The organism is Paenibacillus sp. RC67 (genome assembly GCF_030020805.1).
GTDB lineage: Bacteria > Bacillota > Bacilli > Paenibacillales > NBRC-103111 > Paenibacillus_S.
This window is the reverse complement of record NZ_CP125098.1, coordinates 4,321,615-4,436,957: the sequence shown is the minus strand read 5'-3', so window position 1 is coordinate 4,436,957 and position 115,343 is coordinate 4,321,615. Positions and strand designations below refer to the sequence as shown.

Sequence of the window (115,343 nt, the reverse complement as noted above, 5' to 3'; positions counted from 1 at the left end):
TGATGCTGGTTGCAGCTACTTTGATGGAGCTGGTCCCGCCATTTTTAACTAAAGTGATAGTGGATGATGTGTTACAGCCTAAGAGCTTTGGACTTGCTCTGTTATGGTTCGTTCTAGGGCTTGCCGGAACCAGAGTCATGCTTTCCATTATGCAAACCCTTCGAGGCTATATGGGAGTATGGGTTGGGGGAAAACTGATGGGGGATATCCGTAAAGATATTTATTCCTCGCTCATGAGGTTGTCTCTTGGATTCTTCGATCGCAGGCAAACCTCACAGTTTATCGGTCGAGTCAATAGTGATGCTGAAGCAATGAGGCAGTTCTTAACGGACGGTGTCATGTGGATAACCGGACAGGTGCTAATGCTTGCAGCTATCATTACAATGATGGCTAGTCTTGATTGGAAGCTTGCTATTTATGCCATTATACCTACACCATTGATCGTAATAACATCGCTATTCATTTGGCCAACTATACGTGCGCGATGGTATCGGCATTGGAGAGCTATTAATAAGCTGAATATGCTAGTGGGTGACGCTCTTCAAGGAATACGTGTCGTGAAAGCATTCGGCCAGGAGCCGACGGAGATGTCACGCTATAGCGATGCTAATAAAGATTTGGTCGTGCAAAATATTCGAGCAGACGGTATGTGGCAGGGTGTATTCCCATTGTTCGCCCTTATCTCGACCTCTGGTGCGATTCTTGTATGGTACTTCGGCGGTTGGATGGTGCTTCGCGATCAAATATCCCTTGGTACTCTAATGGCTTTTACTGCTTATTTAGGAATGTTGTTCGGACCGCTGCAATGGTTCAGCCAAGCACTGAACTGGACCAGTAGAGCTATGGCGGCGGCGGATCGTGTCTTCGAAATCATGGATACTCCGTCGGATGTACCGGACGATATCGAGCCAGTTCCCATGGATTGGGTAGAAGGTAGAGTGGTGCTTCATCAAGTCTCCTACGGATATGAGACGCATCATCCTGTATTGAAAAATATCGACCTGAACGTAGCACCTGGAGAAATGATCGGTCTGGTCGGGCATTCCGGCGCAGGAAAGTCGACACTTATTAATATGATTTGCCGGTTCTACGATCCCAACCAAGGACATATTACGATAGATGGAATTCCACTGAAGAAGATCAAGCAGGAAGATCTGCGCAAAAAAATTGGTGTCGTCCTGCAGGAAACCTTTCTTTTCGACGGAACCATTACGGAGAACATTGCCTATTCCAAACCGGATGCAACGCCAGAAGAGATCATGAGAGCAGCCAAAATCGCCAATGCGCATGATTTTATCGTTCGTCTGCCCGATGGATATGATACGAAGGTAGGGGAGCGGGGGCATCGCCTTTCCGGCGGTGAAAAGCAGCGTATTGCAATAGCGAGAGCTATTGTACATGACCCTCGCATTCTTATTCTCGACGAAGCTACAGCATCCGTAGATACGGAGACGGAACGGCAAATACAAGAAGCCATTTCACGTCTTGTAAAAGGCCGTACTACGTTTGCAATTGCGCATCGTTTATCTACATTAAGGAATGCGGATCGGCTGGTCGTATTGGATAAGGGTCAAATTGCCGAGATAGGTACTCATGAACAATTGCTTGACAAAAAAGGAGCCTATCACAAGCTGGTGGAGGCACAAAGAGAGCTATCGAAAATTAAGGGGGTGCAGAGCTGATGCGCGATCCGTATGAAATTGTTCTGCTCGATTCCCGTAACGTATGGTTGGCTCGTAGTGCGGGAGGTCTACTGCAGGCGGTTATTGATGGGGTAGAATATCCGGAGGTGCTATTGTATCGTGCATATCCGTTCTCACGACCAACGGAATACATCTCGGTACGCACTCCCAAAGAGGAAGAAATAGGAATCATCCTCAAGCTTAGTGAGCTCGAAGACGGAAGCCGCGAAGAAGCGGAGAGAGAGTTGAATCTAAGATATTTGATACCGCGTATAACCCATATTGAGAAAATAGCTCAGAAACCAGCTCTATGGATATGGAATGTAGAGACTACGCTTGGCACAATGACGCTAGCTCTTCGTAATTTGCACGAGCATCTTCAATCACCAGCCCCCGGTCGTTATTTGATATCGGACATTGAAGGGCGACGCTGTGAGATTGAAGATATTAACGCTCTAGATGCGCATAGTCGGAAGCAGTGGGGTAAAATTTTATAGAATATAACAATTGACATAACAAGAAGCTGTTGCACTCCAATTGGGGAGCGACAGCTTCTTTGCTGACTCAGGAAAGTGGCTATTTCATTTTTCTCCAATATACACCAGTAATATCGATTGGAACAATTGGTTCTATAATACCATGTTGTGCCCTAAAATCATGTACTGCTGCTGAGCAGTAGCCTATTGAGTAGTCGTCAATAATGATATAACCGCCAATAGACAATTTTGGATATAAGCTTGTTAGGCTTTGCATTGTAGAAGAGTACATATCTCCATCTAATCTGGCAATAGCTAGCTTCTCAATCGGTGCTGTAGGTAATGTATCTTTAAACCATCCTTTAAGAAACCGTACTTGTTCGTCAAGCAAATCGTATTTGTAAAAGTTTCGGGCGACTTCCTGCAAAGATACCTTCAGGAAATCTACAGTATGAAAAATGGCTCCTTCATCCACAGGATAATTGGCCACATCAGGGGCAGGCAGTCCTTCAAAAGAATCGGCAACCCATACACGACGGTCAGTAATGCCATAGGCTTTAAGGAAACCCCTCATGAAAATACAAGCTCCGCCTCTCCAAACCCCGGTTTCGATAAAATCGCCTTCAATATTGTCTGCAATGACAGATTTCATGCAATCGTGCAAATTGTTCATTCGTAACCGACCAATCATACTATGTGCAATAGCAGGCCAATCAAGCCCTTGTCTGCGATTTTCTGGGATGGCTCCAGTTTCATGTTCAATCCATATCTCATATAAAATTGTTTTTTTCAGTAATTCTAAATAGAGCTCTTGAGCTGAGTCTACTGCCATGCAGGTACACACCCTCTCCACATGTTCACTACGATAAAACCAATATATTCGTAAATGTCAAATGTGTATGAGCTATTGTCATATAGCTGAAAGATCTCTTCATAAGTGTTCCGATAATGATCAATATTTTTAGCTATGATGGCGGGATATGGGAAACCGCTGTTAGCTGCAGATGCCTATGCCTTATGCGAATTCTTTAACAATAATCAACTGGATAATAATGACTGGAAGGATAGAATGTGTTAAAGTTTTATATGTTGGGATGTCATCCACGCGAGACATACCTAACGTAAGAAGAATGCTTTTCTTTTCCATTCCATGCTTTGATTCCAACGTGAACAGAGACTAAGGAGGATGTACCATGCCAAAAACAATGAACGATCTGCACCAAAAGAAACAAAATGCTCTTAAGATTACGATGCTAACGTGTTACGACTATCCTACCGCTGTATTGCAAGACCGAGCGGGACTGGATGTGATTTTTGTAGGGGATTCCCTAGGTACTAACGAATTAGGTTATGAACGTGAGACTTCAGTTACTTTAGATGAAATGATTCACCATTTAAAAGCAGTACGTAGGGGAGTTAAGGAATCATATTTGCTTGCGGATATGCCATACCAAACGTACGTTAATCCCGGTATGGCGTTGGTCACAGCTAGAGAACTAATCTCACATGGAGCAGATGGCGTAAAGCTAGAAGGAATGCAAGAAGATGTAATATCGCATTTATCCAATAACGGAGTAGAGGTCTGGGCTCATCTTGGATATAACCCACAGTATCATAACAAAATTGCTGTTCAAGGAAAGACCTATGATTCAGCTAAAATATTGGTGTCAGATGCTATAGCTTTACAAGACGCTGGCGCAAGCATGATGGTTTTGGAGCTTATACCTGAAGAGCTTGGTAAAGTTATTTCGGAAAAGCTTGCTATTCCGACCATTGGGATAGGGGCAGGACGATATACAGATGGACAGGTTCTTATAGTACAAGATATGCTGGGCATTACCGCACGTGAGTTAAGGCATGCTAAAAATTACGCCAATATAGGCGATATCATGCATGAGGCATTTCAAACGTATGTGCATGAAGTAGAGTTTAATGAGTTTCCGCAACCTGCGAACGTTCGAAATATGAAAGAACAGGAACGGGAACAATTGATGCATTGGTTGTCAATGAATAGATAATTGAGCAGCACGAAGAGATTACTTCTTTACAACTGCATAACTTCTCGAAGCTGCGGGAATCCCTATTGGGAAAAAAATTAAATCAGGTATCAGTAAAAACCAGATGATTAAACCAAATTCGGTTTACTATCATCTGGTTTTTTTATTTCAAGGAGGTGAGGAACAATGTCAGCTTAGAAGTCGAAAGGTGTTTTCGTCTGAGACAAATAAAGAAGCTTTCTCCGGAGCACTTCATGTGATAAATCCGGATAAGCTTCTCTTTAGTAAGGAGCTTTAGTATGATAATCAGCCATCATTATGCAGATTTACTATACGATTTTTGAAGATGGAAGGCCTGAAGTTCAAGAAGAAGCAGATCCAGCTCATGTCTTAAGGAGTGCAGCTCTGTATAATAGTTTTTTTTGGAGGGCTGCAAGTTCATATTTCGAGAGCTTACTGAAATTCATATAATCCTCAAAGCAACTGTTGGAACTATCCACTACGATTGGTTTCATGCCTAACCACTCCTCTATATAGTTAATTAGTCCTATTAAAAAAATAGTAAATGTGTAAGCATTTTCAAGTCAATCTAATATTTTTAAATTTTCAGAAAATTCACAAGCAAAAAAACTTTCTTCATTGAGATTAAATTTCCCAAAGAAGAAAGCTTTATTGGTGATTGAGATTATAAGCTTAGCTTTTCAAACCTTGATTTAATATCTTCTACAAGCAGCTTTGCTGCAATGATGCCTCCGGATGTGTTCCAAATAGGTTCATTTACGTTGAAGGTACGCTGTTTTTTGACAACGTTCAGATTTTTACCAATAGGGCTATTCAGCCATTCTTCAGCTGTCTTGGTAGCACCGGTTTCACCTTCACGGTCTGAAGTGAAATAGAAGAACACGTCGCCATCCAGTACGGCCATTTGCTCTGTTGTTATATCGGCGGAGAAGTCGTTCTTGTCTTGAGCTTCCGGACGGGCAAAGCCCAACTGTTCAAGAATGACACCGGCAAAATTATTTTTGTAATATACGCGAACTTTTCCAGGTTGAAAACGGGCTAAGGAAATACGCATTTTCGTTTTATCACCAAGAGCTGTTTTAGTTTGTTGAATGGATTGGTTAAAGCTGTCCAGACTAGCTTTTCCTTCAGCTTCTTTATTCAATGCTTGAGCATATAGCTTGAAATTCTCCACCATGCTATCCCCGAGATTTTCCGTAAACACGGTTGGAGCTATACTGGAAAGCTGAGGATAAACCTTCTCTTGACGCACTTTAGTACCTAGAATTAAATCTGGCTTCAAGCTGGCGATAAGCTCCAGATTAGGCTGCGTCTCATCCCCGACAACTTGAACTCCGCTCATTTTGTCTTTAATATGATCGAACCAAGGATCACCGATCCACGATTTAACTGCTCCGACTGGCTTAATGCCCAGCTCTAGTAAGGACTCTGTTCCTTGATTGGTCAACACGACAATACGTTGAGGCGTTCCAGTAATGGTTGTTTCTCCCATAGCATGCTTGACGGTACGTTTAGCATTTGTTGAAGCTTCATTTTTCTTTTCTTCGGGCGCTTTGGTTGCTGTTGGATTCGCTGGAGCACCGCATGCCGAAACCAGCAATGACAATACAAGAAATAAACTTAAAGCAACCCATTTTTTTGAACGTAACAATTGAAAATCCCCTTTCGATATTCATGGTGTATAATGATAATCATTATCAATTAAAAGTGCGTAGACGGATCCCTCTTTTTATTAAGAAACATCAGTTTACGAAAACACAAGTTACAAGTGTAACATGTGGTATAGTTGTTACATTAATATAATTCTTGAGTTCATGCAATGCTTGTTGCAGCATTTTTCACGAAAATGGACAGATGAGAGGAAGTGTAACACTTTGACTGAACAGCCAGGCAAACTAGCTTTGCGTTCGCAAGAATGGATTCAAACCGCATTATTTCAACTTATGGAGAAGAAAGCATATTCCTCCATCTCGATAACCGAAATCACAGACAGGGCGGGGCTTGCAAGGCAAACCTTTTATCGTAATTTTGAAGACAAGGATGATATATTACTTAACTACTTGGAACGCTTACTGAAAGGCATGCAGGATAATATTGGTAAACCGTCTGCTTTTAACGAGGAGATGCTCGTTGTACTATTCCGTCATTGGAAGTCTAACGTGCCCTCTTCATTAATCCATAATATTGAGCTTAAAGATCGTAAGATCAGACAACTTATATATAAAAGCATTTGCGATTTCTTCGACGAGCTGTCAGACAGTGAGATACATGATGGTGCCGGAATTACGGAGGATACGTACCGATTCTATGCTCATAAATCGCTGTCCTCCATCGTTCATTTAATGCTGATTGAGTGGACGTTAAATCATTATCATTTGACGCCGGAGGAAATCGGAAGGATGGTTAGTGATCTGACCGTATCGATTCGTGCTCATTTATAAGTAATTCATTATTGTACCTAGGGTTAAGTAGATAACAGTAGTAGCAGACTTCCCTATCTATATGGACTTGTTATTCCCTGTATCACCGTTTACAGCCAGAATAAACTACGGTAAGCTAGTGGTACGGGGAGGCGGAGATCGAATTGAATTTATTACCTGCTTTGCTGCGTTATTTTGCAAGATATAAACTTCTGTGCGGTATATTTTTGTTCAGTATTTTCTTTGAAGTGGCTTATGCGGTGGCAGCTCCCTTAAGTCTCAAATATTTGGTGGACGAGGCGTTCACCCCCAAAAATTTTCAAGTATTTCTTATTATATTGAGCATATTGATAGGCGGAGGCTTAATTAACATTGCTGCTAGCTTTTGTGGGGATTATTCGCTTGGCAAGCTGAGCGGAGAAGTTATCCGACGACTGAGACTTGATCTGTTCAGCCATATGCAGAAGCAATCTCTTCCATTTTATCAGCGGTATAGAGTGGGAGATCTAGTCACGCGCTTTGCTTCAGATATGGGAGCTGTTGAAAGAGTCATTCGGGCATCCATGCCGTTATTGATAAGGGAGACCCTAAGTATTGTTCTCGGGCTCGTTATGCTTTTCTCAATTGAATGGAAGCTGACGCTTGCTGTTCTGGCAGGCTCCATATTATTGTTCGTAGGCCCCCGATTGTTGCAAAGCCGGTCAGAAACTGCGAATGTAGAGTATAAGGAAGCGCAGGAGCGGTTTTCAAATTCTATTGATGAAATGGTCAAAGGACATAAAACCATTAAGGGCTTGCATCTGCAGAAGCGCTTCATGGAGATAGCACGAAAGCAGATCCAGGGTCTTTTTACGTTAGGATTAAAACTGCATGTCACCAATTCGATCATGGAGCGTATGCCTCTAACGACTTTACTTATTTTGAACGGAGTCATGATCGGGTTCGGGGGTTACTTAATATTCCACGATGAGATGACAGTCGGCGGCTTCATGGCTTTCTTTACTTTGTTTATGAGCGTCGGACAAGCAGGCTCCAATATGGCATTCCTTATACCGAATCTTATCGATTCGAGTATTAGTCTCCAACGGGTCGGTGAAATTTTCATCCAGCAGCCGGACATGTCTGAAGCAGACAAACCGGTTGAGCTTCCTTCGAAGCTGCCTTCGGTTCGGATGGAGCACGTTACCTTTGGTTATAACAATAAAGCTACTCAGCTACGCGATATTAATCTGCATATTGAAGCAGGGACTTACGTTGCTTTCGTTGGGGCTAGCGGCTCAGGGAAAAGCACAGCCCTGCAATTGCTGTCACGTTTCTATGATCCTAAACAGGGGACTGTTGCTATTAGCGACCAAAATTTACAAACGGTGAGCGAGGCTTCTTTAAGAAAGCTCTCGGCGCTGGTTTCTCAGGATACTTTTTTATTTCATACATCGATTCGCGATAATTTATTGCTCGATAGCACTAATACTTCAGATAATGAAATGATAGAAGCAGCGAAGCTGGCTAAAATACATGACGTAATTTCCGGTTGGCCGGAAGGTTATGATACTTGGGTTCATCATGAAGGGGGATCTTTGTCCGGTGGTGAGCGGCAGCGAATCGCTATCGCAAGGGCACTGCTTCGCAAACCGAAGCTGCTGCTGCTAGATGAAGTGACATCAGCTCTGGATCCTGCTACGGAGGCAGATATTAATCAGCTGATCCAACAGCTTCGTGGGGAGAAGACGATTATTTCAGTAACCCATCGGTTAGCTTCTGTCGTAAGTGCCGACAACATCTATGTATTCAAAGAAGGATGTATCGTAGAGTCTGGTACGCATCAGGAGCTGCTGCAATTAAACGGAGTTTACGCTGATCTGTGGGACAAACAGCATGGTTTCCACCTGTCCCAGGATGGTCTTCATGCGACGGTGGATGTTGACCGTTTGGCTAGACTTCCATTTTTTGAAGGAATTGAACCGAGTCTTTTGCAAAATATTGCTTCATTGTTCTTAACAGAGACCTGTTCAGAGGGAGAAACGATTATTAGTCAAGGTGAGGAGGGCAATAAATGCTATATTATTGTCCGAGGCTCAGTAGAGATTTTAAAGCATTTTGAAGACGAAGGCGAGAAGCGGGTCGCTGTACTGCAGGATGGTGACCATTTTGGAGAAATAGCTTTACTTACCAATAGTCCTCGTAACGCTACGGTCAGATCCATAGGACCAACGGTGCTGTTATCCGTAAGACGGGAAGAATTCAATCAATTAACCGCTGCTTACCCGCAAATTATTACAGCTCTGGAGCGTACGCTGGCGAAGAGAATATGATGGGGGTGCAGAGTAAATAATTAGAAAGCGTGGCTAATTTCCGAGATGGGAAGTAGCCATGCTTTTTTTCTGGGGTTCATTATACATGCTTATTGCGGTCGTAAGCTTCTCTCGTTTTTTCGACAAGCAGTTTTTTAGAGACTTTGTGAGCTATCTTTTCCATTTTCCAGCATTTACAAAGAAACAAGAAAATGATTATGAAAGAGATAATTTGAGTATAACATTGTCCAAAGAATGTCTAGATACCAAGTAACCAATGCAAGAAACCTATTTATCTGTGCACGAAATGTCGGATAGACGCTTAGAGCTTCTGCTATTCTAAATATGCGGGAGGGAGATAGGTCATGAATTTGCTGGAGAACATGAATAAAGCATTAAGCTATATTGAAGACAATCTTGATCAAGAGATTGATTTTAAAGAGGTAGCCAGGCTGGCTTATTGCTCGGAGTATCATTTTAAAAGAATGTTTTCATTCCTTGCAGGTGTATCGTTGTCAGAATATATTCGTTACAGGCGACTTACACTTGCAGCGTTTGAGCTTGCAAACAGTCAGTTAAGGATTATTGATGTTGCGATGAAGTATGGATACGAATCGCCTGATTCTTTTGCAAAAGCCTTTCAAGGGTTGCATGGAATTACACCGTCCGAAGCCAGGAATCAGGGCCGAACATTAAAAGCCTTCCCGCAGATGACTTTTCAACTAACCATCAAAGGAGGGAATGCAATGAACTACCGTATCGAAGAAAAAGAGGCTTTTCACATCATTGGTATTAAGAAAAGAGTTCCGATTATTTTCCATGGAGTGAATCCGGAAATCGCTTCTATGTGGCAAAGCTTAAATGAAGAGGCGATTGTTAATCTTAAGAAGTTTTCTAATGTCACTCCAATGGGGCTGCTTAGCGCATCTACGAACTTTTCGGAAGGTCGGATGGAGGAGAAGGGAGAGCTCGATCATTATATCGGCGTTGCCACAACAAAGGAATGTCCGGCTCATTGGGCTCAATTGGAAGTAGCTGCATCGACATGGGCTGTATTCGAAGCGGTCGGTCCGTTTCCTGAAACATTACAAAACTTATGGGGGCGTATCTACTCCGAGTGGTTCCCTTCCTCCAACTATGAGCTAAAAGAGGGTCCGGAGATTTTATGGAACGAGAACAAGGAGATTACATCCCCAACTTTTAAAAGTGAAATCTGGATTCCAGTTGTCCGAAAATGAAAGCAAGACCTAAAAGAAAAAAGTTGATAGAGTTCTGTTGATATGGAGACGCCGTAATGGCGTCTCTTTTTTATCGTGTACTACAATAACCAGTCTGGATAAATCAAAAGGATATGGAATGCTCCTTAGAAGAACTCCATATCCTTATTTATTTTAGTAGTTACATGCCCATGCTGCCATTGTCATAATTGAATTGCCAGTCGATTCCGAATTTATCTTTGAGACTGCCGTAGCATTTACTCCAAAAGGTTTCTTGAAGTTCCATACCTACTGTGCCACCTTCTTTCAGCTTATGAAAAAAGGATTTAATTTTCTCGATGTCCTTATTGACAATAGAGAGACTGATATTGGTTCCGGCAACAAAGGGCATTCCAGGAAAAACATCAGAAAACATTACATTGCTTCCATCGATGTCAAGCCGTGCATGCATGATTAAATGTTTTGCATCTTCCTGAAGCGGGAATTCTGGGTTGGGCGGCGCTTGACCGAAGGTCATCATTCGCGGTTTCTCCGTACCAAAGACCTCTGCGTAAAACTCGACGGCTTCTCGACAGTTTCCATTAAAATTCAGATAAACATCAACGGACATTGGCTTCACTCCTAAATGGTTAATGATTGAGACATGCCTAATTCAATATATCGTATTATGTACCTGTAAGTAAACAAATACACTTTGATTTTGATTCATTTTAACAATATTTCAATATAATGGTGGTGAGCATCAGATCTCGAATCGGGAATGAATTTATAATATCTGATATAATGTCAGTAATTCTTAATTATTAACAAGGAGTGGGGAACTGATTCGATGGCTGAAATGATCCGAAGCTTCCGGTCAAAAATGATCCTATTATTTGGTCTAAGTATGTTTTTTGCCGGGACAATTACTTATATTTTTTATAAAATTCTCCAATTTTATTACCATACGACAAAATATGAAGACCCATTGACTAAAGTCCGTTACTTCATGAGAGAAGTGGGGGATATTAACTGCTTTTTGCTTATTTTTATTCCCCTATCGATTTTGTTCTTCTTTCTCCTTACCAAACGGTATGCCGTCTATTTTCATGAAATATCCAAGGGAATTAATCAGCTTGCCAATGGCGACTTTAACAGCCGTATCCATATTCCAACCAAAGACGAGTTCGGGGATATTGCAAGAGATATCAACCTGGCGAGTGCAAAATTACAGCAGGCTGTGGAAAGAGGAGATTTTGCTGAAACAAGCAAGGAACAATTAATCTTGAATTTGGCTCATGATTTACGGACGCCACTGACTTCTGTATTAGGTTATTTGGATTTCATTCTCCAGGACAATCAGTTGACCACGGAACAGGTGAAACACTACACGAGCATAGCATATACCAAGTCCCAACGGTTGGAAAAACTGATCGACGAGCTTTTCGAAATCACTAGAATGAACTACGGCCAGCTAACTATCGAACGTAATTCATTGGATCTTAGTGAGCTTCTCAGCCAATTGAATGAGGAGTTATACCCGGTTTTTGAGAAAAACAATTTAACTACTCGAGTGGAAGTAGCTCCTAGTTTGAATATTTTGGGTGACGGGGATCTGTTGGCACGTGTGTTTGAGAATCTTCTGACGAATGCCATTCGGTATGGCAAAGATGGCATGTTTATAGATATTAATGGCTATCTGGATGGGAAAGACGTGGTAGTTCAAGTTATTAATTTTGGGGACCCCATTCCACAGGAAGAGCTGCCGCATATCTTTGATATGTTTTTCACCGGTGACAAGGCAAGAACCCACCAAGAGGGAAGCACGGGACTAGGCTTGTTCATAGCGAAAAATATTGTGGTTAAGCATCAAGGTACCATTTCGGCCCAAAGTAGCTTGATACGCACGCTATTTGAAGTCCGTTTGCCTAATGAAAGCCATAGCCCAACCACAGGCCTCGGTTAACGATTATGTAAATTTAAGGGAAATTTTAGATTTACCCCACTTCTTTTTTTATCAGTCTGTCCTATTCTACAAGCATGTAGAGCAGGAGGAAGCTGAGAATGAAGAAGTGGGGTCTTTGGCATGGGCGTGGGTCTATAAAGGAGAACAAATTAAAAAAATGGTTGCGCAAGGACGCAGCAGCGGCATGGATTTTTCTTGCACCGAGCGGGATCGGATTTGCGATGTTCTACTTGATTCCTTTTGCCATGGGGGTGATTTTCTCTTTAGTGGAGGACAGCCACAGGGTTACCTTGGATCATTACCATGAGGTGCTTGCGAGCAGTTCCTTCCGGAAGGCGGCGTCCAATACATTTTATTTTAGCGTGGTTAGTGTTCCGCTTATGCTTGTGCTGTCGCTCGGTTTGGCCATGCTGTTGAACAAACAAATATATATTCGAAAATGGCTGCGAACGGCCTATGTGATGCCGCTTGTCGTACCCGTAGCCTCGATTATTCTAATCTGGCAGATACTGTTCGATTGGAACGGCTCCTTGAACTTATGGCTGAGTTATTTTGGCTACAGTCGTGTGGATTGGATGAAAACCGATGCAGCGAGAAACGTGGTCATTGTCATTTATATATGGAAGAACGTAGGCTATAATGTCATTTTATTTTTGGCGGGGCTGCAGCAAATTCCGAAGGACTATTACGAAACAGCACAAATCGAAGGAGCTGGACCCATAAGGCAGTTTGCCAGTATTACCCTTGTTTATCTAACGTCCACCATGTTCTTTGTAATCATCATGTCGATCATTAACTCGTTTAAAGTATTTAGGGAAACGTATTTGATCGCAGGCGATTATCCTCAAGACAGTATCTACATGCTACAGCATTATATGAACAACATGTTCATGTCGTTAGACATTCAGAAGCTGACAGCGGCGGCAACCTTGATGGTCGGCTGCATTCTTATTATTGTCATGGGCTTGTTTGTGCTCGAACGACGATTTCGTCGGTTCATGGAATAAGGGGGAAAGAGAGATTGTCCTTTGTGAAAATATTACATAAAAGCACGCTAACGATCATCATGAGCAGTATTGCTGTATTGCTGCTATTTCCGATTGTGATTACATTCACAAATTCTCTCATGACAGAACAAGAAATTGGACTCAATTATGGGCCGATAGGGCAGCTCTACGAAGCGACTTCAGGGAAAATGACTCCTTATGTGAATTTGAAGTTGCTTCCCGATCAAGTGACCTTGGAGCAGTATGGCAAGTTGTTGGTGAATAGCCCCAAGTATCTCATGATGTTCTGGAATTCGGTGTTTATGGTTGTACCGATCGTCGCAGGACAAACTTTTGTTGCTTCATTGGCTGCGTATGCGCTATCCAAGCTGAATTTTCGTGGCCGTGACACGCTGTTCCTTATCTATCTCTTGACGATGCTCATGCCGTTCCAAGTGACACTCGTGCCGAATTACATTATGGCAGATAAGCTTGGGCTGCTTCACAGCACGCAAGCGATCATACTGCCGGGTATTTTTGCAGCATTCGGTGTTTTTATGCTTCGACAATTCATGCTTAATATTCCATACGCTTATATAGAAGCGGGGAAGATGGATGGTGCTGGTCATTTGCGGATTTTCTACACGATCATTATTCCTATGGTCAAACCAGGACTTTCCGCGCTCATAATCCTCTTGTTTGTAGATTATTGGAACATGGTGGAGCAGCCGCTTATTTTTCTGGACGATCCGTTCAAGCAGCCGTTGTCGGTATATTTATCTAGAGTTAATGGTGGGGAACTGGGGATTGCTTTTGCTGCATCCATGCTCTACATGGCTCCGATGGTACTGTTGTTTCTCTATGCGGAAGCGTATTTTATTGAAGGTATTCAGCTGACCGGCATTAAGGGATAGTTGTTGTAGATAGGAGGAGAGTATGGAGGTAGAACAAGCGTCGGTGGATCGCAGGCGCAAACGAAACATTCAAATCGTGTTCATGGCTTTTATAGGTTTGCTGGTGTTCTTTACATTGTTCAGCAACACGCTGCAATCGGCAACCTTACCGAAAGTAAGAACGGAAAAGTCGGCAAAGGGAAGCTTGGTACAGAAGCTCGAAGGAAGCGGAACTCTGCGACCGTTAGCTGAAGTAAAACTATCGAACCCAGCGGGCTGGAGAGTACAAAAGCTTCTCGTGAAGGAAGGAGATCGCGTAAAGAAGGGGCAACAGCTCATTATCTACGACAGCAAATCAGCCGAACGAGAATTGCAGGACCAAATCACCCAGCTGGAAAAGCTGCAAATCGAGCTGCAAAACAGCCAGGATCAGTTCATTCAAACAACCACAGAAGGAGATGCGTTCAAGAACCGGAGTGTGATACGTGATATCGAAACTCGTAAACTCGATCTGGGAATGCAAGAACGTAAAATCGATGAAATGAAGGAACGACTGGTAAGCAAAAAGGAAGCAATCGCTCCTTTCGATGGAATTATCACGAAAACGAATGCCGTGGAAGGGCTAGTCTCTTCGGGAGAACCGGATATTGGTATCTCGAACAGCAATCAGGGATATCGATTTGAGTTTACTGCCGATACCAAGCTGTTGTTGAGTCTTGGGCTAGCGCTAGGGCAGAAGCTCGAAGTCGAGGTTCATACGGTTCAGGACCAAGGGGTACGTACTATCGAAGGATTAATTGAGGAAATGGCGACGACAGAGCCGCGAACCGAGAGTTCGTCTAGCGGAGATTCATTGAGAGTAACAACGATCCCTCAACAGCTTCTTCGCATCAAGGTGACGGACGCCGAGCTAAAGGGAGGTGAGCAGGCATTGATAAAATTAGAGAAACGTTCAAGTCAGGAGGGATTGAACATTTCCAATACAGCCATTCATCAGGATCGCGAAGGCAAGTTTGTATTTAAAATCGAAGAGCAGATGGGAGCACTGGGCAATACCTTTGTTGCGCGTAAAGTTCGAATTTATGCCAGTGAAACAAATGACCATGAAACGCTGGTAAATTCAGGTAATCTTTATGAGGGCGACCTAATTATTGTAGAAAGCAGTGAGCCTCTACAGGATGGCAATCGTGTGCGTCTTCAGTAGAACAACTCGCATTCTTTAATAATGAAATTGGAGGAATCAAATAGAGATGATAAAACGGATAGGGATTATTGGGATAGGCATTGTGATGACGGTAACGACCGCATGCAGTTCTGGTGGAAGCGTAGAAACGGCAAATAAGGAGAAACCGAAAACTAAAGAGGGGAAAACGATTATTACTTTATCGATGAAAGAACCTAGCCCGTTCTATCAGGTGGTAGAGAAGAAATTCGAGGAGAAGTATCCAGACATCGACCTGCAAATTCAAACGTATAAAAAAATGGGAGAAAAATGGGGAGGGGGAGATTTTGAGAATTACAAAAAAACGACAAATACCGCCCTACTCTCAGGAAAAGGAGCAGATATTCTTGAAGTCAGCGACCTGCCCGTCGGCGAATATGTGAGCAAACAGCTGCTCGTCAATATGAATGATTTCATGGACAAAGATCAAACGTTGAACAAGAATGATTTACATATGAACATATTGAAAGCTATTCAGTTAAATGGCGGTTGGTATACGATGCCATCAGCGTTCTCCTTGAGAGCTTTCGTAGGCGATGGAGACATTCTGAAAAAAGCTGGTGTGAATGTCGACGATAAGAATTGGACCTGGCCGGAGTTTGCTGAGATTTCCAAGAAACTCATGAAAGAGACAGAGAAGAACAGTAAGGAGCGCCGATACGCCTTAGCTAATGATCCGCCGGAATTACTCCTTCAAGAGATGGTTGTGGATAGTTACGCGGAGCTCGTTGACCGGGCAGCTCTAAAGGCCAAGTTCGACTCTCCCTTATTTGGGGAGATGATGCAGCAAATAAAAAAAATGTACGACGATAAAGTTATGACATCGGAATCAGCGGATTTCGGGAAACAATTGTTCTATTCTACCGTTATAACCTCCCCAGCTGATTTTATTGAGGGACCCTACTCCTTATTCGCCAATCCGAAGCTAATGCAAAAGCCACATGCCAAGGGACAAAACGGAGGAATGAGGATCATTCCTTCATCTCAGTTTGCGATACAAGCCAAGTCGCCTGTTAAAGAAGAAGCATGGAAGTTTATTGCCTTCATGTTATCCGCTGACGTTCAATCCCTCCAGGATAGAGGAGGCTTCTCGCTGCTACGATCTGTAAATGAGAAGGTGCTGAGCGAAATTCAAGCCCAAGTAAAGAGCGGAACATTCAAGCTGGATAGCGGGAAAGGAGCCAAGGTGCCTGACGAACAATTTACACAGTTCAAACAGCTCATACAGACAGCAGATCGATTTGCCGGGCTGGATAGTAAAGTGATTTCCATTGTGGGCGATGAGTCGAGAGCCTTCTTCAGCGGTCAAAAGTCTGCAGAAGAAGTAGCGAAGTTGATCCAGAACCGGGCGACGACTTATTTGAATGAGTAGGGGAATGATGGCTTAAAAAAAATAATAAAAATCAAGCATGGCTTTTTCATAATAAGTGTGTTATAGTATGATTAATCAAATAATTGAGACCTTGATTCACATGTTGTAAGAGGTGTACATTTGTTAGATGGAACCTTTTTCAATTTCGTGAATTTTTGTTTTTTTTATGAGTATAATATTTTATTGGAGGCTTTTTAAATGGAAACAGGAACAGTAAAATGGTTTAACGCAGAAAAAGGTTTTGGCTTCATCGAAGTAGAAGGTGGCAACGATGTATTCGTACACTTTAGCGCAATCGTTGGCGATGGCTTCAAATCGTTGGACGAAGGTCAACGGGTTGAATTTAACATAGTAAAAGGCAACCGCGGTCCACAAGCCGAGAATGTTGTAAAACTGTAAGACCAGCAAAACTTTAAGAAAAGTAAAAAGCAGCTGCCCTTAATTCGCTTGAGTTGAGGGCAGTTGTTTTTTTATAAAGGAGGGGCTATCCATGTATTACCGCAAAAAAACGATGGAAGATTTCCCGCAGGAGCAAACAAAGATATGGTCATGCTCCAAAGAAGACTGCAAGGGCTGGATGCGGGATAATTTCGCATTTGCTTATACACCCACTTGCCGGATTTGCCACTCAACAATGGTAAGCAGTGTTAAGCTGTTGCCCATAGTAGAAAATTCAAACGGTGATTTGAAATTACTTAAAGACGGTGTGCAGATTTAGCGTTCGCTAAGGATCAGCTGGCTTATTAGGATTTTATTATAAAATAAGTTGTCATAAAAAAATGAACGATAAGAGGTGATGCTTTTGTTAATACAAAATCAATTGCTCTTGGAGCAAGTGGATTTTGATAACGCTATGTATTGGAAAGTTCCGGTTTCGGTTTGGCGCGGAAATCAGGTTATCGATTTTGGTGGCTTTATAAAACAGCATGATGATGACGCTGTTTGTATTGCAAGTGATTATTTTTCCAAGAAAGAATTTCGATTCAAGGTAAGATAAGTCTTTGCAGCAAATATAACGCGGCTAGGTGGTGCAGTAGATGGTCGTCTATAAATTCAGTGATATTCCAAAGGAACTGCTTGTTGACCAGTCATACACATTACGACAAATTAGGCTATTTTTACTTGCGAACAAAGATTGCACCTTTCTTCATAAGGATATTAATTATCTGGATGGAGAATCCCGACAAAGAGTAACTGTCATTTCAAAAGATGAATATTACATTCATCAACACTCAGATCGGTCCTATCTGTATCCAAATGAAAAGAAAGTAATCTACTTCTTAAGTGACTCAGAGAATTCTGACTAGGACGAGAAGACGCCATGAAGTCTCGAAGCCACTTACGCAAGTGGCTTTCTTATTTGATAACTAGGAGCATTGGGCTTCCTTTTTCGGGGAGACGCTTCAGAAACTTGATTGTTTGATCTAACTGTGGTAAGATACATATATAAATATTGAAAATGAATTCACATGTTGAAAAGAGTCTCATTTTTCGATGGAACTTTTTTCAATGTGTGAATTTTTATTTGTGTGAAAATGATCATGTTAAATATCAATTGGAGGTAATACATTTGCAAACAGGTACAGTAAAATGGTTCAACAGTGAAAAAGGATTTGGCTTTATTGAAGTAGAAGGCGGAAGCGATGTATTTGTACATTTCAGCGCAATTGAAGGCGAAGGTTACAAATCGTTGGATGAAGGTCAACGCGTTCAGTTCAATGTGACACAGGGCAACCGTGGACCACAAGCTGAGAACGTGACTAAAATTTACTAATCCAAATCAAAGTTGCTCCTAAATGTAAAGGAGCAGCTTTTTTTCTGAAAATATAATCTAGATGTGTGAACGGATTCAAACAATCACAGATTTTCAAAGAAATGGGGAAAATATAAAGTGAGAGTGGATTTGAAATTTACAACAAGAGGGCAAATCGCAATTGATAATTTTGATAATAGTGAATTGATCGAAATTTTCACAAGATATATCAACACTTTAACCAAGCATTATGCGGTTGATGTTTCAGTACCGGTTGATATGAATCAAAACATTAGAACAGAGGGTATTGTAAAAGTATTTTTGGAAAATGTGAATTGTGATGTGAACACCTTTTTTAAAGAATTAGGACGAGATATTAAAGTTCCTTTAAAGAAAAGACTTAATGAAGCTGGGAAATTAGACAATGTGTTTAAAATAGACGTTATTAAATAATAACCGAATAAATAGCTAAATATTTATCGGACCACTTGTAGAGAGTGGTTTTTTCGTCTATCTCAAGTCGTAAACCTGAGTACGGTATTGGCTTGAAATGAAAACCAGGGATCTTAGTATGAGAAAAAGCCCATAGGTATTAATGGGCTATTCTGGTCCTATACGTAGTCGTGTCCACCATTAGAAATGTTGCATCTCCGCAACCGTTTAATTCCCTGGAATACTCCTCTTAAAGCTCCATATTTTTCGATAGCCTGAATCATATACATTGAGCAGCTAGGCTCAAAGCGACATTTATTTCGAAGCTCGATTGGAGCAAAATGTTGATAAACCTTAATTCCCCATATGAGAATAGCTTTGGCCCGTATTAGAGTGTACAAAAAAATTTCTGTTAACGATACTGTACAAGCAATCCATAATGCATACTCTGAAATGATAGGAACCAATATATAAAAGACGATGATGGAGATCAAGATACCAAACAATAGAGGATATAGAACATGGTACAAAGCCTGTCGCCAATTGATTTCAGGTATAACGTGAGTTCGCTTGTAAAATATACTTCGTGGATCGTCTTCACCATAACCTGCATGTAAGATTTTTAAGAAATCTTCCTCTGATGGAAAATTCTCGAAAACAGTTTCCTTAGTCTTTGAATCTTTCATCTTTTGCACTTGTAGCTAAATGTCCTTGTAAAAAATCAGCATATAATAGTAAATTGTAACGGGCTGCTGAAAACAACCGGGCTTTTCGGTAATGGCTATGGACTCCATAGAATGATAGATCCACCCGGATTGGGCTTGTTGATTAATAATACTAGAAAATAAATTCACTGCTGCCTGAGTATCCCCTTTATTAACATGAATGTTCTTGGGACCCGGAATGGCTGTATATTGCCTCATATGTATCATCCTTTTCATTTTATATTGAGTCTTTTGTACCATTATTTTACTATATGAGTAAGAAATAGTCGACTATAATCGACTGATTTTGATAAAATGAATCGGTTGAAGGAGCTCCACTGCCGATGAACGAGGATAAATAAAACGACCCCAAACTTTTAAAAAAAGTTCAGAGTCGTTGTTTGTTAGATTACTTTGAATCATATGTGCTCTCTATTTGATAGAGGCTTCATATATATCCTGAATGGATTTAGACAGCAAAGTGTTGAATTCTTCGTCTGTTTGCTCAGCAGTTAGTCCTTGCGATAAGGCACGAGAGAAACTGGCGATCAATCCATGATTATGTGCGAGCTTTTCGTTTGCTTCCGCTTGAGTGTAGCCGCCTGACAGAGCCACAATCCGTACCACGTGCGGATCCTCCATTAAATCTCTGTAAAAATTATTTTCCGTCGGTATGGAGAGTTTAAGCATAACCTTCACGTCTTTGCCAAGGGTGGATAAATGCGCAAAAATTTCATCCTTTAATAGCTTTTCTGCTGTTTCTTTATCCCCACTGTAGATATCCACTTCCGGTTCGATAATCGGAACCAATCCCATCTCGACAATTTGTTTACCGATAGCGAACTGTTGTTCAACGACTTTTTTGATTCCAGCAGGATTGGCTTCCTTAATCAGCGAGCGCATTTTTGTCCCGAAGATGTTTCTTTGGTTCGCACGCTTCAGAAGGTCGATTAAGCCGGGGATGGGCTTCATGACCTGAACTCCATCTTCAAGATCGGCAAGCCCTTTGTCCACTTTCAGAAAAGGTACAATGCCTTTCTTCTCCCAAAGATAATCGGCAGTAAACTGCCCGTCAATCAAACGATCCATCGTGTTCTCAAATAAAATCGCACCTAAAATGTGCTGGGAATCAAACGCGAAACTCTTTATAATACGTGTTCTCATCTCGTGAACCAAAGCATACATCTCTTCTTCATTGGAATAGCTGCTTTCTTTAATGCCATATTGCAGCAGAGCTTTAGGAGTACTTCCCCCGCTTTGATCTAAGGCGGCTATAAAGCCCTTTCCAGTACGGATTCGATCCAATTGCTGTGTATTCATAAATGTTTCTCCTTCCCTTTGGTGAACTTATTGGAATCTTGAATCCTTTTATTATAGCACTTTTTATTGCAAGCATACATTACCCATTAATACGAGTTGCTACTTTATGAGACAAGCTCCATCCACCCTGTAAAAATTGCGCCCCCCGTCTGAACGCTATTCCGAACTGTGAGATCACCATGGTGTGCTTTTAGAATACGTTGCGCAATCGTAAGTCCAAGCCCGGTACCGCCGTATTCCGGATTCCTCGAGTCATCGCCCCGGTAGAACGCTTCAAAAATATGAGGCAAATCATGCTCGGAAATTCCTGGACCCGAATCTTCAATTGAGAAGAGGACTCGTGTTGACTCCACATGCATGTGGATGGTAATGACGCTGTTCCTCTTTGTATAACGAAGGGCATTATCGATCAAATTGCCGATCGCTCGCCTTAGCATATGAGCATCACCATAAAGATTACATTCCTCTGTAGAGGCATCGTACACCAAATCTATTTCTCTTTCCTTGGCTGTTGGCAAATATTCGGTAACCATATCTGTGAAAAGAGCTCCTATATTCAGCGACTCTAGTCGCAAACTTTGATTCAATGAAGTCAGTTGGCTGTAAGAAAAAAGATCCGATACTAGACGCTCTAACTGTTCGGCCTTTTTGCTGCAAATTGCTGCATATCTTGAAGCCTTCTCCGGATGGCTTACCAGTCCACGTTCCAATCTCGTTAAGAACCCTCGCAAAGTAAATAATGGTGTCCTTAAGTCATGTGCAATCGAGCTAATGAAGAAGCGTCTTTCTTCTTCTAGTTCAGACTGACGAATTAGAGATTCCCGAAGCCCATTGCCCATTGCATGGAAAGCTGAACGTACATCCGCTACTTCCAACACGGTAGATTTAGGAAGGTGAAAATCCAGATCACCACTTGCGATTCGTCTAGCCGCGGCGCTCATTGCTTCCAAAGGCTTCACGACAACCCTTCCCATCTGCCATCCGATAAATAGAATAGCGCATAATCCAGCTACAATCGCCAATGCTGTCGCCAATTCGCTTGTATGTTTAGGAACATAGAATAGGGCTTTCCCACTCAAATGGCCATTTTCCATGAAGATTAATTCTCGATACATGGTTGCTTCTGATCCAGAAGGGAAGGATTGATAGATTTCATTGCTTGAAGAATCGAGTAAAATGATTCCAAAATTCGAGGTGGTGCTCCTTTTTTCCAGTGCTTCCTGCCAGCTCGGATTACGCCAATGAGTAATGTCTGCTTCGCTAACCTCCTGTACCAATGTGTCCAAGGCCGTCTGCTGCTGTTGAAGCTTGGTGTTCTCCAATACATAACGATCGAAGAGACCTGGAATTTCATAAAACAACCGCGGAAGGATAAGGATAATGAGCATGCCGATCAACATCCATTGACGTATCCGGAGCGCTTTCATTTACGCACCCCTTCGAATCGATAACCCACGCCCCAAACATTAGTAATAAACATTGGTTTTCTAGGGTCTTCTTCAATTTTCTCACGAATTCTACCAATATGAACGGTCACGGAATGCTTATCACCGATCCCCTCCCAGAAGCGCTGCAGTAACTGTTCATACGTGAATACTTGACGCGGGTACTCTGCGAATAAGCAAAGGATCTCGAACTCTTTGGGGGTCATTGGAATCGGAAGCCCGTCAATTCTTGCTTCATGTGCTTTTATATCTAGGACAAGTCGGCCGAAGTCAAGCTCAAGCATGAGCCCTTTTTCATGTTTATCGTAGCGGCGGAGCACGGCTTTAATACGAGCCACAACTTCCTCGGGCGTTGCTGATTTCACGATATAATCGTCACCGCCAATGCTGAGCCCTCGTATTTTGTCCACATCTTCACCTCTTGCGCTAAGGAAAAGGATAGGTGTGTCTTGCGTTTTCCTAATTTGCCTGCAAAGCTCCAATCCGCTCTGGCCAGGCATCATAACATCCATTAGGATGCAATCGATGGAAATACGGTCCATTACAGCTATCGCTTGGGCGGCGTTATACGCTTCGATGACTTCAAACTTTTCATCCTCGAGAAAATCCTTCATTAACTCCACGATTTCTTTATCATCATCAACGATCAATACCGTGCGTTTGATATTCATGTCGTTTCCTCCAACTACCAAAAGTAAAAAATGAGTTGGCATTATTGTAGCATATCATTCATCGATCAAGGTCCGATTGACTAGATTGTAACTGTTCGTTGATTGTTTTGTGACTTTTTCAGTGCGTGTTTTGTGATACTCGAAGGTTATTGTAGGAAATGTTGAATACACGAAATCACTATGAGGGGAGGAATTAAACATTGCAAGTAGGCGGCCTCATTTTTAAAATATTGGCTTGGATATTTTTGGCTTGTATTGTGATGCAAGTCTTCATTGCTGGGATGGCAACCTTTTCGGAAGCTGCAAATTGGTCAGTGCACAAATCGTTTGTGAAGATGTTCGCTTTAGTTCCACTAATTATGTTCCTGCTAACTTTTGTTAGTGATGTTAAGGGGCTCAAACGCTGGATCAGTCTTGGATTATTTGCGCTAATCGTGTTTCAATTTCTGACGATTCAAGTTTTCTCATCAACGGGTGTGATCGCTGCGCTTCACCCAGTAATCGCATTGCTGCTGTTTTGGGGCTCAGTCAGAATGGTAAAAAAAGCATCTTAGTGCATTCCAGAAACTAATTTACAGGGAGGGATAACGATGAACTTGCATTTAGACGGACAATTGGTACTCGTAACGGGAGGAAGTGGAGGCATCGGAAGCGCGATCGCTCAACGGCTTGCATCCAGCGGAGCGATCGTCGCCATCCATTACTTCAGGAATAGGGGAGGAGCAGACGAGACAGTTCGTGTTATTCGTGAGTCAGGGGGAAACGCTGCAGCCTTTCATGCTGATCTTACAGAGCTTGATCAGATTAACTCCTTAGTGATTCAGGTTCAAACCGCATTCGGCGCTTCTATAGACATTCTGGTTAATAATGCAGGCCAGATGAGCCATCGGGTTCCATTAATTGAACTGACGGAGGATTACTACAACGAGATGTTAGATGTCAACTTCAAATCTTGCGTGTTCTTATCCAAAGCCGTACTTCCTGCAATGATGGAAAAGGGAGGAGGCAATATCGTGAATATTGCTTCGCTCGCAGCGCATAACGGCGGAGGTCCTGGCGTCGCGATGTATGCAGCAGCTAAAGGAGCGATGCTCACTTTTACGAAAAACATTGCAAAGGAATACGCCAGCAAAGGGATTCGAGTAAACGCCATTTCTCCCGGTGTGATTGCCAACACTTCGAACGATCGGTTCAAAACGGAGGAAATCCGCAAGAACATTATTGCCGGCATCCCATTAAGGAGGGAGGGACTTCCAGAAGATGTGGCCAATGGGGTACTGTTTCTGGCTTCTAGTCTTTCCTCTTTCGTGACAGGAGAAACGATCGAAATCAACGGTGGCATGTTCATGCGATAAACCGTTCGTTCAGTATGAATGAAGAGAATCGTGTAAAAAAGGAGAATCGTAACGGATGAAACCTCCATTAAACCCACAATGGGCCAAACTTATTCAAATGCAGCATCCCGAAAAGCTGCTGAGCTTTGCGCGTCATCTCGACGACAAATTATTAGCAGCCATTTACGGTATGGATTTGGAAATGTATCTGAACGTCAAAGGGCAGATAGTTCGTCAAGTGAAAGAAGCAGCAGAGCAGCTGCTGGAGTACCCTGATTTTGCAGATCAGATTGACCGGCTGCCGTTCAAAGCGGGCGAAACGGTTATTGCAGTAGGCGAAAGCACGACAGATGATCTGCACTCGTGGTTTGAAATTCTCAGGCACTTGCTTGAACTGCAGAGACCACAGGACAAGATACGCCTAATCAATGAAGGGATATCTGGCAACACCTCATCCCAAATACTAGGTCGGTTGAGCGGTATTGTGGCCAAACAACCGAATTGGATCCTTTGCATGATCGGGAGTAACGATGCGCTGCGTATTGGTCCCGAGTCAACCAAAACGCTACTCAGCTTAGAAGAAATCGATAAAAACTTAAACGAGATTCGGCGGGTAGCCGCCGCGCGCACCAAAGCTCAATGGGTGTGGATTACACCTCCAACTTTCGATGAAGAGCGAATTGCCGCAAATCCATACTTTCAGATGGGGCAATTAAGTTGGCGCAACGAAGACATCATCTCTATTGGCGAAATGATTCGCAATATGCCTGACCCCGTCGTAGATACGCAAGCCGGATTTGGGCAACCAGCGTTGGCGAAATTCATAGGGGTGGATGGACTCCATCCAACAATTGACGGACATAAAGCCATAGTACGATGGCTTGTTGAAAGTCTTACTGGGGGTACCGAGAGATGAAAATTCTTGTATTCGGAGCTACGGGCGGCACCGGTCGTGAAGTAATTAAACAAGCAATCCAGTTGGGTATGAAGTTACCGTAATCGCTCGTAAGCCCGAGGCAGTTGATATTCGGAATGAACGATTGGAGATCGTCAGAGGGAATGTCCTTGACCTGTCATCGTTCAGCCAATGGTTAGCAGGCAAAGATGCGGTCTTATCTGCTCTCGGTGTCAGTGCGAGGCATTTCGCGTGCTGACTTGGCCGACTACATGATAAAGTCGGTCTCGGATTCATCGTCATGTGTTGAAATATCCGATAAATTGGGAAAGATGATGTACCACATATGAATTAGAACGATTAGAAGGGGGAGCAAAATGTTGAACAGGATCGGATGGGCAATTGCATCGCAGGTTGCAGGGGAAAGATGATGGCTGACAACAAAATCCGGGTCGTGTGGAAAATTATTGTTGTGCTTACGCTAGGTGCCGCCGGATTTGCGATAGCCCCATATGTCTTATTTGATCCCGGGCAAAGTCGAGTATCGCTTAACGCTTCGTTTAGTCTTCATTATCCGCTGCTGCTTGTCCATATTTTTGCATCGTTTTTAGCTCTAATTATGGGGTGGTTGCAATTTCTTCCTGGTCTGCGGACCAATCGACCGCAAGTCCACCGTAGAATCGGTCGATTCTATCTGGGATTCGTAGCCATGGGCAGTGTAACAGGATTGGTTGTAGGGATGTATACGTCAAGCTATATCCGGCAAATGGCATTTTTGACCTTGGTAGCGTTATGGCTATTTACAGGATGGAAGGGATATCGAGCAGCCAGGAAAAAAAGCTTTGAGGCTCACGGCGTGTGGATGATCCGCAACTATGCCATTACCCTTGTCGCCGCAAGTGCGCGGATTGTGACTCCGTTATGTCTACTGATCTATCTCTTATTACACCGGGGCATACCGTTCCAAGGTGTCGAGCCTATTCTGAACCAGGTCCTCGAAGTCAATATATGGATTGGTTTGGTCGCTAATATTATAATTGCCGAATGGATGATAGTAAATTGTTTCAATAAACGGTAGAAAATTTAAATATTTGTAAGAGCTGTGACCCGAATGGACACTTAATAAAAGTGATCATTTTACGGGTCATTTGTGTTCTGATCATAGAAAATAAAAGGAAGGGTTAACGCATACCTAGGATATACATTGTTCAAAGATAAGAATATTAACCATCTCGAAGTAAACCCTAATGAAGGATAAACCGTGATGGGACCATTAAATTCTCCATTTTCTAAACCTAATAGAAGATATTGGACATTTAACCGGATTGACAGATGAAGAAATGATGGGTATGATAATTTCATATTTAGTAAATTAGTAATTTAGTAAATCACTAAATAAGTAAGTCAGTAATTCAAAACATAAATATCAAATGGAGAGAGTGGAAAAAAATGAAAATACCAACGACTTTAAAACATAAGCCTGTTGTCGTATCTGAAAATTATGAGCAGGTTGATGGCCGATACGCAGGGAACACAGATGCAAAAGGACTATCCCTGGGTCTGGCACAGTGGAATGATAGAGGGAAAGTAGATATCTCGGCCAAAGTGTGGAGATACACAGGGGAGAAATGGTCAAGACAGTCCGAAGAGCTGCCTATGCATCGTGTTCTTGATCTTGCTATTTTGATTTGCAGAAGCAATTTATATTTTCAGGATGCCTATCGCTTCCCGAAAATGTATGACCCAGATAACACGATGATTGACCGTATTGGGCTGCAAGGGGATGCTATGAGTGTGTCCGTCTGCGCAGAAAATCCCATGATTGATAACGATATTAAGCTGTTCGCTCAAGCACTTAATGATGATGGCGAAATGATTGGCGAACGTCTTCGTGTATTATCCAGGCTATTAAAAGAAATGGGGTACTAAGAGAGTTCGTCGGAGAGGAGAACTAGGATGAACGACCAAGAAGAATTTGTTTTGTCACCAACAAGACAATGGACAGATATAGAAAAAGAACTTATTTGGAAAAAGCCGCTATCTCATAAGGTCAGTGTAGAAGAAATGCGTATATGCCAAGAAATAAAGCGCAACTGGAATCGCGGGGAAATGAAAATTGCCAATATTCTCTTAGAGGGTGACGCAGGTTCTGGTAAAACACAGCTTGCCAAAGCATTGTCTTCTGATTTTGGTCTGCCCTATACGAAAGTGACCTGTTTTGCCGATATGGATAAATCCGATATTATTGGGGCTATTTTACCGGTTATTTCATCGGAACGAATAGAAAAGATGGAACATTCGGATCAAGTTATTTTAAAGACATTATATGAAAGCGATGGTTTTCAAAGCGCAGCCGAAGTATTGATGAACGTGCTCGGAGTTACGCAGGAACAGGCAGTCTTAAAGATGAAACAATTACTGAAAAGGATTGAACAGAACACCGAGGAAGAAGTGGTTGAGTATCGATTCTACCCTTCTGAAATCGTCAGAGCCTATCAAAAAGGCTATCTTCTGGAAATCCAAGAACCAACCGTGATTCGGGATGCCGCGGTGCTAATGGCACTTAACTCAGCTTTAGAGCTGGATGGCAGCATTAACCTACCTACAGAAATCATACGCAGACACCCAGACTTCATAGCTGTAATCACAACGAACCGCAGTTATGCAGGAACCAGACCGTTAAACGAAGCACTGCGTGACAGAGTTCAGCATACGGAAAAGATGGATCTGCCAACCAAAGAAATCATGGTTGAGCGGGCAATGTCCAAAACCGGTTATAGGGATGCAGCGGTATTGGATGTTTTAGCAGATATTATTATTGTTCTAGACAAGACAGCGAGGGTCAATGCAATAAAAGGTGTGGCGGGTATGCGTTCATTTTTCTATTGGGCGGATGCGGTTGCTGCAGGTGCTTCAGCGAAAGAATCCCTTTATCATAAAGTCATCTACAAGATAACAACCGATTCCGATGAAATCAAACTATTGGAGGAAGCACTGAAAAGCCATGGTTTGTTAGTTGGTCTAGAAAAAGTTGATATTGAATGTAAAAAAAAGAATTTTTGACGAGATAGAGATAAGAACATGGGGAAATATTGACGATTCTGATTTTGAGCATGGCAAGGAAGAGGAACAAGGCATCGCTTTAAGAAAATCTGCGGAAAGTGATGAAAGTACATCCGATGCTTCTGATGCTTCTACTGATATGGAAAGTTCAGATAGGGGGGAGAATGGTACTCCCAAATATCATCAGGCCAATCCTGAATCCATGTCAGAAGAAGCGCAACAAAAAGAGCGGGATTTCCGTAAAAAGCTGAATCGCGACGCAAGGGAGGTTGTGTCCGATTCCATTCATAAAGGGGTTAAGCTCATCGTTCACCGTCCGGAGTACGATAGGGAAGCTCGGGAGGAATATGACAGTCTAAGTAAGGAGCTAATGCCTGTCGTACGGGAGATTGCTAGGAAGACACTTCCGTTATTGGAGCATGAAACATCAGCCGAATTTGCGAGAAATCAATACTATGGCAGCAAATTTCAAGCGGATAGTGTGGCTTATAAGGATTTTAGGTATTTTGCCAAAAAACTTCCTCCAACAGAATCTCCTTCTCTTGTGGTCGGTGTGAGAGTAGATGAGTCAGCTTCCATGGCGGCTTTTGGGAGATTGGAAGCTGCCAAACGTGCGGTGATAGCCGTGTATGAGTTTTGTCAGCTATGTCAAATCCCGATAATGATTTACGGGGATACAGCGGATGCTTCCAAGCTGGAGCAGATGTCGATTTATGCGTATACCGATTGGGAGAAAACCGATTCCAATGATCGATATAGACTTATGGGGATTCGAGCCCGAAGTAATAATCGCGATGGGATGGCACTTAGAATTATGGCAGATCGATTAGCGGCCGCACCCCAACAGACCAAATTATTGATCAGTATAAGTGATGGGCAGCCCAAAGCCATGGATGACTATACCGGAAATTATGCAATCAAAGACATGCAGCAGACCATAACCGAGTATGAACGGAAAGGAATTACTTTTCTTGCAGCCGCCATAGGCCAGGACAAGGAAGTGATTAATCAAATCTATGGGAATGAGAGATATTTGGATATTACCAATCTAATTGAGCTGCCTGCAAAGCTAGTTCGGATTATCTCTCGGTATTTGTGATTGTAGTCATCTAATGGACGCGGAAGGAGAGGAAATCATGGACAAGAACAAGCGTAGGGAGCTTCAAGAGGAATACAAGCAGATTAAGACCTACATGGGTGCAATCCAAATAGTGAATAAGGCAAACGGTAAAATTTATATAGATAGCTATCCCAATCTTAAAAACAAATGGTTGACCCTACAGGCTCAACTGGATATGGGCAGGTTTGCAAATTCCCAGCTTCAAAAGGACTGGAAGGAATATGGGGCTGAGAATTTCACCTATGAGGTTCTAGAGGAGAAGGAAGCTGACGGAGTCACCGACGTTCGCTGGGAGGTCAAGCAATTGGAAAAGCGGTGGCTGGAGAAATTGCAGCCTTATGGAGATAAGGGATATAATAAGCCGACAATGAGATAATTGTTAGACCATGTTAAGTCTGTATTTGCACCAACTCGTATATACCCCGTTGACTGGTTTCTGTGTGGTCAAGAGGCATTCAATAGATTGGAATTAGGAAACCTTTGGCTTTCAAAGCAAAGGTTTTTTCTTTTTATCAGGCTATGCTAAACTCAAAATATTGAAAAGAAAATTATTCCAGGAATCAAGAAGGGGGGCTATGTCTTCGAACAATGAGCTTACTTCAGCATCAAGTCAACAGGTTTCACAGAACGATGTAATGTTGAAGTTTTGAGGTGACCGAAGGGAAGAATGAATAAAATGATTGATAGTGTAACAGAGCTATAGTTTTTCCTGCACATTTGGGAAAAATATATTTTTAAGTGTTATACTAATAAATCCATCGAAAAGAGGTGAAGACCATGACAACTCACAATAAACCCAATAGACTAGCTAAGGAAAAATCACCTTACTTGTTGCAGCATGCTCTCAACCCAGTTGACTGGTTCCCTTGGTCTGAAGAAGCTTTTGACAAAGCAAAACAGGAAAACAAACCTGTCTTCTTATCTATCGGCTATTCCACTTGCCATTGGTGCCACGTCATGGCACACGAATCGTTCGAGGACGACGAAGTAGCCACAATATTAAATGAACATTACATATCGATCAAGGTAGATCGTGAAGAAAGACCCGATGTGGATCATCTGTACATGACCGTATGTCAAGCAATGACAGGGCAGGGCGGATGGCCGCTTACGATTATTATGACTCCGGATAAGAAGCCGTTTTTCGCAGGGACCTATTATCCCAAAAACCGTCGTTACGGACGTCACGGGCTGATGAACATTTTGCCGCAGCTGGCGGGCAAGTGGAAGGAAGATAGGGAGCGGATGGTTGAGACCAGCGATCAAATCGTGACGGATGTGGAACAGCGGATGCTCTCTAACTTGAAGGGTGAGGTTTCGGAGCAGACACTCGACCAAGCCTTTGCTCAGTTCGAGGAAGTCTTCGACCCGTCGTTCGGCGGATTTGGTGATGCTCCTAAGTTTCCAACTTCACATAATTTCTCGTTTTTGCTGCGATATTACCATCGAACCGGCAAGGAGTCTGCTCTGCAAATGGTAGAGAAGACGCTTGATGCGATGCAGCGCGGCGGGATGTACGACCACATCGGCTTTGGGTTTGCCAGATATTCTGTTGATGAGCGCTGGATGGTACCGCATTTTGAGAAAATGTTGTATGATAATGCGCTTCTCGCCTGGACTTATTTGGAAGCATACCAGTTAACTGGGCAAACGAAGTATTCCCACACGGCAGAGGAGATCTTCACTTATGTGCTTCGTGATATGACAGACCCTGAAGGGGGCTTCTATTCAGCGGAGGATGCGGATTCGGAAGGACATGAAGGGAAGTTTTACGTCTGGAAGCCGGAAGAAATATTGCAAGTGTTAGGTGATGAGGAAGGCGAGCTTTATTGCGATTTGTACGATATTACAGAGGAAGGCAATTTTGAAGGTCACAGCATCCCTAACTTAATCCAGCATGATGTGGAGATGTACGCGCGGCTCAAGGGGCTGAAACTTGATGAATTGACTCGAACCATCGAAAGATGCCGCCAAACGTTGTTCAGCTATCGCGAACAGCGTGTCCATCCGGGTAAGGATGACAAAGTGTTAACCTCCTGGAACGGGCTTATGATTATGGCGCTGGCTAAAGGCTATAAGGTACTGGAACGTCCACAATATCTGGAGGCGGCAGCTCGTTCGGCTCGCTTTATCATCTCCAAGATAAGGCGTCCGGATGGAAGGCTACTAGCAAGGTACCGGGATGGAGAAGCGGCGTTCGCTGCCTATTTGGATGACTATGCTTTCATGGTATGGGGACTTATTGAGCTGTATGAGGCGTCTTTTGAGCTGGAGTTTTTGAAGCTGGCTGTTGAGCTGAACGAACAGATGATTGAGTTGTTCTGGGATGAGGAGAATGGAGGATTATTCTTCTATGGAAGCGACAGTGAGCAATTATTCACGCGGAACAAAGAGATTTATGACGGTGCACTTCCTTCCGGGAATGCTGTAGCGGCGATGAACTTCTTGAAGCTGTCCAAGCTGACCTATGACGCAAGGTTGTCGCAGATTGCCGAGAGGCAATTACAAGCCTTTGCAGGCTCTATTGAGCGCTATCCGACAGGTCATTCGATGTTCCTGATAGCTCTGGATTATGCCTATAGCCCTTCAAGCGAAATTGTCATTGCAGGCGATCTTCAATCCAATACTACAACGGAGATGATTGCCGCGGCACGTCAAGGCTTCAGACCCCATACCTTAGTATTCCTGGTTCCAACAGGGGAAGAGGGAGAGAAGGTTCGCGAATTGATTCCTTTAGTTCAAGACAAGCAGGCTATAGGCGGAAGGCCAACGGTGTATGTTTGCGAGAACTTTGCTTGTTATTCACCGACAACGGATATTGAAGAATTCAAGGAAGCGCTGCTTCCTCAATAAGATAGGCCTTCTTGATGGAAATTCATTTTTCGATCAAGGAGGTTTTTTTGTATATAAGGAAGGAGATTTGATTTCTTTAACGAAAGAATAATAGTTGTACTAATAGTATTGAATCGTGAATATCAATTAGGTGCCTTTGTGAAGACAAAGGGTAACAGGGAATCGGGTGCAAATCCCGAGCGGTCCCGCCACTGTATACGGGGAGTTTCTTTCAAAATGCCACTCGGTTTAACGACCGGGGAAGGCGAAAGACGCGTCGATCCGTGAGCCAGGAGACCTACCTAATTTGTATGCACCCAAATCCCTTCGCGGAAAGGAGAGGTGTACGAAGAGTGAATCGACAAAGGTATGAGCTGTTGTCGTTTTTAACTGCGTACCCAACACCTATCCTGCAGGATAGGTTTTTTTTGTTTTACCAAAAATGATATTGGAGGATGTATCGGATGAGTAAGAGAAAATGGGGCAGTTCGTTGCTTCTAGTGTTAGGTTTTACACTGTACTTGCTAGTTAATGATCCGCAATCGGCATATGCCATGCACATTATGGAGGGCTTTCTGCCACTAGGCTGGGCTGTCTTCTGGTGGGTAGTGTTTATTCCGTTTTTTATTCTCGGTTTGCGCGCGTTAATCAAAATTACAAAGGAAACACCCGAACTCAAAATTATGTTGGGCTTGGCAGGAGCTTTCACATTTGTGCTATCCGCTCTTAAAATCCCTTCGGTAACAGGCAGCAGCTCCCATCCGACAGGAACAGGGCTAGGAGCCGTTATGTTCGGCCCATTGCCGATGAGCGTATTAGGTTCTATTGTATTGTTGTTTCAAGCATTGCTGCTCGCACATGGCGGATTAACTACATTGGGTGCTAATGCGTTCTCCATGGCTCTAGCAGGACCCGTCGTAGGTTATTTTGTGTACAGATGGATGATGCAAGCAACAGGTAAGCAAAAGTGGTCTATATTCACCGCAGCAGCGATGGCGGATTTATCTACCTATGTAGTCACTTCGATACAATTGGCACTGGCTTTTCCAGCCGAACAGGGCGGGTTTGCGGCATCTTTTCTCAAATTCGGAGGCATTTTCGCAATCACGCAAATCCCGTTGGCCATCAGTGAAGGTCTTCTCACCGTATTGATTTGGAACTGGCTTCAAGCCTATAGCTCTAATGAATTGTCCCTTATTCAACGCAAAATGAAAGGAGCTCGCGAATCATGAAAACCAGCTCGAAAAATATGTTAATTCTGGCTGCCGTAGTCTTAATGGCTGCGCTGCCTCTTTTATTTGTAAAAGGTGATTTCGGTGGTGCCGACGATGCGGCTGAGGAAATGATCAAAACACTGCATCCATCCTATGAACCATGGTTCTCCTCATTGATTGAACCGCCTCCGGAAACGGAGAGCATGCTGTTTGCTTTGCAGGCTGCCTTGGGTGCCGGGTTTATCGGATATACCATCGGCTTATTTAAAGGAAGAGCAACCAAACGATCCAATGATTAGACAGATCGACGTTATATCTTATAGCAATGAGCTGCGAGCCGTTTCTCCCATGTGGAAGAGCGGTTTCGCTGCTCTATTGATCCTATTGTCCTATATAGCACACCCGGTCGTTCAGCTTGTGTTGTTTGTCTGGATATCGCTTTGGATCGCTGCCTATGCGAAGGTTCCTCTTTCGTTATATTTCATTTTGCTATGCAGTTCTTTGCTGTTATTCGTGACAAGCTTGCCTGCCATTTTGATAGAAATTCATTCACTTGATACAGAGCAGGGCGGCGGCCATGGATGGGTGCTATTTACCTTTTCCCACTGGACGTTGTACTTGAATCCAACAGGATTGCAGCTGGCAGTTAAGCTCGTATGCCGAATCATCGCGTGCTTATCCGCATCGTTATTATTAATTCTGACAACCCCTATGTCGGAGCTGTTTCAGGTTATGAAGAAACTACGTATGCCGTCATTGGTATTAGAAATCATGCTGATTACATACCGATTCCTGTTCCTTCTCTTGGATACAGCACATGACATGTATAGGGCCCAGCGGGCTAGAGGAGGACAGCAAGGGTTTAAAGGCAGGCTGAAAGATACGGCCATATTAATCGTTCGGATGTTTGCCAAAACGATGCAGCGCTATCAAGGCTTGGCGAACGGGATGATATCGAGGGGCTTTACTGAAGATATTCGAATGGCGCCATACCGGGGAGGTCATGTGCCAACACGCTACAAGTGGGAGAGCTGCATCGGAGTTGTATTGCTCCTAATAATAGAATGTTTGCTTAGATGGAGGGAAATGGGATGAAATCGATAATGGAAGCGCAGGCATTGAGCTACAGCTACCCAGGGACGAATTCGCAAGCGCTTCGGAATTTGAACATGAAGATCCCTGAGGGTACCAAAACAGCGATTTGTGGTCATAACGGCTCCGGCAAATCGACCTTTTTTCTTCAAGCCATAGGCATTCATCGTCCAACGGAAGGTCATCTTGCTTGGAAGGGCTCACCTCTCCAGTATGATCGTAATACCTTGAAGCAGCTTAGGCAGCAGGTAGGGCTTGTGTTTCAGGACCCTGAACAGCAGATTATTTTGAACACACCCTTAGAGGATATATCATACGGTATGCGTAATGCCGGTTTCCCTGAGCAAGAGATCAACAGACGAACAGAGCAGATGCTCGCATCCATGGGGATTGAGCATTTGGCTGAGAAGCCGATACATCACTTGAGTTTGGGGCAAAAGAAACGGGTCGCTCTGGCAGGGGTTTTAGTGCTGGAACCGGAACTGCTGCTTCTGGACGAGCCGACCGCTTATTTGGACAGGCGATCCGAGCAGCAGCTGATAGAGGAGCTTGATCGTATTCATCAACAAGGCATTACGGTCGTCATGGCTACTCATGATATGAATTTAGCTTATGCTTGGGCAGATTGGGTACTGGTCATGGATAAGGGACAGTGTGTAAGGGAAGGTACCCCTTATGAAGTATTCAGCCATGAAGAGGAGCTGGAGTTGCTCGGCTTGGAGCAGCCCATTTTGCTGGACATATGGAATGCAATGCCTGAATCCGTGAGGCAGGGGAAGAACGCTCCCCGTGATGTGAGGTCTTTTAAACAGTTTATGGAAGAAAATACTGCCTCTTTATTTAGCCACTCTGCAGGAGCAAAAGTAGAATAAAACGAGAAAAGCCCCAAACGAATGGCGAAGATAAACTATCGCATCGATTGGAGCTTTTTTCGGTATATAACGGTTATTTTTCTTGAATCATCGTTTTCCACAAGTCGGAGGTATCATAGCCTAAGCGCCAAGCGGCAACACCGGCAAGATTGTATTTCTTCGCCAATTCGAGACGAGCTTTGACCGTATCTTCATTTTCCAGCCAGAACACGTAAGTATACCCATCTTGAGTGTACTCAACCCGATACTGCTTGAATGTATCATCCCATGTTTTAGTTGCATTCTTGCTTGCCATAAGAGCAGGCAAATCTTTCATCAACAGCGCCCGATTATTCACGAGGTTGCCTGCGCTATCGATTTGCCACTCACGGACATAGAATGGGATACCGATAATGAGTTTATCACGTGAGATGCCGTAGGAGAGAAACTCTTGAATCCCTTCCTCAACCCACTGGAGACCAGCTACTGAACCGGCTTCTGTACTTCCTTTCCAATACTGGTCATAGGTCATCGTAATGATATAGTCGACAATATTAGCAAGCTTCTCATGGTCAAAAGCAGTTTGCGCATTCCATTTTACGCTGCCGCGTGGAAGGTCGATGGAGATTAGAAGACCTTTTTGGTGAGCGGCATCCGTTAATTTTTGAATAAATGCAGTGTAGGCTGCGCGATCTTTGCCTGACAAGCTCTCAAAATCGATGTTCAGGCCGTTCACGCCAAGCGAAGCTGCTTTAGTAACGAGCGCATTAATGAATTTGGTCTGAGCGCTTGCGTTTGATAAAAATTGCGTAGTGAGCGAAGCATCAAACTGATTGCTTACGAGCGGTTGTACCGCATACCCTTGGCTCTTGAGCCAAGCGACAGTATCCTTGTTCGAAGTATCCGTTAACCCGCCAGAAGCATCCGCCAACGTGAAATAAGTCGGAGAGACGACATCCAGTCCAGATGTAGTATTGACTTGACTTCGTATCGTATCGTTGCTAGAGCTTCCGTTCCAACCCCAAAATTGCAGCTTGCTGAAGTTGTCCCATATTTTGGTTCCGTCATCCAGCAAGCGAATAGATGCATTGCTGTAGCCCATTGCATAATTAAGTGCATTAGTAAGACTCGATGAATCGGAAATCCAGCTATCGCTTTGATAAACCTGATAATAAGGATAATTAGACCAAATGACAGGCTTGGAACCAGAATTGGATGGATCATCGTTAACGATATTCGTATGGGAGAACTGCTGAGCGTAACGAATCGCGTCGTCTACGTTCAGGAATGAGTCCAGATACTGGCTGTATTGATACACCTTATAAGTTTTCACATTGGAAAATACGATTTGATTGCCCTTAGTACTGTTTATAACAGTCGAATTGGACCATTTAAGGGATTCGTTAATAGCATCTTCCAAGTAAGCAAACGACCAGTCGTCATTTGTACTCGTTCCTTGATAGACTTTATAGATTCGGTCACTTGAAGCACGCAGTTCGGTTTTGGACGATGCCGATAGGTTATCCCATACCCACTGATGAGTGGTTAAATCAATGATATGTGCATTTCCCCATTTGCTTGCTTCTGCTTTGGCATCGTTTAGGGTTGCAAATTCCCATGACGACATGGTCGCATCGCCTTGATAAACCTGGTATTTGGGATAGTTATTCCATACCCAGCCATCCGATTGCAAGTCCCGTATACTTGCATGTGTCCAATTGGCCGCTTCACGTTTGGCCTGATCTAACGTAGCGAACTCCCAGGAGGAGCTGCTTTTGCCATTTTGGTATACTTTATAGCGCGGATAGTTGTTCCACAGCCATTTACGGGAAGAAATATCTTCTACGTGGCTGCTGGTAAATTGTTTAGCATAGTTCTCCGCAGACTTATAGTCTGATGTTTCCAATAAAATTCGGTCATCCTGATAGACACGGTACTTGGACGTTTTGTCCGCAGCAGCCATAGCCGATCCGGCGGAAGATAGAAATAATGCCATGACGGATACGATCAGTACGGTCTTGCGTTTCAACATGCATCAGCCTCTTTCTACTAAATCTATCCTATTAAACGCACAACCTACCTAAGAAGTTGCGTTGGTAATTAGTAGAAACATAGATTCGCAGGAAAAAAAGGCTTTTTTACGGCAAAACAGCATACAAAAAACCCCCTTGCGAGCGGCTAAGATACCGTCTGCAAGGGGGGAGTTGTTAGGCGATATCCGCTACGATCTCATCTTCCAATTTGAGATGAATTTGATCGCGGAATACCCGGATGTTCATTTGGGTTAACAAGTATCTTTCGATTGCTTCAAGCATATTAGCAGCGATAATAATTTGACTTCTGCCTTCTGCGAATACTTCCGCCGAAAAGCCGTAATCATCGTCAAACATTAATTCAACTTCAACCTGGTTAGGCTGGATTTGCTTACGCTCACTAAAATGAATGCAAATCGCATTAATAATATCTTGTTCGGATAATCTCATTGTACGGACCTCGACATTTCTTTCAGATTAATATTGTTTAGGCTGATTGTTCAATTTGCGTTTGTCTCGGAAATATTGAACCAGCTTGACCACAATCGCAATCAATGCAAAGATCGCCATGATGTTGATCAGAAGTCCAAGAATATTTCCAAGCATCCCCATGTTGCCGAACAAACCGCCAAACAGCATACCGGCTAGTCCGCCGATGAGCATTCCCTTCATGAAGCCGCCACCGCTGAAAAATCCAGGTTTCTTAGCCGTAGTTGGGTTAGTTGCTCCGTTGGTTGTCTGCTTCGATGGAGCAGGCTCACTCTTGTTCACACCGCTATTCGGTGTTTGAGTCGAATTGCTCGGGCTGAAGCTCTTCTTCGGCGACTTGTACTTAGCAGCGTCCGCAACGCCTACCGCACTGAACGAGAAGGCGACGGCACAAGCCATCATGATGATCGTTAATCGTTTCCACATAGTCTTGACCCTCCAAGTCATATTGTAAAAATATCGTTTCTATAAGTTACTACGAATAATCTGGACAAAGGTTTCAGTTTTTATCCCTTCTTGGTACAATGGAACTATAAAATATTAGGAAAACTATTATTCAACTACAAGAGGCGGTTGTTTATGTCATCATATCCTCAAGCTTATATTGATTATTTAATTTATTTTCATGCGGAACGCGATTATTTTGAATGTCATGAGGTTATGGAAGAATATTGGAAGGAGCATCCTGGAGATCCGCTTGCCTTATGCTACGTCGGGCTAATCCAAATAGCCGTTGCATTGTACCACCAGCGGAGAAACAACTTAAAGGGAGCGCAGAAAATGATGGCCAGCGCCATCAACAATCTGACCAACGACGGGATGTTGGCGCTTGGTCTTGATCCAGTAGTACTCAAAAAATTGCTGCAGGAGCGCCTGAGCCAGATGTCTAATTCCAATACAAACTATGAGGATTTGAATTTGCCATTGACGGATACTGAACTCGTGTCAGAATGCGTTAAGCGTTGTACGGAGAGCAGCTTACATTGGCAATGTCAGAGCGACTTTTCCAATACGTTCGTCATTCATAAGCATAAATTGCGGGACCGGAGCTCTGTCATTGCCGAGCGGGAGCAAAGCCGAATGACTAAAGCGCAGCAGCGAGGTAGAACGTCATGACCAATCTTACAAAGCTTGGCAAAGTGGTCGTTGTGGACGATGAGCCGAATATTGTTGAAGTGATCCGGCTTTATCTGGAGCATGCCGGATATGAGCCTTTTATAGTGTATAGAGGCAATGAAGTGATGCAGATGATTCGGGAGCAGGCTCCAGATATTATATTACTGGATGTCATGCTGCCGGATAAGTCAGGCTTCGAGCTGTGCAGTGATATTCGCAACGACCCTGGACCGCTATCCAGAACTCCAATCATATTTTTAACGGCCAAGGGAGAATCGATTGATAAGCTGAGAGCCTTTAATTTGGGGGTGGACGACTATATTGTTAAGCCGTTCGATCCGAATGAGCTTATTGCACGAATCAAGGCTGTCCTGCGCAGAACGCAAGCACAGAACGCTTCCAATATAGCCGCCTCCATGAAAAATATGAAAACAATGCTGCGTATCGGAACTTTAATGGTCGATCCAGAGCAGTATAAAGTAACCATCGGGGGAGAGCGAGTAGATCTGACGCCCAAAGAGATTGAGCTGCTGCATTTTTTGGCATCCAATCCAGGAAGAGTTTACTCTAGAGAAGATTTGCTTGGCTATGTATGGAACTTTGATTTCAGCGGCGGTACACGTACGGTCGATGCTCACGTCAAAAATTTGCGTAAGAAGCTCGGCACTAATCCGGAATGGGCCATTCAAACGTTATGGGGCATAGGATACTCTTTCGAGGTATCCCGTCATGGTTAAGCGATGGTATCGCAGCTTCTATATTAAAATCTTTTTGTCGTTTTTAGCGACCTGTATTTTATTTTTTATTGGTCTGGCGCTGTTCTGGAACAGTTATTTTACGGATCTGTTATATAAGGATAAGAAAGATTTGCTTTCCTCCCGGATGACGGAGGTCACCAAGCTGCTGCCTTCAGTTGCAGACGGGACGATCTCGACTCGCGAGCTGCGTTTCGGCATAAGGATTATTTCTCGAAGCATCAACGGTCAGGTGTGGCTGATAGACGCCAAAGGGAATATATTGAACGGCTCCTCGGAACGGGAAGGAAGTGTCATTCCCAATGCGATGGACAGTTTGTTTATCGAGGGATTGAAGGGGCAAACGGGCTTTGTTGCAGGACAGTATAAGTTCGAGCATCGGCCGCGCGAAGGTATATTGACGTATTATGCGCCGGCGCAAATGAATGGACAGCCCATCGTCATTTTTTTGAACGTACCGATTCTGGAGGTTAGTGAGGCCTTGGCTGCAGTCCGATGGAATATTATCGTGCCGCTAGTGTTCTCCTTGATTGCCGTTGCGATCATACTGTTCATATTATCTCGTAAGCTTGCAGGGCCTTTACAGCAAATGAACCGTGCTGCGCTTGAGGTAGCGGGAGGCGATTTCTCTACTCGGGTTCCTGTTACTTCAGGTGATGAAGTCGGTGAGCTTGCCAAAAGCTTTAATTTCATGGTCGATCAGCTGGTACAATGGGAAGATGCGCGTCAGGATTTTCTGGCTAACGTGTCTCACGAGCTCAGATCTCCTCTGACGACTTTACGCGGTTTCATTATTGCGATGAATGATAAGGTCATACCGGAGGATAAGTACGATCATTATCTAAAAATATGCGACAACGAGGTGCAGCGTCTGCAGCGGCTTGTGAACGATCTGCTGGATTTGGCGCGTATTCAAAACGGCAGCGATGTGTTCCAGACGAGACCTATCTCGCTCAATGAAGTGATTGGACACGTTCTTATGTTAATGAGAACCCCTATTCAGGATAAACAACTGGTGCTGCAGGAGCTGCTGCCTGACAAGGATCAGCCAGTCATTGTCGAATTGGATGCGGATCGATTCATTCAGATCATGCAAAACTTGATCTACAATGCCATTCAATTTACGCCGCCGGGCGGGATCATCATAGTGGAATTAGTTGAGGAAGACGATCAGGCCGTCGTTTGGGTAAGGGACACTGGAATCGGAATGGAGCAAGAGCAGCTTCACCGCATCTGGGATCGATTTTATAAAGTAGAGCATTCACGAACTTCAGCATCAGGAGGGACGGGGCTCGGTCTTACGATTGTTAGACATCTAGTCAGCGGAATGAAAGGTACCATAGGCGTAACCAGTAGACTGGGAGCAGGTACCGATTTCAAATTGACGTTCCCTTTGAGTGATGAGAATGGATGATTTTTTACATAATTTTCACAAATCTCTCATAATTTCATCAAAGTTAGAAAGTATCCTGTCTCTATACGAATGAGATGGGATTTTTTTCTTGGATTAATCCACTCGTTCGAACAGGATTCTTCATGTCCTTGATAGGGGGTGGCTTATGTTCACTCGTTTCGCTCAGGTAGGGGTTTGGATTTGCATAGCAGCCGTTATACTGACTGGTTGTATAAGGAAAGAAGCGGTCAAGCCGTCTTCGCAATCCGCCTCGTTATTGAAGCAAGAAGAAGTTCAGAGCGATATGGAACGGGAAATGGTCATTTTATTCCAAAGTCTAATTCAGATGGATAAGCAAGATCATCTGGTCATAAATAAGAAACAAGCTGAGGAGCTGCTGCCCGCAGTTAAGCACAATACGAGCGAAGGCGGACTAACTCTGGCCGATCAGCAAATTATTGTGAGCATTCTGACGGTTGATCAAAGACTATTTGTCATTAATTATCAAAAAAGCATGCATGAGCATATACAGAAGGAAATTAAAGAACGGGACAAGCTGGACCGAGAGGAAAGGGAACGTATGGTTCGTGAATTTCAGCTTCGTCGACAAGAACAAGAGCAATATCAAGATCAGCACCAAGATCCGTCACAGCAAGGTAACCGGAATGATGATTCAAGCTCAGAATTGACCTACAGTTCCCCACTCAAAAAGTCTAACAACGTAGAACAAAGATTGATCCATTTATTGGAAAATAGAACGCAAGAATGAAGAAAGGTTGAAATAAAGCGAGAACGAAAGAGCTTTCATGACTATTTCTTCTTGAAAATAACGCTGAAAAGCGATAAAGTTATTCTCACAGGACAATCTAAATAGACCGTTACTGTAATTCGGATAAATAAAGAGGTGTGGATGTTCGATGAGTAAATTACTACAGGATATTCTTGAGTACAATCGGGTATTTGTGGAGGAAAAGAAATACGAACCTTACCTGACGTCCAAATTTCCAGATAAGAAGTTTGTTATTTTAACTTGCATGGATACTCGATTAATTGAGCTTCTGCCAGCAAGTATGAACATCAAGAACGGTGATGTGAAAATGATCAAAGCCGCGGGTGGCGTCGTATCGACTCCATTCGGAGGGATTATGCGAAGCTTGATCGTTGCTATTTATGAGCTGGGCGCTGATGAAGTGTTCGTTATCGGTCATTACGATTGCGGTATGAGTCACTTGAATCCGGAAGCTACCAAGCAGAAGTTCATTGAGCGGGGAATTAAAGAGGAAACCATTAAGACCCTGGAATATTCCGGTCTTCATCTCGAAAGATGGTTAAGAGGGTTTGACGATGTAGCGGAAAGTGTCAAAAACAGCGTTAATACGATTAAACATCATCCGCTTGTGCCAGATATTCCTGTTCACGGTTTAATTATTGATCCGGCAACAGGCAAACTGGATGTCGTATCCGCAGAATAACTGTATAGGCAGTGCACGACCAGCTTCGATGCATGAAGTAAGCGTCGAAGAATCTGGTCGCGCCGTCCTGTCTGTTTATTGTTGGGCTCTCTTATCTATCAAACGCATGTTGGCGTTATAGATTTGACCGCTGCTTTTCAGAACATAGCCGCCGTTTTCACGGTAATCCAGAGTCATTCGATCTTCGAAATACACCTCATGTTTTTTCTCATACAGAACTTCGTACGGTGTACCCTCAGCATGCAGGTCACGCTCTCCAGCTTGTTGCATAATCCATAAAGTCGGAACACCGCTCACAGCGCATCCGCAGCCTTCCGAATCAAAAACCAGCTTAAGCTTTTCTTGACCTTTCATTTGGTGTTTCTTAATTTGCTCCACAGCTTGTTCTGTGAATGTAATTTGCATGGTTTGTCCTCTCCTTTTCCGACATGTTAAGTTTACCATAGAACCCTTCGAACCTCTAGAATGCGAGTCAGTTGCTTCTCTTTTCCAGACGAAGTATGATTTAGTTAATCGCTTTGAAAGGGGTGCTGTCCAATGGTCGCACAAGGATTTGAACAGAAGCTGGCAGAGTTCAAGGAATATTTGAAGAAAATGAAAAGCTACGAGGAAGCCATCGGTCTCTTGTATTGGGATATGAGGACGGGCGCGCCTAAGAAAGGGATAGGGACACGCTCTGAGGTAGTAGGAATGCTGTCCGGGGAATATTTCGCACTTTCCGTATCCGAGCAAATGGGAGAGATGCTGGAGTATTTCAACGAACCGAATACATATGGCAAGCTGAACCGAACTGACCAAATTATTGTAAATGAATGCAAGAAGGAATATGACCGCAGCAAAAAAATACCGCAAAAATTGCATCAAGAATACGTTGTGCTTACTTCACAAGCGGAATCAGTGTGGGAAGAGGCTAAAGAGGCATCCGACTATAAGATGTTCCAGCCTTATTTGGAGAAGATCGTAGCGACCAACCTTGAATTTATTAAGCTATGGGGCTATGAAGGACATAAATACAATACATTGCTGGACATGTACGAGCCTGGGATGACCGTTGCTAAGCTGGATGAAGTATTTGGAGCCCTTCGTGAGAAAGTAGTGCCTCTCTTGGCTGCGATACAGCAGTCCTCGAACAAGCCTGCTACCGGTTTTCTAAGACAAATGTTTGAGAAAGAGAAACAGAAGAAGTTCAGTCTGTTCATCCTTGATCAAATGGGCTATGACTTTGAAGCAGGACGTTTGGATGAGACGGTACATCCTTTCGCTACGGGCTTGAACCCTGGAGACGTCAGAATTACCACACGCTATTTGCTGGATGACGTGAATAGTGCTCTATTCGGTACAATTCATGAAGGCGGACATGCATTATATGAACAAAACATTTCTGCGGAACTAATAGGTACGCCTCTGTGTACCGGTACGTCCATGGGGATTCATGAATCGCAGTCGCGTTTTTGGGAAAATATGATCGGTCGCAGCCGTCCGTTCTGGAAACGCTATTACGGTGATTTGCAAAACAATTACGCCGGGCAGTTTGATAACGTATCTGTCGAGGATTTTTATCGGGCAACGAATGAAGTGAAGCCGTCCTTGATTCGTATCGAAGCGGATGAGCTGACTTATAATCTTCACATCATGATTCGCTATGAAATTGAGAAGGCATTGTTCAGTGAAAGTGTTAGTGTCGCTGATCTGCCTGAGCTGTGGAACGAGAAGTACAAAGAGTACCTTGGCGTGGCACCAGCCAATGATGGTGAAGGAGTACTTCAGGATGTTCATTGGGCAGGGGGCTCCTTCGGTTATTTCCCATCCTATGCGCTCGGCAATATGTATGGCGCTCAAATTATGAGAACGCTTCGTAAGGAGTTGCCTGATATGGATCAACTGATCGAGAGCGGCAAGCTTATCCCAATCAAGGAATGGTTAACGGATAAGATATACAAGTACGGCAAAGAGCTTACCCCGAATGAAATTATACTGCAAGTGACCGGTGAAGAGCTGAATCCTGATTATTTGGTGGATTACTTGACCGAGAAATACAAAGATATTTACAAACTGTAATACATCCATATAAAGGGAGAATTTCCGAATTCCAAGAGAAGCCCGAAGAGACTTAAGATGTTTGGTCTCTTACGAGCTTCTTTTTGCATAAAATTGTGATAATGATTTTCAAACTCATTGACAATTGATAACGATTCTCATAGAATGAAAAAGAGCTATTTTTCCTTATTAAATTACTAGAGAGACAGAAGAGGATCTTAATGAAAGCTTTATTTCAGACCACGAAGGCCAAATCGGCAGGACTTATCTTTTTTATTCTTTTATGTGCTGTCTCATGCGCATGCAGCATTATGTTTGGAGTCAATAATTATTCTTGGAAAACGGTAGTAGAAGCTTATACGGCGTTCAACGGGACGAATGAGCATCTTATTATTCAAACGGCAAGGGTGCCACGTGCACTGATTGCTATTGCAGTAGGTGCCAGTCTGGCGGTTGCAGGTTCTTACATGCAGGCGCTGACACGTAATCCGCTCGCATCGCCAAGTATTTTCGGGGTTAATTCGGGGGCTGCGTTTTTCATCGTGCTGCTGGTAGGGTTCGGACCCTCGGCATCCATGATGACACTAACTTGGGTTGCTTTTTTAGGTGCTGCGGTAAGTGCGGGTATCGTATATTTGATGGGGTCCCTTGGGAGAGACGGTTTGACGCCAGTGAAGGTCACTTTGGCGGGCTCGGCCGTTACGGCATTTTTCTCCTCCTTAACGCAAGGGGTATTGCTTACAAATGGTAAAGCATTCGATCAAGTATTGATTTGGCTTGTCGGTTCGGTTGCGGGAAGAGAGCTGCGTATGTTGGGCGCTGTTACTCCTTATATCGTTATAGCTCTTATAGGAGCACTGATTTTAGCCCGTCATATTAATATTTTGGCCATGGGCGACGATGTAGCCAAAGGTCTAGGTCAAAGAACAGCTTACATAAAACTCGCGGCTGCGGTCATCATTGTTATTTTGGCAGGAGGCTCGGTTGCCGTAGCAGGCCCTGTCGTATTTGTAGGCATTATCATCCCTCATATAGCCCGTTATCTGGTAGGAAACGATTATCGCTGGATCGTGCCTTATTGCGCAGTACTTGGTGCGATACTGATTCTTGTTGCCGACTTGGGCTCTAGATTTATTGCGATGCCGAAGGAAGTACCTGTAGGGGTTGTCACTGCATTGCTCGGCGTTCCTTTCTTCGTGTATATTGCACGCAAAGGAGGGAGATCGTAGAATGAGCAAATATTTGACAGTTCGAGGGAAAAAATCAGCGTTCTCTTTTCTGGTAAGTAAAAGGATGCTGTGGGTCATTCTAGGGTTGGTTATCGCCAATGCGATTGTATTCATCATCGGAACAGGTGTTGGCTCTGTTAAAGTTACTCCTATTGAGGTAATTAAGGTGCTGTTGGGTGTTGGTGCGGATACGCAAACCGTTATCGTGCATTCGCTTCGGCTGCCGCGGATGATTATCGCTGTTTTAGTTGGTGCGTCGCTAGCAGTCTCCGGTGCGATACTTCAAGGGCTGATCCGTAATCCATTGGCGTCACCGGACATTGTAGGGATCACAGGAGGCGCTTCGCTTGGCGCCGTATGCTTCTTTTTCTTTTTGGGAAGCACAATGAGCATTCAATGGCTGCCGTTATTTGCGATTATCGGCGCTTTCGTATCTACGTTTCTCATTTACATCCTGGCTTGGAAAAAGGGTGTTTCACCCTTGCGCATGGTTATGATCGGGATTGGGATGTCGTCGGCATACAGCTCGATTTCGTATATGCTGATGATTTCCGGACCTGTTATTTTGGCTAATAAATCGATGACCTTTTTGACAGGAAGCATCTATGGTGTTTCCTGGGAGAAAGATGTGTGGGTCATGCTTCCATGGGTCATTATTCTTCTCCCGATCGCGTTGCTAATGGCGAGAGAGGTAAACGTGCAGGAGCTAGGTCAAGATATTGCAGCAGGGGTCGGCAGTGCGGTTCAAGCCAAACGGGCGCTGCTCATATTGCTCAGTGTTGCTTTAGCAGGTGCCGCTGTTGCCATAGGTGGAGCCATTGGTTTTATCGGGTTAATGGCGCCGCATATCGCGCGCAAGATGGTGGGGCCGGCATTTGGAGGCGTATTACCGGTGTCCGCTTTAATTGGTTCTTTGATTTTACTTGTAGCCGATTTGGCGGCAAGAACATTGTTCTCACCGCTAGATATTCCAGCAGGAGTGTTTACGGCGGTAATAGGCGCACCATTCTTCGTATACTTGCTGTACAAAAACCGCCATTCATGATGACGATTGAAGGAGATGACTTCGGATGCACGCTTTGGAAGCCAAAGGCTTGAGCTTATCCTATGGAACAGTACCTATATTTAAAGATTTGAGTGTGAACATTCCAAAGGGAGAAATCACAGTGCTCATCGGCAGTAACGGTTGTGGCAAATCCACTTTGCTGCGTTCTCTTGCCCGACTGCTAAACCCGCAGAAAGGAACCATTGTCCTCGATGGGCATGAATTGGCAAAGCTACCTACTAGAGAAATCGCTAAGCGTTTAGCGATTTTGCCGCAAGGGCCTTCGGCTCCCGAAGGGCTTACTGTACTGCAGTTGGTCAAGCAAGGGCGCTATCCTTACCAAAGTTGGCTCCAGCAATGGTCTCAAGAGGATGAGCGAATGGTACGCATGGCCTTGGAAGAAACTGGAATGACGGAATATAGCGAACGTACGGTGGACTCTTTATCTGGTGGACAGCGTCAAAGAGCTTGGATTGCCATGACGTTGGCCCAAGGAACGGATACGGTTCTGCTGGATGAGCCTACAACATATTTGGATTTGACGCATCAGGTCGAAGTGCTGGATCTGTTGTATGAATTGAATGAGAAAGAAAACCGGACCGTGGTAATGGTCCTTCACGATATTAACCTGGCTTGCCGTTATGCGCATCATATGATTGCCGTGAAGAACGGAGCGATCTGGGCACAAGGAAAACCGGAGGATATCGTAACAGAAGGGATGATCAAAGGGGTATTCGATCTGGAGTGCCAAGTATTAAAGGATCCATTCTACGGTACTCCGCTATGCATCCCTTACGGCAAAGGAAGAACCGTTGGGCTTGAACCGGCCGTATCAGAATCGACTGGCAAGCAGCCAACTACAAATAATCGAACAGAATCACGCGTCCCCACGACTGCCTAGCACTGCTAGTTAGGTTATGGAACGATGAAAGAACCGTCTGACTCTTTAACGAGAGTACAGGCGGTTCTTTCTGTTTTTAACCTTTTTCTGGGCTATTGCATAGACTATCGAATCAAAGAACACAGATGGAGGGACTTGCTTTATGAGTAAGAAAAGATGGTATGCAGCATTAGCCATTCTGCTGGCCGCAGCATTGACAGTGACTGCCTGCGGACCTAAGAAGACAGAGGAGGTAACGAAGGTACGGATTGGTGAGGTTACGAGATCCATCTTCTATGCTCCGGAGTATGTAGCAATAGCTAAAGGCTTTTTTAAAGAGCAAGGACTGGAAGTAGATTTGACAACTACATCTGGTGGCGACAAGACCATGACGACGCTGCTCTCCGGGGGGATTGATGTAGCGTTGGTTGGATCGGAAACCTCGATTTATGTTCAGCAGCAAGGGAGCGGAGATCCCGTTATCAATTTTGCCCAATTGACACAGACAGATGGGACCTTCCTGGTAGCTCGTAAGCCGCAAACGGGTACTTTTGACTGGAACACCTTGAAGGGCAAAACGTTCTTAGGACAGCGCAAAGGCGGCATGCCGCAAATGGCCGGTGAATTCACTTTGAAAAAACATGGCATCAATCCGCAAAAGGATCTCAACCTTATCCAAAATGTTGATTTTGCTAATATTCCTACGGCTTTCGCATCAGGAACGGGTGAATATGTACAGTTATTTGAGCCTCAGGCAACCGTCATTGAAAAAGAAGGCAAAGGCTACGTCATTGCTTCCTTCGGCGTAGAAAGCGGCAGACTGCCTTACACCGTCTTTATGGCGAAAAAGAGCTTTATCGATAAAAACACGAATACGATTCAGAAGTTTACAAATGCCGTTCAAAAAGCACAAAATTGGGTGCAAACAGCAAGCGTCGATGAAATCACAGATACGATAGCTTCCTTTTTCCAAGATACGGATAAACAAATTATTCAGGGTGTTGTAAAGCGCTATAAGGATCAAGGCTCATTCGCAACGGATGGGATTATCGACGAGCAGGAATGGAACAACTTGCAGGATGTTATGGAGGCGGCTGGTGAGCTGAAGCAGCGTGCGGATTACAAAGCGCTAGTTAACAATCAGTTTGCCGAAAAAGCGAAACAATCAGTGAAATAATCATGTTTCTAATACAAATCGTTGAACCGAGGGGAGGGTTTCGATATGCAAGCCGTTGTGGAGCTTGATGGGCTATCTCATGTATATGTGAACGGACGCGGCGCAACAATGGCTCTTCAGCAAATAAGCCTGCATGTGAATCAAGGAGAATTCGTGAGCTTGATCGGCCCCAGCGGCTGCGGGAAAACAACGCTGCTGTCGCTGATAAGCGGTTTGCTGACGCCTACACAGGGGAGTGTACGCATTTCAGGAGAGTGGATTAAGCAGCCATCACCTAAGGTAGGATACATGCTGCAGCAGGACTACTTATTTCCGTGGCGCACGATTTATGAGAATGCCTCTATCGGTCTGGAATTAATGGGGAAGCGGGATGCAGCATCCAAAGCACTTGTTCTTGAGCTGCTTCATGATATGGGATTATCGGATTACGCAGAAAGCTATCCGCAGCAATTATCAGGGGGAATGAGACAGCGTGTGGCTCTAGTTCGTACGTTAGCAACAGAACCCGATATTTTGCTGCTTGATGAGCCATTCTCCGCTCTCGACTACCAAACGAAGCTGCAGTTAGAAGATCTTGTAGCGGTGACGCTGAGATCGCGTAATAAGACGGCTGTATTGGTTACACATGATATTTCGGAGGCTATTGCTATGAGTGATCGGATTATTGTGATGCAGCCTCGACCTGGGAGAATTCGGGCTGAAGTTGATGTGCCACAGTCGATACGGTTGGCATTGCCTCTGAAGGCAAGAGAAGAAGCCGGATTCCATGATTTGTTCCATCTCTTATGGGGACAATTCGACGATATGGATGCAGATAGGGGGGGACGAATGAATGATCTGACACCGTTGAATCATTCACAGAACTATGCCCATGACGAGCATCTGACGAAACAGGAGTTCGAACGGTATAAAGCGCGGGAACGAAGAACAACACATCAAGTCCGAATCACACAATGGACCATCTTGCTATTGTTTATGGGATGGTGGGAGGCAGCTGGCCGACTTCAGTGGATCGATACATTATTGTTCAGTTATCCGAGCCGAATCGGTGTTCTTCTATACACCAAATTAGTTGATGGTTCACTTCTCCTGCATGTGGGGGTTACCTTGTGGGAAACGATAGCGGGCTTTTTGCTGGGAACGCTGTTCGGAACGGCCATTGCAACTTTAATTTGGTGGTCGCCTTTCCTGTCGAGGGTATTGGATCCGTATATCGTTGTTTTGAACAGTTTGCCTAAAGTTGCCTTAGGCCCATTATTTATTGTAGCGCTCGGACCCGGGGTGCTATCCATTATTGCAACGACCTTATCTATAACGGTTATTATTACGATTCTTACCGTGTATGGAAGCTTTAAAGAAGTGGATCCGAATTATACAAAAGTGATTCGCATCTTCGGGGGCAATAAACGTAAGGTGTATCAGAATGTTATTTTACCTGCTTCCTACCCGACGATTGTATCTACTCTTAAGGTGAATGTCGGTCTGTCTTGGGTTGGAGTGATCGTGGGAGAATTTTTGGTATCCAAAGAAGGTCTAGGTTACCTTATTATTTATGGTTTCCAGGTGTTTAACTTCACATTAGTTATCGGCAGCGTTATTATCATAGCCATAGCTGCAACGGTGATGTACCAAGGTGTCGCTTATTTGGAAGGTAAGCTGATAGGGAACAAGCGCCGTTAATTATTTGTAAAGCTTCGAAAGAAGCTTTTTCTTTATCTCGCTATTGTACAAGCAGTGATATGAAAAGTACGGGTAATTTTGCCGATGATGGGGAAAACGATAAGAGAACCATAACAATATTTAAATCGCATATGCTAAAAGAGAGGTTTTCTATGGGAATCCGTGTCATCAAAACGGCTTTGGCCGTACTTGCTTCGATCTATTTGGCCCAATGGTTCGGGATTCGTTCGCCACTTTCTGCTGGTTTACTGGCGATTCTAGGCGTTGATGTGACAAAGAAGAAAGGTTTGCGAACCTCCTTTCAACGAATTGCCGCATCTCTGGTTAGTGTTACTTTATCAGCTATATTATTCGGCGTATTAGGGTTTGAAATATGGGTCATCAGCCTATGTATCCTCATTCTTTATCCTCTGCTTGTCCGTTTACGTTTGAAAGATGGAGTCGTAACGAGCTCGGTCGTCATGTTTCATATTTTTATGGCTAAGCCGATTACGATTGAATTGATTTTAAATGAAGTGGCTTTATTGCTGATTGGATTGGGAACCGCAACGGTCATTAACATTGTGTATATGCCTCGGGAGGATAAGCAGCTGCTCGAAATAAGGGAGAAGCTGGAGGAGTGCTTATCGCACATTTTTGTGCAACTATCAATTCATTTGAAGGATACCGAGTACATATGGAGCGGCAGAGAGCTGCTGGAGGCTCAAGATTTGTTAGAGAGAGGGCTGGAAGCGGCATATCGTTCGATGGAAAATTCGCTTTTTCAAGAAGAATCTCTATGGATATCCTATTTCATCATGCGTAAGCAGCAGATGGATTCTATTGACCGGATGATCCAACTGGTGGCTCAAGTGTACCAAACATTGCCTCATGGAGAGCTGCTAGCTAATGTTCTCGAACGTTTAAGCGAAGATGTTAAAGTAGAATATTATACAGGCCGCTCCGAGAAGGCATTAGAGTTGTTGATAGGTAGCTATAGACAAATGGCGCTGCCTCACACCCGTGAGGAATTTGAAGTGCGTTCGGCGCTGCTGCAGCTTATGATGGAGCTCAAAGCTTTCCTTGACATAGCCAAGCGGGAGAAAAAGCAAAAACACGCCAAAACTTCGAAGACGGCGCAGACTCAAACATAATATGAAAATGAATAAAATCTCGAAAAAGAGAGAAAAGTTTTTGTCACCCTAGACGAATGTCCTGCATACAATTGTAATGAATGATTGTATGGAGGAGGTTGAAAAGATGTCATTAGATAAAGATTTGCATTACAGAGAGATCTATACGAAGGCTGTTTGCGGCAAAGGACGTAAATTTTCGCAAGTAACGAACACTGTCACTCCGCCTCATGCTCCGACGAGTATTTTGGGTGCTTGGATTATCAACAACCAATATGACGCGGTGAAGTCAGGAGATCAAGTGGAAGTAGTGGGTACTTACGACATCAATATTTGGTATTCGTATGACAAAAATACCAAAACCGATGTTGCGAAAGAAACGATCTCTTATGTTGAAGCAGTAGGGCTTTCTTATCTTGATAAGAAGCACAGACCGTCGACCGCCGAAGTTACAGCAGCTGCCACTCAAGAACCGAACTGCGTAGAGGCGAGTATCTCTTCTAGCGGTGACAGTGTCATTATCCGCGTGGAACGCGAATTCAAAGTCGAAATGATCGCAGAAACGAAAATCTGGGTTGTGGTGAACCCTCATGGCAGCGATGATTTCGATGACAAATCCGTAGACTTCGACGATGCTGAGGACGGCGACTTTGAAGATCTTGATCCTGATTTCTTGGATGACGATTTGAACTGATTTCTAATTTCATTATATGTAGCTTAAGTTCATTTCGGCAGAGGGCGTCAGCCCTCTTTTTTGTTTCAATGGTTGTTCGCCTGAAAAATAGGCATTTGCTTCGTGGATGACATGGGTATATCTAGGATGGGGGGCTGCTTATCGTGCGCGTATTTTTACTTCATTCCAATGAACCGACTTTACAAATGCTTCTGGATCGAGTTGATGTTCCGCATGGAACGCGATTGGCAGCTCCTTTGGAGAAAACATGCATCATCCATTGGGGCTGCTTCCATACGGAGAAATCGGATCCACTTGCCATTCAACCTGTAAAATGTATGCTGCGGGCTTCTAACTCTCGAAAAGCAGCGGAGTTATTACAGCTTCACGGTATTCGTATGGTGATCGAAGGAGAGTCAGAGCTGCCGCGGTTTACTTATGAGTTTCTCATTCCAGTGTTTCATCTTCAAGCGTTGTCTCTTTTTCAAAAAACGAAGGGCATTTTTTTCGGTACTCCTCATCCACTGCACCAACAACAGGAATCAGATTTTGCTGAGGTGGTGAGTGAAACATCTTCATACCATGCGATGAGAGCAAAGCGCGAAGCCATTAAAAGCATTTATGCTCTAGGGTTGGATTATGGTGTAGTAAGAGTGGGGGTCCGCCCCGGAGGTGAATTGAATGTCCTAGAAGTGTCGGCAGTACCAAAGCTGACAGAAAAACTTGCGGAGCTGTTTGCTGATGCCATCAATCGGTTTGCAAAGGAATTGGATGATGAGACAAAACAGCCCGTGGAGGAAGTGACGTTGGGTGCGGATCCCGAGTTTTTACTGCTCAATCCACAAGGCAAGGTCATTTTTGCATCGAAATTTATGGACAAAGAAGGACCCGTCGGATGTGATTCCATAGTGCTTCCCAATTTTCGTAAAATCTATCCCTTGGCAGAGCTGCGTCCGCAGCCAAGCAAAGATGTGAGGCAGATGATCGTGAACTTGCATCGAACGATGCAACTGGCTTCCAGGAGTATTAATGATGGAACGCTGCAGTGGGTAGCTGGAGGGATGCCGGTAAAAGGGTTTCCGCTTGGCGGGCACGTCCATTTTAGCGGTATCAGATTGAGCAGTGAGCTGCTGAGAGTCTTAGACAATTATTTAGCGCTGCCGCTAATTTTACTTGAAGATGAAACGACGGGTGGGAGAAAGCCGAAATACGGCTTCTTGGGCGATTTTCGCAGGCAGCGCCACGGAGGCTTTGAATACCGTGTATTACCTAGCTGGATGATCTCTCCGACAGTGGCGAAGGGGGTGTTGGCACTCTCCAAGCTCATAGCTGACCATTATCACCAGCTCCAGGCAAGACCGCTTTCGGAGCCCGATCTGCAGGAAGCCTACTACAAAGGGGATAAATCACGCATTCGGCCATTGCTCCCCGGGCTGTGGAGTGACCTTATGAGGCTGCCAGCCTACCGTAATTATGAGTCCTACATAGCACCGCTTAAATCACTGCTGTTAAAGATGCAAGCATGGAATGAACAGGAGGATATTCGGCGTAAATGGAAAATAGGGCCTTTTCATAGAAAAGAAGAATCGTCTACTAATTCATGATATAATAGGGAACATACCAATAGAAGTTGTATAAATTATGCAAGTAGATATGAAGTAGCATGGAGGAACGAGCATGGTCAAATACACGCCGATGATTGAGCAGTACCTAGCCATCAAGGCGGAGGTGCAGGACGCTTTTTTATTTTTTCGCTTAGGCGATTTTTATGAAATGTTTTTTGAAGATGCTGTGAATGCCTCCAAGGAACTTGAAATTACGCTGACCGGAAGGGAAGGGGGAGCCGAGGAGCGCATTCCTATGTGCGGCATTCCCTATCATTCGGCAGATAACTATATAGCCCGTTTGATAGAGAAAGGGTACAAGGTTGCCATTTGCGAGCAGGTCGAGGACCCGTCCCAAGCCAAAGGGGTAGTTAGACGCGAAATTGTTCGTATCGTTACGCCCGGAACCGTTATGGATTCGCGGCTGCTTGGAGAAACGAGCAACAATTACATGGTATCCGTCACGGAGACGAGAGCTGGAATGTATGGCTTTGCTGCTTGCGATATCTCCACGGGGGAGCTATTTGTTACCCGTTTGGAAGGAACGCTGGCGCTGGTTGCCGATGAAATGAACGTATATCATCCATCAGAGCTGTTGGGGACCCCAGAGCTATTGACGCAGCTTAAAGAACATACCTCATCCATTTTAGGAAACTCCATGGTAATAACACCAAGAGAGAGTAAGGTACATAGTGATTTTCAACTGAGCGATTTTTTTGCCGATAATGAGCTGACTGGCCTTCATTCAGAGGGGCAGTCTTCCGTTGAGCAATTGATGCAGTATTTGCAGGAAACGCAAAAGAGGTCACTTGTACATATTAAGCACATCCGAGTATATGAGCCGAATCAATATATGATTATGGACCCTTTCACGCGCCGGAACCTGGAATTGGTCGAGACCGTTCGGGACCGTGCTAAGAAAGGTACGCTGCTATGGCTGTTGGATAAGACCATTACGGCTATGGGCGGACGCTTACTGCGCAGGTGGATCGAGAAGCCCCTCATGAGCGAATCTTCTATTCAGGAACGTCTGGAAGCCGTTGATAAGCTGTATCATCAATTGATTGTGCGCGATGAGTTGAAGCAGTCGTTGAAAGAGGTATACGATTTGGAGCGTCTTGTGGCGCGAATCTCGTATGGAAGTGCGAACGCCAGGGATCTGATCGCCTTGAAGGCGTCGCTTCAGCAAGTACCTAATCTTAAGCAGATATGTGAGATGTCGGGTTCATCAACGCTTGCGAAGCTGACTGCGAGAATCGATCCATGTCAAGACGTAATGTCCTGGATTGATGAGGCCATAACGGAAGAACCACCGGTCTCGGTTAGGGATGGCGGCATGATAAAGGCCGGTTATCACGACTATTTGGATCAGCTCCGAGAGGCGAGCACGAACGGTAAGCGATGGATTGCCGAGCTGGAAAGACAGGAACGCGAACGGACTGGCGTAAGGTCGCTTAAGATCGGTTATAACAAAGTTTTCGGTTACTATATCGAGGTTACGAAAGCGAACCTGTCTTCCTTGGAGGAAGGACGTTATGAGCGCAAGCAAACGCTCGCGAATGCAGAACGCTACGTAACGCCGGAGCTGAAGGAGAAGGAAGGACTTATTCTCGAGGCACAAGAGAAAATGGTTGATCTCGAATATGAGCTCTTCATGCAGCTGCGGGACAAGCTATCTGCACATATTTCAAGACTTCAGCAGCTTGCAGAGCTGATCGCCACTGTCGATGTATACCAATCACTTGCCGCGGTGAGTGCAGCTAACCGTTACACTCGACCAGAGATAGGCGACTTTTACGAGCTTCAAATTGAAGACGGCCGCCATCCGGTTGTGGAGGCTGTGATGCAAGACGGCGTCTTTATTGCTAATGATACACGATTAAGCCCGGAAGAAGGTCATATGCTGCTAATTACCGGTCCGAATATGGCGGGGAAAAGCACTTATATGAGGCAGGTTGCCATCATTTGCCTTATGGCTCAAATCGGCTGCTTCGTGCCTGCACGGTCTGCCAAAGTACCGATTCTGGATCGGATTTTCACAAGAATCGGGGCTGCCGATGATTTGATAGGCGGTCAGAGTACCTTTATGGTCGAGATGATGGATATCCAAGTCATGACTGAGAAGGCAACGGACAAAAGCTTGGTTATTATCGACGAGCTTGGCCGTGGCACATCAACTGGAGAGGGTATGGCTATCGCGCAGGCGGTTATTGAATTTTTGCATGATCGTATCGGCTGCAAAACGTTAGTCTCAACCCACTTTCATGAGCTCGCTCATTTGGAGGAAACGCTTGGAAGCCTGCGCAATTGCTGCATGGCGGTTAAGGAAAGCGGACGTCAGGTTACTTTTTTACGCAAGCTCATACCAGGTGCAGCAAGTACAAGCTACGGCATCTACTGCGCCCAAATCGCTGGATTGCCTAATGGCATTATTGATCGTTCCTACGAGCTGCTGCATACCTTTGAAGCTCGTTCAGAGCTGATTCAAGGACATGCTCAAGAATCAGCAGCCACCTCTGAGACAACAAAGCCTGAGTTGGTGCATAGCGAAGTGAAGCTGCTCAAAGAGCGAGCTGCTTCCATAGAACCGACAGTTGATGTAGAGCAAGAACAAGTACCTTCTGCTGGATCGCAAGCAAAGAGAACGGATCAAGTGAAGGAAGCCCCTTATGTGCAATTAAGCTTGTTCCAAGAGGCAGAACCGACCAGCGATAAATCGAAGAAAAAATCGGATCCACGTGTGGACCAGATTGCAGAGCAATTGAAAACGGCAGATTTGATGAATATGACGCCAATGATGGCGATGAACTTTTTATTCGAACTGAAAAAGCAATTATCCTAGATGTTGAATCCTAGCTTCATACTTTGAAAGGATGAATTCCTCATGAAAATGATCGGCAACCGATCCATGGTACGGCGCACTGCTGCTGCCCTTATATCTTTAACCTTGTTATTTCCAACAGCGTCTGCTGTATTTGCTGCCGACAAATCGGATGCCGATACGGCACGTCTTAAGGAAGTGCTTGATCTTCTAGAACAAAATCATGTCAGCGCTCCAACGAAACAGAAGCTGACCGATGTAGCGATCGAATCCATGGTAGAGTCGTTAAATGATCCGTATACCATTTATTTTACAGCTGATGAATTGAAGCAATTTCAGAACACCTTGGAAAACAACTATGTAGGTATCGGGGTCCGCGTCCGTGCTGAAGATAATAACGCTTATGTGACGGAAGTGTTTGATGGTCCAGCCAAGAAAGCAGGAATGCTTCCGGGTGACAGAATAACGGCTGTTAACGGTGAAACTGCGGAAGGCTTGAAGCTGGATGACGTAACCAAGAAAATCATGGGGCCAGAAGGTTCAGCTGTATCCGTCACCGTTGAACGCAACAAACAATCCTTGGTGCTCGATATGACAAGACAAACGATTCAAGTCCCGGTTGTTACCCATAAACGATTCGACCAAGGTGTCGGCTATATTCGAGTGACCAGCTTTTCAAGCGAGGCCGACGAGCAGACCGCAGAGCAGTTGGCTGATTTGAAAAAGCAGGGAATTAACAGCCTGATCTTGGATCTGCGCGATAATCCGGGAGGCTTGGTAGAAACTGCGGAAAATATGGCCAAGCTGTTCGTTAAGGAAGGCGTACTGATCCATACCAAGGACAAAAACAATGTGGATGTGCCTGTAACGTTTTCTAATGGAACGACACAGTCTTTTCCTTTATACATTTTGGTGAATGAATACAGTGCCAGCGCTTCTGAGGTGCTGACGGGAGCTCTACAAGATTACAATATTGTTGCCAAGGTAATCGGTAAGAAGACTTACGGAAAAGGAAGTGTACAGTCCGTATTTCCACTTGCCAATGGCGGTGCGTTGAAAGTCACGATCGAGGAATACTTGACGCCGAAGCTGCGCAAAGTGAACAAAGTCGGCTTGAATCCAGATTTGGAAGTGGATGGAGAGGTGCCGCAGCTCATTACAGCGCTTCACGAGGCGGGTCAAAGCAAGGTGAATGTAGAACTAAGTAAACAAGGCGTTTCTATTAATCAGATAGCTGTAGAAGACAGCTTCGACGTTGTTCGTTCCAATGGAGAGCTCTATGTACCTTCCAGACTGTTGAGCGCTCTCTTAGGAGGCTCCATTCAATGGAATGCCGAACAGCAGGCTGTTGAGGTGGCGCTGAACGATACGAAACATGCTTATACTACGACAGACGGATCGTTGCTGCTCCAAAACGGATCAAGTTATTTGAATGTGAGTCGAGTGAAACAGGATTTCGCGGAGCTGAACTGGTCCGATAACGATGGACAGGTGGATCTAAGCGTATCTAAGGGGTAATCGCTATGGGTATAATAAAAATTTTGGATGAGCATATTGCCAACCAGATCGCTGCTGGTGAAGTGGTGGAAAGACCCTCTTCGGTCGTGAAGGAATTGGTGGAAAATGCGATTGATGCAGGAAGCACAAGGATCGATGTGACTATAGAAGAAGGTGGACTTGAGCTGATTCGCGTTACCGATAACGGCTCAGGAATGGAGAGAGACGACTGCGAGGTCGCTTTCTTCCGCCATGCAACGAGTAAGATTGCAAACAGTCAGGATTTGTTCTCGATCCGAACGCTCGGCTTCAGAGGCGAAGCATTGCCAAGTATCGCGGCTGTATCTAAGGTTACCTGCGTTACATCCACCGAGTCGACCGGACTTGGCTATCGGATGGTCATCGAGGGTGGTACGGTCAAAGAATTCGAGGACACAGCTTCACCAAGAGGCACGGATATTCAGGTTAGAGAGTTGTTCTTTAATACGCCTGCCCGATTAAAATACATGAAGACGATTCAAACCGAGCTCGGACATGTCTCCGATTTCATTTATAGATTGAGTCTGGCCCATCCGGAAATTGCGTTTACTCTGAAGCATAACGGAAGTCAGTTGATTCAGACTCTTGGCAATGGCGACATGCTTCAGGTCATAGCCGCTATATATGGGACGGCAGTAGCTAAAAATATGCTCCCCATTGAGGGTGAGCATCTGGATTACTCCATAAGAGGCTTTATTGGTAAACCAGAGACGACACGTGCTAATCGTAACGGCATCTCCACGGTCATCAACGGGCGGTATATCCGGAATTACACGTTGATTCATGCCTTGCTGCAGGGATACCATACTCTGCTGCCAATCAACCGTTATCCGATTGCTGCATTTCATATCCAAACAGACCCTACGCTTGTGGATGTGAATGTTCATCCTGCAAAGCTGGAAGTTCGATTCAGCAAAGAGCAGGAGCTTATTCAATTCGTGGAGCAGCAAGTTCGCCAAGTATTGAACAAGCAGGTTCTTATTCCATCTGCAGCCTCTGCAAACAAGCTCAAGAAAGAGGCATTTGTACAGGAACAGATGGAGCTGTATCGCCCCTCATCTTCTCCGTCGATGCCCCCAGCGTCACCAAATGGGGCTTCCGGAATAGTTGAAAGTAATGGGATATCCCAAAAGCAATCAACTGAAGCATGGAAGACAAGTAACGCGTTTGATAAGGAAGACAGAAGACAGAGCTATAATACTCCTTCTTTCACGGAACGAAGTGCTCTTAGAAACGATATGTCCTCAGAACGGCTGGATAGTCGTGGAGACAGCTTTAGAGCTGGGAGACCTTCAAGTACAGCCGGTAGTTATCAGGATGCCAACAATGGATTCTCGCGCAATCAGACATCCCAACGAGTGGATGGTGCAGATTATCGTGATCGTGACAAAGAACGAACAGCTAAGGAGCAAGCGGCTGCAAGTGCTGCGCTCCTTCGTTCCATTGCGGCAGATGAAGAGCATGAGGCACCTTCGCTTCCAGCATTTCCTAAGCTATATGCTATCGGGCAAATGCACGGTACGTATATTGTAGCTCAGAATGAGGAAGGTTTGTTTTTAATCGATCAGCATGCCGCGCACGAGCGGATTAACTATGAATATTATTACGAGAAATTCGGGAAACCCGCGGAAGCCAGTCAAGAGCTGCTAGTGCCTATTACATTGGAGTTTACCCCTTCAGAGGCTGAGCGGCTAAAGGAAAAGGTTCCAATATTGGAACAAGCAGGAGTTTATTTGGAGCCGTTTGGTGGTAATGATTATTTGGTCAGAGCATATCCGCATTGGTTTCCAGTTGGAGATGAGCGTGCTCTCGTTGAGGAAATGACCGAGTGGCTGCTGTCTGAACGGAAATCCATTGATCTTGGAAAACTGCGTGAAAAGGCAGCCATCATGTGTTCATGTAAGGCGTCAATCAAAGCTAATCAAAGCTTGAGTACGCTGGAAATTGAAGTGCTGCTTGACCGGTTGGCAGGCTGCAGAAATCCGTATACTTGCCCTCATGGTCGTCCCATTGTTATCAGCTTCTCCACCTACGAGCTGGAAAAAATGTTTAAGCGGGTGATGTAGGTGCTGATTACAACATCTTATGATCCACGACAAGATCAACTGGAGCTTGCACGCCAGCTCCTGAACCAGCTTCAGCAGACGCAGGGGGTAACGGGACATCATAGAATCGTGCCCAGGGCACGGTATTCACTGCCCCAGCTGAGGGAGCATTATAAAGAAATGGATATCCTGCTTGTATCCAGAGAGCGAATAGAGTATTATCATGAACAGCAGCCTGCAATGTTTTTTCATCCCAGCACGGCAGCTATACGAATTAAACGACTCCTTAACGGGGAACAGGATACCTTGATGCAGTTTGCACAAGTTCAATCCGGTGATTCAGTGTTGGATTGTACAGCCGGTCTTGGGTCCGATTCCATTGTATTTTCATTTGCTGTTGGCGAATCAGGAAAGGTGACTGCGTTGGAAAGCAGTCCGCTTCAGTGCCTACTGCTGGAACATGGCTTGGGTTCTTATGAGTCTGATATTGCCGGGATGACAGAGGCTATGCGGCGTATCCGCACATTTCAGGCAGATCATCTCACCTTTTTACAGCAGCAGGAAGACCGATCGTTTGATGTCGTTTACTTCGATCCGATGTTCCGCAAGCCCATTCATGAATCAAGCTCCATCAGATCGATTCGGGGACTTGCAGATCCAAGACCTCTTTCCGAGCAAGCGGTGACTGAAGCTTTAAGAGTCGCTCGCAGGACGGTCGTCATGAAGGAACATCGGGACAGCGGTGAGTTCGCAAGATTAGGATTTAATGAAATGCACCGCTCAACAACGAAAATTGCTTACGGAGTGATACGATTGTGACAGAGGCTTTGGTTAAGCCCAGGCTGCTCGTCCTTGTTGGACCGACTGCGGTTGGCAAGACGAAGCTTAGTCTTAAGCTGGCATCCGAGTACGGAGCCGAAATCATCTCAGGGGATTCTATGCAAGTGTATCGTGGGATGGATATCGGCACGGCCAAAGTGACGCCAGAGGAACAAAATGGAATACCGCATCATCTGATCGATATACATGATCCGGATCATCCTTTCTCGGTTGCGGAATTTCAAGAAAGGTCCAGAGGGCTGATTAATGATATCCACAATAGGGGGAAATTGCCTTTTATAGTTGGAGGCACCGGACTTTACGTTGAATCCGTGTGCTATGACTATCAATTTAGTGAAGTCGGGTCGGATGATGAGTTTCGAGAAGAGCAGCGCGTATATGCCGAACAGCAAGGGAATGAAGCGTTGTGGGAAAGGCTGCGTGAGGTTGATCAGGAATCAGCTCAAAGGCTGCATCCTAACGACCAGCGTCGAATCATTAGGGCTTTGGAAGTATTTCACTTAACAGGCGAGAGACTTTCGGAGCAATTAAAGGTACAGAAAAAACAGTCTCCTTACGAACTATGTATCGTCGGGTTGACAATGGACAGAGCTTTACTATATAAACGTATTGAAGAGCGTATCGATCTCATGATGGAGCAGGGCCTGTTGGAAGAGGTGCAGCGCCTTCGAGACAAAGGTTACGGAATGCAGCACATCTCGATGCAGGGACTCGGCTACAAGGAGATTTTAGGCTATTTGGAGGGGGCAATGACCCTGGAAGAGGCGGTTATTCAGCTGAAGCAGGATACCCGAAGATTCGCCAAACGCCAGCTCTCATGGTTTCGCCACATGAAGGATATCGAGTGGGTGGACGTCAGTAATCTGGAAAATTTTTCTGCCCACTTGGATCAGATTCATGCTATAATAGCAGATAAGCTAAAAATCGAACGTCAATTTATTTGAGGGGGCCCATGATGAATAAATCGATCAATATTCAAGACACATTTTTGAACCAGCTGCGCAAGGAAAATATCCCAGTTACTGTCTACTTGACAAATGGGTTTCAAATTCGCGGAATCATCCGTGCGTTCGATAATTTCACCATCATCATTGATAGCGAAGGCCGCCAGCAGATGGTTTACAAACATGCAATTTCAACTTTTACCCCACAGCGTTCCGTTTCATTGATGCAGGATAACAACGCCGAAGGCTAGAAGCCTAATAAAGGTGGAGGCCAGGACGTTGCGCAACATTTCGGCTCTATGAACCGTCTAATTTAATAACGTCCATAAGAGCAACCCGTGATGTTTGGGTTGTTCTTTTATTACCACATCCAAAGATTAGCTTTATAGAGACAAAAGAGGTGACGGAGAGAGATGTCTGCTGCGAAAAAAACACCAACGGGGAAACCTAAAAAAAGAAAAAAATAAGTTTAGTGCTGGAAAAGCTTTGATGTTCACGTTTATCGCTGCTGTATTAGCTCTGATATGTGCTCTGGGCGTATATATCTTTATCATTATTAATGGTGACAGGCTGCTTAAGGAAAATATTGATAAGCTGGATATGGATGAAGCCTCACACATCTATGATGTATCTGGAACTGAGATAGCGACTTTATCAAGGGAGAACCGTGAAGTTGTGCAGCCGGAGGAAATTCCTCAGAAGCTGAAGGAGGCATTTATTGCGACGGAGGACCGGCGCTTCGGTCAGCATTCCGGGATAGATTTCATGGGTATTGGACGTGCCCTTGTGAAGGACGTCGTAGCAAGGAGCGCGGTAGAGGGCGGAAGCACGATCACACAGCAGTTAGCCAAGAACGTATTTTTATCGAGCAATAAAACGTTTTTCCGTAAAGCGACGGAAATGTCGATTGCCGTTGCATTGGAAAATAATTTTTCCAAGGACGAAATATTGACCAAGTATCTGAACCGTATTTTCTTCGGGAACCGGGCTTTCGGTGTGAAAGTGGCGGCCAAAAAATATTTTAATGTGTCTGACTTAAGCAAGTTGGAAATATGGCAAATGGCGACACTTGCAGCCATACCGAAGGCGCCAAGCACTTATAATCCGATATCGAATCCGGAAAAATCCAAGGAACGCCGCAGCGTAGTATTAAAGCTGATGCAGGATCAAGGTTATATTACTGAGGCTGAACGTCTTAAAGCGGAGGCGGTTGAATATGTCCCTCCACAAACGACTACGAACAACAGCAATGACTATTTGACGTTTACGGATTATGTATTGGGTGAAGCGAACGATGTTTACGGTCTATCTGAGGATGACGTGCTGACCAATGGTTACAAAATTTATACGACCATGGATTCTACAGCGCAAAAAGTGATGGAACAGACGTTTGCGAATGATAAGTTTTTCCAAAAGGATGGCCCAGAACAAAAAATGCAAGGGGCCATGGCTATCATCAATAACGAGGATGGCGGTCTCGTAGGCATCATCGGGGGGAGAGGCTATGTAGCCCGAGGCTTGAACAGGGCAACGATACCTCAACAGCCGGGTTCCTCAATTAAGCCTATCGTTGCATATGCTCCAGCAATTGAGAGCGGCAAATATACGCCTTACAGCATGCTGCAAGATAAGGAAGTCTCCTATAGCGGCTATTCTCCGCGAAATTATGACGGAGTCTATCGTGGGCAAGTGACGATGTTTGATGCGGTTAAGCTATCGATGAATGCCCCAGCCATATGGCTTCTGAACGAGCTTCCCGTTAAGAAAGGTATGGATTTCGCTATAAATATGGGAATACCGCTCGATCCGGTAAAGGATAGAAACCTAGCGATAGCACTGGGCGGATTGACTAAAGGAGCAAGCCCGGTTCAGATGGCGACGGCCTATGCTGCATTCGGCAACAATGGTTATCTGAACAAAACACATTCGATTGTAAAAATTCAGAATGATAAGGGCGAAGACTTATTCACGTTCAAACAAGAAAAGAAATCTGTCATGAGTCCGAAGACAGCTTACTATATGACACAGCTCTTGGAAGGCGTTGTGGGACCTGGAGGAACAGGAGCATCGGCCAAGTTCGATCGTCCTTTGGCTGGGAAAACCGGTTCAACGCAAAACGTTATCAAAGGGCTTGAGAAATACAACCGCGATCTGTGGTTCACGGGATATACTCCGGAGTGGAGTGCGGCGGTATGGATCGGCTTCGACAAAGCGGATGCAAAGCATTATGTTACGATGAGCAGCGGTACGCCGGCTGTTATTTTCAAAGAAGTCATGCAAAAGGCATTGGCTAAAAAGCCAATGACGCAATTTAAAAAGCCGGATAACGTGCCGGAATTGGGAGCACCGCCTAAAGCTATTGGTGACTTGAAGGCGGAGTATGACAAAGATGCTCGATCCGTCATGCTGAGCTGGACTGGCGTCGGTGACAATGTGTCTTATCAGATTTTCCGCAAGGAAGACAAGGACAAGGATTTCCCTGCCGAGCCGATGCTGATGACGCAGTATACCCAAGTGAAGGACATTTCGAAGCCGGGAACGACTTATCAATATGTTGTTGTTCCACTTAATCCGGAAAGCGGATCTGCCGGAGCGCAATCCAATATGGCTACCGTGGTAGTCCCTGGTGATAATAATGTGGATGGTTTGGGTCAAGGACAGCAGAACGGTCAAGGCCAAGGCAATCAGGGTCCTAACGGTAACCAAGGCCAGAACGGAAATCAAGGTCAAACAGGTAAACCCGGTCAAAACGGCAACGGCAACGGTAACAGTAATGACGGAAGAGGACCAAATGGCGGGACCGTAGGCGGGAATAGTAATTCAGGCCAAAATGGAAATGGTGGTACCCAAGGCCAAGGAAGCGGTCAAGGTCAAGGAAATAACAATGGGAATACGAACCAAGGCCAGGGCCAAGGTAACAATGGCAGCCCGCAGGGCTCAACCGGACAACAGCCGGGCGGGACAGGGAAGCCCGGCGGTAACAACAGCGGTGCCGGAGGAACCGGCACCGGAACGGGCACAGGCACCGGATCGCAAGGCTCCGGTGCGGGAAATCCCGCTGCCCCAGGCACGGGCAGCGGAAGCGGAGGCACAACAGGGGGCAACGCCCCTGTTACGCCTCCGCCGGGGGCGGGCGCGCAAGGCGCTACCCCGCCGCAAGGCAGCGGCACCGGCAATGGTGCCGGGCTTGGCAGCACCGACGCGGCTGTGGCTACGCCACCGCCAAGCGGTGCTGCATCAGGCACGCGCTGACCGTGCGTGCCATACAAAAAAAGCGAGCCGCATGGTGCGGCTCTCCAACATCAACCTCCAAGAGTCCATCTTGGAGGTTTTGTTAATATTTGGCCAGTCGTAGTATAATAGTGGATATGGACTTGTCCATAAATTACACGTATGGAGTTGAATGATGGAACATGAAAGCATCACTAACAGCTAAGATCACAAAATGGGCTTCCGTAGCCGTAGTATGTACGCTATTACTTTCGGCATGCGGTACCAAACCGGCACCAGATCAAGGGAAGACGAACGGTAGCCAGCCTTCCGCGAGCCAACCGCCTGCAAGCCAAGCAACACCTCAGCCTCAGGGTAAGAAAAGCTGGTCTTCCCCACCGGAAATGAAGATTGACCAAAACAAAACGTACCAAGCTACGGTTACGACATCTCAAGGAACTTTCAAAATTGACTTATTTGCCAAAGAGGCTCCTAAAACCGTCAATAACTTTGTATTCTTATCCAAAGAGGGCTTTTACAACGATGTTGTGTTCCACCGTATTATTAAGTCCTTTATGATTCAAACCGGAGACCCTGAAGGAACTGGACGTGGAGGTCCTGGATACAAATTTGAGGACGAGCTGAAGACAACCTACCAATACGAACCAGGCATTGTAGCTATGGCTAATGCAGGTCCGAATACGAACGGAAGTCAATTCTTCATTTGCACGGGGGAAGACAGCAAGGGCTTGAACAAGATGCCGAATTATACGATCTTCGGTAAAGTTTCCGAAGGTATGGATGTCGTTCAGAAAATTGCATCCACACCGGTTGAATCCAATGGATCCGAAGTAAGTAAACCGAAGGAAAAAGTGACGATTCAAGCTGTAACGATTACCGAAAAATAATTGAATCTTTTATTTTTTTGTACACGGATAGGGCATTCCATTCGATTTGATGAATAGCTATAAAATATAGCTGTTGATTTGCAAACATACTCATAGTAATACTATCAGCGTGGAAGGGATTCCGCGCTGTATTTTTTCAAGCGGTTTATTATAAAGCTGTTTAAATTCCTGAGCTTCTAGTAGGATGAAAGGAGTGAATGACGTGACCTCATTAATAACTAAAACGGATAGATATCAAGGGTGCTTATTTGGACTAGCGGTAGGAGATGCCTTGGGAACAACACTTGAATTTCAGTCCCCCGGCAGCTTTGAGCCCATTCACGACATGATAGGTGGTGGCCCCTTCCAGTTAGAGGCAGGACAATGGACAGACGATACATCCATGGCGCTATGTTTGGCGGAAAGCTTGCTGCACTGTCGAATGTTTCATCCACTAGATCAAATACAGCGCTATGTCCGGTGGTATCGCGATGGATATATGAGCTCCACAGGTATCTGCTTCGACATCGGGAATACGGTGAGAGCGGCACTGGAGCGGTTTGAGCAGACACTGGAGCCTTTTAGCGGTTCGATTAAACGAATGGCTGCAGGTAATGGTGCGTTGATGCGATTAGCACCGGTTCCGATGTATTTTGCTGAATATCCGGAAGAAGCGATTTTTCGTTCAGGAGACAGCTCCTTAACGACTCACGGTAACGTCCTGTCGGTTGACGCTTGCCGATATTATGGAGGCTTGATAGTTGGGGCCCTACAGGGAAGGGCAAAGGATGAGCTTTTGTCTTATTGTTTTTCACCGGTTGATGGTTATTGGGAACAGCATATTCTCGTCCCGGAAATCGAGATGGTTGCAGCAGGGTCCTATAAGTCCAAACAGCCTCCAGAAATTAAAGGAACGGGTTATGTCGTAGATGCACTGGAAGCAGCACTGTGGGCTTTCTATCGCAGCAACAGCTTTGAGGAAGGCTGTATCATGGCTGTTAACCTGGGAGACGATGCGGACACGACAGGAGCCATTTATGGTCAACTGGCAGGGGCCTATTACGGTGTTCATAGTATTCCTACCGATTGGCTGAACAAGCTTACGATGAAATCCTACATAGAACAAACCGCGGTCGGGTTAATGCAAGCATCCGAGAGTTATGTTCGTCGAGAGCATGCACTATGATACCTGCAATTGGCTTTAACCACATCACATTAAAAGTAAATCATTTGGAGTCCTCTCTAGCGTTCTATGTGGACGTACTCGGAATGAAGCTCGTGCATCGCGGCGCGACGGATGTGTATTTAGAATGGGGCGATGCGTGGATATGCTTGTTGGAGCGTCCTCATGATAAAGTGGATCGTACAGAGTCAAGCGGAATGGATCATTTGGCTTTCTCGATAGCAGAGTCTGATTTTTCTGAAGCAGTACAAACTCTGCAGCGAGCAAACATCCCTATAGTCAGAGGTCCAATATCTCGAGGCGGGGGTTGGAGCATTAATTTTCTCGATCCTGATGGGACGGAGCTTGAGCTTTTTACAGGAACATTGGCGGATAGGATGAAGGTGTGGAAATAAGCATGAAGGCAAAGGTAAAAAAGAAACGAAGTTCATTTACGAGAATAAAAATATTCTTTGGTCGTTTATTCAGGTTTGTCCTTGCAGTATGTATTCTTGGCTTGATGTGGACCGTCTATTTGCTCTGGGAAATGGAATCCTTTCCTGACAATCCGCAGGCTCGAGGAGATGTCGGCATTGTGCTGGGCGCAGCTTTATGGCAGGATGCCCCCAGTCCCGCGTTGAAAGAAAGGCTCAACCGAGCCGTGGAGCTGTACCGATCAGGACAAATTCCCCGAATTATGGTTTCAGGTGGATTGGACACGGTCTACTCCAAGCTCACTGAAGCTGAAGGCATGAGAAACTATTTGTTAGAACAAGGTATTCCTGATTCTGCGATTGTGATGGAAAAGAAGTCTACCAGCACTTATGAAAATTTATTGTACTGTCAAACGTTGCTTGAAGAACAGGGATGGCATTCCTCTGTCATTATTACCCACAGATATCATGCGGTCAGGGCAATGGATATCGCACAGTTTTTAGGGTACGAACAAACAACAGCTTCGCCGATGGATAGCACGGTCCTAATGATGTCATGGCACAAAAGCCGCGAGACATTAGCTTGGACCAAGTGGGAATTGGATAAGCTGCTCCTTAAGCTTGGACTCGAATCAAAGCCGATGGATTCTTCCGCTGTAAAAGCGGGGTTCATCGGTTTATTTATTAGCCACATAGGGTTCTCTTCGGTAATGGTATTTATATAAAGGGATGAAGCCTGAGCTTTCGTACAGCCGGATAGCAGGCATATTGCCGTCTACCACTTGCAAATACATGCTGTTTGCCCCTTGCTCTGCGCTCCAGCATGCCAGCAGATGTAGAAGGCTGCGACCTACTCCTTGACCGCGCAGTGTTGGATGAACAACAACATTAATGATACCTGCCCAACCTTCCTCCACGACCGAAGTGCCAAGGGCTGCATTCTGATTGTCTTTATAAAGGGTTAAGAAGCCTTTTAACGGCTTTATGTATGTGAATAGACGGTCATAGAACGTTATTTTATCAGATTCAAACATTTCTGCTTGCATAAATTGACTGAGCCATGTCTCGTCATGTTCTCCTTGCAGATGAAAGGGGAAGGGATGCTCTTCATAAGCTTTCCGCGTATGTTCAATGACCTGCTTAGTATCTGCAATGAAGACCGTACTCTCACTCTCTTTAACAAAGCCTCGCATCTCTAACTGCGTATCCAAACCATCTGGAGAAACCTCGCTTATCTGAACAATGACAGGCAATCCCTTATCTCTGTAAAAGAGCTGGACATCTTCCATCCAGGATGAATGGTTAGTCATGACTCCACCTGTTGAGGTCCATATACTGTTGGCTCTCTTCGTTATACCGTCCGATACCCGAATTTTCCAATCAGAGTAATGATAAGTTGCATCAGCCGGCCAAGTGTTGAAAGCTAACTGTTCGATTTGTAAAATAAGCTGTTTTCGTGCATCTAAAGTCAATATTTCTCACTCCTAACATCATACTTTAATATGATAAAAATACAATATAATGTATAAATATACAATCAATATTAAATCCTAGTCAACTAAATTCTTTGTAATACAATAATTATAATCATAGCCTCAAGTAAGGAGTGGACATGGTATAATATGGTATATGTTTTATCCTTTGATTTCTTGTTTCGATCGTAAAGATGAGTATACTTCTATGATTCAGATCATAAATGGTATTAATATTTAATCATACTAAATAATACAATATGAGGTGTTCTGCGGATGATAAAAGCAATCGTATTTGATTTTGATGGATTAATATTGGATACAGAAACACCGGAGTTCGAATCGTTCCAGAAGATGTTTGAAGAGCATGGAGCGGAATTATCTCTTGATGTTTGGGGACGCTGCATTGGTACAGACGGCTCATCCTTTGAGCCTTATTCATTTCTAGAGCAGTGTATTGGAAAACCCTTTGATGTAGAGGCAGCGCGGCTTCGAAGAAGGGAGCGATTTGTGGAAAGTATGCGTCAGGAGCTCCCAAGACCCGGTGTAACCGATTATTTAAAACAAGGCAATGATCTGGGCTTAACGATAGGACTGGCTTCCAGTTCAACAAGGCAATGGGTAACGGGTTATTTAAAGGAACATGAGCTGTTGGATGCTTTTCGGACTATTCGTACAAGAGACGATGTCGTGAAGTGCAAACCGGACCCTTCTTTATATTTACTTGCTCTGGAGGACTTGGGAGTACAGCCCCACGAAGCGATAGCGTTTGAAGATTCGCCGAACGGAGCGCTTGCTGCCAAGAGAGCGGGAATGCACTGTGTTATTGTGCCGAACCTCATAACGAAGACTTTATCATTTGGCGAATATGATTTGCTATTGGACTCCATGGCGGATATGCTACTTCAAGAAGTGGTCTTGGCAATCACAAGCCGATCCATGCTCGGTCAGTAATACGTAAGGAGTGTGATTGTTCATGTGCGCAGAGTTTCTTCATACAAGTGATTTTCTCCAAAAGGTTCAAACCTCGGGATTGCAAACCTTATACATCGTTAGGCATTGTAAAGCAGAAGGCCAGGAAGCAGAAGCGCAGTTAACTTCGGATGGATATCATCAGGCACAGCAATTATCCTTGTGGCTAAGAAAGTACACGATAGACTATATAGTGTCTAGCCCCTATGTAAGAGCAGTTCAAACCGTTAAACCTTATGCAGAAATAATGAATAAAACGATAGTTGTCGATGATAGGCTGTCCGAGCGGATTCTTAGTAAAGATAACCGATCCGATTGGCTGCGATGTCTGGAGCGAACGTTCCAGGAACCGGATTTATGTTTTTTTGGTGGGGAGTCCAGCAGGCAAGCGACGGAAAGAATAGTAGCGGTGATAACAGAGTTACTATTGCTAGGGCATGCTTCCAATTTGGTTGTCGCACACGGCAATATCATCTCTCTATTGTTGAAGAATTTTGATGATCGGATAGGCTTTGAGCATTGGAAGCAGTTATCTAATCCTGATGTCTACCGGATGGTATTTCAAGACGGTCAGTTTAAGGAAATGAAACGAATTTGGAAAGACTATTAGCCGTGGGAAGATTAATTGTATATTAATCAATCTCTACCTCAAAAAGAGTCCTCCAATCCATTATAATCAAGTTAGAAAGACTCTTAGGCACTTTTAGGAGGAGAACCGAGTCATGATTTGATTTTTTTTCACAAACGCAGTTTATCAATAAAATAAGCGGATGGACACGATCAGATTTTGAATTTTTGTAAATTGGCCTTACAATAAGAAAAGAAAATGGTCACATTCATCTAGGCTTCTGCGTATACTGCTAACACCAAGTAAAGAGGTGATACGCATGAGTGGACGTGTCGTACCGACGGATCAGATTCAGATTACGAAGAATGCCCATCAAATCAATGTGGTATTGCGTAATCCTGAACCGGTAAGTATGAACGCCGAGGCAGAGCCCCATTTTCATGGTAAACCGTTGTCCCAGCAAGGGCAATTCGGGGAAATCATGAAGGAGCTCGATCGGATGGTCGGTTTGGACAACGTGAAGGAGCTCGTTTTCGAGATTTATGCGCTGCTGCGGATTGCTGGATTTAGGGCTGAAGTAGGGCTAATGGCTAATTCACAGGTGTATCATATGGTTTTTAAGGGAAATCCGGGTACAGGCAAGACGACGGTTGCGCGCATTATCGCCAAGCTCCTGCAAACGATGGGTGTGCTGAATAAAGGGCATTTGATAGAAGTGGAACGCGCCGATCTGGTTGGCGAGTACATAGGACATACGGCCTTAAAAACAAGGGAGCTAGTAAAAAAAGCGTTGGGCGGCGTTCTTTTTATCGATGAAGCATACAGCCTGGCCCGTGGCGGAGAAAAAGATTTCGGCAAGGAAGCGATTGATACGCTGGTTAAAGCGATGGAAGACCATAAGAATCAGTTCATTCTTATTTTGGCAGGCTATTCGGTGGAGATGGAACAATTTCTACAGACGAACCCAGGACTTCCGTCCCGTTTCCCTATTCAGCTTGATTTTCCGGATTATACGGTCGATCAATTGATGCAAATAGCGGAAATCATGATTAAGGAACGGGAGTATGCTTTAATTCCTCAAACTGAAATGAAGATACGTCAGCAAATTGTCAATGAAAAACAGCTGATTGATAGCGAGGTTGCATTCAGTAACGCCCGCTATGTACGCAATATGATCGAAAAGGCAATGCGCAACCACGCGGTTCGATTGCTGAATCAGAACACGCAGCAGCCAAGCAAGCAGGATCTGATGACGATTCGACCTGAAGATGTTAAGCTGGAGCGAAAACCCGCAAAGGAGAATTATAAATATTTATGAAACCAACAACACATACAATCGAACACGAACAAGAGCGGGCCGTTCTCGTTAGTCTGGTCACCCCACAGCTTAAAAGGCTGGACGCCTATTCACCCGAGTATTCCTTGTCGGAATTGGTAAGCTTGGCGGAGACGGCAGGCGTGGTAGTACTGGACACGTTATCGCAAAATAAAGAATCCGTGGACACCAAATGGTTCATCGGTAAAGGGAAGGCTGAAGAGCTGAAGCAGCTTCTAGAGGAGCACAATGCGAATACAGCGATCTTCGATCAAGAACTTTCCGGAGCGCAGGTGCGTAATCTGGAGCAGTTTTTGGATGTGAAAATTATTGACCGCACGCAGCTTATCCTCGATATATTCGCCGGTAGAGCCAAAACCCGTGAAGGGATAATCCAAGTAGAGCTTGCACAGCTAAGCTACCTGCTGCCTCGGCTTTCTGGCCAAGGAGCTAACCTGTCCCGTCTTGGCGGTGGTATTGGTACGAGAGGACCAGGGGAAACGAAACTGGAGACGGACCGCCGTCATATCCGCGATCGCATCAACGAGCTAAAGCAGCAGCTGCATGAGGTTGTAAGGCACCGTACTTTACATAGAGAACGTCGTAAGAAGACTGGTGTTTTTCAGGTTGCCCTGGTAGGCTATACAAATGCGGGGAAATCCACACTGTTGAAGCAGATGACGCAAGCGGATGTATATGTGGAGAATCAGCTGTTTGCAACGCTCGACCCGACTTCCCGCACTTTGGAGCTTCCAAGCGGAAAAGAAATCGTACTGACCGATACCGTAGGCTTTATTCAAAATTTGCCGCATGATCTCGTAGCTGCTTTCCGTGCCACATTGGAAGAGGCCTGTGAAGCCGACCTTATCCTTCACGTTGTGGATGGTTCCGCAGAAATGATGGACACTCAGATGAAAGTGGTAGAGCAAGTTCTTCAAGAACTCGGGGCACATGGAAAAGAACAGATCACTTTGTTCAACAAGGTCGATTTGTGCACACCGGAACAGGTGGAAATGTTGACGACGGAAGGGGAGTTCTTAAGGATCTCCGCTTATCGTGAAGACGACTTGCAACGAATTGGAGAGCTGATTGAATCGCGGCTCATGGGAGAATGCAAAACGTTCCGCATCCCTGCAGAAAAAGGCGACGTGATTTCACTCGTATACCGTGTAGGGGAAGTGCTGGAGAATGATGTGGACGGCAGCGATATGCTGCTGCAAGTAAGAGTGAACAATAAAGAATATGACAAGCTGGGTTATTTGTTGGCCGCATACGCCATGGATCAGGCACAAGATAAGGGAGAGAATTCGGAGCATGTTTAACGAACGCATTACTGCTTGGATGGAGCGCGCCGAGCAGGTTATCGAGGGGAAAATAAAAGAAATCGATCGTATTGTAGACCAGAATCAATGGAAAGTGATTCGGGCATTTCAAAACCATAAGGTCAGTGATTATCATTTCTCCGGTTCGACGGGGTATGGCTATAACGATCGTGGACGTGAAGTGCTGGACTTGGTTTATGCGGAAGTGTTTGGAGCGGAGGCCGCCTTGGTGCGGCCGCATTTTGTGTCAGGAACCCATACGATTGGGACGGCTTTATTTGGCGTTCTAAGACCAAATGATGAGCTTCTCATGATTACGGGGAGACCTTACGATACACTACACAAAGTGATCGGCAGCCCGGGTGATGGCAAAGGTTCTTTACAGGATTGGGGAATAGCTTACGGTGAAGTAGCACTTCTAGAGGATGGCTCACCTAATTATGAGGAGATCCGTAGTCGTATCAATGAACGAACTAAAGTGATCGGTATACAGCGGTCCCGCGGCTACTCGTGGAGACCGTCTTTTACGGTTGGGCAAATAGGAGAAATGGTTCAATTTGTAAAACAGTTGAAACCTGATGTGATTGTGTTCGTAGACAACTGCTACGGGGAGTTTACTGAGCTTCAAGAGCCTACACAAGTAGGTGTGGACCTCATGGCAGGCTCATTAATCAAAAATCCTGGTGGAGGACTAGCGGCTACCGGAGGCTATATCGCGGGTAAAAGCGAATACGTGGAGCTTGCCTCTTATCGTTTGACAGCCCCTGGTATTGGTGGGGAAGTCGGAGCGATGCTTGGAACGACTCGCAGTATTTACCAAGGGTTGTTCTTGGCGCCGCATTTGGTTGGACAAGCCGTCAAAGGATCGATCTTTGCCGCTGCGGTATTTGAACAGCTTGGCTTTGTAACTCATCCGCATTGGAACGATCCGCGCACGGATTTAATTCAAGCGATACAGTTCACAAGCGACAAGCATCTGATCGCATTCGTTCAAGGGATTCAGCAGGCTGCTGCTGTTGATGCTCATGTCGTTCCGGAGCCATGGGATATGCCAGGTTATGAGCATCCAGTTATTATGGCGGCAGGAACGTTCATTCAGGGAGGAAGCCTCGAATTGTCAGCGGATGCGCCAATACGCGAGCCTTACATTGCGTATATGCAAGGAGGTCTGACATACTCCCATTGCAAGCTAGGTGTGCTTACCGCACTACAGAATATGATGGACCGTGGCTTACTGTAATTAATGCTTACACATTGCATAAACCTAACATAACTTGACATGTTTATGTCGTGAGGTTACAATGAAGCTAGGTTTTTAGATTACAGGGGTGATCAGGTCATGGGTGATGATATTCGCCGTAATATGGCGCTTTTTCCAATTGGAATAGTAATGAAGTTGACCGATTTGACCGCAAGGCAAATTCGGTATTATGAACAACATGAGCTTGTCATACCTGCAAGAACTGGAGGTAACCAGCGACTCTACTCCTTTAATGATGTAGAACGCTTGCTGGAAATCAAGGATTTGATTGAAAAAGGAGTCAACATTGCTGGTATTAAGCAAGTGCTCCTGCCTGTTTCCAAAGATTCTGAGGACGCAACGGTCCTGAATGAACAGTCCGAAGTGAAGCGAAGAGAGTTAACCGATACGCAGTTGCACCGTATGCTGAAGCAGCAGCTGTTAGGCGGCGGCAAGCGGCCTGGCCAAGTATCCTTGATCCAAGGCGAGCTATCGCGTTTCTTTAAGAAATAAAAAGCTTCACCAGAGTGTGGTCACATTACAACGTTCGCCTTATGAACATGCTCTGTCAGTTTACATAATCTTAAGGAGGAGAAATTGACCGTGACTGAAAAAGCATATAAAAAAGAGGACATTCTACGAATAGCAAAAGAAGAGAATGTGCGTTTCATCCGATTGCAATTTACCGATTTGCTGGGAACGATCAAAAATGTGGAAATTCCGGTATCCCAGTTGGAGAAAGCATTGGACAACAAAATGATGTTCGATGGCTCCTCCATTGAAGGCTACGTTCGGATCGAAGAATCCGACATGTATTTATACCCTGATTTGAGCACGTGGGTTATTTTCCCTTGGGTTACAGAAGATCGTGTAGCACGTTTAATTTGTGATATTTATTTGCCAGATGGCAGACCTTTCCCTGGGGACCCTCGCGGTATCCTTAAAGCAGCTTTGAAAGAAGCTGAGGAAATGGGCTATACGGCAATGAATGTTGGACCTGAACCGGAATTTTTCTTGTTTAAAACAGACGAAAACGGCAATCCGACTATGGAATTGAATGATCAAGGCGGTTATTTTGATCTGGCTCCAATGGATTTGGGAGAAAACTGTCGCCGTGAAATCGTATTGACTTTGGAAGAAATGGGCTTTGAAATTGAAGCTTCTCACCACGAAGTGGCTCCAGGTCAGCACGAAATCGACTTCAAATATGAAAGTGCCGTTAAAGCGGCGGATCAGATTCAAACATTCAAGCTTGTTGTAAAAACCGTTGCAAGACAGCACGGTTTGCATGCGAGCTTCATGCCAAAACCATTGTTCGGCGTAAATGGTTCCGGTATGCACTGTCACCAATCACTGTTTAATGGCAAAAAGAACGTGTTCTACGATGAGAGCGATAAGCTTGGTTTGAGTGCTGAAGCAAGACATTATATGGCGGGTATTTTGCGTCACGCACGCGCTTTTGCTGCCATTACGAATCCAACAGTCAACTCATATAAACGTCTGGTTCCTGGTTATGAAGCACCATGCTACGTAGCTTGGTCTGCTAGCAACCGCAGTCCTATGATTCGTATTCCAGCATCTCGCGGTTTGAGCACGCGTGTGGAAGTTCGTAACCCGGACCCGGCTGCGAATCCTTATCTTGCGCTTGCAGTTATGCTTAAAGCAGGTTTGGACGGTATTAAAAACAAAATGCAGCTTCCTCCTCCAACAGACCGCAACATTTATGTGATGTCCGAAGAGGAGCGCGAAGAACAAGGAATTCCTAGTCTTCCGGTCGATTTGAAGCAGGCTCTGGATGAGCTGCTGCGCGACGATGTCATCTGCGATGCGCTTGGAGATCATGCTCTGGCTCATTTTATCGAGCTTAAAGAGATCGAATGGGATATTTATCGTACTCAAGTTCATGCTTGGGAGAGAGAACAGTATCTGACACTCTACTAATAATTATATGGTATAATAGGCCCGGAACTTTTTGGTTCCGGGTTTTTGATGCTTATATAAAAAATACGTACCATATATTTACAAAAGGTTGCTTTCATAATATAATGATACTGAACAATCAGTACTAAAGATAGGAGTGTACAATGCCACGAACCAATATACCTGATGCAAGGAAACGAATTTTACAAGCAGCAACAAGAGTATTTGCGGAGAAAAGCTTTGAAGGAGCAAGAATTGATCAAATTGCAGAGGAAGCTCATGTTCCCAAATCTTTGATTTATTATCATTTCAATAGTAAGGATCACATATTGGAGGTGTTGTTTGAAGATTTCGTAAGGGAATATACGGAACTGCTTCAAGTTGCTAAGCAAGACACACATCAATCGAAAGCAGATGCTATGCAAAGTAGACTACAAACCATTTACAAAGACTTTGCAGTAAAGAATGCAGATATTATTCGAATCATGTTTATTGACTCCTTAAAGAAATCGAATCATAGGCCAGTGATATACAGAGTCGTTGAAGCGATGATCAGCACGGAGCAGGAGAACACAGCTATTTCCAATACAACTGAGGCTTACGATCTTAATGAAAGACGGATTGCAGAATTTTTTACTGGAATCATTCCACTGTACGCCTATTTATGCTTTTCTGAATCGTGGGTTGAATATTTTGAAATCGAGAAGCAGCAGTTTGATGAAAAGTTCCTTACAATCATGATGTCTAGTCATGGTGCGTATCATAAGGATCACAAATAGATTGTTTTTTTGATGTTTTAAAACTGAATATTCAGTACTAAATGGAGGCGTTAATTATGAACTCATCCAGCATGGAAATGATAAACGGCATTAAACAACATCTTAGGAAATCATTCTCATTTACTCAAAAATCGGTTGAGCAAATTCGATCGGAGGAAGCCGAGGCATTGAATGCCCTACCAAGGATCACGGGTATTGTAACAGAACGTATAACCATTGGAGGGATGCAAGCCGAGTGGGTAAGAGCTGAGGAAGTGCCTAACGAGGCTATTGAGACTATATTGTACTTCCATGGAGGGGCATTTATTTCAGGGTCTTGCGATACTCATCGTGATCTGGCGGCCAGGATATCTGCTGTCTCCAATACGAGAGTTCTGGTTATTGAGTATCGGCTCGCGCCGGAGCATCATTATCCTGCTGCGAATGAGGATTGTTTGTCCGCCTATCGGTGGCTTATTCGCCAAGGAATATCAGGCGAACAAATTATGCTTGGTGGAGATTCAGTAGGAGGGTGCCTTGCACTAATGACATTATTAACTTTAAGGGACGAAAGTGATCCAGTTCCATCAGGTGCCTTTTTGCTATCTCCACACACGGATTTCTTAAACTTTGAGAGTGCATCCTATCGTACACGTGCAGAGCTAGATCCATTAGGAAGTCTGGACAGCTCGAAACTATGCGCGGATTATTACTTGGGTTCAACACAACCTAAGCCGGAAATAATGTCCCCAGTAAATCAAACTTTACATGGATTACCGCCATTATTTATCCAGGTAGGTGATCATGAGGTGCTCCTCGACGAATGCGTATTGCTTGCGGAGCGGGCAGAGGCTGCTGGAGTTACTGTTACTCTCGAGATTTGGGATCACATGTGGTGTGTATTTCAACGGTTGGCAGGGATATTGCCTGAAGGTGATCAGGCAATACAACATATTGGGAGCTTTGTCAGAAGCCGCCTGTATGAATAAGGGGAATAAAGAAAGCCAAGGTTTAGGCGATTGCCTAGACCTTGGCTTTTATGCGAATTACCTACTAATGAATGTCGCGGAATACGCCAACAACACGTCCTAGGATAGTAACATGCTTCAAACGAAGAGGTTCCATGGTCGAATTTTCAGGCTGAAGACGAATATGGTCTTTTTCTTTGAAGAAGCGTTTCACTGTAGCTTCGTCATCCTCTGTCATGGCAACAACGATGTCGCCATTGTTAGCCGATTGCTGCTGACGGACAATAACATAGTCTCCATTATGAATACCTGCGTCGATCATACTGTTACCGATGACGCTGAGCATAAACACATTGTGGTCCCCAACATAATGCGTAGGTAAAGGGAAGTAGTCTTCAATATTTTCAGTAGCCGTTATAGGTACACCAGCAGTAACTCGTCCGATCAAGGGTACCCGGGAAACGGAAAGTGCGAATTGACTTCCTTCGGTCGATGAACCGTCAGTAATCTCGATAGCGCGGGGTTTGGTAGGATCCCTCCGGATCAGGCCTTTTTTCTCCAAACGCTCCAAATGTCCATGAACAGTCGAACTGGAGGCAAGTCCAACGGCTTCTCCGATTTCACGTACAGAGGGAGGATAGCCTTTATCTTTAACTTCGTTTTTGATAAATTCCAATATCGCCAGCTGCCGATTGGATAATTTACTCATCAGTATCACTCCAGTATTGGTAATAATTATCCAAAGTATATCACAGAACCGGAGTTCGTACAAACATAAGTTCGAAAACAGCATTGACACAAACAAGTGTTCGTGTTATTTTGAGAACAGAACAAATGTTTGGGGGGCGGAATCATGTATATGAATGAACAGTTATTTCAGAATTCGGCAGTATTGGTTAAAGGGAACTATGTGTTGAAAAATAGACGTTATAGAAAAGCGACGAGAATGCTTGGGCTGTTAACCGTCGCCATACTGATTTTAATTGTAAGTCTTTGTATTTCCTTAGTAGGGGGAGATTCGGATGTTTACGCTGCTGCTAATGGAAGCCATTTGAAACAATCAGTTGAAGTTGCCAAAGGAGATACACTATGGAGTATCGCCAATCATTATGCGGGTAAGGGACGCAATGTCCGTGAATATATGAATGAAGTGAAACAAGTGAATGAATTGAAGTCTAATGTGCTGCAAGTTGGACAAGTTCTGATCCTGCCGTAAAGTTGTAGTTTGCAGTTCCTTCTCACCTGCTCTTGACAATCGAATCCTGTAATGTCAAAGTATAATTTGACGCATTTTTTGCTGTGCTTGATCTCTAGTCATAATATGGCTGGCTCAAGCCTGACATAATCAGGAGGATTCGCAATGAACGAGATGGAAAACGATCAGTACATCAATCGAATTAACGAATTGGCACGCAAAGCCAAATCGGAAGGCTTGACGGACGAAGAGCTGGAGGAACGCAACGAATTGAGAAAACGTTATATTAATGCTTTCAAAAGCAATTTGCGTAACCAGTTAGAGAACATTAAATTCGTTGATGATGAGAACAAGCAGTAATTAGGAGGATTTGAATTCATGCGGTATCGTGTATTGCGAAGAAACGGTATTGCAGTTTCTGATCTGTGCTTGGTTTTCGATAAATCAACGAATGAATCGGATTGCAATCAATTTCAGCAGCACATTGTGGGATCACACTGCGCCAATTGAATGAAACATTCTGTCGTTGGATTAACCTGGTGATATCTGGAAGAGCGGATACATCAGTCGCTCCAACTTTTTGGCGTATCTACAGATGAGAACTGGAACAAGCAAGGAACTCCAAGAAAGTTATCATGATCGATTAGTAGGCATTTTAACAGTAGAGAGGGTAAGAGAACCTCTATAAGGAGATTGGGATATGTCTCGTAAATGGGAACGCATGGTTCTTAAAAATTCAAAGAAAGTAAATAAAACTCGTGCAAAGCAAGGTAAGCCGTTGCTTTATGATACTCCTTCTGACGGTTCTGTTACAGTACGAGGTCGCAGTTGGTTTGTTCCTCTGCTCATGATTTGTGTCGGTATTTTTTGTTACATTGCATTTCGCGGCAACTATGAGAATGATAACTTGTATTGGGTAACTGGGGGCAGCTACATTGCCTTAGGCTTGTTTATATTTTGGGTACGTCGACCTTTTATCAAAATCGGTAAGGACTTTCTTGTTTCCCGTCGATTTGCGGGTGATCGCAGAGTAGAAATTTCGCAAATTCGCGAAATCGTCATTCAAAAAGATACCGTGGCCATTTCTTTAACAACCAGTAACACTAAATGGGTATTTACGAAATTGTATCATCAATTTAATATAGTAGAGTTGTCAGAGCAGCTTAAAGAATTTGCGGCTCGCAATCATGTAGAGTTGAAAACCGAACAATAAAGAATTCGTTGTATGAACCACTACAGATATTATGGGGAAAAGGATGGAAGACTAGGATGAGCATTCAAGCGGTTTTATTTGATTTGGACGATACGTTGTTATGGGATGACCGAAGTGTAAAAGAAGCTTTCCAAGCGACTTGTGAAGAAGCGGCAAAGCATTATTCTCTGGAGCCAGCAGCTTTGGAAGAAGCGGTTCGCAAGGAAGCAAGAGCTTTGTATGAATCCTACGAAACATTTCCGTTTACTAAGATGATTGGTATCAATCCGTTTGAAGGACTTTGGGCTAACTTCACTGCCGGAGAGAATGAGAACTTCCGCAAGCTTCAAAAACTGGCTCCAACCTATCGGACAGAATCGTGGACACGGGGCCTTAAAGCGTTAGGTATTGATGATGCTGAGCTGGGGTACCGTTTAGGAGAGTTATTTCCAGCAGAGCGTCGGAGCCGTCCGATTGTCTATGAAGAAACTTTTGAAGTATTGAAGCAGTTGAAGGAAAAGTACAAGCTTCTACTGTTGACTAATGGTTCTCCTGATTTGCAAAATGAGAAATTAGCTGGAGTACCGGACCTAGCTCCTTATTTTGATCATATTATCATATCGGGTAATTTTGGTGAAGGAAAACCGGCGGTTTCGATTTTTAACCATGCAATGGACCTGCTTGGTATTACTGCTGATCAAGGAGTCATGATTGGCGATAAGCTGACTACGGATATTTTGGGCTCTGGAAGAGTAGGTATGCGAAATATGTGGATTAACCGCCATGAAATGAGCCGTACGGATGAGATTGTTCCTTCTTACGAAATCAAGAGCTTGCGTGAAATTCAAGGCATTATTAATTCCATCGATTAAACCTACACAGATAATGAAAAAGACCCTCGCATGAGGCAATGTCATTAAGTTAAGCTAAGAGACAAGATCGGGAAAACAAATGAAATCCGAGAAACGGCATGGGAAAAAGTCCTATGCCGTTTGTTTTTTGTGCAAGCAAGGAAAAAAGCGTACAGCAAACAAAGCGGATGGCATATCCGCTTAAAAAATGTTCATGTGAACCGAATTATGCTACTCTATAAACGAAGCTAACGACTGATTTCGAGCGGATTTTGCGCGTATTCTTCTGCCCTGGGCGAATGGGTCGAATCGGCAAAATGTTTTTGCGAATCAGCGCTTCAACATCGGGCAGGGGTTCATCGTCCCATGAGCGCAGGAAATGTCTACAAACATGAACGGCGACCGTGAAGTTGACTTGGTAGGAGTGCCGTTTATCCATTTTCGAAATGACGACGTGCGAGGTCATCATTTCAGCGAAATTGTACATGATCATTCTTGCGAAAATCTCTTGGACGATGGACTCTTGTCTCTTTGCGTGAAAATGCGTCAGACCGACGGTGTATTTTAATGCCCTAAAAGAAGTTTCAATGCCCCATCGCATGTTATAAATGGACTTGATTTCATCGGGTGGGAAATCAGCGGCAGAAAGATTCGTAATGACGGTTTCATAAGCGCCACTGGGCAAGACGAAACGAACAACCCGAAAGGAAATCGGGTAAAACAAGTTCTCCTGCAAATCCAAAAAATCAAATGTAGACGTGGAAGGGACGAACTTGTACATCTCGGGACGAGCCTTAACCGCTTTGGTTTGTTTTTTGGTGAGGGTCAGATGAACGTCCCAATCAAACGCTCCGCTAGTAGGCAAACGCAAACCCGAAAGAATACCATTGGACTCCAAATCCTTTACCCGTATAACATAGTTCCAACCTTTGCGTTCAATATGCGCGAAATTGTTGTAACTTTCATAACCGCGATCGGCAATCACAATGGTTTTGCCCTTGATGGGGGAACGGTCAACCATAGTAGCCAGCGCCCTTCCCTCGTTCCACAACCTTCGTGGCTGAACAAGGGCATCCACGTAAAGTCTGTTGCACAAGTCATAGGCTGCGTTCAAGTGCAGAAGGTTAAAGCCTTTCGTGTTCGGTTGACTTTGAAAATAGGTGTCCGTGTCCTCAGAGTCCGTTGCGATATGCAAATCCGAGCCGTCAACGGCAAGTAATCGATACCCTCGGTAGCACTTGATATCCGCATACGATTGCGTAAATGCGTGAAACAAGAATTCCACAGCAGACGGCAGGATTTTATTTCTTTGTTGGACAAAAGCAGAAGTGGTTGCAGTGTTTACGTCATAGCCCTGCGATTCCAAGAGTTCCTTATAGATGCTGTTGCCTCCCATGGAGATCAGGAGCTGCATAACCGTTTCAAAGGGCAGCTTTTTCTTACGGGTAAAATCCTTTTCAGGATTTTTGACATAAGGTGCTGGTGCAGCTGACATTTCTCGTATGAGGGATGTCAGCGTTTTTTTAAGCGAATTCGCGTACGTATCCATTAGCGAAACCTCCTCGTTTTTTCAAGGGGCTTCGCCACATACTTTCAACTACTTGTCAAGTCTTATTTGAAAATTCGCACAAAAAAGAGCAGGCTATCTTTTCGATAGCCTGCTCTTTTTCTTGATTTGGCCCTGCGCCTTAACTTAATGACATTGTCGCATGAGGGTCTTTTATTATTGAGGCTTAAGCTTTTTGGAAAGAAGCATCAGCGAATGGGTGAGCAATCCAACCTTCGGTTTCGATAAATAAACGAACAGCTACGATTTGACGGTTATCCATCAAGGTGAAGAAATGCGGCTTGTGCTCAGGAACGGAGATAACATCGCCTGCTTCAAGCTCAACATCGAAGTATCCAACATCTTCGGTGCCTTTGATGATGAAAATACCTTTACCAGCTGTAATGGCACGAACTTCATCTTCCGTATGGGTATGAACTTGCTCGAACTTCTTAAGCAATTCATCCAAGTTTGGAGTTGCATCGGACAGGGCAATAATATCCCAAGTCAGATAGCCGCGACGGTTTGCCAGGTCTTTGATCTCAGGCTCGAAAGTGGATAAAATTTCAGCTTTATCTTCATCAGTAAGTACGAATTTATCTTGTAAATGTGCAGGAAGCTTGGTAGGATTCCAGTGCTCATACAATACTTCTTGTTTATCCAAAAATGCTCTAACATTTTCTTCGCCGGAAATACGCTCATTAGTGCTGCGAATACGAATTTCTGCCATGCTCATCCCTCTTTCAATCATAAATAAGTTCTTTAATTATTATAATTTAAATTTTCAATTCTGTCGATAATACATTTGCGATAATACCAATAGGAATTATATGATATAGTGCGTTGGTCGGGAATACCTTTTCATTAACGAACGTTTCTGATAAACTTAAGGTTACAATATTCGCCTTTTTATGGTCTACATGCAGATATAAAATAGACGTTTTCATAGAAAGTTGTCGGAAGGACGCAGGTGAAAGGAAGATCGTGATGAGTAAACCATCTTTGAAAGAGCAGCTAAAAAAGAAGATTATGATTTTGGACGGCGCCATGGGCACGATGATTCAACAAGAGAATTTAACGGAAGTCGATTTTGGTGGCGAGGATTTAGACGGCTGTAATGAGTATTTGGTCGTGACCCGTCCAGACGTTATTTCTAAAATCCACGAAGCTTATTTTGCCGCGGGTGCGGATATAATTGAGACGAATACTTTTGGTGCGACAAGTGTAGTGTTGGCGGAATACGATTTACAAGATCGTGCTCGTGAACTCAACCTGATTGCAGCCAAATTGGCAGTTGATGCAGCTAATAAATTCAGCACACCGGAATGGCCTCGTTATGTTGCGGGTGCTCTAGGACCTACAACTAAGACGTTATCGGTCACAGGCGGCGTTACATTCGACGAATTGGTTGACAGCTATTACGAGCAAGCTTTGGCCCTGATCGAATCAGGTGTAGATGCACTGCTTCTTGAAACATCACAGGATACATTGAACGTTAAAGCAGGCAGCATAGGGATTCGCAAAGCCATGGATACTACTGGCATTGAATTACCGCTTATGATTTCCGGTACGATAGAACCAATGGGAACTACACTGGCAGGTCAAAATATCGAATCCTTCTACATCTCCTTGGAGCATTTGAAGCCGGTATCCATCGGACTTAACTGTGCAACAGGACCGGAATTTATGCGAGATCATATCCGTACGTTATCCGAGTTGGCAACAACAGCTGTAAGCTGTTATCCGAATGCAGGACTGCCGGATGAGAATGGTAAATACCACGAATCACCTGAATCGCTTGCGAAGAAGCTAGCCGGTTTTGCAGAGCAGGGGTGGCTCAATATCGCTGGAGGATGCTGTGGTACGACACCAGATCACATTCGTGCAATGGCTGAAACGTTATCCCAATATAAGCCTAGAGAAAGTGCCAAAGGACATCTTCCTGCCGTTTCGGGTATTGAGACCGTATATCTTGAGGATGCTAACCGTCCCTATATGGTAGGAGAACGTACTAATATTTCGGGATCCCGTATGTTCAAACGTCTTATGAAAGAAGGCAAGTTTGAAGAAGGAGCTGAAATCGCACGCGCTCAAGTAAAGAATGGTGCGTATGTCATCGACATTAACGTACAGGACACCGATATTGATGAAGCCTATGCGATGGAAAACTTTTTAAAGGAAGTCGTGAAAAAAGTTAAAGTTCCTTTGATGATTGACTCCACTTATGATCATATCATCGAGCTTGGCTTAAAATATTCCCAAGGGAAAGCGATTATTAACTCCATTAACCTTGAGGATGGGGAAACGAAGTTCCAAAGCATCGTACCACTGATTCACAAATACGGTGCTGCGGTAGTTATGATTCTTATCGACGAACGCGGTCAAGCGGTATCCCGTCAAGCGAAGATGGAAGTTGCGGATCGTGCCTATGAGCTATTAACTCAAAAGTACGGTTTGAATGCGTCGGATATTATATTTGACCCTAACATGTTCCCGGTAGGCTCTGGAGACCCGCAATATATCGGCTCAGCAGTAGAAACCATTGAAGGCATCCGGATGATCAAGACGAAGTATCCTGAGTGTAAGACGATTCTTGGATTAAGTAATATTTCATTTGGTTTGCCTCCGGCTGGTCGCGAGGTGCTGAACTCTGTTTATTTGTACCATTGTACGAAGGTTGGATTAGATTATGCGATTGTTAACACACAAAACCTGGAGCGTTATGCCTCTATCCCTGAGCATGAGAGAGAGCTGGCGGAACGTTTAATCTTCAATACAAATGATGAGACTTTAGCTGAATTCGTCGCACACTTCCGTGAGAAGAAAATAGAGAAGAAAGAAAAGATCTCTAACCTGACTTTGGAAGAGCGTTTAGGCTCTTACGTGGTTGAGGGTACCAAGGAAGGGCTAATCCCTGACTTGAACGAAGCCATGACGAAATACGCTCCACTCGAAATCATTAACGGACCTCTTATGAGAGGGATGGAAGAGGTAGGCCGATTATTTAATAATAACGAGCTTATTGTTGCCGAAGTGCTGCAAAGTGCTGAAGTTATGAAAGCATCCGTTGCCCACCTGGAACCGTTCATGGAGAAAAATGAAAGTGCCGTGAAAGGGAAAATCATTTTAGCAACGGTAAAAGGCGATGTTCATGACATCGGTAAAAACCTTGTGGAAATCATCTTATCCAACAACGGCTATAAAATCATTAATTTGGGAATCAAAGTACCGCCTGAGCAATTGATTGAAGCCTATCGTAAAGAAAAGGCAGATGCGATCGGTCTGTCCGGTCTGTTGGTCAAATCCGCTCAACAAATGGTCATTACAGCACAGGATTTGAAAAACGCAGGCATTGACGTGCCTATTATGGTCGGTGGTGCTGCGTTAACCAGAAAGTTTACGAAAACTCGTATTGCGCCTGAGTACGAGGGCTTGGTTCTTTATGCCAAGGATGCAATGGACGGGCTCGATATTGCAAATAAGCTGAGTGATCCTAAGCAAAGAGAAGTACTTGTTAGAGAGCTAAGAGAAAGCATGGAATCCGATGTTATGGAAGTAGGCAAAAAGAAGGAGAACATGCCGGAGTTGACCCGGGTTAGAACATCAACCGTTGACCGCACGCTTCCTGTACAGGTGCCGCCGGATTTGGAACGCCGCGTACTGCGTGATTATCCGATCAGCCATGTTATGCCATACATCAATATGCAAATGCTGCTGGGTCATCACTTGGGGCTTAAAGGCAAGGTAGATAAGCTGCTTGCAGAAAAAGATCCGAAAGCCGTTCAGCTGAAGGAAACGGTGGATGAGATTTTAGGAGAGGCACAGAAGGAAAATATTATTCGTGCGCATGGAATGTATCAATTTTTCCCTGCACAGTCATCCGGAAATGATATTTTTGTTTATGACCCTAATGATTTCTCGAAGGTGATTCAGAAGTTCAGCTTCCCGCGGCAGGGAACAGAACCGTATTTATGTCTTGCTGATTATTTGAAATCTACGGACAGCGGAGAAATGGATTACATTGGTTTCCTCGTCGTTACTGCAGGACATGGAATCAATGAAAAAGCTGCGGAATGGCGTGAGAAGGGTGATTATCTGCGTTCACATGCACTGCAATCGACTGCATTGGAAACAGCAGAAGCATTGGCTGAACGTGTCCACGAGATGATGAGAGACACATGGGGCTTCCCAGATCCGGCCGAAATGACGATGCAGGAACGGTTCGGTGCGAAGTATCGTGGACAGCGCTTCTCGTTCGGTTACCCGGCATGCCCTGATCTGGATGATCAGCAGCAGTTGTTCGCTTTGCTGAAGCCCGAAGATATTGGCGTTCATCTGACTGAGGGAAGCATGATGGAACCGGAAGCATCCGTTTCGGCAATAGTTTTCGCTCATCCGCAAGCACGTTATTTTAATGTAGAGAAAGTTTAGGCATCATAAGTAGAGTGGAGTTCGCAAGTGGGACTCCGCTCTTTCCCTATAATCCAACATAATGAAACGGAGCAGCTTACGTGGAAATTTATTTTTTGGGCACAGGGGCCGGAATGCCTTCCAAAGAACGAAATGTAACATCGATTATATTGAATTTGCTTGCAGAACGAAACGTTTACTGGATGTTCGATTGTGGAGAGGGGACACAGCATCAAGTGCTTCATTCGCCGGTAAGGATCGGAAAACTTGAGAAGCTGTTTATTACTCATTTGCATGGAGACCATTTGTACGGATTGCCAGGGTTATTAACCAGCCGCTCCTATCAAGGAGGGGATACAGGGACTCCCTTTACGATCTATGGTCCAAAAGGAACGGAAGCTTTCATCAGAACCGCACTGGACGTGAGTCAGGCACATTTGGGTTATGAGCTGGAGATTAAGGAATATAAGGTATCCGAAGAGACTGTGCTCTTCGATGACGAGCAGTTTACTGTGAGTATGGCTCCGTTGGTGCACAGAATTGACAGTTACGGTTATCGTGTTGTGGAAAAGGAACAAAAAGGAAGACTAATGGTAGAGAAGCTCAAGGAGCTTGGACTAGCCTCAGGACCTGTGATGGGCAAGATTAAGCAAGGTGTTGATATTACCCTTGAGAATGGGACACATTTGAAAGCTGCAGATTTTATCGGGCCATCCTATCCAGGACGAATTGTAACTATTTTGGGAGACACTCAGCCGTGCGAATACTCACTGAAGCTTGCGCGGGGAGCGGATGTGCTTGTACACGAGGCAACCTTTGCTGAGCAAAAAAAGGATTTGGCTGTAGCCTATGACCATTCCACTGCGATGGACGCCGCTAGAACCGCTCAAGAGGCAGGGGCCGATATGTTGATCTTGACGCACATCAGCTCACGCTATCAAAAGGATGAAGCAGAGCTGCTTACAGAGGAAGCGAAGCAGATACATCCTAACACGTTTTTGGCAAGAGATCATTCCTGCTATGAAATATTACGTAAAAAGCTAGTTTGATACCGATCTAACTGAATATGAAAAGGCCCCGTACCATTACGGGGCTATTTTTGAGCCTTCAAGCACTAATATAGAGTTCTATCTTGGCATTTTAAGATTCTTGACTAGATTCGTCCTTCATTTCTTCACGGAACGAATTCAGACTTTGTTCTCTGCGCTCATTTTTGGACTGAAGCGTTTGTTTTTCCTGAGGGCTTATTTCTTCAGCATGTTCGGCTAAATAGCTCTCTGTCTGCTCCAAATTTTCCTTGGTGTTATTAATGCTTTTCTGTAGATGCTCTGCGTTATCCGCACGATTGTCCGGTTTTGCCATAAGATGAATTCAGCTCCTTTGTCATTATGAGTACACGATGAACGCATACCAGAAATACAATCCCACATTGAAGCATTAAATATACATGGAAGCTAAAGAATGATTGAAAAGAGAGGAGAGGAAAAACTTGCTGGGGGTCACCATTTTGGTCGGATTTTATTTTCTTGGTTATGTATTGCATGGTGCCGCGCACATTCCGCTGCCTGCTAACGTAATTGGACTTATCTTGTTTACGGTTTGTTTATTTCTGAAGCTGGTCAAACTCGAATGGGTAGAGGATGCGGGTGAATTTCTGATTAAACATATGCTGCTCTTTTTTATTCCCTTTGTGGTTGGGACGATGGTGTTCTTCCATTACATAGGCGTTTATGCTGTACAGCTCCTGGTCAGTTTGTTCGCCAGCACAGCGGGGGTTCTGTTGGTGTCAGGCTGGACTGTCAAGCTGATGAACCGAAAGGGGGAGAAACAGAGTGACTCTAGATGAATTTGCGCGCCAGCCTCTATTCGGTATTGCCCTCTCATTGATCTGTTACACGATTGCCTTAACATTAAACCGGAGGCGGGCATGGCTGCACCCTTTATTTTTAAGCTCGGGCTTGATTATAATGTTTTTATTGTTAGCGCAAATTCCCTACGAAGCGTACCAGCAGGGAGGCGATATGCTTGTTTTTTTCCTTGGTCCAGCAACGGTAGCTCTCGGTATCCCATTATATAAAAATGCGCTTCGCATTCGTAAGCACCTTCGATCGATTCTGGGAGGAATCACTGCAGGGACGGTCAGCGCGCTTTTACTTTCGGCGGGCTTTGTATGGAGCTTGGGCGGATCCAAAGAGATGATGCTCACAATGATGCCCAAATCGGTAACTTCACCGATCGCATTGGAAATTTCGCGGCAAGCTGGAGGAATTCCGGAGCTCACGGCTGTATTGACCGTTTTGACAGGGTTGATTGGGAGTATGTTCGGTCCGTATTTATTAAGGAAATGCGGGGTTCGTGACGACATATCGATAGGGACCGCGATGGGAACGGCGGCACATGGGATAGGCACGGCACGGATCATCCGAGATTCGGAGCTTCAAGGGAGTATTAGTGGGTTTGCAATGGGGATTGCCGCTATAATAACATCGATACTTTTCATTCCATTATATGCTTGGCTTCACTAGTAGTTATATTTAAGCAGAGTGCTTTATTAGCTCTCTGTTTTTTTTGTGTCGAAAAGGACGTGAATCATTACAAAACATTAATAACACGCAAACGCCTGTTTAATAATCATTTGTTACGCTTACTACGTAGTCCATTCCACTTTCCTGAGAAAGGCGTGTTGTCTATGATTCAAACGGCTGCTCAAATCAGCCCTCAGTCTTCAAACTTGTCCGTCAAGCTGGCTACTCATTCTGATGAATTGGAGCAGGCTATGCGATTAAGGTACCAAGTTTTTGTTGAAGAGGAAAAGAACATGCGGTTGTTAAACGACACTGGCTTGGAACAGGATGAATATGACCCTTTGTGCGATCATTTGATTGTAAAGGATATGGATTTGGATCAAGTCGTTGGAACATACCGGCTGCTGCCAGGAGAACGGGCAATAAGCGGTAACGGTTTTTATTCCGAGACGGAATTCGATTTGTCTGCCTTTCAGGAACATAAGGTGCATTCGTTAGAATTAGGAAGAAGCTGTATTGATCCGGCTTATCGCGGCGGGAAAGCCATTCAAATGCTGTGGGAAGGTATTGCCCGCTATATTGCAGACCGGGATATCCAATATTTGATCGGATGTGCAAGTGTTCACTTGCACTCATTAGAAGAGCTCAACGTGATTTATAGTATGCTTAAGTCCAAACAAGTCATTACAGACCGATTTGGCATCCAACCCTTAGCTACCCATCGGATTTCAGGCCTTGAGCTTTCTCCCTATGAACTGACGGATAAGGAAGTGTTTCGCAGACTTCCTCCTTTGATGAAGGGTTATCAGTGGCTGGGCGCGGAAATTGGTGGTGATCCGGCTTATGACGAATTATTTGATACGATCGATTTTTTCATTGTGCTGGAAAAGGATCGCGTTACACGCAAGTATCGGAAGCATTTTTCGCTTGATGAGAATAAAGTTCAATAAAAATCCAAACAAACCCTCACGCAGGGAAAGGATTTGGAGGGGCGTACATTGTACGATTGGATTGGAGTCATTACGAAACAACAACATAGGTGGGAAAAGGTTGCGCGGATTTGTTCCTGGTTTCCGAAGTCTATGATGTTGCTGTTATGCAAATGTCTTGGTACCGTTTGGTTTTTAGCCTCAAGGAGAGGGCTTGGGGCTCGTATACAAAAGAATTTGACGGAGTTGTTATCAGAACGGTCGGAGAAGAAGCTTAGGGGCTACCGATTATCTTATTTTCACAATCTCGTTATTACATTGTATGAGCTTTGGATTGAGACCTATCGATTAAAAGAAACCGCAGCTTGGCGCTTTCAAGTGGAGGGGGAGGAGCATTTGGAAGAAGCTCTTCTTTTGGGCCACGGAGCTATTGTCTATGCGCCTCATGTAGGGAATTTCTTTTATTACTACTGGTACCTATGCCAGAGGTACTCCTGTCTAACCATCGTCACCAGTGGCAGCGAGGAGCTTCAGCCTATGTACTATCGATTCCGGGACCTCGGGTGTTACGGCTTGGATTATGATGCAACGCCTCCCCTGGAGCTGGTTCGTAAGCTTCGCAATCATTTGGCCGCTAATGGTGTCGTGTTCATTTTAGGTGATTTTTACCGCCCTACATTTCCGTTGTCCCGTTTTTTTGGAAAGACCACGAGAACGCCCGAAGGCGCCGCCTCGCTTGGGATTGATTATCAGGTGCCTATTATCCCGTTTCACGGGTACAGGAAAAAAGGATTTACCCATATGCTGTCCTTTGAGCAGCCACTCCATTTGTATGCAAGCTTCCAGAGAACACAAAGAGCTGAAGCGACGAAAGTACTGAACCGATATATGGAAAGCGTTATTCGCGAGTATCCGGAGCATTGGTTCTATTGGTTTAATGCCGAAGAACGCTGGGAAGATGAAAGTAACAAGGCTTCAAAAGAGGACCATCATTCCAAGGTTAAGCGTACAAAGAAGATCGAAACACAAAAGGAGTTTTCCGCCTAAGTGGGAAACAACGCTTACGAAGAAAGCTTTGCTTCTGGCAAAACCCAGTTACTCTTTCGAAGAAAGTTTTGCATAAGCAAAACTTGTAGGAGGTGCCCATGGATACAGCAAGTCACCTTTTGTTTGGGGCAACATTGGGAGGGTTAGCATTATTAGACCCTGTCGTTGCTCAACAGCCAGTTCTTGCTCATGCTATTATGGCAGCCACTTTGATTGGGTCGCATGCTCCTGATTTTGACACGGTCGTACGGCTAAAAAGCTATTCTGCCTATATCCGCGTACACCGTGGAATTACTCATTCTATACCCGCTCTTTTCTTATGGCCTCTAATCTTATCCATTCTAATATCAAGCTACTTTCAAGTCTGGTATCAAGTCCATTTAGTATTTTTATGGGCCATGGGAGCAGTCGTCTTTCATGTGTTTCTAGATTGGTTTAACGTTTATGGAGTTCAGTGCTTTCGGCCTTTGTCGAATAAATGGAAACATATGGATGTTTTGTCTTTGTTCGAACCCTTCTTATTCGCAATTCACGGTATAGGGATGGCCATCTGGGGCTTAATCGGAACAACGCATCAGATAGGCTGGATGTTTTTATGGATATATGCAGCCACCTTCATCTATATCGCACTAAGATCCTATAAGCATCGTGAAGCGGTTCATCGGGTTAGAAAAAGACTTGGAGAAAAAGGAACCTGTCAGGTGCTTCCCACTTGGCAGTGGAATCGCTGGCAGTTTGTAATGGAGACCGATGAGCTTTTTTATACCGGAATGCTGGAGCGGAGGGAGCTTACCATTAAGGATGTATATCATAAGAGTCCCTCAGACTCTATAGTCCAGGCGTCGCTCGCAGCGGATGGAGTAAAAGCATTTTTGTATTTTGCACAAAGAATCCATGTCAGCTGTAAAGAGCAAGACGACGGTTATGTGGTGAAATGGCGGGATGTGCGTTTTTGGTACAATCATCAGCTTCCATTCGGAGTCGATGTTCAGTTGGATCGTAATCTAAATGTGGTGAACAATTCCTTAGGATGGAGAAAAAGGGCATGGGATCCTCCATACGTCTAAGAAGGGCCTTGTGAAGGCCTTTTTTTCCATCTGGATTACTTATTTCTCAGGTAATGAATAGGATCTATCTTCCAAACCAATTGATAGAATGGCTAACACACATCTGAAATGGGCTAAGAGGAAAATTAGTTTCCAATACCATGAAAGGCTTGAATGAATATCCTCTTATATGGATACAATAGAAGAAGTGAAAAATGATAGTCGAGAGGGTGTGCGCTATGGATTTTACAAGTCACGATATTGCTATTATCGAACAAGCGTTACAACGAGCGATTAGCTCGGAACCAAAAGACTCGAAGGTCAATCACTACCGTGAAGTGTTAAGCAAGCTGCAGAATAATGCGGCAGCCGCAATGAGCTCTTCCAGCAAAGGGACCGTTGCCCACGATGGATTAAGGTTTGACTACGACGATTCATCGGACCTTCTCTAAAAACTTTTCCCGGGAAAGCGCAGGAAACGACATAATATTCTGAAAGTTTAAACATTTATCCAATTGAATTATTACACACTTCGACTGCGTTCCGGAAGTTCTTGCTTTAAATAGCAAAACGTTTAACCCATTGACGACGATCTGTCGAAAATATGAACCCTGACGGTCATTTCCGTACAGGGTTATTTATTTAACTTGATTTGAGCTGAACATATGAAACATACGTTTCTTGCTTTGAGTTCCGTGGGGGAAATGGTGTAAGGTGGGACGCAGCAATAGAGATATGGAGATAAAAGCCTTGACAATTATATGTTGAGGAACTATATTTATAACAAATAATATGAATATGTACGGTGAAGGCCTGAGTCTCGGAGAAAACCTTATCCCGTAAACATACCCATCATTTTTTGGTGAGTCATGTTTACTTTGATAAGGTTTTTTTATCTTTTGCCGGATATAAATGTAAGCGAAAACATGATACATACACACTTTAGCTGACAATCAGTATAAGGTATCGCTGCGTTGGCGGCGAAGTTAAGACAGTAAGGGTGGTGGTTAGCGATTCCTAAGGTTCAGACTTCGGTATTGGACTGAGAGAGCGAATGATGCGAAAGATCCGAGAGTTTAGTGCGGGGTATCCGTTCCAATTGTAAGGACTTGATAAGATTGTAAGCGTAATCAATGCTATTAAGGGGGAGAAAAACTTGTTCAAACCATTTAAAAAGATTTCTTTGCTAAGTATTGTGACCATCATGGCGTTAACGGGTTGTACTTCCAGCAGCAAGCCCACTGCAGAACCAAAACTTGAGGAAACAGAATTTAAGGTATCTACGGAGCCAGTAACATTAAAGTTTTATGTCAATGTAACTAGACTTTCGCCTCTTGAGTACAATACGTTCTTTGTAGAGCCTATCAAAAAGAAGTATCCTCACATTACGCTTGAAAAAGTGGAAGGGGATCTAGAAAAGCTTATTGTCGCTGGGCAAACACCGGACCTTATTTTCTCTGACAACGATTGGCATATGCCGCTAGTTTCCTTGGATCTGCCTGCTGATCTAACGGATTTAGTCAAAAAATCCAAGCTGGACCTTGGCAAATTTGTCCCTGAAACGATACAAGCGATACGAAATCTGGATCCTAAGGGAAAAGAACTGCAAGGGATTCCTTTTAGCCGGAACACAGGAGTGTTATTTTATAATAAAGATATTTTTGATAAGTTCGGTGTTCCATATCCGAAGGATGGCATGCTCTGGAGCGAAGTCCTGGATCTATCCCGCAAGTTAACGAGAATGGATGAAGGTGTTCAATATATAGGCTTTGACCCGCGTTTTCCAGATCATATGATCAGCCAGTATTCTCAGCCATTTGTAGACCCAGTAACCAATAAAGCGCTTGTCGATATACCTCTTTACCATAAGATTCTGGAAGTGTTCCGTGCCAATTACGATCAACCTGGTGTTGTCAATGGGACTTCATATGCTTATGCAGACGGTACGTTTATAAAAGAGAAAAGATTGGCCATGCAGCCGGATTGGGCTTCCAAAATAATGAGTGACCTTCTTCAAGCTGAAGCGGATGGCATTGCTCCGAATTGGGATATGGTGACGAATCCTACCTTCGAGGATAAAGTCGGAAAGGGACGTCATGCGCTGGCGGATATGCTGGTCATTACGAAAGGAAGCAAGTATAAGGAACAAGCGATGCAAGTCATTGAGCTGCTCACCTCTACAGAGAATCAAATGCTTATTAGTAAGCATTCCCGGATTACGGTTTTGAATGATCCCGAAATTGTAAAAGCGTTCGGTTCGGAGAACCCATCGCTAAAAACTAAAAATACAGCTGCCATTTTCAAATATCCGTCTTCTCCTACGCCGACACCAAATAAATATGACAAAGAAGTACAAACATTGATTCGTAACATGCGTAAAGATATGGCTCTAGATAAAAAGGATATCAACACGGTGCTTAGAGAAACGCAAGAAGCGGCCGACAAGAAAATCGCTGATTTAATGAAGCAGCAATGAGAACATAATCAAAAGCACTGACCCTAGCGGTCAGTGTTTTTAGTTTTAATGAACATTTCGAAGAGCAGGGAAAAAGCGATTGGCAAAAGTCAGGGCTCAATCCATTTCTTGCATTGAGTTGCGAACATGTATTCGATATAATGAAGTTAAGTATTAGAGGAACGAAGGGTTAAGCTGGATAATCATATGGATTACCGTATAGCGATATTGTGACTGTGAATTAAAGGGGATACCTCATGATAAAGAAGAAATCACTTACAGAACTGATCCAGGAATTACGATCAAATGAAAATATAGTAAACTGGCATGAAACCGAACCGCAGGATGCTAGAACTGCCCCTATGCCACAGAATTTGGACCCGCGTATACGTGCTGCTTTAGAAAAACGGGGAATCGCTGAACTGTATTCGCACCAGCATTCAGCGTACCAATCCGTACAGAAAGGCGAAAATATTGTAGCCGTTACGCCAACAGCTTCTGGAAAAACTTTATGTTATAACCTACCCGTTTTGCAGGAAATCGCAAAAGATGAAACAAGCCGGGCGCTGTACTTGTTCCCTACTAAAGCCCTGGCACAAGATCAAAAAAGCGAATTAAACGAGATTATAAAAGAAATGGGTATAGACATTAAAAGTTATACCTATGATGGGGATACATCGCCGGCCATTCGTCAACTGGTCCGAAAAGCTGGGCATATAGTCATTACAAACCCAGATATGCTGCATTCTGCTATTCTTCCACATCATACAAAGTGGGTTAGCTTGTTCGAGAATCTAAAATACATTGTTATTGACGAACTGCATACCTATAGAGGGGTTTTCGGTAGTCATGTAGCTAACGTCATTCGACGGCTGAAAAGGATATGCAAATTTTACGGAAGCAATCCCGCCTTTATATGTACTTCAGCTACAATCGCCAATCCGAAGGAATTAGCGGAACAGCTAACGGGAAGCCCTATGCGCCTTATTGACGATAACGGATCACCGCGGGGAAGGAAGCACTTCGTTTTCTATAACCCGCCTATTGTCAATCAGCCACTTAATATTAGAAAAAGTGCAACCGTTGAAGTTAATAATCTTGCTAAAGAATTTTTGAAGAATAAAATACAGACTATCGTTTTCGCAAGAAGCAGGGTACGGGTAGAATTGATATTAAGTCATTTGCAGGAACTGGTTAAAAAGGATATTGGCTCTAAAGCCATACGAGGATATAGGGGAGGCTATTTACCAAACCAAAGGCGTGAAATTGAAAAAGGATTAAGGGCCGGGGAAATTTTGGGGGTAGTCAGCACCAACGCATTGGAATTAGGTGTAGATATAGGACAACTGCAAGTATGTGTCATGACAGGGTATCCTGGAAGCATCGCTAGCACCTGGCAGCAGGCGGGGCGTGCAGGGCGTAGACATGGGGAAGCACTTATAATTATGGTAGCTAGCTCTACACCTATCGACCAGTACATTGTCCAAAATCCTGAATACTTTTTTGAAAGATCGCCCGAAGCGGCACGAATAAATCCTGAGAATTTAATCATTTTAGTGGATCATTTGAAATGTGCGGCATATGAGCTGCCATTCAAAAAAACCGAAGAATTCGGGCCTTTGGACGTAACCGACATAATGGAGTACTTGACGGAAGAGCGGGTTTTACACCATACCGGGGATACCTTTTACTGGGCAGATCAATCTTTCCCCGCGAATAATATTAGCCTACGTTCAGCTTCGCAGGAAAATGTGGTAATAGTGGATCAATCAGACGTCGCTAATGTGAGAATCATAGGCGAAATGGACCGATTTAGCGCTATGACTCTGTTACATGACGAAGCTATTTATTTGCACGAAGGGGTACAATTCCAAGTTGAAAAGCTGGACTGGGACCACAAAAAAGCCTATGTAAGAGAAGTAGATGTAGAGTATTACACGGACGCGAACCTGGCCATACAACTGAAAGTATTAGAAATTGATAAATCGAACATTAGGGAAAAAACAGCGTTGCATTTTGGAGATACAACCGTAAATGCCGTTCCAACCATTTTCAAAAAAATCAAATTGACTTCTGGTGAAAATATTGGATCGGGTCCAATCTTTTTGCCCGAAGAAGAGCTGCACACAAGCGCGACTTGGCTAGAACTTAAAAGCGTAGATCCCGACATAGGGGTAAAAACATTGGAACAATTATTATTGGGGATCGCCAACGTATTGAAGCACATTGTACCTGTCTTGGTAATGTGCGACCGGAATGATATTCACGTAGTTTCACAAATAAAGGCGGCACATACACAATTACCAACCATTTTCGTTTACGACCATTATCCCGGAGGGATCGGGCTAGCTGACGAAGTCTATAAGCGGTTTGTGGAGGTAAAAGCAGCTGCCAAAAATATGATTCAAAAATGTCCGTGTAAGGAAGGATGTCCGTCATGTATTGGTACGGAGATAGATGGGAGCGACTTAAAACGACGCAGTATACAGCTATTGGATCATTTTTAACTCGCATGCTTGTACCCCCATTCATTAAAATCAAACGCTCATTGAACGACTGGAGGTGCCGCGATGAGCAGCTTACGTGAACGTCTCCTGCGGCACAAAAAGTCGGATAGCAGCATACCAAATGCCGTTGCAGCTTCAGAAGAAGTACAGCAGACCGAGGTTAAAAACGAGTGGGATATTATAGAGGCTCAGATGGCGCACAATGAATGGGGATCTTTCGTGCTGCGCCGACGTGTGTACGAGAGTTCCTTTCTACATGGACGTTATGCATTAGGTGAATTAGTAGGACAATCCGATCCACTGTTGTCCATTTTGTTAAAAGGGGATGTGGATCCAGCCGAAAGCAGCCTGCCTCACGATCGCCTACTTTACCTAGATACGGAAACAACAGGGCTGGGAATAGGGGCAGGGAATGTTCCTTTCATGATCGGCATCGGTTTCTATGAAGGCGATCTATTCGTAGTGGAGCAAATGTTCATAAGAAATCCTGCGGAAGAGCTGGCGATGCTGTATCATCTGCAAGAGAAGCTGGAGAAATATCCTTATCTGGTGTCATATAACGGTAAAACTTTTGATTGGCCGATAATCAAAAACAGGTACATATTGAACAGGATGCCATCGGACCCTGAAATTACGGGGCATCTGGATTTCTTATATCCATCACGAAGTCTGTGGAAGCACACGCTTCCTTCCTGCCGTTTAGGAAAGGTGGAGGAGGAGCGGCTTAGCGTAACAAGGCATGAGGATGTTCCAGGGTCGCTAGCTCCGACGTTGTATTTTCAATACTTAGCCGAAAATGATGTCTCGATCGTGAAAGGTGTTTTCATTCATAATGAGCTTGATATTTTATCCTTAGCTGGCTTATCAGTGCACTTTTCTCATGTGATCCAAGGAAAGATCGACTGGACAGGAATGGGCCTCGAAGAGCAGTACCGATTAGGGCTATGGCTGCATAAAATTGGCTTTGAAACCCGGGCAGAGCAAATCTTAGATCAGTTGTGTGAACGGCTGTTGGAGTCGGATCGTGAAGAAGCGCAGGATGATTACTTGCTGCCACTTGCACAGGTTTATAAACAGCAGCACCGCTATTCAACCGCATGCAGCTTATGGTCAGCCTATATAGAAAGGAAGGGACATCGAAATCTGGCTTCCCTAGAACCATATATTGAGCTTGCTATGCACTATGAGCACAGGGAGAAGGATCTGGCGAGGGCTTTGGCGTTAGCAGAACAGGCATTGAATAAGGCTTGGCAGCGACAAGCTTTAAGAAGACCGCAGCGACCTGCCAAGAACGGTTCTACTAGAAGTCGGGGGATGTCTGCCGAAGAACGCAAGCAGCATGCTGAAACAGCCGACTTGGAAAAACGGATAGAGCGGCTTCGCAAGAAAGCCAAACGGCCCGATGGTTCGAGTGATTCCGATCGGTCCTCTGCAACTATAAAATCATTGCCTTCCAAAAGACGACGTAAAGTCTCAGGCGAGCATCAGGATTGGACTATGGATAGCTTAATATAAGGCATCATTTAATAAAAACAGCAGCTATTTTCAATAAAGTAGCTCCTGTAAAAGCATAATTCCCTTCGTAATGGAAATATTTGAAAGTATCTGCTTTGACGCTTCAAATAATTTCAAGAGGGGATGAGGCTATGCCGGAGCTGCCGGAAATGGAAAATTACAAGCTGCTGTTAAATCAAAGATTGGTCGGTCGAATTATTACGGACGTGCAAGTGGAAAGGGAGAAGTCTATTAATGTCCCGGTACCATTATTCCAACATGAGTTAATCGGGAATTCGATAAGAGAAGTAGAAAGAAGGGCTAAGCACCTTGTTTTTCACTTGAACAACTCTAATGTGCTAGTCCTTCATCTTATGCTTGGCGGAATTCTCTTTTATGGCACAGAGGAAGAAAAACCGGACAGGACGGTTCAAGTCACACTGAGCTTCAGTAAAATGAATCTTTATTTTATAGGCTTAAGATTAGGTTATTTGCACTATTACACGCCAGAAGAGGCGGATCGCTTTCTGCAGAAGCTCGGACCGGAACCGATGAGATCCAATTTTACAGCCGACCGTTTCACACTACTTATGCATAAACAGAGCGGTACTTTAAAATCTGTGCTGGTAGATCAGAGTGTCATGGCAGGCATTGGCAATTGCTACTCGGATGAAATATGCTTTGATGCGGGACTACTGCCCTCCCGACGCAGCAATCAGCTAACGGATGATGAACTGCTGCGATTATACCATTCGATGCGGGGGGTTCTTACAGAAGCAACACAAGGCGGCGGCTATATGGATATGCCATTATTCGTTGAAGATCGGCTGACGGGTGGATATGATAAGCAGTGCAAAGTATACGATCGTGAAGGGGAGCCCTGTGTACGCTGCGACAGACCCTTGGTACGACAAGATGTTTCCTCCAAAAAATCATTTTGCTGTCTGCATTGTCAGCGTTAGGGGGGACTGAATGAATATTGGATGCCATATTAGCATTCGCAACGGCTTCCTAGAAGCGGCCAAGACGGCTTTGAAGCTTAAGGCGACAGCTTATCAATATTTTCCGAAAAACCCGCGAAGCTTGTCTATAAAGCAATGGAACGCTAAGGATGCGGAAGCCTGCGCGCATTTTTGCAAAGAACACGGGATTTATTCCATTGCCCACACTCCTTATCCGACGAACCTCGCTGTTGACGATCCAGGGCTTTACCAAGCTACGGTCCAGTCACTGCGCAACGATCTTAGCATTGCAGATGCCTGTGGTTCTATAGGCGTTGTTGTCCATTTTGGCAAATATAAAGGGACGGACCCGTTACAAGGCTACAAAAATATTATACAATGTTTACATGATGTGCTTTCTGATTGGGGAGGAAGAGCCAAGCTGCTGATTGAAAATCAGGCAGGAGACGGCTCATCGATGGGAACAACGTTGGAGGAGCTTTTACAAATTCGTACGCTTTGTTCCTATAAGGAACATATTGGTTTTTGTTTCGACACTTGCCATGCTTTTGCTAGCGGCCTATGGCCTGCAGGGGCAGATGGGTGGAGTCAGCTGAAAGATCATTCGATCCGTTTAGGTTATTTTGATCATTTGCTTGCCGTTCACCTTAATGATTCCATGTATGAAGGCGGATTATTTAGAGACAGGCATGAAATGATCGGGAGAGGATATATCGGGGAGCAGCGGTTTCGCGATTTTTTGAAGACCATTGGTGCGTTTGACTTGCCGGTTGTTTTGGAAACACCTGTTCTTCGAGGACAAACTCATGCACCGGAGATTCAACTTGTACGGCATTTAGCTGAAACTTAACGCTCTACATATCGGATTACGAGCTCCTTTTTTCATAACCGTTATTTCATTAGGGATTTAGGGCTTTCCTCAGGAGGTTGATGAATGATCATAAATGTTTTTTTGGATGATATGAGGGCATGCCCCGACGGTTTTGTATTGGCACGTAATTCGGAGGAATGCAGACTGCTTCTTGAGGAATGCGAGATTGATGTGCTTTCATTGGATTATGATTTGGGGTGGGACCAACCGACAGGAATGGATGTGGTCCGGTATATGATATCAGCTAATCGGTACCCCAAAGAAATCTATCTTCACAGCTCCAGCTTAGTAGGCCGAAAAAACATGTATGAATTGTTATATCAAAGCAAACCACAAAACGTGAAATTGGCTAATGGACCCATCCCATATGATAAACTTCTCCACATCGCTAAAACTAGACAAGAATAGGTTGTGATTGGTCGTGCAGATTATTACGTTAGAAAACATTCATTTTATCCGCGAGGAGCGGGCCATTTTATCCGGAGTAGGTATCCAGGTCAACAAGGGAGAGCATTGGGTTGTTCTTGGGAAAAACGGGTCGGGTAAGACCACGATCCTAGAACTGATTAATGGCTATCAATTCCCTAGCAGCGGACAAGTTCGCGTATTGGATCATATTTATGGACAATGCGATGTTCGTGAGGTGCGCAAGCAAATCGGCTATATTAGCCAATCACTATATGAAAAGCTGAACCCAGGCGACCCGGTTTGGGAGGTTATTGCTACGGGAGAATATGGATTTTTGCGTTTTTATGAAGAAATTCCTTCAGAGGTACGTGAGAAGGCAGTTGCAATGCTAGAAGAAGTGAGCTTGAGACATCTTGCGGATCAACCTCTCGGAACTCTTTCCCAAGGGGAACGTAAAAAGGTAATGCTGGCTCGTGCTCTTATGACAAGTCCCAAAATTCTTATTATGGACGAGCCTTGTTCCGGCTTGGATTTATTTGAACGGGAACGGCTTCTTGAAACTATAAACCGTCTTGGAAAACAGCAAATTACGGTTGTTTATGTAACGCATCATATCGAGGAAATTATGCCCATGTTCTCCCATGTAGCCCTGATCGATCAAGGGAAAATCATTGCATCAGGCCCTAAGGAAGAAGTACTTAACGAAGCTAATCTTCTTAAAGCATTTCAAGTCCCTGTTGCATTGGAATGGTTCCAAGGCAGACCTTGGATCAAGGTGCTATGATGACAGAACTAGAACAAATAGCACACGAAAGCATGTTTATTGGCACGGCAAATCATGGTTACGGCCAGCATGCGCAAGAAGAGATCAGACGCTTGTTTGAATCGAAAGTAAAGTTTCAACATATCATTCCTGCGGAAGTATTTTTGTTCCAGATTCAAGAAGATAAAGATGCTGTGATTAACAAGCTCCTTCATAATGAGCCCATGTTTTTACGGCATATACAGCCTGTCGATGTGGAATTCGATTGGGACGGTTCAATGGATGAGCTGCTGCGCAATGCTGGTAGTGAGCTTAAGCTGGACAATGGAATGAAAACCGCGATACAAATACGTAAAACCGAACAAGTAGGATCGGATATTTCTTCTACGGAAATCAAGAGAGCATTAGATGAACTGTTTATAAAACAGTGGTCCATTGTTCCAGTGGCGAAAGAATCGGATGTCATTGTCTCTATTTATCTGACCCCGGATAAAGCTTACATGGGAATATCCAAACCGGAGCAAAACTTGAGCGATTGGTCTGGGGGAGCGATTCGATTCCGCAAGGAAGAAGGACAAGTTTCTCGGGCCAAATTCAAGCTGTTGGAAGCGGAGAGAGCCTTTGGCCTCGATTTACTGCAGTATAGATCAGGCTTGGATATCGGCGCGGCACCAGGTGGATGGACTTCTTTATTGCTTGAACGGGGCATGAAGGTGACGGCAGTCGATCCAGCGAAGCTGGACGCAGGATTATTGCGTAATCCTAAGCTGACTTTTCTTCAGAAAAATGCAGCAGATGTTACATTTCAGCCGCAATCCTTTGACTTGCTCGTGTGTGATATGAGCTGGAGTCCACGTCAGATGGCAAAGTTGGTCAAAGGACTGCTTTATGCTTTGCAAACAGGGGGAACGGCTATTATCACAGTGAAACTGATGCATAAGAAACCGTTTCAAGCCGTAAAGGAGCTGGTTGAGGATCTATCACCGGATCTGGTGTTTCAAAAAGGGAAACAATTATTTCATAATAGGGAAGAGCTGACGGTTTTTCTCATTAAATCGTAGTCTTCCGGTTATCGGAGAGGGGTAACCTATGAAGGACGAATCTCAGTATTGGAATAGCATTTATAATGAACAGGCCTTTTCCAAGCCTGAATATGACGAATGGCTTATTAAACATAAAGCGATTTTGGAAGCTTCTCGAAATATCCCCATTTTGGATCTAGGCTGTGGTGCTGGCGGCGACAGCTTGTTTTTGACAGAGCAGGGCTTTCAAGTCATTGCTTGTGATTGGTCAGATGAAGCTTTGTTCAAAATCCGGCATCATATACCTTTAGCAGAAACATTAAAAGTGAATTTGGCGGAGCCGCTTCCTTTCCCAGAAGATAGTGCGCAGGTCATTATTGCTGACTTAAGTCTCCATTATTTCTCATGGTTGACGACAGAATCGATCATCAAGGAACTTAAGAGAGTACTGCTGCCTGGAGGTAATCTGCTGTGCAGGGTAAATTCCGTTCATGACGTCCATTTCGGCGCTGGTGATGGAGTAGAAATTGAACCCCATTATTACGAACAAAATGGACAATTCAAACGCTTTTTTGACCAGGAACAAATCACTCGTTTGTTTGCTGGTTGGAAGCTTGATTATTTGCAGGAGGCGGTAATGAATCGATACCATAAACCTAAAAGCTTGTGGGAAATGGCTGCTAAAAATCCAAAATAGATATCAAGCTGAACGCCTAATGGGGAGGTAGTTTCTGTGAAAAGGCTCCTTGTTCCAGTTGGCTTGTTTCTGGTCATCGCTGCCCTTGGTTTTCTTTTTCTGCCTTATGATACTTTGAATCCGCCGCGAACAATACCTAATGGTTCATCCATGGGTAAGGAGCTTTACGATGCTCCTGCTCAAATTGCTGCAGTGTCAACGGTTCACAGGACATCTACGGCAGAAACCGTCTCAAATGAGAAGGAACCGGAGCTGGCAGTCTCGTTAATGCAAGGATGTGAAGGTAGACCAACGGAAACGCCTCGACTCGTTGTTGATGTGCCTGTTGCTACTTTGTGGAGTAAGCCGAACCAGGCACGTCCAATGGATCAACTAGGTTTGCAAAATCCGGTTCAACTGAGATCTTGGTTACAATCTATGAGCTTATCAGACAAGCTGTGGTTGGTGGGGAAGCTTGAAACTCAAGCGCTCCTAGGTACTGAGGTAAACTTGCTAGATCGGCAGGGCGATTGGTTAAAGGTGGCAGTCACGAATCAGAGCACCCCAAAGAATGAGAATGGCTATCCCGGATGGGTTCCTAAGGAACAAATCTCAGAACAAACCGTTCTGTATGATGCTTGTCCGATAGCTATTGTTTCAAGTCCGACTGCTTGGCTCTATGAGGATGCAATAAGCTCGCAGCAGCTGGAAGAAATCAGCTTTAATACAGAGCTTCCGATTGTGCAAAGCGAAGAGTCTCGGATCGGCGTGATCAGAAGAAATGATGAAATTCGCTGGTTGGATAAATCAGATGCAATAGTGTGGGAGCAGAAACAATCCGATGCTGGATTACTGGGTCATGTTACTGGAGAGGAACTGGTGCAAACCGCTAAAAATTTCCTAGAGCTCCCCTACTTATGGGCAGGAATCTCCGGTTTCGGATTTGATTGTTCTGGATTTACATATGCATTACACCGATTTCACGGTATTGCGATCCCAAGAGATGCAAAAGATCAAGCAAGTGGGGGTTTAAAGGTGGATAAGGCTGATTTAAAGCCGGGCGACTTGTTGTTTTACGCCTATGACAGCGGCAAGGGGAAGATTCACCATGTGGCGATGTACATAGGCGGAGACATGATGATTCATTCACCAAAAACAGAGCGAAGTATCGAAATCATTTCTATGAAAACACCGGCATACGCCAAGGAATTTGCAGGAGCTCGACGTTATACGGCCATGTCTATTTAATGCAATCATATATATTACAATTGGAATATACCGCGAAGCACCACTTTTCAAGACTCGTTCTTGCCAGTGTGTGCTTTTTCAATAGCTATTGCTGAGAAATGATTAGTCATTGAAAAGGGGGATCATGCTGTGCGTTTGACTGTATTGGGACCGTGGGGGGCTTACCCTAGTGCTGGAGAGGCTACTGCAGGTTATTTACTTGAACATCAGGGTAAAAAGATATTATTAGATTGCGGCAGTGGAGTTCTTTCTGTAGTTCAGAAATATGCACGGCTGGAAGATCTTTGTACCGCATTTATCAGCCATCGTCATCATGATCATATTGCAGATTTAGGTTGTTTGCAGTATGCTTGTTTGATTGATTCGGATCTGAACAAACGGTCGGAACCGCTGCATATTTATATAGCAGATGAGTCTTTGAACAAAGATGACGCTTATCACACGATGAAAGGTTCAGAAGTCCATTCAGTTTCTGTACATGATGAATGGAATCTTAACGGGATGAAGTTTTCTTTTTTCAAAACATTTCACGAGGTTTATTGTTTAGGTGTTAAAATAACTGACGGTAATAAGACGCTTGTCTACACGGCGGACACTTATTTTGACGAATCGCTGATCGGATTTTGCAAGGATGCAGATGTGTTAGTCGTCGAAACATCATTTTACGCGGATATCCAGAATGCCAAGCAATATGGTCATATGAACACCACCGAGGTCGGATACTTGGCCAAAATGGCTAATCCTAGGAAAGTCGTATTAACTCATCTGCCGCATTTTGGAGATCCATCTTCTCTTGTGGAGGAAGTAAAACAGCAATATACCGGAGATGTGTTGCTCGCGGAAAGCGGCTTGGTCATCGAGCTATAACAGGGAGGTTTATTATGAAAGAGGAACATCAACGTCAGTGTGATGAGCTTCGCACTGCGCTTCTTCAATTGTTCCACGACGCAGGGTATGAAAATAAGGGTTTGATAGGCTGTCTTGAAGCTTTTGAGCAGGAGCCCTTGTATAAGGAGAAGCTGGAGCAACTTGAACTGGAAAATGAGCGATTGAAGGAGCAAATCAAGAGACTGCGTAAAACGGTAAACTCAAAGGATAGCATGTCAAGCAAGCTAAGGGAAGCGTTGAGGGAGTAGTCAAGAGAAAGAGGGGACCATAAATGAGCAGCGGCTGGATAGCTACCCTGATTATTTGTACTGTTCTTGTTCTTGCAATTTGTTTCTTTATCCTGCGTAGGCAGAGAGCTGCAAGGTCACACCGAGGCAACAACGTAATCCGTATGGCGGAATTCAAAAAACAAGAGAAAACGTCTGATCGTCAACAGAAATGCTCTTATTGCAAAAAGAAAACGGACCGATTAACCTTTTATGCCGGTGTTCACGGATCCGCTGTAGGTGTTTGTAAAGATTGCAAGCCAAAAGCCGAGAGGCAGGACATGCTCCCAATATGAAGGGGGTTGCGTAGAAAGCTGGAATCCGGTTATTGCAGTTGTCCGGACTGACCGTAGGAGCTTGATTGCTTGGACATGAGATCCATACTCCAATCAATCATTCCATTCATCATGCTGAGAACGAGATTAATAGCATCTTCATCACTCAGGGGTTGGCTCTTGGAATTGTTGGAGATGTACTCCTGCATTTTGGTCTCTAATTGACTGGTCAAATCTTTCAGCTTGGAAAAGTCTTTGGCAATATCGGATATCGAATTGGAGCTGGAATTGGAGCCGCTGCTGTTTTGCTGTTGTGATTGGTCTCCGCTGGATTGCTGTGAATCTTGACCGCTTGAATCGTCCGATTGACTTTGGAGCAATTCTTTTATTTGCTGCAATTCATCGGTTAAAGATTGCTGTTGCTCGGTAATTTGCTCGATTTGCCCCTTCAGTTCACGATTGCTGATCATCTAGTAAGCTCCTTCATTTTATTATGAGGATAGTATATCCAAGAGCTATTTATTTAACCAAAAAAGACCAGTCAACAATAAAAATACATAAAATAGTTGAAAAAACCATTTTTTATGATATTATATATACAAATACGTGAATCGCAAGCGGAAGCACCGCTGATCAAGAGTTTTATTTCTTGTTCAGTTGGTGCTTTTTTGCGTCTTTGTATATGGGAGGCGATATGGATTACGAATAAAGTGAAAGCCGCGGTTGTTGTGGCCATTATATCGGCAGTACTTGTGGCAAGCGGGATATTACAGCTTCAGGGGGCGATGTGAACCCGTTTCAGACGGAGTATTTGATCATAAAAGGGGGAGGTGCCCAACACAATGTCAAAGATGAAATTAGTTTTATTAGATACAGATACTTATTTTATTGAGAGGATAACGGCTTTTACAAGAACCTCAGAATACGCTTCGACCTTTATTGTGTCGGCATTTACAAACAAGGAGCAGGGCTTCGCTTTTATCGAGAGGACAAACGAGAATTACATTCTTCTTGTACATGAAAGCTTCCTTCCTTTGCCTGACCTGGTTTTCCAGCGGCAGCTAGGCTGCTTGCTCATTGTCAGTGATTCTCCTGCATCGGGAGATATTGTGGAGTATCCGGTTGTATGTAAATATCAGCCTCTGAATCAGTTATTGGCTCATATCATATCGCATTATAACGAGTTTACTTCGAGCCGAATGCTGAAGGGGAACAAGTCGTCACAAGTCATCTCTATTTATTCTGCAGTAGGTGGAAGCGGCAAGACATTAACGGCGCTGCACCTTGCGAGAGAGCTTGTGTTAGTGGGGAGGAGCGTATTTTATATTAATTTGGAGCAGCTGCCTTCAACGTTGTGGATGGAGTCAAGTGAGGGAGAAGAGCCTTCCTTTTCTCGAATGCTTTACTATGGAAAGACCGATCCCAAGTTGCAAATTGCCAAAGTGGAAAGATATAAAAGGCGTCACAGCACTCTAGGCTTTGATTATTTTCCTGGTAATTGCGAGCCGCTAGAGCTGGCCGAAATGTCAGATAAAGACACAGAGTCGCTAGTAAGGGCCGTTCTTGCATCTGGAGCATACGATTGTGTACTGGTTGATTTGGATTCATCCTTATACCCTCGTATTGAAGCCTGCTTGAAGCTTAGTGACCATGTATTGCTGCTGCTGCAGGACGATTGTATTCAATGGGAGAAATGCAGTAAAAGATTAAGACAGCTGGTGGAGTCACACGGGGAACCAAATTGGAAGCATAAATATAAACTGCTCGTCAATAAATTCAATGGTTCTTTGAACAATAGCGAGTCGCAGCTGCCTCTGCCAATTTCAGGTTATTTACCCTATATACCAGAGTGGAAGACGTTTGGAAGGATGGACATCGTCCAAAAACGAGGTGCCTTCAGTGAGAGCTTGGCTGCTCTGAGTTGGTTCAGGACTTTTGCGTTGGAGGAAGCGGCAGATGTGGTCTGAGGAAACAGTGGCAGAGCTTAAGCAGATCGTTAAGGAAAAGCTGGATTTATCCATATCCTTATCGGATGAACAGTTGATGGAGCTAATCGAGCAGGAAGTGTTTGGATTTCCATTTGAGCAATACTTTACTGCAGGGCAGAAGCATCAACTTATTATGAGGTTATTTCATTCATTTAGAGGATTGGATATTTTGCAGCCGTTAGTGGATGATCCGACGGTTTCGGAGATTATGATTAACCGATACGACCAAATATTTGTCGAACAGGATGGCCGAATAAACCTTACAGGAATGAAATTCGAGAGTAAGGAGAAGCTGGAGGACGTCATTCAGGCCATAGTAGCTCGGGTGAATCGTGCGGTTAACGAGGCTAATCCCATTGTGGATGCCCGATTAATGGATGGTTCAAGGGTAAATGTGGTGCTATCACCAATTGCGTTGGAAGGCGCAGCCATGACGATTCGAAAATTTCCGGAATCACCGCTGACATTGGAGCTTTTGATTGCAAAAGGTTCGTTGTCGGAAGCCGCGGCAGCCTTCCTTATCCAAATGGTCAAGTCCAAATATAACTTATTTATTGGAGGAGGAACAGGATCCGGGAAGACGACCTTTCTCAACGCCTTGTCCCAATATATTCCTGATGATGAACGCATAATTACCATCGAGGATTCAGCAGAACTGCAAATTCGGACAGTACCTAATCTGGTACGTCTGGAGACTCGCAATGCCAATACCGAGGGAAAGGGTGAAATCTCGATCCGTGATCTGATCCGATCCTCATTACGTATGAGACCTAATCGAATTATCGTAGGGGAAGTACGGGGTGCCGAGGCTCTTGACATGCTGCAGGCAATGAATACCGGACATGATGGAAGTTTATCTACTGGCCATGCAAACTCGACCACAGACATGTTAAGTAGGCTTGAAACGATGGTGCTTAGCGGTGCAGCGCTTCCCGTAGAAGTCATCCGCAAACAGATTTGTTCAGCGATTGATATTATGATCCATCTGCAGAGATTGAGAGATCGATCCCGTCGTGTTACTGAAATTAGCGAAATTATCGGAATGGAAGGGGGAGAAGTCAAGCTGAACCGGTTGTTCGAATTTGTAGAACAGGAGAGGATGCAAGAGGGAAAGTGATTGGAGAGCTTATACCAACCGGCAATGGATTGATACATACAGATAAGTTGGCCATGGCAGGAGTCGCAATGTAGTGGTTCATCCTACTTTATAGGTGTCAAAGGAGATCTCACTTGATTTATATCGTTCTTACCGTTCTAGCAGGAGCTCTATGCTGGCTTGCATTAACGATTTATCAAAGCTCTTATAAGAAGAGCAAACAAACAGTTGTGAATAATCAAAGCTCCAAAAAAGAAAGGGCGTCAAATTCATTTGAGTTTTGGAGGTCCAAAGCACCCCAACCTACTACTTCTTCATTGATCCGTTATGACGAATATCATTTGAGTTCTATGGAAAAGCTCGTATGCGTTGCAGTAGGAGGTGTAGTATTAGGCACTGTCGGATATATTTTTTATAAAAATGGGATTGCAGCACTGGTTCTTGCTTGCGGAGGGTTCTATTATCCGGTCATTTGGAGACAACAGATGGTTCGGAAACGGCAGGCACAGCTTCAATTGCAATTCAAACAGGCACTCTCTTCTTTGTCTTCAGCCCTTGGCGCAGGCAAATCCGTAGAGTCGGCATTCAAGGAAGTCTTGACTGATTTGCGGCTGCTATATCCTGATCCCAAGGCTTTTATTGTTAAAGAACTCGAGACATTGAACCGACGCATTGAAAATGGAGAAACGATTGAGGTGGCACTGAAGGATTGGAGTGATCGAGCCAAGCTGGAAGACATACAACAGTTCTCAGAAGTTTTCGTAACATGCAAAAGAACGGGGGGCAATCTGGTACATGTCATACGCCGTACGGCATCCATTATACAAGAGAAGCTCGACATTCAACAGGATATACAAGTTATGATGGCCCAAAAACGGTTCGAATCCAAAGTACTGACTTTTGCTCCTTTAGCCGTTATAGCATTATTGAATTTCAGCTCGCCGGATTATATGGAGCCGTTATATCAAGGGTCGGGATTGTTGATTATGACGACAGCACTCTTGATACTTATTGGCTGCTACGCGATTACGAAATGGATTATGGACGTTAAGGTGTGATGCTGTATGACGATGCTCATCGTGCTGGGTGTTGAACTCTTAGTATGTATTTGGATTTCCTGGACTGCATATTCACAATACATCGATTTCATTAAGGAGCAGCGAAAGCTCCTCAAGATCATTTGGCTGGCGCCTCTTGCCTTCTATTTGTTGGATCGATTTCGTTTAGCGGACCGTTTCGCAGATATGGTATCAAGGGTTCATCAGCAAATGATTGGATTACATGGAAGCAAGCATGCTTTGATTCGGACAAAGTGCTTCATTGCAGATGTTCTTTCCATATGTATGGCTGTTCTTATAGTCTGTACGCTACTTGGGGTACTGGCAGATGGCAACAGTGAGCTGCTGGGGTATGGCTTAGTATTGGTACTATTTCTTCCCTTTGTACTATATAAGGAATTGGCCAATCAACTACGCAAAAAGAAGCGTCAAATGCTTCTCGAGCTTCCAGAGGTGTTGAACCAAATTGTGCTTCTGGTCAATGCCGGAGAAACAGTACAAAAAGCGCTGCAGCGTTGTATTGAGAACAAGCCAAACTTAGAGCGTAGTCCTTTACTAACTGAGTTCGCTATAGCTGCTTACGATATTCGAATGAATACTTCCTTTAATAAAGCCATGGAAGACTTTAATAAAAGGTGCGGGCTGCAAGAGGTTTCTTTATTTACAACTACGGTGTTATTGAACTACAAACGTGGCGGCGACGAGCTTGTAATGTCCTTAAAGGAGCTTTCATCGACTTTATGGGAGAAACGAAAATCATTAGCCAAGACATTAGGAGAGGAAGCATCGTCAAAGATGGTATTTCCGATGGTCTTGATATTTCTTGTCGTAATGGTCGTTGTGGCTGCACCAGCTATATTGCTTATGAACTAAAACAAAATTGAAACGCTGGAGAGGAGTAAGGAGAATGAATGGGGTAGGTCAAGGTATACGGAGATTTTGGGAAGAAGAGGACGGGTTAGGGACGCTTGAAATATTGTTGATATTAGCCGTCCTCGTTATTATTGCCATAGCTTTTCGTAAGTGGATTATGCAGTGGGTTAAAAGCTTGTTTGATTCGGCTGACGCGCAAATTAAAGATCAGAGCGGTAAAATAAAGAGCGATGCTGATACCATTAGTCCGTAAAAAATTATTGTTGAGTTCACGATGGCCTATGAACCGTCCAAAGCCGAGGTTTGCTAAAAGTTTTAAGCTGTTTAGTGAAACCAAGGGAAGCTTCACAATAGAAGCAAGCTTTGTACTCCCTTTAATATTGCTAAGCACGTTATCACTGCTGTTTTTGGCGTTGTACGTTTATCAAACCTCATCTGCTTTTCAAAATGCTGGGATTGCTGCTGATCGTGCTGCATTCATATGGGATAACAGCAAGAAGGATGCCATAACCGGAGATTATTCCATTGATAAGGATGATGGGTTGTACTGGCGTATTCATAGCGACAGCATGTCAGATTTATTCCGTTTTTTAATCCCTAATGCTGCCGCCCAAATCTCTCTCCCAGTGTCATCATCAAGCAACGGTACAGGGCCAGAAGGAAAGATGCAAAAAATTGGCGGTACCTTATCTTCCGGATGGAGCGGCAGGATGCGTTATGTGAACAGCGGTTTTTCCAGAGAAGTGACAGTCGATCTGGAGAAGCCGTTCCGGTCACCGACATTTATGATGAGTAAGCTGCAAAAAAATGTGTCTTCAGAGGCTGCAGCCCAAGTCGTTGATCCTGTCGAAAGCATTCGATTGATTGACTTAACGAGATCTTTTATTCAGGAAATACAAGGCAGGATTAAACCTAATGCTGCCTTAAAAACCATGGTTGAACCGAAGTCACTCCCGGAGCCTGGCGCAGTCATAACAAATCATGAAAGCGCGGCAAACTATTTACGTACATTAGTGAACGGGAAAGAACAGGCGTTAAAAGTCAATGGCTCCACCACACGTATCGTGGATGCATTGGATGCAAATAAAGTTGCACATCAGGCCTATTACAGCTTTAATGAAAGCCAGCTAAGAAAGGTACAAATGCCTAAGGATGCGGAGCTGCTTAGAGATGGATCTCAAGTAACCGGTGTGGTGTGGCATTTCTTTAAACTCTCGAAACAAGATAAAGTCAAGCTTTCTAATGGGTTTCGGCAGGAGCTTGAACGTCAAGGTATCGTTGTTGTCATTCATGAATAACAAAGATCACATATGAATCATAATGTGTGTGAATTGCCTTAGTTTGAAGGTGTAAGGAGGGTTTAAGTGTTGTTACTGTTGCGGCGATTATGGGCAGAGCAGCAGGGAGCGGTATCTTTGTATTTATTGTTAATCCTTGTGCCGGTATTTTTGTTTTGTGCGTTATTGATTGATTTCGCCCGCATTCAAGTAGCCGAGAAGGAAGCGGAAAATGCTGTGAAAACAGGAGTTCGTTCCACGTTATCCTCCTTCTCACCTAAGCTGCAGTCTTATGGATTATATGCTTTAAACCAAAAGCCAGAGGAATCGAAAGCACTGTTCCTGAAGGCAGTTGAAGGCAATGTATCAGGAACGCTTGCATCCAATTCATTTCAGTTTATTGATCAGAAGGTAGAAACCGAGGGATCGAGCTTAACTTCGATGTATTCGCTTGGTAACCATACTGTCTTCAAAAAACAAATATTAGAGGAAATGAAATACCGAGCTCCGATGATTTATTCGCTGGAGATGGCCGATAAATTCAAAAAAACGGGCCTTTCGTCAGCAATGGGACAAGCATCACAGTTTTCAAAAAATGCCGAGAAAATTGAGAAGCTGATAGAGGATCGAGATGACCAATTGGATAATGCTTGGAAGAATTGGTCAGCTATATACCAGAATGCGGTAGCTATGCATCCTTTCTATCAGTCCCAGTTAGCTGAATTGAATAAATTAAGCGATAAAATCGGACTCCATACGATTGGCGAAGTCAAGCAGTCGCTGCAAGATTCCAAGAAGCAGTTGGCTGATCTAAAAGATGATGTGAAACGAATTAATAGCGATATTCGTTCGTTGATACAAGCAGGCTCACAAGCATCCTCAGCGATAGATTCACTCTATGACCTTAAGGATCGCATCCAAGATGAAATCGTAGATGTCAACAAAAAAATCTCAGACTTGGAACAACTGCTCAATGATTTGCTTGAATATGCAAAACTGCTAGCCATGTTGAAGCTAAAATCAACAAGTGATTTGGCCGAATTAAAGGATCACCTCAAAGATTTTGAAGAGGCATTGAATAAGGCAAAAAAGTCGAACGATCAACTTAATACGGAGCTGCAGGCCATTCAGTCGCAAAATGCGGCCTCTGGCTCCTACGAGGCTGACAAGGTCTTTCAAGCGGTACATTTGATTTCTCGATCGGAGCTTGATGATTACGGCAGTAAAGCGGCTTCGGTAGTGGCCTTATTCTCCGGACTTGAATCTCAGCTTTCCAGCGTGATTTTCTTTGATGGGCAAAACTATCGAAATGCCGATCAAGCAATTCAACCCTTTTGGAAACAGGCACAAGAATTGCAGTCGACGCAAAGCTTAAAGGAATCGCAGCGAAACGCTAAAAAGAGTGTAGCGACTACCTCAAAGCAGGAACAGAGGAAGAAAGCGCAGGCTTATCTGGATCAAGTAAAGTCTGCTCTGGGAAGCTGCAGTATTCTAGCAACTACGGATTCATCCAAACAGCAGTATATTGCACTTCAAGGTGACCCGGCAAAAGGCTCGAAAGGCTATTATCAAGCTTATATGGATTCGAATAATACAAGCAACTTGTCGCAGCCTGTTCCTTCTATTGATCTGGATAATGCAGACAAGGCTGGGGCCAGCGCCATGAATCTTATTTCATCTTTAACAGATTTGCTCACCGATGTGCGAGATGAATTCTATGTGGATGAATTTGCAGTGAGTAAGTTCAATTACCGAACATTTGGCTTGGAAAAGGATAGTTCAGGGACTATCAAAGGCTCATTAGAACCCTCCGAACCTGGCAAGCACCAGCTTGTTAATCAAGAACTTGAGTATTTGCTGTATGGCGCTAATTCATGTGCGAGTAATTATTCGTTGGCGTATGCGGAGATGTTCGCTTTTCGTTTGGCTGTTAATACGGCGGAAGCGCTTCTTGAACCCAAAAATGAAATATTGAACGTAGGTTCACCGCTTCTTGTTTTTTTAGCTGCAGTCGCTGAAGGTGCCATTCATGCTCAGCAGGATATGTCCAAGCTGATTCAGGGTGAAATGGTACCCTTATCACAAAAACTGGGCAGCTTCTTCACCATGAGCTACAAA

The 115,343-nt window shown here is 44.3% G+C and carries 113 protein-coding genes, 3 pseudogenes and 1 riboswitch (2 of these 117 only partly in view); of the genes and pseudogenes, 98 read left to right on the top strand and 18 right to left on the bottom strand.

The window, feature by feature from the left end; all coding sequences use genetic code 11:
• Together QMA13_RS20190 and QMA13_RS20185 are read left to right on the top strand one after the other, a co-directional pair.
• Window positions 1-1,682, top strand: the 3' portion of a protein-coding gene (locus QMA13_RS20190; RefSeq protein WP_282935548.1) for an ABC transporter ATP-binding protein. 508 nt of this gene lie to the left of the window's left edge; the window shows 1,682 of its 2,190 coding nt (coding positions 509-2,190); its start codon lies beyond the left edge, outside the window; it ends in the stop codon at window positions 1,680-1,682.
• Window positions 1,682-2,179 (top strand): DUF1854 domain-containing protein, encoded by a 498-nt coding sequence (locus QMA13_RS20185; RefSeq protein ID WP_282935547.1) that lies wholly within the window; start codon window positions 1,682-1,684, stop codon window positions 2,177-2,179. The genes QMA13_RS20190 and QMA13_RS20185 overlap by 1 nt, the downstream gene beginning before the upstream one ends.
• A 79-nt stretch (window positions 2,180-2,258) precedes the next feature.
• On the opposite strand, the gene QMA13_RS20180 is transcribed toward QMA13_RS20185, so the two are convergent.
• A complete protein-coding gene (locus QMA13_RS20180; protein WP_282935546.1) occupies window positions 2,259-2,990 on the bottom strand; it encodes a TylF/MycF family methyltransferase in 732 nt (243 codons plus the stop codon).
• A 361-nt stretch (window positions 2,991-3,351) separates the two neighbouring features.
• On the opposite strand from QMA13_RS20180, the gene panB reads away from it, so the two are divergent.
• Window positions 3,352-4,176 carry a 3-methyl-2-oxobutanoate hydroxymethyltransferase gene (panB, locus tag QMA13_RS20175; RefSeq protein WP_282935545.1) on the top strand — a complete coding sequence of 275 codons (825 nt, stop codon included), beginning with the start codon at window positions 3,352-3,354 and terminating at the stop codon, window positions 4,174-4,176.
• A gap of 664 nt (window positions 4,177-4,840) precedes the next feature.
• Here panB and QMA13_RS20170 read toward each other — a convergent pair.
• The gene (locus tag QMA13_RS20170; RefSeq protein ID WP_282935544.1) at window positions 4,841-5,827 is read right to left on the bottom strand and encodes an ABC transporter substrate-binding protein; all 987 of its coding nucleotides are present in this window, start codon (window positions 5,825-5,827) and stop codon (window positions 4,841-4,843) included.
• A gap of 223 nt (window positions 5,828-6,050) precedes the next feature.
• On the opposite strand from QMA13_RS20170, the gene QMA13_RS20165 reads away from it, so the two are divergent.
• From QMA13_RS20165 to QMA13_RS20155, 3 genes are all read left to right on the top strand, one after another.
• Entirely contained in the window at window positions 6,051-6,617 is a 567-nt protein-coding gene (locus tag QMA13_RS20165) for a TetR/AcrR family transcriptional regulator (protein WP_282935543.1), read from the top strand.
• A 143-nt stretch (window positions 6,618-6,760) separates the two neighbouring features.
• Window positions 6,761-8,908, top strand: coding sequence for an ABC transporter transmembrane domain-containing protein (locus QMA13_RS20160; RefSeq protein WP_282935542.1), 2,148 nt, complete (start codon window positions 6,761-6,763; stop codon window positions 8,906-8,908).
• Between the two features lie 344 nt (window positions 8,909-9,252).
• A complete protein-coding gene (locus QMA13_RS20155) occupies window positions 9,253-10,125 on the top strand; it encodes an AraC family transcriptional regulator (protein WP_282935541.1) in 873 nt (290 codons plus the stop codon).
• 160 nt (window positions 10,126-10,285) lie between these two features.
• Here QMA13_RS20155 and QMA13_RS20150 read toward each other — a convergent pair whose 3' ends face one another.
• Window positions 10,286-10,714: a VOC family protein gene (locus QMA13_RS20150; protein ID WP_282935540.1), complete on the bottom strand. Its 429-nt coding sequence runs from the start codon at window positions 10,712-10,714 to the stop codon at window positions 10,286-10,288.
• Between the two features lie 219 nt (window positions 10,715-10,933).
• Between QMA13_RS20150 and QMA13_RS20145 the strand changes: the two genes are divergently transcribed.
• The 10 genes from QMA13_RS20145 to QMA13_RS20100 all read left to right on the top strand — a co-directional run bounded on the left by QMA13_RS20145 (window position 10,934) and on the right by QMA13_RS20100 (window position 18,728).
• Complete coding sequence (locus QMA13_RS20145) at window positions 10,934-12,049, top strand: sensor histidine kinase (RefSeq protein ID WP_282935539.1); 1,116 nt, start codon at window positions 10,934-10,936, stop codon at window positions 12,047-12,049.
• A 98-nt stretch (window positions 12,050-12,147) separates the two neighbouring features.
• Complete coding sequence (locus tag QMA13_RS20140) at window positions 12,148-13,056, top strand: carbohydrate ABC transporter permease (RefSeq protein WP_282935538.1); 909 nt, start codon at window positions 12,148-12,150, stop codon at window positions 13,054-13,056.
• Window positions 13,057-13,115: 59 nt separating this feature from the next.
• Complete coding sequence (locus tag QMA13_RS20135) at window positions 13,116-13,949, top strand: carbohydrate ABC transporter permease (protein WP_481858234.1); 834 nt, start codon at window positions 13,116-13,118, stop codon at window positions 13,947-13,949.
• Between the two features lie 22 nt (window positions 13,950-13,971).
• The gene (locus QMA13_RS20130) at window positions 13,972-15,132 is read left to right on the top strand and encodes an efflux RND transporter periplasmic adaptor subunit (RefSeq protein WP_282935536.1); all 1,161 of its coding nucleotides are present in this window, start codon (window positions 13,972-13,974) and stop codon (window positions 15,130-15,132) included.
• A gap of 46 nt (window positions 15,133-15,178) precedes the next feature.
• Complete coding sequence (locus tag QMA13_RS20125) at window positions 15,179-16,522, top strand: ABC transporter substrate-binding protein (RefSeq protein ID WP_282935535.1); 1,344 nt, start codon at window positions 15,179-15,181, stop codon at window positions 16,520-16,522.
• A 198-nt stretch (window positions 16,523-16,720) separates the two neighbouring features.
• Window positions 16,721-16,921 (top strand): cold-shock protein, encoded by a 201-nt coding sequence (locus QMA13_RS20120; RefSeq protein WP_028548564.1) that lies wholly within the window; start codon window positions 16,721-16,723, stop codon window positions 16,919-16,921.
• A 91-nt stretch (window positions 16,922-17,012) separates the two neighbouring features.
• Window positions 17,013-17,240 (top strand): cold-shock protein, encoded by a 228-nt coding sequence (locus QMA13_RS20115; protein WP_282935534.1) that lies wholly within the window; start codon window positions 17,013-17,015, stop codon window positions 17,238-17,240.
• Between the two features lie 84 nt (window positions 17,241-17,324).
• Window positions 17,325-17,519 carry a hypothetical protein gene (locus QMA13_RS20110; protein ID WP_282935533.1) on the top strand — a complete coding sequence of 65 codons (195 nt, stop codon included), beginning with the start codon at window positions 17,325-17,327 and terminating at the stop codon, window positions 17,517-17,519.
• 573 nt (window positions 17,520-18,092) lie between these two features.
• Entirely contained in the window at window positions 18,093-18,296 is a 204-nt protein-coding gene (locus QMA13_RS20105; protein WP_028548560.1) for a cold-shock protein, read from the top strand.
• A 117-nt stretch (window positions 18,297-18,413) separates the two neighbouring features.
• Entirely contained in the window at window positions 18,414-18,728 is a 315-nt protein-coding gene (locus QMA13_RS20100) for a hypothetical protein (RefSeq protein ID WP_282935532.1), read from the top strand.
• A gap of 158 nt (window positions 18,729-18,886) precedes the next feature.
• Here QMA13_RS20100 and yidD read toward each other — a convergent pair whose 3' ends face one another.
• The 5 genes from yidD to QMA13_RS20075 all read right to left on the bottom strand — a co-directional run bounded on the left by yidD (window position 18,887) and on the right by QMA13_RS20075 (window position 22,847).
• Complete coding sequence (gene yidD, locus QMA13_RS20095) at window positions 18,887-19,393, bottom strand: membrane protein insertion efficiency factor YidD (RefSeq protein WP_282935531.1); 507 nt, start codon at window positions 19,391-19,393, stop codon at window positions 18,887-18,889.
• 15 nt (window positions 19,394-19,408) lie between these two features.
• Window positions 19,409-19,630: a hypothetical protein gene (locus tag QMA13_RS20090; RefSeq protein WP_282935530.1), complete on the bottom strand. Its 222-nt coding sequence runs from the start codon at window positions 19,628-19,630 to the stop codon at window positions 19,409-19,411.
• A 213-nt stretch (window positions 19,631-19,843) separates the two neighbouring features.
• Window positions 19,844-20,731, bottom strand: coding sequence for a fructose bisphosphate aldolase (locus QMA13_RS20085; RefSeq protein ID WP_282935529.1), 888 nt, complete (start codon window positions 20,729-20,731; stop codon window positions 19,844-19,846).
• A 104-nt stretch (window positions 20,732-20,835) separates the two neighbouring features.
• On the bottom strand, window positions 20,836-22,158 hold the full coding sequence (locus tag QMA13_RS20080) for a sensor histidine kinase (RefSeq protein WP_282935528.1): 1,323 nt from the start codon (window positions 22,156-22,158) through the stop codon (window positions 20,836-20,838).
• Window positions 22,155-22,847, bottom strand: a complete 693-nt coding sequence (locus QMA13_RS20075; protein ID WP_282935527.1) for a response regulator transcription factor — start codon at window positions 22,845-22,847, stop codon at window positions 22,155-22,157. Before QMA13_RS20075 ends, QMA13_RS20080 begins: the two co-directional genes overlap by 4 nt.
• 200 nt (window positions 22,848-23,047) lie before the next feature.
• On the opposite strand from QMA13_RS20075, the gene QMA13_RS20070 reads away from it, so the two are divergent.
• The 14 genes and pseudogenes from QMA13_RS20070 (at window position 23,048) to QMA13_RS20010 (ending at window position 35,269) form a co-directional block, all read left to right on the top strand.
• Window positions 23,048-23,401: a DUF6220 domain-containing protein gene (locus QMA13_RS20070; RefSeq protein WP_282935526.1), complete on the top strand. Its 354-nt coding sequence runs from the start codon at window positions 23,048-23,050 to the stop codon at window positions 23,399-23,401.
• Between the two features lie 36 nt (window positions 23,402-23,437).
• On the top strand, window positions 23,438-24,202 hold the full coding sequence (locus QMA13_RS20065; protein ID WP_282935525.1) for an SDR family NAD(P)-dependent oxidoreductase: 765 nt from the start codon (window positions 23,438-23,440) through the stop codon (window positions 24,200-24,202).
• A 55-nt stretch (window positions 24,203-24,257) separates the two neighbouring features.
• Window positions 24,258-25,097, top strand: a complete 840-nt coding sequence (locus QMA13_RS20060; RefSeq protein WP_282935524.1) for an SGNH/GDSL hydrolase family protein — start codon at window positions 24,258-24,260, stop codon at window positions 25,095-25,097.
• Between the two features lie 76 nt (window positions 25,098-25,173).
• Window positions 25,174-25,335 (top strand): annotated as a pseudogene (locus QMA13_RS36665) (NAD(P)H-binding protein); the annotation flags it as partial.
• A 168-nt stretch (window positions 25,336-25,503) separates the two neighbouring features.
• Complete coding sequence (locus QMA13_RS20055; RefSeq protein WP_282935523.1) at window positions 25,504-26,154, top strand: DUF2306 domain-containing protein; 651 nt, start codon at window positions 25,504-25,506, stop codon at window positions 26,152-26,154.
• Between the two features lie 371 nt (window positions 26,155-26,525).
• Complete coding sequence (locus QMA13_RS20050) at window positions 26,526-27,005, top strand: DUF6530 family protein (RefSeq protein ID WP_282935522.1); 480 nt, start codon at window positions 26,526-26,528, stop codon at window positions 27,003-27,005.
• Window positions 27,006-27,032: 27 nt separating this feature from the next.
• On the top strand, window positions 27,033-28,139 hold the full coding sequence (locus tag QMA13_RS20045; protein ID WP_282935521.1) for an AAA family ATPase: 1,107 nt from the start codon (window positions 27,033-27,035) through the stop codon (window positions 28,137-28,139).
• Entirely contained in the window at window positions 28,108-29,238 is a 1,131-nt protein-coding gene (locus QMA13_RS20040; protein WP_282935520.1) for a vWA domain-containing protein, read from the top strand. The genes QMA13_RS20045 and QMA13_RS20040 overlap by 32 nt, the downstream gene beginning before the upstream one ends.
• Before the next feature lie 37 nt (window positions 29,239-29,275).
• The gene (locus QMA13_RS20035; protein ID WP_282935519.1) at window positions 29,276-29,635 is read left to right on the top strand and encodes a GIY-YIG nuclease family protein; all 360 of its coding nucleotides are present in this window, start codon (window positions 29,276-29,278) and stop codon (window positions 29,633-29,635) included.
• A 401-nt stretch (window positions 29,636-30,036) separates the two neighbouring features.
• A complete protein-coding gene (locus tag QMA13_RS20030) occupies window positions 30,037-32,112 on the top strand; it encodes a thioredoxin domain-containing protein (protein ID WP_282935518.1) in 2,076 nt (691 codons plus the stop codon).
• Window positions 32,113-32,223: 111 nt separating this feature from the next.
• Window positions 32,224-32,411: riboswitch (cobalamin riboswitch) on the top strand.
• Window positions 32,412-32,555: 144 nt separating this feature from the next.
• Window positions 32,556-33,323, top strand: a complete 768-nt coding sequence (locus tag QMA13_RS20025) for an energy-coupling factor ABC transporter permease (RefSeq protein ID WP_282935517.1) — start codon at window positions 32,556-32,558, stop codon at window positions 33,321-33,323.
• Complete coding sequence (locus QMA13_RS20020) at window positions 33,320-33,604, top strand: energy-coupling factor ABC transporter substrate-binding protein (RefSeq protein ID WP_282935516.1); 285 nt, start codon at window positions 33,320-33,322, stop codon at window positions 33,602-33,604. Before QMA13_RS20025 ends, QMA13_RS20020 begins: the two co-directional genes overlap by 4 nt.
• Complete coding sequence (cbiQ, locus tag QMA13_RS20015) at window positions 33,537-34,400, top strand: cobalt ECF transporter T component CbiQ (protein WP_282935515.1); 864 nt, start codon at window positions 33,537-33,539, stop codon at window positions 34,398-34,400. The genes QMA13_RS20020 and cbiQ overlap by 68 nt, the downstream gene beginning before the upstream one ends.
• Entirely contained in the window at window positions 34,397-35,269 is an 873-nt protein-coding gene (locus tag QMA13_RS20010) for an energy-coupling factor ABC transporter ATP-binding protein (protein WP_282935514.1), read from the top strand. The genes cbiQ and QMA13_RS20010 overlap by 4 nt, the downstream gene beginning before the upstream one ends.
• Before the next feature lie 73 nt (window positions 35,270-35,342).
• On the opposite strand, the gene QMA13_RS20005 is transcribed toward QMA13_RS20010, so the two are convergent.
• The 3 genes from QMA13_RS20005 to QMA13_RS19995 all read right to left on the bottom strand — a co-directional run bounded on the left by QMA13_RS20005 (window position 35,343) and on the right by QMA13_RS19995 (window position 38,196).
• Window positions 35,343-37,280, bottom strand: a complete 1,938-nt coding sequence (locus tag QMA13_RS20005) for a glycosyl hydrolase family 18 protein (RefSeq protein WP_282935513.1) — start codon at window positions 37,278-37,280, stop codon at window positions 35,343-35,345.
• A gap of 175 nt (window positions 37,281-37,455) precedes the next feature.
• Window positions 37,456-37,731, bottom strand: a complete 276-nt coding sequence (locus QMA13_RS20000; protein ID WP_282935512.1) for a YxcD family protein — start codon at window positions 37,729-37,731, stop codon at window positions 37,456-37,458.
• Window positions 37,732-37,758: 27 nt separating this feature from the next.
• On the bottom strand, window positions 37,759-38,196 hold the full coding sequence (locus QMA13_RS19995) for a hypothetical protein (protein WP_282935511.1): 438 nt from the start codon (window positions 38,194-38,196) through the stop codon (window positions 37,759-37,761).
• A 153-nt stretch (window positions 38,197-38,349) separates the two neighbouring features.
• Between QMA13_RS19995 and QMA13_RS19990 the strand changes: the two genes are divergently transcribed.
• From QMA13_RS19990 to QMA13_RS19970, 5 genes are all read left to right on the top strand, one after another.
• Window positions 38,350-38,886 (top strand): DUF309 domain-containing protein, encoded by a 537-nt coding sequence (locus QMA13_RS19990; protein WP_282935510.1) that lies wholly within the window; start codon window positions 38,350-38,352, stop codon window positions 38,884-38,886.
• Window positions 38,883-39,623 (top strand): response regulator transcription factor, encoded by a 741-nt coding sequence (locus QMA13_RS19985; protein WP_282935509.1) that lies wholly within the window; start codon window positions 38,883-38,885, stop codon window positions 39,621-39,623. Before QMA13_RS19990 ends, QMA13_RS19985 begins: the two co-directional genes overlap by 4 nt.
• Window positions 39,616-41,055 carry a sensor histidine kinase gene (locus QMA13_RS19980; protein ID WP_282935508.1) on the top strand — a complete coding sequence of 480 codons (1,440 nt, stop codon included), beginning with the start codon at window positions 39,616-39,618 and terminating at the stop codon, window positions 41,053-41,055. Before QMA13_RS19985 ends, QMA13_RS19980 begins: the two co-directional genes overlap by 8 nt.
• 145 nt (window positions 41,056-41,200) lie before the next feature.
• Window positions 41,201-41,803, top strand: a complete 603-nt coding sequence (locus tag QMA13_RS19975) for a hypothetical protein (RefSeq protein WP_282935507.1) — start codon at window positions 41,201-41,203, stop codon at window positions 41,801-41,803.
• 148 nt (window positions 41,804-41,951) lie between these two features.
• A complete protein-coding gene (locus QMA13_RS19970; RefSeq protein ID WP_282935506.1) occupies window positions 41,952-42,506 on the top strand; it encodes a beta-class carbonic anhydrase in 555 nt (184 codons plus the stop codon).
• A gap of 75 nt (window positions 42,507-42,581) precedes the next feature.
• On the opposite strand, the gene QMA13_RS19965 is transcribed toward QMA13_RS19970, so the two are convergent.
• On the bottom strand, window positions 42,582-42,911 hold the full coding sequence (locus QMA13_RS19965) for an iron-sulfur cluster biosynthesis family protein (protein WP_282935505.1): 330 nt from the start codon (window positions 42,909-42,911) through the stop codon (window positions 42,582-42,584).
• Between the two features lie 132 nt (window positions 42,912-43,043).
• Between QMA13_RS19965 and QMA13_RS19960 the strand changes: the two genes are divergently transcribed.
• From QMA13_RS19960 to QMA13_RS19860, 21 genes and pseudogenes are all read left to right on the top strand, one after another.
• Complete coding sequence (locus QMA13_RS19960; RefSeq protein ID WP_282935504.1) at window positions 43,044-44,564, top strand: carboxypeptidase M32; 1,521 nt, start codon at window positions 43,044-43,046, stop codon at window positions 44,562-44,564.
• 200 nt (window positions 44,565-44,764) lie between these two features.
• Window positions 44,765-45,772, top strand: a complete 1,008-nt coding sequence (locus QMA13_RS19955) for a FecCD family ABC transporter permease (RefSeq protein ID WP_282935503.1) — start codon at window positions 44,765-44,767, stop codon at window positions 45,770-45,772.
• 1 nt (window position 45,773) lies between these two features.
• Complete coding sequence (locus tag QMA13_RS19950; RefSeq protein ID WP_282935502.1) at window positions 45,774-46,817, top strand: FecCD family ABC transporter permease; 1,044 nt, start codon at window positions 45,774-45,776, stop codon at window positions 46,815-46,817.
• A gap of 25 nt (window positions 46,818-46,842) precedes the next feature.
• Window positions 46,843-47,718, top strand: coding sequence for an ABC transporter ATP-binding protein (locus QMA13_RS19945; protein WP_282935501.1), 876 nt, complete (start codon window positions 46,843-46,845; stop codon window positions 47,716-47,718).
• A 142-nt stretch (window positions 47,719-47,860) separates the two neighbouring features.
• The gene (locus tag QMA13_RS19940) at window positions 47,861-48,874 is read left to right on the top strand and encodes an ABC transporter substrate-binding protein (RefSeq protein ID WP_282935500.1); all 1,014 of its coding nucleotides are present in this window, start codon (window positions 47,861-47,863) and stop codon (window positions 48,872-48,874) included.
• A 45-nt stretch (window positions 48,875-48,919) separates the two neighbouring features.
• Window positions 48,920-49,699 (top strand): annotated as a pseudogene (locus tag QMA13_RS19935) (ABC transporter ATP-binding protein); the annotation flags it as partial.
• Between the two features lie 3 nt (window positions 49,700-49,702).
• Window positions 49,703-50,554, top strand: coding sequence for an ABC transporter permease (locus tag QMA13_RS19930; protein ID WP_282943457.1), 852 nt, complete (start codon window positions 49,703-49,705; stop codon window positions 50,552-50,554).
• A gap of 152 nt (window positions 50,555-50,706) precedes the next feature.
• Window positions 50,707-51,687, top strand: coding sequence for an aromatic acid exporter family protein (locus QMA13_RS19925; protein ID WP_282935499.1), 981 nt, complete (start codon window positions 50,707-50,709; stop codon window positions 51,685-51,687).
• Between the two features lie 106 nt (window positions 51,688-51,793).
• Entirely contained in the window at window positions 51,794-52,360 is a 567-nt protein-coding gene (locus QMA13_RS19920) for an outer spore coat protein CotE (protein WP_282935498.1), read from the top strand.
• A gap of 143 nt (window positions 52,361-52,503) precedes the next feature.
• A complete protein-coding gene (locus QMA13_RS19915) occupies window positions 52,504-53,943 on the top strand; it encodes a putative amidoligase domain-containing protein (protein ID WP_282935497.1) in 1,440 nt (479 codons plus the stop codon).
• Window positions 53,944-54,016: 73 nt separating this feature from the next.
• Window positions 54,017-56,785: a DNA mismatch repair protein MutS gene (gene mutS / locus QMA13_RS19910; protein WP_282935496.1), complete on the top strand. Its 2,769-nt coding sequence runs from the start codon at window positions 54,017-54,019 to the stop codon at window positions 56,783-56,785.
• A gap of 42 nt (window positions 56,786-56,827) precedes the next feature.
• Window positions 56,828-58,282: a S41 family peptidase gene (locus QMA13_RS19905; RefSeq protein WP_282935495.1), complete on the top strand. Its 1,455-nt coding sequence runs from the start codon at window positions 56,828-56,830 to the stop codon at window positions 58,280-58,282.
• 5 nt (window positions 58,283-58,287) lie between these two features.
• Window positions 58,288-60,366 carry a DNA mismatch repair endonuclease MutL gene (mutL, locus tag QMA13_RS19900; RefSeq protein WP_282935494.1) on the top strand — a complete coding sequence of 693 codons (2,079 nt, stop codon included), beginning with the start codon at window positions 58,288-58,290 and terminating at the stop codon, window positions 60,364-60,366.
• The gene (locus tag QMA13_RS19895) at window positions 60,367-61,164 is read left to right on the top strand and encodes a class I SAM-dependent methyltransferase (protein WP_282935493.1); all 798 of its coding nucleotides are present in this window, start codon (window positions 60,367-60,369) and stop codon (window positions 61,162-61,164) included.
• Entirely contained in the window at window positions 61,161-62,129 is a 969-nt protein-coding gene (gene miaA, locus QMA13_RS19890; RefSeq protein ID WP_282935492.1) for a tRNA (adenosine(37)-N6)-dimethylallyltransferase MiaA, read from the top strand. Before QMA13_RS19895 ends, miaA begins: the two co-directional genes overlap by 4 nt.
• A gap of 11 nt (window positions 62,130-62,140) precedes the next feature.
• Window positions 62,141-62,380, top strand: coding sequence for an RNA chaperone Hfq (gene hfq, locus QMA13_RS19885; RefSeq protein WP_028548519.1), 240 nt, complete (start codon window positions 62,141-62,143; stop codon window positions 62,378-62,380).
• A 238-nt stretch (window positions 62,381-62,618) separates the two neighbouring features.
• Window positions 62,619-65,381 carry a transglycosylase domain-containing protein gene (locus tag QMA13_RS19880; RefSeq protein ID WP_282935491.1) on the top strand — a complete coding sequence of 921 codons (2,763 nt, stop codon included), beginning with the start codon at window positions 62,619-62,621 and terminating at the stop codon, window positions 65,379-65,381.
• Window positions 65,382-65,542: 161 nt separating this feature from the next.
• A complete protein-coding gene (locus tag QMA13_RS19875; RefSeq protein ID WP_282935490.1) occupies window positions 65,543-66,247 on the top strand; it encodes a peptidylprolyl isomerase in 705 nt (234 codons plus the stop codon).
• Window positions 66,248-66,449: 202 nt separating this feature from the next.
• Window positions 66,450-67,412 carry an ADP-ribosylglycohydrolase family protein gene (locus QMA13_RS19870; RefSeq protein ID WP_282935489.1) on the top strand — a complete coding sequence of 321 codons (963 nt, stop codon included), beginning with the start codon at window positions 66,450-66,452 and terminating at the stop codon, window positions 67,410-67,412.
• Window positions 67,412-67,804 (top strand): VOC family protein, encoded by a 393-nt coding sequence (locus QMA13_RS19865; protein WP_282943454.1) that lies wholly within the window; start codon window positions 67,412-67,414, stop codon window positions 67,802-67,804. Before QMA13_RS19870 ends, QMA13_RS19865 begins: the two co-directional genes overlap by 1 nt.
• 2 nt (window positions 67,805-67,806) lie before the next feature.
• On the top strand, window positions 67,807-68,547 hold the full coding sequence (locus QMA13_RS19860) for a YdcF family protein (protein ID WP_282935488.1): 741 nt from the start codon (window positions 67,807-67,809) through the stop codon (window positions 68,545-68,547).
• On the opposite strand, the gene QMA13_RS19855 is transcribed toward QMA13_RS19860, so the two are convergent.
• Window positions 68,500-69,294, bottom strand: coding sequence for a GNAT family N-acetyltransferase (locus QMA13_RS19855; protein WP_282935487.1), 795 nt, complete (start codon window positions 69,292-69,294; stop codon window positions 68,500-68,502). The genes QMA13_RS19860 and QMA13_RS19855 overlap by 48 nt on opposite strands.
• A gap of 276 nt (window positions 69,295-69,570) precedes the next feature.
• On the opposite strand from QMA13_RS19855, the gene QMA13_RS19850 reads away from it, so the two are divergent.
• The 9 genes from QMA13_RS19850 (at window position 69,571) to QMA13_RS19810 (ending at window position 78,378) form a co-directional block, all read left to right on the top strand.
• Window positions 69,571-70,248 (top strand): HAD family hydrolase, encoded by a 678-nt coding sequence (locus QMA13_RS19850; RefSeq protein ID WP_282935486.1) that lies wholly within the window; start codon window positions 69,571-69,573, stop codon window positions 70,246-70,248.
• A gap of 22 nt (window positions 70,249-70,270) precedes the next feature.
• Window positions 70,271-70,876, top strand: coding sequence for a histidine phosphatase family protein (locus QMA13_RS19845; RefSeq protein WP_282935485.1), 606 nt, complete (start codon window positions 70,271-70,273; stop codon window positions 70,874-70,876).
• Between the two features lie 277 nt (window positions 70,877-71,153).
• Complete coding sequence (locus QMA13_RS19840; RefSeq protein ID WP_282935484.1) at window positions 71,154-72,152, top strand: AAA family ATPase; 999 nt, start codon at window positions 71,154-71,156, stop codon at window positions 72,150-72,152.
• Window positions 72,149-73,471, top strand: coding sequence for a GTPase HflX (gene hflX, locus QMA13_RS19835; RefSeq protein ID WP_282935483.1), 1,323 nt, complete (start codon window positions 72,149-72,151; stop codon window positions 73,469-73,471). The genes QMA13_RS19840 and hflX overlap by 4 nt, the downstream gene beginning before the upstream one ends.
• Window positions 73,464-74,711 (top strand): methionine gamma-lyase family protein, encoded by a 1,248-nt coding sequence (locus QMA13_RS19830; RefSeq protein WP_282935482.1) that lies wholly within the window; start codon window positions 73,464-73,466, stop codon window positions 74,709-74,711. Before hflX ends, QMA13_RS19830 begins: the two co-directional genes overlap by 8 nt.
• A gap of 99 nt (window positions 74,712-74,810) precedes the next feature.
• Window positions 74,811-75,224 (top strand): MerR family transcriptional regulator, encoded by a 414-nt coding sequence (locus QMA13_RS19825; protein ID WP_282935481.1) that lies wholly within the window; start codon window positions 74,811-74,813, stop codon window positions 75,222-75,224.
• Between the two features lie 90 nt (window positions 75,225-75,314).
• Window positions 75,315-76,652 carry a type I glutamate--ammonia ligase gene (gene glnA / locus QMA13_RS19820; RefSeq protein WP_282935480.1) on the top strand — a complete coding sequence of 446 codons (1,338 nt, stop codon included), beginning with the start codon at window positions 75,315-75,317 and terminating at the stop codon, window positions 76,650-76,652.
• A gap of 143 nt (window positions 76,653-76,795) precedes the next feature.
• On the top strand, window positions 76,796-77,410 hold the full coding sequence (locus QMA13_RS19815; protein WP_282935479.1) for a TetR/AcrR family transcriptional regulator: 615 nt from the start codon (window positions 76,796-76,798) through the stop codon (window positions 77,408-77,410).
• A gap of 56 nt (window positions 77,411-77,466) precedes the next feature.
• Window positions 77,467-78,378, top strand: coding sequence for an alpha/beta hydrolase (locus tag QMA13_RS19810; protein WP_282935478.1), 912 nt, complete (start codon window positions 77,467-77,469; stop codon window positions 78,376-78,378).
• A gap of 64 nt (window positions 78,379-78,442) precedes the next feature.
• Here the strand turns inward: QMA13_RS19810 and lexA are convergent, their stop codons facing one another.
• Window positions 78,443-79,066, bottom strand: coding sequence for a transcriptional repressor LexA (gene lexA, locus QMA13_RS19805; protein WP_282935477.1), 624 nt, complete (start codon window positions 79,064-79,066; stop codon window positions 78,443-78,445).
• 144 nt (window positions 79,067-79,210) lie between these two features.
• Between lexA and QMA13_RS19800 the strand changes: the two genes are divergently transcribed.
• The 5 genes from QMA13_RS19800 (at window position 79,211) to QMA13_RS19780 (ending at window position 81,616) form a co-directional block, all read left to right on the top strand.
• On the top strand, window positions 79,211-79,573 hold the full coding sequence (locus QMA13_RS19800) for a LysM peptidoglycan-binding domain-containing protein (RefSeq protein ID WP_282935476.1): 363 nt from the start codon (window positions 79,211-79,213) through the stop codon (window positions 79,571-79,573).
• A gap of 153 nt (window positions 79,574-79,726) precedes the next feature.
• Window positions 79,727-79,912 carry a DUF896 domain-containing protein gene (locus QMA13_RS19795; protein ID WP_282943452.1) on the top strand — a complete coding sequence of 62 codons (186 nt, stop codon included), beginning with the start codon at window positions 79,727-79,729 and terminating at the stop codon, window positions 79,910-79,912.
• Between the two features lie 18 nt (window positions 79,913-79,930).
• On the top strand, window positions 79,931-80,062 hold the full coding sequence (locus QMA13_RS19790; protein WP_282935475.1) for a hypothetical protein: 132 nt from the start codon (window positions 79,931-79,933) through the stop codon (window positions 80,060-80,062).
• 190 nt (window positions 80,063-80,252) lie between these two features.
• Window positions 80,253-80,765, top strand: a complete 513-nt coding sequence (locus tag QMA13_RS19785; protein ID WP_282935474.1) for a hypothetical protein — start codon at window positions 80,253-80,255, stop codon at window positions 80,763-80,765.
• A gap of 56 nt (window positions 80,766-80,821) precedes the next feature.
• Window positions 80,822-81,616, top strand: a complete 795-nt coding sequence (locus QMA13_RS19780) for an HAD family hydrolase (protein WP_282935473.1) — start codon at window positions 80,822-80,824, stop codon at window positions 81,614-81,616.
• A 205-nt stretch (window positions 81,617-81,821) separates the two neighbouring features.
• On the opposite strand, the gene QMA13_RS19775 is transcribed toward QMA13_RS19780, so the two are convergent.
• Together QMA13_RS19775 and QMA13_RS19770 are read right to left on the bottom strand one after the other, a co-directional pair.
• Window positions 81,822-83,144, bottom strand: a complete 1,323-nt coding sequence (locus QMA13_RS19775; protein WP_282935472.1) for an IS4 family transposase — start codon at window positions 83,142-83,144, stop codon at window positions 81,822-81,824.
• 184 nt (window positions 83,145-83,328) lie between these two features.
• The gene (locus QMA13_RS19770; protein ID WP_282935471.1) at window positions 83,329-83,871 is read right to left on the bottom strand and encodes a 1,2-dihydroxy-3-keto-5-methylthiopentene dioxygenase; all 543 of its coding nucleotides are present in this window, start codon (window positions 83,869-83,871) and stop codon (window positions 83,329-83,331) included.
• A 257-nt stretch (window positions 83,872-84,128) separates the two neighbouring features.
• Here QMA13_RS19770 and metH point away from each other — a divergent pair, with 257 nt between their 5' ends.
• Both metH and rnz read left to right on the top strand, forming a co-directional pair.
• Window positions 84,129-87,572: a methionine synthase gene (gene metH / locus QMA13_RS19765; protein WP_282935470.1), complete on the top strand. Its 3,444-nt coding sequence runs from the start codon at window positions 84,129-84,131 to the stop codon at window positions 87,570-87,572.
• Window positions 87,573-87,652: 80 nt separating this feature from the next.
• Window positions 87,653-88,600, top strand: a complete 948-nt coding sequence (gene rnz / locus QMA13_RS19760; protein WP_282935469.1) for a ribonuclease Z — start codon at window positions 87,653-87,655, stop codon at window positions 88,598-88,600.
• Window positions 88,601-88,691: 91 nt separating this feature from the next.
• On the opposite strand, the gene tlp is transcribed toward rnz, so the two are convergent.
• Complete coding sequence (gene tlp / locus QMA13_RS19755) at window positions 88,692-88,913, bottom strand: small acid-soluble spore protein Tlp (protein ID WP_282935468.1); 222 nt, start codon at window positions 88,911-88,913, stop codon at window positions 88,692-88,694.
• A gap of 127 nt (window positions 88,914-89,040) precedes the next feature.
• On the opposite strand from tlp, the gene QMA13_RS19750 reads away from it, so the two are divergent.
• From QMA13_RS19750 to QMA13_RS19665, 18 genes are all read left to right on the top strand, one after another.
• Window positions 89,041-89,397 (top strand): CidA/LrgA family protein, encoded by a 357-nt coding sequence (locus QMA13_RS19750; RefSeq protein WP_282935467.1) that lies wholly within the window; start codon window positions 89,041-89,043, stop codon window positions 89,395-89,397.
• Window positions 89,384-90,076, top strand: coding sequence for an LrgB family protein (locus tag QMA13_RS19745; RefSeq protein WP_282935466.1), 693 nt, complete (start codon window positions 89,384-89,386; stop codon window positions 90,074-90,076). Before QMA13_RS19750 ends, QMA13_RS19745 begins: the two co-directional genes overlap by 14 nt.
• 164 nt (window positions 90,077-90,240) lie before the next feature.
• Window positions 90,241-91,026 (top strand): GNAT family N-acetyltransferase, encoded by a 786-nt coding sequence (locus QMA13_RS19740; protein WP_282935465.1) that lies wholly within the window; start codon window positions 90,241-90,243, stop codon window positions 91,024-91,026.
• Window positions 91,027-91,059: 33 nt separating this feature from the next.
• Window positions 91,060-92,052 carry an LpxL/LpxP family acyltransferase gene (locus tag QMA13_RS19735; protein WP_349254155.1) on the top strand — a complete coding sequence of 331 codons (993 nt, stop codon included), beginning with the start codon at window positions 91,060-91,062 and terminating at the stop codon, window positions 92,050-92,052.
• Window positions 92,053-92,150: 98 nt separating this feature from the next.
• Window positions 92,151-93,119 carry a metal-dependent hydrolase gene (locus tag QMA13_RS19730; RefSeq protein ID WP_282935463.1) on the top strand — a complete coding sequence of 323 codons (969 nt, stop codon included), beginning with the start codon at window positions 92,151-92,153 and terminating at the stop codon, window positions 93,117-93,119.
• Between the two features lie 218 nt (window positions 93,120-93,337).
• Entirely contained in the window at window positions 93,338-93,550 is a 213-nt protein-coding gene (locus QMA13_RS19725) for a hypothetical protein (protein WP_282935462.1), read from the top strand.
• A 704-nt stretch (window positions 93,551-94,254) separates the two neighbouring features.
• The gene (locus QMA13_RS19720; RefSeq protein ID WP_282935461.1) at window positions 94,255-95,574 is read left to right on the top strand and encodes an ABC transporter substrate-binding protein; all 1,320 of its coding nucleotides are present in this window, start codon (window positions 94,255-94,257) and stop codon (window positions 95,572-95,574) included.
• A gap of 239 nt (window positions 95,575-95,813) precedes the next feature.
• Window positions 95,814-98,060, top strand: a complete 2,247-nt coding sequence (locus QMA13_RS19715) for a DEAD/DEAH box helicase (protein WP_282943451.1) — start codon at window positions 95,814-95,816, stop codon at window positions 98,058-98,060.
• Between the two features lie 63 nt (window positions 98,061-98,123).
• A complete protein-coding gene (locus tag QMA13_RS19710) occupies window positions 98,124-99,575 on the top strand; it encodes a ribonuclease H-like domain-containing protein (protein WP_282935460.1) in 1,452 nt (483 codons plus the stop codon).
• 131 nt (window positions 99,576-99,706) lie between these two features.
• Window positions 99,707-100,516, top strand: a complete 810-nt coding sequence (locus tag QMA13_RS19705; RefSeq protein WP_282935459.1) for an Fpg/Nei family DNA glycosylase — start codon at window positions 99,707-99,709, stop codon at window positions 100,514-100,516.
• A 10-nt stretch (window positions 100,517-100,526) separates the two neighbouring features.
• A complete protein-coding gene (locus tag QMA13_RS19700; RefSeq protein ID WP_282935458.1) occupies window positions 100,527-101,366 on the top strand; it encodes a deoxyribonuclease IV in 840 nt (279 codons plus the stop codon).
• 84 nt (window positions 101,367-101,450) lie between these two features.
• Window positions 101,451-101,795 (top strand): cyclic-phosphate processing receiver domain-containing protein, encoded by a 345-nt coding sequence (locus QMA13_RS19695; RefSeq protein WP_349254154.1) that lies wholly within the window; start codon window positions 101,451-101,453, stop codon window positions 101,793-101,795.
• 19 nt (window positions 101,796-101,814) lie between these two features.
• Complete coding sequence (locus tag QMA13_RS19690) at window positions 101,815-102,579, top strand: ABC transporter ATP-binding protein (RefSeq protein ID WP_282943447.1); 765 nt, start codon at window positions 101,815-101,817, stop codon at window positions 102,577-102,579.
• Window positions 102,576-103,619, top strand: a complete 1,044-nt coding sequence (locus tag QMA13_RS19685) for an SAM-dependent methyltransferase (RefSeq protein ID WP_282935457.1) — start codon at window positions 102,576-102,578, stop codon at window positions 103,617-103,619. The genes QMA13_RS19690 and QMA13_RS19685 overlap by 4 nt, the downstream gene beginning before the upstream one ends.
• 28 nt (window positions 103,620-103,647) lie before the next feature.
• Entirely contained in the window at window positions 103,648-104,277 is a 630-nt protein-coding gene (locus QMA13_RS19680) for a class I SAM-dependent methyltransferase (RefSeq protein WP_282935456.1), read from the top strand.
• Window positions 104,278-104,313: 36 nt separating this feature from the next.
• Window positions 104,314-105,504 (top strand): C40 family peptidase, encoded by a 1,191-nt coding sequence (locus QMA13_RS19675; protein ID WP_282935455.1) that lies wholly within the window; start codon window positions 104,314-104,316, stop codon window positions 105,502-105,504.
• 129 nt (window positions 105,505-105,633) lie between these two features.
• Window positions 105,634-106,371: an MBL fold metallo-hydrolase gene (locus QMA13_RS19670; RefSeq protein WP_282935454.1), complete on the top strand. Its 738-nt coding sequence runs from the start codon at window positions 105,634-105,636 to the stop codon at window positions 106,369-106,371.
• 14 nt (window positions 106,372-106,385) lie between these two features.
• On the top strand, window positions 106,386-106,640 hold the full coding sequence (locus QMA13_RS19665) for a hypothetical protein (RefSeq protein WP_282935453.1): 255 nt from the start codon (window positions 106,386-106,388) through the stop codon (window positions 106,638-106,640).
• 343 nt (window positions 106,641-106,983) lie between these two features.
• Here QMA13_RS19665 and QMA13_RS19660 read toward each other — a convergent pair whose 3' ends face one another.
• Complete coding sequence (locus QMA13_RS19660; protein WP_282935452.1) at window positions 106,984-107,403, bottom strand: hypothetical protein; 420 nt, start codon at window positions 107,401-107,403, stop codon at window positions 106,984-106,986.
• Between the two features lie 114 nt (window positions 107,404-107,517).
• Here QMA13_RS19660 and QMA13_RS19655 point away from each other — a divergent pair, with 114 nt between their 5' ends.
• From QMA13_RS19655 to QMA13_RS19620, 8 genes and pseudogenes are all read left to right on the top strand, one after another.
• Complete coding sequence (locus QMA13_RS19655; protein WP_282935451.1) at window positions 107,518-107,724, top strand: hypothetical protein; 207 nt, start codon at window positions 107,518-107,520, stop codon at window positions 107,722-107,724.
• 60 nt (window positions 107,725-107,784) lie between these two features.
• Entirely contained in the window at window positions 107,785-108,900 is a 1,116-nt protein-coding gene (locus tag QMA13_RS19650) for a P-loop NTPase family protein (protein ID WP_282935450.1), read from the top strand.
• A pseudogene (locus tag QMA13_RS19645) lies at window positions 108,890-110,112 on the top strand (TadA family conjugal transfer-associated ATPase). The gene QMA13_RS19650 and the pseudogene QMA13_RS19645 overlap by 11 nt, the downstream one beginning before the upstream one ends.
• A gap of 39 nt (window positions 110,113-110,151) precedes the next feature.
• Window positions 110,152-111,075, top strand: coding sequence for a type II secretion system F family protein (locus QMA13_RS19640; RefSeq protein ID WP_282935449.1), 924 nt, complete (start codon window positions 110,152-110,154; stop codon window positions 111,073-111,075).
• 6 nt (window positions 111,076-111,081) lie between these two features.
• On the top strand, window positions 111,082-111,948 hold the full coding sequence (locus tag QMA13_RS19635) for a type II secretion system F family protein (protein WP_282935448.1): 867 nt from the start codon (window positions 111,082-111,084) through the stop codon (window positions 111,946-111,948).
• A gap of 34 nt (window positions 111,949-111,982) precedes the next feature.
• Window positions 111,983-112,201 (top strand): Flp1 family type IVb pilin, encoded by a 219-nt coding sequence (locus tag QMA13_RS19630; RefSeq protein WP_282935447.1) that lies wholly within the window; start codon window positions 111,983-111,985, stop codon window positions 112,199-112,201.
• Between the two features lie 10 nt (window positions 112,202-112,211).
• On the top strand, window positions 112,212-113,246 hold the full coding sequence (locus tag QMA13_RS19625) for a hypothetical protein (RefSeq protein ID WP_282935446.1): 1,035 nt from the start codon (window positions 112,212-112,214) through the stop codon (window positions 113,244-113,246).
• A gap of 66 nt (window positions 113,247-113,312) precedes the next feature.
• A protein-coding gene (locus tag QMA13_RS19620; RefSeq protein WP_282935445.1) for a hypothetical protein crosses the window boundary here: on the top strand, window positions 113,313-115,343 show its 5' portion. 255 nt of this gene lie beyond the right edge of the window; the window shows 2,031 of its 2,286 coding nt (coding positions 1-2,031); the start codon lies at window positions 113,313-113,315; its stop codon lies beyond the right edge, outside the window.

Excerpts from the sequence above, each read along its gene's own strand:
- QMA13_RS19880 (WP_282935491.1), top strand. The coding sequence starts at position 62,619 with ATGTTCACGTTTATCGCTGCTGTATTAGCTCTGATATGTGCTCTGGGC.
- QMA13_RS20045 (WP_282935521.1), top strand. The coding sequence starts at position 27,033 with ATGAACGACCAAGAAGAATTTGTTTTGTCACCAACAAGACAATGGACA.
- QMA13_RS20155 (WP_282935541.1), top strand. The coding sequence starts at position 9,253 with ATGAATTTGCTGGAGAACATGAATAAAGCATTAAGCTATATTGAAGAC.
- QMA13_RS20130 (WP_282935536.1), top strand. The coding sequence starts at position 13,972 with ATGGAGGTAGAACAAGCGTCGGTGGATCGCAGGCGCAAACGAAACATT.
- panB (WP_282935545.1), top strand. The coding sequence starts at position 3,352 with ATGCCAAAAACAATGAACGATCTGCACCAAAAGAAACAAAATGCTCTT.
- QMA13_RS20125 (WP_282935535.1), top strand. The coding sequence starts at position 15,179 with ATGATAAAACGGATAGGGATTATTGGGATAGGCATTGTGATGACGGTA.
- QMA13_RS19985 (WP_282935509.1), top strand. The coding sequence starts at position 38,883 with ATGACCAATCTTACAAAGCTTGGCAAAGTGGTCGTTGTGGACGATGAG.
- QMA13_RS19825 (WP_282935481.1), top strand. The coding sequence starts at position 74,811 with ATGGGTGATGATATTCGCCGTAATATGGCGCTTTTTCCAATTGGAATA.
- QMA13_RS19860 (WP_282935488.1), top strand. The coding sequence starts at position 67,807 with ATGAAGGCAAAGGTAAAAAAGAAACGAAGTTCATTTACGAGAATAAAA.
- QMA13_RS19700 (WP_282935458.1), top strand. The coding sequence starts at position 100,527 with ATGAATATTGGATGCCATATTAGCATTCGCAACGGCTTCCTAGAAGCG.
- QMA13_RS19905 (WP_282935495.1), top strand. The coding sequence starts at position 56,828 with ATGAAAATGATCGGCAACCGATCCATGGTACGGCGCACTGCTGCTGCC.
- QMA13_RS19875 (WP_282935490.1), top strand. The coding sequence starts at position 65,543 with ATGAAAGCATCACTAACAGCTAAGATCACAAAATGGGCTTCCGTAGCC.
- QMA13_RS20060 (WP_282935524.1), top strand. The coding sequence starts at position 24,258 with ATGAAACCTCCATTAAACCCACAATGGGCCAAACTTATTCAAATGCAG.
- tlp (WP_282935468.1), bottom strand. The coding sequence starts at position 88,913 with ATGGCAAAACCGGACAATCGTGCGGATAACGCAGAGCATCTACAGAAA.
- lexA (WP_282935477.1), bottom strand. The coding sequence starts at position 79,066 with ATGAGTAAATTATCCAATCGGCAGCTGGCGATATTGGAATTTATCAAA.
- QMA13_RS19650 (WP_282935450.1), top strand. The coding sequence starts at position 107,785 with ATGAAATTAGTTTTATTAGATACAGATACTTATTTTATTGAGAGGATA.
- QMA13_RS19795 (WP_282943452.1), top strand. The coding sequence starts at position 79,727 with ATGGAAAACGATCAGTACATCAATCGAATTAACGAATTGGCACGCAAA.
- QMA13_RS19665 (WP_282935453.1), top strand. The coding sequence starts at position 106,386 with ATGAAAGAGGAACATCAACGTCAGTGTGATGAGCTTCGCACTGCGCTT.
- QMA13_RS19635 (WP_282935448.1), top strand. The coding sequence starts at position 111,082 with ATGACGATGCTCATCGTGCTGGGTGTTGAACTCTTAGTATGTATTTGG.
- QMA13_RS19815 (WP_282935479.1), top strand. The coding sequence starts at position 76,796 with ATGCCACGAACCAATATACCTGATGCAAGGAAACGAATTTTACAAGCA.
- hfq (WP_028548519.1), top strand. The coding sequence starts at position 62,141 with ATGAATAAATCGATCAATATTCAAGACACATTTTTGAACCAGCTGCGC.
- QMA13_RS19850 (WP_282935486.1), top strand. The coding sequence starts at position 69,571 with ATGATAAAAGCAATCGTATTTGATTTTGATGGATTAATATTGGATACA.
- QMA13_RS19785 (WP_282935474.1), top strand. The coding sequence starts at position 80,253 with ATGTCTCGTAAATGGGAACGCATGGTTCTTAAAAATTCAAAGAAAGTA.
- QMA13_RS20010 (WP_282935514.1), top strand. The coding sequence starts at position 34,397 with ATGAAATCGATAATGGAAGCGCAGGCATTGAGCTACAGCTACCCAGGG.
- QMA13_RS20035 (WP_282935519.1), top strand. The coding sequence starts at position 29,276 with ATGGACAAGAACAAGCGTAGGGAGCTTCAAGAGGAATACAAGCAGATT.
- QMA13_RS19810 (WP_282935478.1), top strand. The coding sequence starts at position 77,467 with ATGAACTCATCCAGCATGGAAATGATAAACGGCATTAAACAACATCTT.
- QMA13_RS20135 (WP_481858234.1), top strand. The coding sequence starts at position 13,116 with ATGAGCAGTATTGCTGTATTGCTGCTATTTCCGATTGTGATTACATTC.
- QMA13_RS20050 (WP_282935522.1), top strand. The coding sequence starts at position 26,526 with ATGAAAATACCAACGACTTTAAAACATAAGCCTGTTGTCGTATCTGAA.
- yidD (WP_282935531.1), bottom strand. The coding sequence starts at position 19,393 with ATGAAAGATTCAAAGACTAAGGAAACTGTTTTCGAGAATTTTCCATCA.
- QMA13_RS19830 (WP_282935482.1), top strand. The coding sequence starts at position 73,464 with ATGTTTAACGAACGCATTACTGCTTGGATGGAGCGCGCCGAGCAGGTT.
- QMA13_RS19630 (WP_282935447.1), top strand. The coding sequence starts at position 111,983 with ATGAATGGGGTAGGTCAAGGTATACGGAGATTTTGGGAAGAAGAGGAC.
- QMA13_RS20025 (WP_282935517.1), top strand. The coding sequence starts at position 32,556 with ATGAGTAAGAGAAAATGGGGCAGTTCGTTGCTTCTAGTGTTAGGTTTT.
- QMA13_RS20075 (WP_282935527.1), bottom strand. The coding sequence starts at position 22,847 with ATGAATATCAAACGCACGGTATTGATCGTTGATGATGATAAAGAAATC.
- hflX (WP_282935483.1), top strand. The coding sequence starts at position 72,149 with ATGAAACCAACAACACATACAATCGAACACGAACAAGAGCGGGCCGTT.
- metH (WP_282935470.1), top strand. The coding sequence starts at position 84,129 with ATGAGTAAACCATCTTTGAAAGAGCAGCTAAAAAAGAAGATTATGATT.
- QMA13_RS19800 (WP_282935476.1), top strand. The coding sequence starts at position 79,211 with ATGTATATGAATGAACAGTTATTTCAGAATTCGGCAGTATTGGTTAAA.
- QMA13_RS20145 (WP_282935539.1), top strand. The coding sequence starts at position 10,934 with ATGGCTGAAATGATCCGAAGCTTCCGGTCAAAAATGATCCTATTATTT.
- QMA13_RS19930 (WP_282943457.1), top strand. The coding sequence starts at position 49,703 with ATGAATGATCTGACACCGTTGAATCATTCACAGAACTATGCCCATGAC.
- mutS (WP_282935496.1), top strand. The coding sequence starts at position 54,017 with ATGGTCAAATACACGCCGATGATTGAGCAGTACCTAGCCATCAAGGCG.
- QMA13_RS20055 (WP_282935523.1), top strand. The coding sequence starts at position 25,504 with ATGATGGCTGACAACAAAATCCGGGTCGTGTGGAAAATTATTGTTGTG.
- QMA13_RS19990 (WP_282935510.1), top strand. The coding sequence starts at position 38,350 with ATGTCATCATATCCTCAAGCTTATATTGATTATTTAATTTATTTTCAT.
- QMA13_RS20085 (WP_282935529.1), bottom strand. The coding sequence starts at position 20,731 with ATGAATACACAGCAATTGGATCGAATCCGTACTGGAAAGGGCTTTATA.
- QMA13_RS20005 (WP_282935513.1), bottom strand. The coding sequence starts at position 37,280 with ATGTTGAAACGCAAGACCGTACTGATCGTATCCGTCATGGCATTATTT.
- mutL (WP_282935494.1), top strand. The coding sequence starts at position 58,288 with ATGGGTATAATAAAAATTTTGGATGAGCATATTGCCAACCAGATCGCT.
- QMA13_RS19780 (WP_282935473.1), top strand. The coding sequence starts at position 80,822 with ATGAGCATTCAAGCGGTTTTATTTGATTTGGACGATACGTTGTTATGG.
- QMA13_RS19840 (WP_282935484.1), top strand. The coding sequence starts at position 71,154 with ATGAGTGGACGTGTCGTACCGACGGATCAGATTCAGATTACGAAGAAT.
- QMA13_RS20020 (WP_282935516.1), top strand. The coding sequence starts at position 33,320 with ATGAAAACCAGCTCGAAAAATATGTTAATTCTGGCTGCCGTAGTCTTA.
- QMA13_RS19655 (WP_282935451.1), top strand. The coding sequence starts at position 107,518 with ATGATATTATATATACAAATACGTGAATCGCAAGCGGAAGCACCGCTG.
- QMA13_RS20120 (WP_028548564.1), top strand. The coding sequence starts at position 16,721 with ATGGAAACAGGAACAGTAAAATGGTTTAACGCAGAAAAAGGTTTTGGC.
- QMA13_RS19845 (WP_282935485.1), top strand. The coding sequence starts at position 70,271 with ATGTGCGCAGAGTTTCTTCATACAAGTGATTTTCTCCAAAAGGTTCAA.
- QMA13_RS20115 (WP_282935534.1), top strand. The coding sequence starts at position 17,013 with ATGTATTACCGCAAAAAAACGATGGAAGATTTCCCGCAGGAGCAAACA.
- QMA13_RS20000 (WP_282935512.1), bottom strand. The coding sequence starts at position 37,731 with ATGAGATTATCCGAACAAGATATTATTAATGCGATTTGCATTCATTTT.
- QMA13_RS20150 (WP_282935540.1), bottom strand. The coding sequence starts at position 10,714 with ATGTCCGTTGATGTTTATCTGAATTTTAATGGAAACTGTCGAGAAGCC.
- QMA13_RS19995 (WP_282935511.1), bottom strand. The coding sequence starts at position 38,196 with ATGTGGAAACGATTAACGATCATCATGATGGCTTGTGCCGTCGCCTTC.
- QMA13_RS19725 (WP_282935462.1), top strand. The coding sequence starts at position 93,338 with ATGGATTTTACAAGTCACGATATTGCTATTATCGAACAAGCGTTACAA.
- QMA13_RS19705 (WP_282935459.1), top strand. The coding sequence starts at position 99,707 with ATGCCGGAGCTGCCGGAAATGGAAAATTACAAGCTGCTGTTAAATCAA.
- QMA13_RS19980 (WP_282935508.1), top strand. The coding sequence starts at position 39,616 with ATGGTTAAGCGATGGTATCGCAGCTTCTATATTAAAATCTTTTTGTCG.
- QMA13_RS20080 (WP_282935528.1), bottom strand. The coding sequence starts at position 22,158 with ATGAAAGCGCTCCGGATACGTCAATGGATGTTGATCGGCATGCTCATT.
- QMA13_RS19965 (WP_282935505.1), bottom strand. The coding sequence starts at position 42,911 with ATGCAAATTACATTCACAGAACAAGCTGTGGAGCAAATTAAGAAACAC.
- QMA13_RS19960 (WP_282935504.1), top strand. The coding sequence starts at position 43,044 with ATGGTCGCACAAGGATTTGAACAGAAGCTGGCAGAGTTCAAGGAATAT.
- QMA13_RS20180 (WP_282935546.1), bottom strand. The coding sequence starts at position 2,990 with ATGGCAGTAGACTCAGCTCAAGAGCTCTATTTAGAATTACTGAAAAAA.
- QMA13_RS19950 (WP_282935502.1), top strand. The coding sequence starts at position 45,774 with ATGAGCAAATATTTGACAGTTCGAGGGAAAAAATCAGCGTTCTCTTTT.
- QMA13_RS19775 (WP_282935472.1), bottom strand. The coding sequence starts at position 83,144 with ATGGATACGTACGCGAATTCGCTTAAAAAAACGCTGACATCCCTCATA.
- QMA13_RS20185 (WP_282935547.1), top strand. The coding sequence starts at position 1,682 with ATGCGCGATCCGTATGAAATTGTTCTGCTCGATTCCCGTAACGTATGG.
- QMA13_RS19790 (WP_282935475.1), top strand. The coding sequence starts at position 79,931 with ATGCGGTATCGTGTATTGCGAAGAAACGGTATTGCAGTTTCTGATCTG.
- QMA13_RS20090 (WP_282935530.1), bottom strand. The coding sequence starts at position 19,630 with ATGAGGCAATATACAGCCATTCCGGGTCCCAAGAACATTCATGTTAAT.
- QMA13_RS20140 (WP_282935538.1), top strand. The coding sequence starts at position 12,148 with ATGAAGAAGTGGGGTCTTTGGCATGGGCGTGGGTCTATAAAGGAGAAC.
- QMA13_RS19685 (WP_282935457.1), top strand. The coding sequence starts at position 102,576 with ATGATGACAGAACTAGAACAAATAGCACACGAAAGCATGTTTATTGGC.
- QMA13_RS19740 (WP_282935465.1), top strand. The coding sequence starts at position 90,241 with ATGATTCAAACGGCTGCTCAAATCAGCCCTCAGTCTTCAAACTTGTCC.
- QMA13_RS19920 (WP_282935498.1), top strand. The coding sequence starts at position 51,794 with ATGTCATTAGATAAAGATTTGCATTACAGAGAGATCTATACGAAGGCT.
- QMA13_RS19945 (WP_282935501.1), top strand. The coding sequence starts at position 46,843 with ATGCACGCTTTGGAAGCCAAAGGCTTGAGCTTATCCTATGGAACAGTA.
- QMA13_RS19925 (WP_282935499.1), top strand. The coding sequence starts at position 50,707 with ATGGGAATCCGTGTCATCAAAACGGCTTTGGCCGTACTTGCTTCGATC.
- QMA13_RS19940 (WP_282935500.1), top strand. The coding sequence starts at position 47,861 with ATGAGTAAGAAAAGATGGTATGCAGCATTAGCCATTCTGCTGGCCGCA.
- QMA13_RS19730 (WP_282935463.1), top strand. The coding sequence starts at position 92,151 with ATGGATACAGCAAGTCACCTTTTGTTTGGGGCAACATTGGGAGGGTTA.
- QMA13_RS19680 (WP_282935456.1), top strand. The coding sequence starts at position 103,648 with ATGAAGGACGAATCTCAGTATTGGAATAGCATTTATAATGAACAGGCC.
- QMA13_RS19660 (WP_282935452.1), bottom strand. The coding sequence starts at position 107,403 with ATGATCAGCAATCGTGAACTGAAGGGGCAAATCGAGCAAATTACCGAG.
- QMA13_RS19770 (WP_282935471.1), bottom strand. The coding sequence starts at position 83,871 with ATGGCAGAAATTCGTATTCGCAGCACTAATGAGCGTATTTCCGGCGAA.
- QMA13_RS20030 (WP_282935518.1), top strand. The coding sequence starts at position 30,037 with ATGACAACTCACAATAAACCCAATAGACTAGCTAAGGAAAAATCACCT.
- QMA13_RS20065 (WP_282935525.1), top strand. The coding sequence starts at position 23,438 with ATGAACTTGCATTTAGACGGACAATTGGTACTCGTAACGGGAGGAAGT.
- QMA13_RS19695 (WP_349254154.1), top strand. The coding sequence starts at position 101,451 with ATGATCATAAATGTTTTTTTGGATGATATGAGGGCATGCCCCGACGGT.
- QMA13_RS19970 (WP_282935506.1), top strand. The coding sequence starts at position 41,952 with ATGAGTAAATTACTACAGGATATTCTTGAGTACAATCGGGTATTTGTG.
- QMA13_RS19975 (WP_282935507.1), top strand. The coding sequence starts at position 41,201 with ATGTTCACTCGTTTCGCTCAGGTAGGGGTTTGGATTTGCATAGCAGCC.
- QMA13_RS19955 (WP_282935503.1), top strand. The coding sequence starts at position 44,765 with ATGAAAGCTTTATTTCAGACCACGAAGGCCAAATCGGCAGGACTTATC.
- QMA13_RS19710 (WP_282935460.1), top strand. The coding sequence starts at position 98,124 with ATGAGCAGCTTACGTGAACGTCTCCTGCGGCACAAAAAGTCGGATAGC.